This window comes from Streptomyces sp. NBC_00457 (genome assembly GCF_036014015.1).
Lineage (GTDB): Bacteria > Actinomycetota > Actinomycetes > Streptomycetales > Streptomycetaceae > Streptomyces.
This window is the reverse complement of the sequence record NZ_CP107905.1, coordinates 400790-515044: the sequence shown is the minus strand read 5'-3', so window position 1 is coordinate 515044 and position 114255 is coordinate 400790. Positions and strand designations below refer to the sequence as shown.

The 114255-nt window shown below is 70.4% G+C and carries 104 protein-coding genes and 4 pseudogenes (2 of these 108 only partly in view); 52 read left to right on the top strand and 56 right to left on the bottom strand.

Annotated features, from left to right (window positions below; all coding sequences use genetic code 11):
* From OG828_RS02455 to OG828_RS02445, 3 genes are all read right to left on the bottom strand, one after another.
* Nucleotides 1-189, bottom strand: the 5' end (the start) of a protein-coding gene (locus tag OG828_RS02455; protein ID WP_328499949.1) for a hypothetical protein. It extends 336 nt beyond the left edge of the window; only the first 189 of its 525 coding nucleotides appear in the window; the start codon lies at nt 187-189; the stop codon falls past the left edge of the window.
* 220 nt (nt 190-409) lie between these two features.
* Complete coding sequence (locus OG828_RS02450; protein WP_301986661.1) at nt 410-655, bottom strand: DUF397 domain-containing protein; 246 nt, start codon at nt 653-655, stop codon at nt 410-412.
* A gap of 3 nt (nt 656-658) precedes the next feature.
* Nucleotides 659-1525 (bottom strand): helix-turn-helix domain-containing protein, encoded by an 867-nt coding sequence (locus OG828_RS02445; RefSeq protein ID WP_328349621.1) that lies wholly within the window; start codon nt 1523-1525, stop codon nt 659-661.
* A gap of 242 nt (nt 1526-1767) precedes the next feature.
* On the opposite strand from OG828_RS02445, the gene OG828_RS02440 reads away from it, so the two are divergent.
* Nucleotides 1768-3180, top strand: a complete 1413-nt coding sequence (locus OG828_RS02440; protein ID WP_328499948.1) for a hypothetical protein — start codon at nt 1768-1770, stop codon at nt 3178-3180.
* A gap of 14 nt (nt 3181-3194) precedes the next feature.
* On the opposite strand, the gene OG828_RS02435 is transcribed toward OG828_RS02440, so the two are convergent.
* On the bottom strand, nt 3195-4016 hold the full coding sequence (locus OG828_RS02435; RefSeq protein WP_443062489.1) for an SDR family NAD(P)-dependent oxidoreductase: 822 nt from the start codon (nt 4014-4016) through the stop codon (nt 3195-3197).
* Between the two features lie 150 nt (nt 4017-4166).
* On the opposite strand from OG828_RS02435, the gene OG828_RS02430 reads away from it, so the two are divergent.
* From OG828_RS02430 to OG828_RS02420, 3 genes are read left to right on the top strand one after another with little or no spacing between them, the layout of a single operon-like run.
* Nucleotides 4167-4613 (top strand): ATP-binding protein, encoded by a 447-nt coding sequence (locus OG828_RS02430; RefSeq protein ID WP_328499946.1) that lies wholly within the window; start codon nt 4167-4169, stop codon nt 4611-4613.
* Nucleotides 4610-5221, top strand: a complete 612-nt coding sequence (locus tag OG828_RS02425; protein ID WP_328499945.1) for a DUF6624 domain-containing protein — start codon at nt 4610-4612, stop codon at nt 5219-5221. The genes OG828_RS02430 and OG828_RS02425 overlap by 4 nt, the downstream gene beginning before the upstream one ends.
* Nucleotides 5222-5276: 55 nt before the next feature.
* Nucleotides 5277-7820, top strand: a complete 2544-nt coding sequence (locus tag OG828_RS02420) for a polysaccharide lyase family 8 super-sandwich domain-containing protein (RefSeq protein ID WP_328504783.1) — start codon at nt 5277-5279, stop codon at nt 7818-7820.
* A 113-nt stretch (nt 7821-7933) separates the two neighbouring features.
* Here the strand turns inward: OG828_RS02420 and OG828_RS02415 are convergent, their stop codons facing one another.
* Nucleotides 7934-9070 (bottom strand): PQQ-dependent sugar dehydrogenase, encoded by a 1137-nt coding sequence (locus OG828_RS02415; RefSeq protein ID WP_328349611.1) that lies wholly within the window; start codon nt 9068-9070, stop codon nt 7934-7936.
* Between the two features lie 294 nt (nt 9071-9364).
* On the opposite strand from OG828_RS02415, the gene OG828_RS02410 reads away from it, so the two are divergent.
* The 6 genes from OG828_RS02410 to OG828_RS02385 all read left to right on the top strand — a co-directional run bounded on the left by OG828_RS02410 (nt 9365) and on the right by OG828_RS02385 (nt 15640).
* Nucleotides 9365-10720: a prolyl oligopeptidase family serine peptidase gene (locus OG828_RS02410; protein ID WP_328499944.1), complete on the top strand. Its 1356-nt coding sequence runs from the start codon at nt 9365-9367 to the stop codon at nt 10718-10720.
* A 148-nt stretch (nt 10721-10868) separates the two neighbouring features.
* The gene (locus tag OG828_RS02405; RefSeq protein ID WP_328349607.1) at nt 10869-12101 is read left to right on the top strand and encodes a poly(ethylene terephthalate) hydrolase family protein; all 1233 of its coding nucleotides are present in this window, start codon (nt 10869-10871) and stop codon (nt 12099-12101) included.
* A gap of 64 nt (nt 12102-12165) precedes the next feature.
* A complete protein-coding gene (locus tag OG828_RS02400) occupies nt 12166-12708 on the top strand; it encodes an RNA polymerase sigma factor (protein WP_328499943.1) in 543 nt (180 codons plus the stop codon).
* Entirely contained in the window at nt 12695-13435 is a 741-nt protein-coding gene (locus OG828_RS02395) for a hypothetical protein (protein ID WP_328499942.1), read from the top strand. The genes OG828_RS02400 and OG828_RS02395 overlap by 14 nt, the downstream gene beginning before the upstream one ends.
* Nucleotides 13436-13513: 78 nt before the next feature.
* Complete coding sequence (locus tag OG828_RS02390) at nt 13514-14272, top strand: IclR family transcriptional regulator (RefSeq protein WP_328436393.1); 759 nt, start codon at nt 13514-13516, stop codon at nt 14270-14272.
* A 99-nt stretch (nt 14273-14371) separates the two neighbouring features.
* Nucleotides 14372-15640 (top strand): PP2C family protein-serine/threonine phosphatase, encoded by a 1269-nt coding sequence (locus OG828_RS02385; protein ID WP_328499941.1) that lies wholly within the window; start codon nt 14372-14374, stop codon nt 15638-15640.
* A 20-nt stretch (nt 15641-15660) separates the two neighbouring features.
* Here OG828_RS02385 and OG828_RS02380 read toward each other — a convergent pair whose 3' ends face one another.
* Nucleotides 15661-16239 (bottom strand): dihydrofolate reductase family protein, encoded by a 579-nt coding sequence (locus tag OG828_RS02380; RefSeq protein WP_328436391.1) that lies wholly within the window; start codon nt 16237-16239, stop codon nt 15661-15663.
* A 166-nt stretch (nt 16240-16405) separates the two neighbouring features.
* On the opposite strand from OG828_RS02380, the gene OG828_RS02375 reads away from it, so the two are divergent.
* Together OG828_RS02375 and OG828_RS02370 are read left to right on the top strand one after the other, a co-directional pair.
* Nucleotides 16406-18055 (top strand): PucR family transcriptional regulator, encoded by a 1650-nt coding sequence (locus tag OG828_RS02375; protein WP_328499940.1) that lies wholly within the window; start codon nt 16406-16408, stop codon nt 18053-18055.
* Between the two features lie 224 nt (nt 18056-18279).
* Nucleotides 18280-19743, top strand: coding sequence for an amino acid permease (locus tag OG828_RS02370; RefSeq protein ID WP_328349593.1), 1464 nt, complete (start codon nt 18280-18282; stop codon nt 19741-19743).
* 168 nt (nt 19744-19911) lie between these two features.
* On the opposite strand, the gene OG828_RS02365 is transcribed toward OG828_RS02370, so the two are convergent.
* Nucleotides 19912-20109, bottom strand: a complete 198-nt coding sequence (locus OG828_RS02365; protein WP_328499939.1) for a hypothetical protein — start codon at nt 20107-20109, stop codon at nt 19912-19914.
* Nucleotides 20110-20206: 97 nt separating this feature from the next.
* Nucleotides 20207-20986 carry an inositol monophosphatase family protein gene (locus OG828_RS02360; RefSeq protein ID WP_328499938.1) on the bottom strand — a complete coding sequence of 260 codons (780 nt, stop codon included), beginning with the start codon at nt 20984-20986 and terminating at the stop codon, nt 20207-20209.
* Nucleotides 20987-21053: 67 nt separating this feature from the next.
* Between OG828_RS02360 and OG828_RS02355 the strand changes: the two genes are divergently transcribed.
* Nucleotides 21054-21953, top strand: a complete 900-nt coding sequence (locus tag OG828_RS02355) for a LysR family transcriptional regulator (RefSeq protein ID WP_328499937.1) — start codon at nt 21054-21056, stop codon at nt 21951-21953.
* On the opposite strand, the gene OG828_RS02350 is transcribed toward OG828_RS02355, so the two are convergent.
* From OG828_RS02350 to OG828_RS02340, 3 genes and pseudogenes are all read right to left on the bottom strand, one after another.
* Complete coding sequence (locus OG828_RS02350) at nt 21954-22682, bottom strand: NAD(P)-dependent oxidoreductase (protein ID WP_443062488.1); 729 nt, start codon at nt 22680-22682, stop codon at nt 21954-21956. It lies immediately after the preceding gene.
* Between the two features lie 39 nt (nt 22683-22721).
* Nucleotides 22722-23019 (bottom strand): annotated as a pseudogene (locus OG828_RS02345) (transposase); the annotation flags it as partial.
* 178 nt (nt 23020-23197) lie between these two features.
* The gene (locus tag OG828_RS02340) at nt 23198-23794 is read right to left on the bottom strand and encodes a TetR/AcrR family transcriptional regulator (protein WP_328499936.1); all 597 of its coding nucleotides are present in this window, start codon (nt 23792-23794) and stop codon (nt 23198-23200) included.
* An 88-nt stretch (nt 23795-23882) separates the two neighbouring features.
* Between OG828_RS02340 and OG828_RS02335 the strand changes: the two genes are divergently transcribed.
* Nucleotides 23883-24614 carry an SDR family NAD(P)-dependent oxidoreductase gene (locus OG828_RS02335; RefSeq protein ID WP_328349583.1) on the top strand — a complete coding sequence of 244 codons (732 nt, stop codon included), beginning with the start codon at nt 23883-23885 and terminating at the stop codon, nt 24612-24614.
* A gap of 56 nt (nt 24615-24670) precedes the next feature.
* Complete coding sequence (locus OG828_RS02330; RefSeq protein ID WP_328499935.1) at nt 24671-25129, top strand: nuclear transport factor 2 family protein; 459 nt, start codon at nt 24671-24673, stop codon at nt 25127-25129.
* A gap of 134 nt (nt 25130-25263) precedes the next feature.
* Here OG828_RS02330 and OG828_RS02325 read toward each other — a convergent pair whose 3' ends face one another.
* The 8 genes and pseudogenes from OG828_RS02325 to OG828_RS02290 form a co-directional block, all read right to left on the bottom strand.
* Entirely contained in the window at nt 25264-25887 is a 624-nt protein-coding gene (locus OG828_RS02325) for a DedA family protein (RefSeq protein WP_328499934.1), read from the bottom strand.
* Nucleotides 25888-25992: 105 nt separating this feature from the next.
* Entirely contained in the window at nt 25993-26901 is a 909-nt protein-coding gene (locus tag OG828_RS02320; RefSeq protein WP_328499933.1) for a PDR/VanB family oxidoreductase, read from the bottom strand.
* Nucleotides 26902-26914: 13 nt separating this feature from the next.
* Nucleotides 26915-27580 carry an MSMEG_1061 family FMN-dependent PPOX-type flavoprotein gene (locus OG828_RS02315; RefSeq protein WP_328499932.1) on the bottom strand — a complete coding sequence of 222 codons (666 nt, stop codon included), beginning with the start codon at nt 27578-27580 and terminating at the stop codon, nt 26915-26917.
* Nucleotides 27581-27643: 63 nt separating this feature from the next.
* Nucleotides 27644-28561, bottom strand: a complete 918-nt coding sequence (locus OG828_RS02310; RefSeq protein WP_328499931.1) for an acetamidase/formamidase family protein — start codon at nt 28559-28561, stop codon at nt 27644-27646.
* 68 nt (nt 28562-28629) lie between these two features.
* Nucleotides 28630-28944 (bottom strand): NIPSNAP family containing protein, encoded by a 315-nt coding sequence (locus tag OG828_RS02305; protein WP_328499930.1) that lies wholly within the window; start codon nt 28942-28944, stop codon nt 28630-28632.
* Nucleotides 28945-28978: 34 nt separating this feature from the next.
* Entirely contained in the window at nt 28979-29464 is a 486-nt protein-coding gene (locus tag OG828_RS02300) for a nuclear transport factor 2 family protein (protein WP_328349570.1), read from the bottom strand.
* Nucleotides 29461-31223 (bottom strand): annotated as a pseudogene (locus OG828_RS02295) (CocE/NonD family hydrolase). The gene OG828_RS02300 and the pseudogene OG828_RS02295 overlap by 4 nt, the downstream one beginning before the upstream one ends.
* A 32-nt stretch (nt 31224-31255) precedes the next feature.
* On the bottom strand, nt 31256-32377 hold the full coding sequence (locus OG828_RS02290) for an FAD-dependent oxidoreductase (RefSeq protein WP_328499929.1): 1122 nt from the start codon (nt 32375-32377) through the stop codon (nt 31256-31258).
* A gap of 191 nt (nt 32378-32568) precedes the next feature.
* On the opposite strand from OG828_RS02290, the gene OG828_RS02285 reads away from it, so the two are divergent.
* The gene (locus OG828_RS02285) at nt 32569-33489 is read left to right on the top strand and encodes a LysR family transcriptional regulator (RefSeq protein WP_328504781.1); all 921 of its coding nucleotides are present in this window, start codon (nt 32569-32571) and stop codon (nt 33487-33489) included.
* Here the strand turns inward: OG828_RS02285 and OG828_RS02280 are convergent.
* The 3 genes from OG828_RS02280 to OG828_RS02270 form a co-directional block, all read right to left on the bottom strand.
* Nucleotides 33430-34521 (bottom strand): terpene synthase family protein, encoded by a 1092-nt coding sequence (locus OG828_RS02280; RefSeq protein ID WP_328499928.1) that lies wholly within the window; start codon nt 34519-34521, stop codon nt 33430-33432. The two genes, OG828_RS02285 and OG828_RS02280, sit on opposite strands and share 60 nt — an antisense overlap.
* 20 nt (nt 34522-34541) lie before the next feature.
* Nucleotides 34542-35915, bottom strand: coding sequence for a cytochrome P450 (locus tag OG828_RS02275; RefSeq protein WP_328499927.1), 1374 nt, complete (start codon nt 35913-35915; stop codon nt 34542-34544).
* Between the two features lie 73 nt (nt 35916-35988).
* Complete coding sequence (locus tag OG828_RS02270) at nt 35989-37038, bottom strand: amidohydrolase family protein (protein ID WP_328499926.1); 1050 nt, start codon at nt 37036-37038, stop codon at nt 35989-35991.
* 216 nt (nt 37039-37254) lie between these two features.
* Between OG828_RS02270 and OG828_RS02265 the strand changes: the two genes are divergently transcribed.
* Nucleotides 37255-37926 (top strand): TetR/AcrR family transcriptional regulator, encoded by a 672-nt coding sequence (locus OG828_RS02265; RefSeq protein WP_328499925.1) that lies wholly within the window; start codon nt 37255-37257, stop codon nt 37924-37926.
* Here the strand turns inward: OG828_RS02265 and OG828_RS02260 are convergent.
* From OG828_RS02260 to OG828_RS02210, 11 genes are all read right to left on the bottom strand, one after another.
* A complete protein-coding gene (locus tag OG828_RS02260; protein ID WP_328499924.1) occupies nt 37896-38678 on the bottom strand; it encodes an ABC transporter ATP-binding protein in 783 nt (260 codons plus the stop codon). The two genes, OG828_RS02265 and OG828_RS02260, sit on opposite strands and share 31 nt — an antisense overlap.
* 4 nt (nt 38679-38682) lie before the next feature.
* Complete coding sequence (locus OG828_RS02255; RefSeq protein WP_328499923.1) at nt 38683-40491, bottom strand: branched-chain amino acid ABC transporter ATP-binding protein/permease; 1809 nt, start codon at nt 40489-40491, stop codon at nt 38683-38685.
* Complete coding sequence (locus OG828_RS02250; protein ID WP_328499922.1) at nt 40484-41350, bottom strand: branched-chain amino acid ABC transporter permease; 867 nt, start codon at nt 41348-41350, stop codon at nt 40484-40486. Before OG828_RS02250 ends, OG828_RS02255 begins: the two co-directional genes overlap by 8 nt.
* On the bottom strand, nt 41347-42594 hold the full coding sequence (locus OG828_RS02245) for an ABC transporter substrate-binding protein (RefSeq protein ID WP_328499921.1): 1248 nt from the start codon (nt 42592-42594) through the stop codon (nt 41347-41349). The genes OG828_RS02250 and OG828_RS02245 overlap by 4 nt, the downstream gene beginning before the upstream one ends.
* Before the next feature lie 116 nt (nt 42595-42710).
* On the bottom strand, nt 42711-43625 hold the full coding sequence (locus OG828_RS02240) for an esterase/lipase family protein (protein ID WP_328436365.1): 915 nt from the start codon (nt 43623-43625) through the stop codon (nt 42711-42713).
* A 267-nt stretch (nt 43626-43892) separates the two neighbouring features.
* A complete protein-coding gene (locus OG828_RS02235) occupies nt 43893-45599 on the bottom strand; it encodes a CocE/NonD family hydrolase (protein WP_328499920.1) in 1707 nt (568 codons plus the stop codon).
* Nucleotides 45596-47194: an AMP-binding protein gene (locus OG828_RS02230; protein WP_328499919.1), complete on the bottom strand. Its 1599-nt coding sequence runs from the start codon at nt 47192-47194 to the stop codon at nt 45596-45598. Before OG828_RS02230 ends, OG828_RS02235 begins: the two co-directional genes overlap by 4 nt.
* A gap of 20 nt (nt 47195-47214) precedes the next feature.
* Nucleotides 47215-47952, bottom strand: a complete 738-nt coding sequence (locus OG828_RS02225) for an SDR family NAD(P)-dependent oxidoreductase (RefSeq protein ID WP_328499918.1) — start codon at nt 47950-47952, stop codon at nt 47215-47217.
* Entirely contained in the window at nt 47949-49073 is a 1125-nt protein-coding gene (locus OG828_RS02220) for a hypothetical protein (protein WP_328499917.1), read from the bottom strand. Before OG828_RS02220 ends, OG828_RS02225 begins: the two co-directional genes overlap by 4 nt.
* The gene (locus OG828_RS02215) at nt 49070-49522 is read right to left on the bottom strand and encodes a Zn-ribbon domain-containing OB-fold protein (protein WP_328499916.1); all 453 of its coding nucleotides are present in this window, start codon (nt 49520-49522) and stop codon (nt 49070-49072) included. The genes OG828_RS02220 and OG828_RS02215 overlap by 4 nt, the downstream gene beginning before the upstream one ends.
* Nucleotides 49523-49554: 32 nt before the next feature.
* Nucleotides 49555-50742 (bottom strand): thiolase family protein, encoded by a 1188-nt coding sequence (locus OG828_RS02210; protein WP_328499915.1) that lies wholly within the window; start codon nt 50740-50742, stop codon nt 49555-49557.
* 286 nt (nt 50743-51028) lie between these two features.
* On the opposite strand from OG828_RS02210, the gene OG828_RS02205 reads away from it, so the two are divergent.
* The 12 genes from OG828_RS02205 (at nt 51029) to OG828_RS02150 (ending at nt 65998) form a co-directional block, all read left to right on the top strand.
* Nucleotides 51029-52321: a beta-ketoacyl-[acyl-carrier-protein] synthase family protein gene (locus OG828_RS02205; RefSeq protein WP_328499914.1), complete on the top strand. Its 1293-nt coding sequence runs from the start codon at nt 51029-51031 to the stop codon at nt 52319-52321.
* Nucleotides 52318-54000: a CoA-transferase gene (locus OG828_RS02200; RefSeq protein WP_328499913.1), complete on the top strand. Its 1683-nt coding sequence runs from the start codon at nt 52318-52320 to the stop codon at nt 53998-54000. The genes OG828_RS02205 and OG828_RS02200 overlap by 4 nt, the downstream gene beginning before the upstream one ends.
* Nucleotides 53997-55004 (top strand): ketoacyl-ACP synthase III, encoded by a 1008-nt coding sequence (locus OG828_RS02195; RefSeq protein WP_328499912.1) that lies wholly within the window; start codon nt 53997-53999, stop codon nt 55002-55004. Before OG828_RS02200 ends, OG828_RS02195 begins: the two co-directional genes overlap by 4 nt.
* Complete coding sequence (locus tag OG828_RS02190) at nt 55004-55795, top strand: SDR family NAD(P)-dependent oxidoreductase (protein WP_328499911.1); 792 nt, start codon at nt 55004-55006, stop codon at nt 55793-55795. The genes OG828_RS02195 and OG828_RS02190 overlap by 1 nt, the downstream gene beginning before the upstream one ends.
* A 158-nt stretch (nt 55796-55953) precedes the next feature.
* Nucleotides 55954-57633 (top strand): CocE/NonD family hydrolase, encoded by a 1680-nt coding sequence (locus OG828_RS02185; protein ID WP_328499910.1) that lies wholly within the window; start codon nt 55954-55956, stop codon nt 57631-57633.
* Nucleotides 57630-59234, top strand: coding sequence for an AMP-binding protein (locus tag OG828_RS02180; RefSeq protein ID WP_328499909.1), 1605 nt, complete (start codon nt 57630-57632; stop codon nt 59232-59234). Before OG828_RS02185 ends, OG828_RS02180 begins: the two co-directional genes overlap by 4 nt.
* Nucleotides 59231-60238 carry a ketoacyl-ACP synthase III gene (locus OG828_RS02175; RefSeq protein ID WP_328499908.1) on the top strand — a complete coding sequence of 336 codons (1008 nt, stop codon included), beginning with the start codon at nt 59231-59233 and terminating at the stop codon, nt 60236-60238. Before OG828_RS02180 ends, OG828_RS02175 begins: the two co-directional genes overlap by 4 nt.
* Before the next feature lie 49 nt (nt 60239-60287).
* Nucleotides 60288-61658, top strand: a complete 1371-nt coding sequence (locus OG828_RS02170; protein ID WP_328499907.1) for a beta-ketoacyl synthase N-terminal-like domain-containing protein — start codon at nt 60288-60290, stop codon at nt 61656-61658.
* Entirely contained in the window at nt 61648-62907 is a 1260-nt protein-coding gene (locus tag OG828_RS02165; RefSeq protein ID WP_328499906.1) for a beta-ketoacyl synthase N-terminal-like domain-containing protein, read from the top strand. Before OG828_RS02170 ends, OG828_RS02165 begins: the two co-directional genes overlap by 11 nt.
* A complete protein-coding gene (locus tag OG828_RS02160; protein WP_328499905.1) occupies nt 62904-64562 on the top strand; it encodes an SDR family oxidoreductase in 1659 nt (552 codons plus the stop codon). Before OG828_RS02165 ends, OG828_RS02160 begins: the two co-directional genes overlap by 4 nt.
* Nucleotides 64559-65332 carry an SDR family oxidoreductase gene (locus tag OG828_RS02155; RefSeq protein WP_328499904.1) on the top strand — a complete coding sequence of 258 codons (774 nt, stop codon included), beginning with the start codon at nt 64559-64561 and terminating at the stop codon, nt 65330-65332. The genes OG828_RS02160 and OG828_RS02155 overlap by 4 nt, the downstream gene beginning before the upstream one ends.
* Before the next feature lie 3 nt (nt 65333-65335).
* A complete protein-coding gene (locus OG828_RS02150; protein ID WP_328499903.1) occupies nt 65336-65998 on the top strand; it encodes a CoA transferase in 663 nt (220 codons plus the stop codon).
* Nucleotides 65999-66026: 28 nt separating this feature from the next.
* Here the strand turns inward: OG828_RS02150 and OG828_RS02145 are convergent, their stop codons facing one another.
* The gene (locus OG828_RS02145) at nt 66027-66647 is read right to left on the bottom strand and encodes a response regulator transcription factor (RefSeq protein ID WP_328349533.1); all 621 of its coding nucleotides are present in this window, start codon (nt 66645-66647) and stop codon (nt 66027-66029) included.
* Between the two features lie 444 nt (nt 66648-67091).
* Here OG828_RS02145 and OG828_RS02140 point away from each other — a divergent pair, with 444 nt between their 5' ends.
* Nucleotides 67092-67721 (top strand): TetR/AcrR family transcriptional regulator, encoded by a 630-nt coding sequence (locus OG828_RS02140; protein ID WP_328499902.1) that lies wholly within the window; start codon nt 67092-67094, stop codon nt 67719-67721.
* Nucleotides 67722-67915: 194 nt separating this feature from the next.
* On the opposite strand, the gene OG828_RS02135 is transcribed toward OG828_RS02140, so the two are convergent.
* Complete coding sequence (locus OG828_RS02135) at nt 67916-68686, bottom strand: 3-hydroxyacyl-CoA dehydrogenase (RefSeq protein ID WP_328499901.1); 771 nt, start codon at nt 68684-68686, stop codon at nt 67916-67918.
* 62 nt (nt 68687-68748) lie between these two features.
* Entirely contained in the window at nt 68749-69912 is a 1164-nt protein-coding gene (locus tag OG828_RS02130; protein ID WP_328499900.1) for a thiolase family protein, read from the bottom strand.
* Nucleotides 69913-70030: 118 nt separating this feature from the next.
* Between OG828_RS02130 and OG828_RS02125 the strand changes: the two genes are divergently transcribed.
* The 3 genes and pseudogenes from OG828_RS02125 to OG828_RS49430 all read left to right on the top strand — a co-directional run.
* The gene (locus OG828_RS02125) at nt 70031-70807 is read left to right on the top strand and encodes a crotonase/enoyl-CoA hydratase family protein (RefSeq protein ID WP_328499899.1); all 777 of its coding nucleotides are present in this window, start codon (nt 70031-70033) and stop codon (nt 70805-70807) included.
* A gap of 265 nt (nt 70808-71072) precedes the next feature.
* A complete protein-coding gene (locus tag OG828_RS02120) occupies nt 71073-71288 on the top strand; it encodes a hypothetical protein (protein WP_443062363.1) in 216 nt (71 codons plus the stop codon).
* A pseudogene (locus tag OG828_RS49430) lies at nt 71279-71557 on the top strand (thiamine pyrophosphate-binding protein); the annotation flags it as partial. The gene OG828_RS02120 and the pseudogene OG828_RS49430, both read left to right, overlap by 10 nt.
* Before the next feature lie 150 nt (nt 71558-71707).
* On the opposite strand, the gene OG828_RS02110 reads toward OG828_RS49430, so the two are convergent.
* Together OG828_RS02110 and OG828_RS02105 are read right to left on the bottom strand one after the other, a co-directional pair.
* Nucleotides 71708-73969 (bottom strand): heavy metal translocating P-type ATPase, encoded by a 2262-nt coding sequence (locus OG828_RS02110; protein ID WP_328499897.1) that lies wholly within the window; start codon nt 73967-73969, stop codon nt 71708-71710.
* A 79-nt stretch (nt 73970-74048) separates the two neighbouring features.
* A complete protein-coding gene (locus OG828_RS02105; protein ID WP_328499896.1) occupies nt 74049-74324 on the bottom strand; it encodes a heavy-metal-associated domain-containing protein in 276 nt (91 codons plus the stop codon).
* Between the two features lie 174 nt (nt 74325-74498).
* Between OG828_RS02105 and OG828_RS02100 the strand changes: the two genes are divergently transcribed.
* From OG828_RS02100 to OG828_RS02085, 4 genes are all read left to right on the top strand, one after another.
* The gene (locus OG828_RS02100; protein ID WP_328499895.1) at nt 74499-75407 is read left to right on the top strand and encodes a hypothetical protein; all 909 of its coding nucleotides are present in this window, start codon (nt 74499-74501) and stop codon (nt 75405-75407) included.
* A gap of 743 nt (nt 75408-76150) precedes the next feature.
* On the top strand, nt 76151-76576 hold the full coding sequence (locus OG828_RS02095) for a hypothetical protein (protein ID WP_328499894.1): 426 nt from the start codon (nt 76151-76153) through the stop codon (nt 76574-76576).
* Nucleotides 76577-76713: 137 nt separating this feature from the next.
* Nucleotides 76714-77808, top strand: a complete 1095-nt coding sequence (locus OG828_RS02090) for a PLP-dependent cysteine synthase family protein (protein WP_328436345.1) — start codon at nt 76714-76716, stop codon at nt 77806-77808.
* The gene (locus OG828_RS02085) at nt 77805-79106 is read left to right on the top strand and encodes an MFS transporter (RefSeq protein WP_328499893.1); all 1302 of its coding nucleotides are present in this window, start codon (nt 77805-77807) and stop codon (nt 79104-79106) included. The genes OG828_RS02090 and OG828_RS02085 overlap by 4 nt, the downstream gene beginning before the upstream one ends.
* A gap of 80 nt (nt 79107-79186) precedes the next feature.
* On the opposite strand, the gene OG828_RS02080 is transcribed toward OG828_RS02085, so the two are convergent.
* Nucleotides 79187-79834 carry a TetR/AcrR family transcriptional regulator gene (locus OG828_RS02080; RefSeq protein ID WP_328349522.1) on the bottom strand — a complete coding sequence of 216 codons (648 nt, stop codon included), beginning with the start codon at nt 79832-79834 and terminating at the stop codon, nt 79187-79189.
* Between the two features lie 121 nt (nt 79835-79955).
* Between OG828_RS02080 and OG828_RS02075 the strand changes: the two genes are divergently transcribed.
* A complete protein-coding gene (locus tag OG828_RS02075; RefSeq protein ID WP_328499892.1) occupies nt 79956-81521 on the top strand; it encodes a DHA2 family efflux MFS transporter permease subunit in 1566 nt (521 codons plus the stop codon).
* Nucleotides 81518-82954: an MFS transporter gene (locus OG828_RS02070; protein WP_328499891.1), complete on the top strand. Its 1437-nt coding sequence runs from the start codon at nt 81518-81520 to the stop codon at nt 82952-82954. Before OG828_RS02075 ends, OG828_RS02070 begins: the two co-directional genes overlap by 4 nt.
* Nucleotides 82955-83409: 455 nt before the next feature.
* Here the strand turns inward: OG828_RS02070 and OG828_RS02065 are convergent, their stop codons facing one another.
* The gene (locus OG828_RS02065) at nt 83410-83628 is read right to left on the bottom strand and encodes a heavy-metal-associated domain-containing protein (RefSeq protein WP_328499890.1); all 219 of its coding nucleotides are present in this window, start codon (nt 83626-83628) and stop codon (nt 83410-83412) included.
* Between the two features lie 158 nt (nt 83629-83786).
* Between OG828_RS02065 and OG828_RS02060 the strand changes: the two genes are divergently transcribed.
* From OG828_RS02060 to OG828_RS02010, 11 genes are all read left to right on the top strand, one after another.
* Nucleotides 83787-84137 carry an NADH-quinone oxidoreductase subunit A gene (locus tag OG828_RS02060; protein ID WP_328499889.1) on the top strand — a complete coding sequence of 117 codons (351 nt, stop codon included), beginning with the start codon at nt 83787-83789 and terminating at the stop codon, nt 84135-84137.
* A complete protein-coding gene (locus OG828_RS02055) occupies nt 84128-85561 on the top strand; it encodes a hypothetical protein (protein ID WP_328499888.1) in 1434 nt (477 codons plus the stop codon). Before OG828_RS02060 ends, OG828_RS02055 begins: the two co-directional genes overlap by 10 nt.
* Nucleotides 85554-86498, top strand: coding sequence for an NADH-quinone oxidoreductase subunit H (locus tag OG828_RS02050; protein WP_328499887.1), 945 nt, complete (start codon nt 85554-85556; stop codon nt 86496-86498). Before OG828_RS02055 ends, OG828_RS02050 begins: the two co-directional genes overlap by 8 nt.
* A 13-nt stretch (nt 86499-86511) precedes the next feature.
* Nucleotides 86512-87075, top strand: coding sequence for an NADH-quinone oxidoreductase subunit J (locus OG828_RS02045; RefSeq protein ID WP_328349515.1), 564 nt, complete (start codon nt 86512-86514; stop codon nt 87073-87075).
* Complete coding sequence (gene nuoK, locus OG828_RS02040; RefSeq protein ID WP_328436340.1) at nt 87072-87377, top strand: NADH-quinone oxidoreductase subunit NuoK; 306 nt, start codon at nt 87072-87074, stop codon at nt 87375-87377. Before OG828_RS02045 ends, nuoK begins: the two co-directional genes overlap by 4 nt.
* On the top strand, nt 87374-89224 hold the full coding sequence (locus OG828_RS02035) for a proton-conducting transporter transmembrane domain-containing protein (RefSeq protein ID WP_328499886.1): 1851 nt from the start codon (nt 87374-87376) through the stop codon (nt 89222-89224). The genes nuoK and OG828_RS02035 overlap by 4 nt, the downstream gene beginning before the upstream one ends.
* A 5-nt stretch (nt 89225-89229) precedes the next feature.
* Nucleotides 89230-90738: a complex I subunit 4 family protein gene (locus OG828_RS02030; protein ID WP_328499885.1), complete on the top strand. Its 1509-nt coding sequence runs from the start codon at nt 89230-89232 to the stop codon at nt 90736-90738.
* 5 nt (nt 90739-90743) lie between these two features.
* A complete protein-coding gene (locus OG828_RS02025) occupies nt 90744-92165 on the top strand; it encodes an NADH-quinone oxidoreductase subunit N (RefSeq protein ID WP_328504780.1) in 1422 nt (473 codons plus the stop codon).
* 259 nt (nt 92166-92424) lie between these two features.
* On the top strand, nt 92425-92898 hold the full coding sequence (locus OG828_RS02020) for a hypothetical protein (protein WP_328499884.1): 474 nt from the start codon (nt 92425-92427) through the stop codon (nt 92896-92898).
* A 92-nt stretch (nt 92899-92990) separates the two neighbouring features.
* A complete protein-coding gene (locus OG828_RS02015; RefSeq protein ID WP_443062362.1) occupies nt 92991-93653 on the top strand; it encodes a DUF305 domain-containing protein in 663 nt (220 codons plus the stop codon).
* Nucleotides 93654-93784: 131 nt separating this feature from the next.
* The gene (locus OG828_RS02010; protein WP_328499882.1) at nt 93785-94651 is read left to right on the top strand and encodes a F510_1955 family glycosylhydrolase; all 867 of its coding nucleotides are present in this window, start codon (nt 93785-93787) and stop codon (nt 94649-94651) included.
* Nucleotides 94652-94726: 75 nt separating this feature from the next.
* Here the strand turns inward: OG828_RS02010 and OG828_RS02005 are convergent, their stop codons facing one another.
* Together OG828_RS02005 and OG828_RS02000 are read right to left on the bottom strand one after the other, a co-directional pair.
* Nucleotides 94727-95632 carry a DUF5134 domain-containing protein gene (locus OG828_RS02005; protein ID WP_328499881.1) on the bottom strand — a complete coding sequence of 302 codons (906 nt, stop codon included), beginning with the start codon at nt 95630-95632 and terminating at the stop codon, nt 94727-94729.
* A gap of 145 nt (nt 95633-95777) precedes the next feature.
* Nucleotides 95778-95960 carry an SbtR family transcriptional regulator gene (locus tag OG828_RS02000; protein WP_328499880.1) on the bottom strand — a complete coding sequence of 61 codons (183 nt, stop codon included), beginning with the start codon at nt 95958-95960 and terminating at the stop codon, nt 95778-95780.
* A gap of 213 nt (nt 95961-96173) precedes the next feature.
* Between OG828_RS02000 and OG828_RS01995 the strand changes: the two genes are divergently transcribed.
* The gene (locus OG828_RS01995) at nt 96174-96767 is read left to right on the top strand and encodes an antibiotic biosynthesis monooxygenase (protein WP_328499879.1); all 594 of its coding nucleotides are present in this window, start codon (nt 96174-96176) and stop codon (nt 96765-96767) included.
* A 267-nt stretch (nt 96768-97034) separates the two neighbouring features.
* Here OG828_RS01995 and OG828_RS01990 read toward each other — a convergent pair whose 3' ends face one another.
* Genes OG828_RS01990 through OG828_RS01975 form a run of 4 tightly spaced genes read right to left on the bottom strand, consistent with a single transcriptional unit; the run spans nt 97035 to nt 103703 of the window.
* A complete protein-coding gene (locus OG828_RS01990) occupies nt 97035-99908 on the bottom strand; it encodes a TniQ family protein (protein WP_328499878.1) in 2874 nt (957 codons plus the stop codon).
* Entirely contained in the window at nt 99905-100993 is a 1089-nt protein-coding gene (locus tag OG828_RS01985) for a TniB family NTP-binding protein (protein WP_328499877.1), read from the bottom strand. The genes OG828_RS01990 and OG828_RS01985 overlap by 4 nt, the downstream gene beginning before the upstream one ends.
* Nucleotides 100990-102957, bottom strand: a complete 1968-nt coding sequence (locus OG828_RS01980) for a Mu transposase C-terminal domain-containing protein (RefSeq protein WP_328499876.1) — start codon at nt 102955-102957, stop codon at nt 100990-100992. Before OG828_RS01980 ends, OG828_RS01985 begins: the two co-directional genes overlap by 4 nt.
* Nucleotides 102954-103703 carry a TnsA-like heteromeric transposase endonuclease subunit gene (locus OG828_RS01975; protein ID WP_328499875.1) on the bottom strand — a complete coding sequence of 250 codons (750 nt, stop codon included), beginning with the start codon at nt 103701-103703 and terminating at the stop codon, nt 102954-102956. The genes OG828_RS01980 and OG828_RS01975 overlap by 4 nt, the downstream gene beginning before the upstream one ends.
* Nucleotides 103704-103940: 237 nt before the next feature.
* Here OG828_RS01975 and OG828_RS01970 point away from each other — a divergent pair, with 237 nt between their 5' ends.
* Nucleotides 103941-104570 carry a class I SAM-dependent methyltransferase gene (locus OG828_RS01970; protein ID WP_328499874.1) on the top strand — a complete coding sequence of 210 codons (630 nt, stop codon included), beginning with the start codon at nt 103941-103943 and terminating at the stop codon, nt 104568-104570.
* A gap of 198 nt (nt 104571-104768) precedes the next feature.
* On the opposite strand, the gene OG828_RS01965 is transcribed toward OG828_RS01970, so the two are convergent.
* The 10 genes and pseudogenes from OG828_RS01965 to OG828_RS01920 form a co-directional block, all read right to left on the bottom strand.
* On the bottom strand, nt 104769-105797 hold the full coding sequence (locus OG828_RS01965) for a C40 family peptidase (RefSeq protein WP_328499873.1): 1029 nt from the start codon (nt 105795-105797) through the stop codon (nt 104769-104771).
* Nucleotides 105798-105944: 147 nt separating this feature from the next.
* Nucleotides 105945-106859, bottom strand: a complete 915-nt coding sequence (locus OG828_RS01960) for a M56 family metallopeptidase (protein WP_328499872.1) — start codon at nt 106857-106859, stop codon at nt 105945-105947.
* Nucleotides 106856-107224: a BlaI/MecI/CopY family transcriptional regulator gene (locus OG828_RS01955; RefSeq protein ID WP_210570656.1), complete on the bottom strand. Its 369-nt coding sequence runs from the start codon at nt 107222-107224 to the stop codon at nt 106856-106858. The genes OG828_RS01960 and OG828_RS01955 overlap by 4 nt, the downstream gene beginning before the upstream one ends.
* 579 nt (nt 107225-107803) lie before the next feature.
* Nucleotides 107804-108037 (bottom strand): annotated as a pseudogene (locus tag OG828_RS01950) (phosphotyrosine protein phosphatase); the annotation flags it as partial.
* 160 nt (nt 108038-108197) lie between these two features.
* Nucleotides 108198-108965, bottom strand: a complete 768-nt coding sequence (locus tag OG828_RS01945; protein ID WP_328499871.1) for a carboxymuconolactone decarboxylase family protein — start codon at nt 108963-108965, stop codon at nt 108198-108200.
* Nucleotides 108962-109537 carry a (R)-mandelonitrile lyase gene (locus OG828_RS01940; RefSeq protein ID WP_328504779.1) on the bottom strand — a complete coding sequence of 192 codons (576 nt, stop codon included), beginning with the start codon at nt 109535-109537 and terminating at the stop codon, nt 108962-108964. The genes OG828_RS01945 and OG828_RS01940 overlap by 4 nt, the downstream gene beginning before the upstream one ends.
* Before the next feature lie 72 nt (nt 109538-109609).
* Nucleotides 109610-111088: a SulP family inorganic anion transporter gene (locus OG828_RS01935; RefSeq protein WP_328499870.1), complete on the bottom strand. Its 1479-nt coding sequence runs from the start codon at nt 111086-111088 to the stop codon at nt 109610-109612.
* 8 nt (nt 111089-111096) lie between these two features.
* The gene (locus OG828_RS01930) at nt 111097-111687 is read right to left on the bottom strand and encodes a carbonic anhydrase (protein WP_328499869.1); all 591 of its coding nucleotides are present in this window, start codon (nt 111685-111687) and stop codon (nt 111097-111099) included.
* Nucleotides 111688-111792: 105 nt separating this feature from the next.
* Nucleotides 111793-112191, bottom strand: coding sequence for a hypothetical protein (locus OG828_RS01925; protein WP_328499868.1), 399 nt, complete (start codon nt 112189-112191; stop codon nt 111793-111795).
* Between the two features lie 508 nt (nt 112192-112699).
* Nucleotides 112700-114255: the 3' portion of a glycoside hydrolase family 2 TIM barrel-domain containing protein gene (locus tag OG828_RS01920; RefSeq protein ID WP_328499867.1), read on the bottom strand. It continues 1366 nt past the right edge of the window; 1556 of the gene's 2922 nt are visible here — the last part of the coding sequence; its start codon lies off the right edge, out of view; its stop codon occupies nt 112700-112702.

The following is a 114255-nucleotide window of genomic DNA, read 5'->3' as shown; positions in this document are numbered from 1 at the left end:
CATGCGCCCCGGCGTCGCGAGGAGTTCACGGTAGGGCCGGGTCGGGTCCACGTGGTGCAGGCGGTCCGGCAGGTGCTGGACCGGGAAGCCGTGGTGGGCCAGCTGGGCGATCAGGCCGTTGCGGGGGATGCCGTCGACGCCCTCGATGACCAGCGTCCGGTGGCTCAGGAGCGCCTGCGGGAGGTTCATGCCGTCGCCTCGGGGCCGACTCGGGTGGTTCGGCGCGGAGCGATGCGGCCCGGGCGGGTGGCGGGCACGGTCCGGCGGGGGAGTCGGGGTGACGCGTGCATACCACTTCCTTCGAGGCGACGGACCTGTTCAGTGTGGTCGGACGACCCGCACGCCGGGAGTGGGCGTGCGGGTTGTCCGGTTGTGCGCGCGTAGTGATGTGCCGGTACGGGTGGCGGAGTCAGGCGACCAGGAAGTCGGCCTGGCCGGCCTTGGCGCCTTCCAGGAACACGATCATCTCGTCGCGGGAGTAGACCAGCGCGGGGCCGTCGGGGTCGGTGGACTGGCGGAAGGCGACGCTGCCGTCGGGCAGTCGCTTGGCCTCGACGCAACTGCCGCCGTTGGTACCGCTCCAGGGCTTGTGCCAGCCCTCGGTGCCCAGATCGGAGGCCGACATACCGCTGTAGATGGGGCCCTTGGATCCCATGGATCACAACTCCTTACGCAGCTCACCCAGGATGGCCCGGGTTCGATCGACCGGCTCCGCCTGCACGGACATCCGGTCCAGTACTTCGAGGTAGGCGCCGACGTCCTCGGGCCGGTCGACATAGACCGCGCCGGCCAGGCTCTCCACGTAGACGATGTCGGGGAGTTCGGAGAATCCGAAGCGAAAGTGGTGGAACGGGCCGAAGGCGCCGGGGTGGGCGCCCGCCGCGAAACGCATGATCTGGATCCGGACCTTCGGCAGGTCCAGGGCCTCGTGCAGCCGGTCTATCTGAGCCCGCATCACCTCGGCCCCGCCGACCGCCCGGCGCAGCACCGTCTCGTCCAGGACGGCCCACAGGGCGGGCGCGTCCGGCTTGGCGAGCAGGTCCTGGCGTTTGAGTCGCAGGTCGACGCGGCGGGCTGTCTCCTCCTTCGGTTCGTCGGGGAAGCCGACGCGCATGAGCGCCTCGGCGTACTCGTGCGTCTGCAACAGGCCGGGGACGTAATGGGGTTCGTAGAGACGGATGACCGAGGCTTCGCTCTCCAGGCTCACGTACGCCTTGAACCACTCCGGGAGCACGTCGCGGTACTGGTACCACCACCCGGGCTGGTTCGCCTTGCGGGCCAGATCGAGGAAGTCCTCGATCTCCGCCGCGGGGACGCCGTAGGTGTGCAGCAACTCCTTGACGTACGGAATGCGCAGCCCGACCTCGGCCTTTTCGATCCGCCGGACCGTGAGCGCGGTGACCTCGATGGCGCGCGCCGCGTCCTCGAAGGACAGTCCGGCCTGCTCCCGCAGCTGCTTCAGCCGCTTGCCGAGGACCATCCGCAGGACGGTGGGTGCACTGCCGCTCGAGCGGTTCTCGCTCACGTCCTACCTCCCTCGGCGGCCATCACAGCGTGCAGTGTGACACGCGGTCCACGGCACAGACAGAGCGATGCGGATCGATACGAAATTATCAGAACGCCAGTTGCGTATCGAGTATCTACGCGACCATAGTTCTCGTGGGACCTCCGCGCGGAGAGGCGCGAGGAAGGTCAACTCTGCCCGGGCGGCGCTGACTTGACGGCCCGGCAGGTAGGGCGCAGCACACGATCTGATGCGAGACCTGGATGGCCACCGTGACCGACGGACACGCAAGGAGCCCGGGCAAGGGCCCCGCCGGAGGCAATGCGGCACTGGCGAGCGCGCTGAAGGAGGCCGGCTGCTCGTATGCCTCCCTCGCCCTTCGGGTCAATGAACTCGGCCATTGCCAGGGCGCCGACTCCAGCTACGACAAGGCGTCGGTGACCCGCTGGCTGCAGGGACAGCAACCCCGGGGCAGAACACCGGAGTTGATCGCCACGGTGCTGTCCGAGCGGCTCGGCCGTTTCGTGTCACCCGCGGATCTCGGCTTCCATCCCGACCAGCAACGCCCGGTCGTGGCCAGGACGCTCGCGTACGGCGAGGACATGGCGGACACCCTGCACGCGCTCGCCGAGCTCGGGTCGACCGACATCTCGCGGCACAGCCTGCTCGGCTCGGTCCCCTTCGTCGCCGGCGCCCTGACCGACCCTCAGCGCGAGTGGCTGCTGTGGCTGCTGGAGAACCAGGACACCGGGCAGCTGACGCCGGTGGCCGACGGCGGCCCCGTCGAACAGGTGCACGCGATGATCGCCATGTTCGACGAGATGGACAACCACTACGGCGGCGGCGGAGTGCGCACCAGCATCGTGCACTACCTGTCCACCGAGGTCGTCCCGATGCTGCAGCGGCGCGGCACATCCCCCCAGGTGCGGCGCCCCCTGTACACGGCCGCGGCACGCCTCGCGGCGATGGCCGGCTGGAGCTCGTACGACGCGGGGGAGTACGGGCTGGCGCAGCGCTACATGATCCAGGCGCTGCGCCTGTGCGCCGAGGGCCGCGACCGGGTCCTGGGCGGGCAGATCCTGGCCGGACTGTCCCACCTGGCCACCAGCCTCGGCCGTCCCGACGAGGGGGTGTGCCTGGCCCGCGCGGGCATCGTCACCGCCAAGGAAGCGGGCAGCCCGCTGGGCCTGATGCGCCTGTACGCCATGGCGGCCCGCGGACACGCGGCCCAGGGGCACGCGCGCGAAGCCGGCGACGCCCTGCGCCGGGCCGAGCGGCACCTGGACGCCAGCCGCGGTGCCGAACAGGAATCCCCCTGGGTGCGCTTCCTCGACGACCACTATCTGCAGGCCGAATCGGCGCTCTGCTTCCGTGACTTGGGGCTCGCCGCCCAGGCCGAGCGGACGGCGAGCGAGTCGGTGAGCGCCAACGCCGACCGGCGCAGGCGTCAGGCCATCAGCCGCTCCGTACTGGCCACGGCCCACCTGCAGCAGAACCGTCTTGACGAGGCCGTCGGCACGGCCACCGAGGCGCTGGACGCCCTGGCCACCGTGCACAGCGAACGTTCCATACAGGCTCTCCGCGACTTCCGCAGGCGGCTGGAGTCCCGCCGCGACGAACCCCTTGTACGGGAGTTCGAGCGCCGCTCCCGCGCGGTGCTGGGGGCGGCGGCGTGAACGGAGGACCCGCCTCAGTACCCGTCCGGGGAGGGGGCGTTCTGCGCCCGGTCCACCGGCACATGGGCCCCCGAGACACCGCTCGACCAGTCGGACAGCAGGAACGCCACCACCCGCGCCACCTCCTGCGGCGCAACCGGTTCTCCGCCGGGCAGCTCCGTGGCCGCGAACCCGGCGAACCGCTCGGGATCCTCCTGGCGCATACGGTCCCAGCGTCGGCCGGGGATGAGCATCGATCCCGGGGAGACGGCGTTCACGCGGATCCCGTCCGGACCGAGTTCACGCGCGAGCGACGCGGCCAGGTGGATCTGGGCGGACTTCGCGACTCCGTACTGGATGGGCGGCCCCGGCTTCCAGCCGGAGATCGACGAGATCAGTACGACCGAGCCGCCGCCCGCGTCCCGCAGGTGCGGGATCGCGGCACGCACCAGCCGCACGGCATGGCCGACGTTCAGTTCCCAGGTCGCGGCCCAGTCCGCGGCGTCCGTCCGCTCGAAGCCGCCTCCGTGAGAGCCGCCCGCACACGCCACCACCCCGTCAAGGCCGCCCAAACGTTTCGCCGACGCCGCGACGAACCGCTCCAGCCTCTCCGGCTCAGTGACGTCGAGCGCCCGGGTGAACAAGGGCCCGCCGTCCTCACCCCGCAGCGACAGCTCCAGCGCCTCCAGGTCACGCGCGGTACGCGCACACGTCGCGACCTGCGCCCCCTCGGCCATCAGCAGCCGTACGATCTGCTCGCCCAGACCCCGTGTGCCACCCGTGACCAGCACGCGCTTGCCGCGCACGCCGGACCCGCCACGGGACTCCTCGCGCGCCCCCACCCGGCTGCCGTGCACATTCCTCACGCTCTCGAACATACCTCCCGCACCACTACGCACCCGCAACCGGACAACCCGCACACCCCCTGGTCCGGCGGCCGGTCCGGGTTGTTGGCTGCATATGCAGCCAGCACTTCCCCGACCGCGCTGTACCCACGAGGAGGCTCCATGACGGCACCCAGGCCCCAGCGCCACAAGCCGTCGCCCTCCCCGGCACGCCTCCACATCACGATCCCCGCCCAGCCCTCGCGCGCCGCAGACGTGCGGCACCTGGTCACCGAGCACCTCAGGTGGCTGCGGCTGCCGCCGGAGTACGTGGACAACGCCGTCCTCGCCACGGACGAGTTGTTCGCGAACGCGATCCGGCACGCGCGTACCGGCCCCGGCGACACGGTCACCCTCACCATCGAGTGCGGCGAGTACGAGCTGCGGGTGACGGTCGGCGACCACTCGCCGCTCCCGCCGCGGCTGCGTACGGCGGGCGGGGCCGAGGAGTCCGGTCGTGGGCTGGCCATCGTGGCCGCGCTGGCCGACGACTGGGGTGTCGCGCCCCCGGAGCCCGGCAGCCCGGGCAAGCGGGTGTGGTTCACGCTGGAGTTGGGGTGGGTGCCGTGACGAGCGCGCTGGGGCGGCAGACGCAGGTCGAGGCCGCGGACGAGAGCCGTCTCGCCGATGCGTCGACACGCTCCGACGACGGTGCGGCAGGCACCGAGACGGCAGACCCTTTGGCGCCGGTGTCGGCGGTTGCCGCGGAACTGCTGCACCGGTCCGATCATGAGCGGGACCTCATGCGGCGGGCGCAGGCCGACCCCACCCCGCAGCGGCGGTCCGAGATCATCGCGTGCCGCCGGGCCAACGCCGACGCGCTCAAGTCCGTCGTCGACCGCCATGGCTGGCCGTCCGCCGACCGGGTGGGCGCCCCCGCCTCGACCGCGGCCCTGATGATCCTGCTGCACGCCCCGGACCTGGACTTCCAGCTCTCCTGCCGGGACCTGATCGCCCAGGCCACCCTGGACGGCCGCTGCCCCGCCGTCCACCTCGCGTACATCGCCGACCACTGCGCCGTCGAGCAGCGCCTGCCGCAGTTCTACGGCACCCGCGTCAACCCGGCCACGCTGCGCCCGTACCCGATACGCCGGCCGGAAAGCCTCGACGAACGCCGCCGCGATGTCGGTCTGGGTCCGCTGGAGGAGCAGATGGAGGCACTGCGACACGGTTGCTGAGACCCATCCGCGAAGCCACCCTCGATCTGTGGACGCGGAACCGATGGAGGACGCCATGGACATCACTCGCAGACGCCTGTTGTCCGTACTGTCGGCCGCTGGGTTGATGGCAGGGGTTTCCTCCCGGCCGGTGAGCGCGGAGGAGGTCGCCGTGGGCATGGCACGGATTCTGGCCAACACGGTGGCGGTCTTCGCCGGGACCGCCGAGTCCAATGCCCGGCCGGAGACTGCCGCCAAGGTGGCGACCGTTCACCAGGCCGCGCGGGCGAATCTGCGGTCGATGGACGACGCCGGAGCGGGCGAGCTGTTCGCCGGTCTGGAGCTCGGCGCCGATCCGGCCCGCCTGGACACCGCCTTCCGGCGGCTGTATGAGATCGCCCTCGCCACTCGCACACCGGGCGCGGCCGATTCGGACCTGTTCGGGAACACGGCCGTGCGGCGCCGGGTGATCGACGGTTTCGTGTGGCTGCACGAGCGCTACTACGGTGACCAGTCCCAGGGCTACTACGGCAACTGGTTCCACTGGGAGATCGGTCTGTCGCAGCACATCAGCAGGACGCTCGTGCTTCTTGCGGACCAGGTGGAGGCCCACCTCCCGGACCTCCCGCGCACGTACGTCGCCTCGATGGACGCCTATCTCCGCAACGGCATCGACGGGGACGTGAACCTCGACTCGCGCTTCCACACGGGCGCCAACCTCGCCGACATCACCACGAACCGGATCCTGCAGGGCGCGCTCCTCGGCGACGACGCCCGCATCCGCAAAGCCCTCACCGACCAGCTGACCGTCTTCGCCACCATCGACCCGTACCACCTCAACCACGGTGTCACGGACGGCCACTACGCCGACGGCTCCTTCATCCAACACGCCTCGGTCGCCTACACCGGCTCATACGGCAAGGCCCTGCTGACCCGTGTCGTGCAGACCCTCAAGATCCTCGACGGCACGGGCTTCGCACACGGTGAGGACCTGGTGTCGACCGTCCAGGGCTGGGTGCGGAACGGGTTCGCTCCCCTCATTTTCGAGGGCTGGATGATGGAGATCGTCAAGGGGAGGGCGGTCTCGCGGACGAACACCGGCTACGGCGATGTCGCCGTGGTCGTCGAGGCCGTAGTCGATCTGTCGTCGCTCGCGGACGGCGCCGACGCCACCGCCCTGAAGAGCTACGTCCAGCACATCCGGTCGACCTCGCGCACGGCTCCCGACCCTTCCGCTTTCGTCTCCCCGGTCAGCATCGTGCGGTACGCCGACATCATCGGCGACGCGACCATCCCGCCCGCGGACCTCGGCCCCGCCTCGCGCAGCCTCGCCTTCAACGCGATGGACAGGACCGTGCACCGCAGACCCGGTTACGCCTTCGCGCTCGCCCGCAGTTCCGACCGGATCAGCAAGTACGAGTACATGAACGGCGAGAACCTCATGCCCTGGTTCCAGGGCGACGGGGCGTACTACCTCTACCTCTCCGGACAGGACCAGACCCAGGCGTACGGCATCGACTACTTCACCACGGTCTCCCCGTACGGCCTCGCCGGAGTCACCGCACCGGTCGAGCAGCGGCACACGATCCCCGAGCTGTACGGGAAGCCGTACTACGACAACCCCGGCCACCCGCTGAACTTCACCTCGTCCTCCGAGTCGCAGAACACGTACGTCTACTTCCCGCGCGGCACCAACCGGCACTCCGGCGGCGCGGTCCTCGGGACGTACGGGGCGGCCGGGATGGTGCAGTCCGGCGATGTCGCCCACCGCGACAAGGCGGCAGGTCTGCTGCCGGACGATTTCGTCGTCTACCGCAATGCGACCGCGACGAAGTCGTGGTTCCTCCTCGACGAGGAGATCGTGGTTCTCGCAGCGGGGGTCGGGGACAGCGCCGGGCGGGCCGTGACCACGACCGTCGACGCCCGTATCGCCGCACCGGACGACCAGGTCTCCGTCACCGGGAGGCTCCGCGACGGCTGGCCCTGGACCGGCACGGGCACCGGTGACCTGCGCTGGCTGCGCTACGCCAATGCCACGCAGCGGACCGCCGTCGGCTACGTCTTCCTCGACACTCCGCCGGTCCGGGTCGCCCTGGAGAACGTCACCCGCAGCCGCCGGGTCGTGCGCACCTCGAACCCCGACACCGCCGTGACCCGCGGCGTGTTCGGTGTCACGGTCGACCAGGCCCCCGGAGCACAACTCGCCCGCCTGGCCTACGCGTTGGTGCCGAACGCGGGGGAGACCCGACTCCAGGCGTACCGGCACGGCCCGCTGAAGGTCCTGGCGAACACCTCGGGCCTCCAGGCCATCACCCACACCGGCCTCGGCCTGACGGCGGCCAACAGCTTCACGCCCGGCCACCACGAGACCGCCGGCCTACGCATCGAGGGGCCCGCCTCGGTGATCGTGCGGCGCGAGCGGCACGGCCTGACCACCGTCGCCGTGTCCGACCCGACCATGGACCGGGACACGGTCGGCGTCCTCCTGCACGGCCGGCCGCTGCGCGCGGTCACGTCCGACGCAGGAGTTCGCGTGAGGTCGGAACGGGGCGGAACCCGCCTGGAGTTCGACACCCGGCACGCGTACGGCCGGAGCTTCACGGTCGTACTGCGTGGCTGAAAGCGCGCGGACTGCGGGCCGCGCGTCGTGAGGTTTGGCCGGCCGGAGATCCCGGAGGTGCTCCGGCCGACCTGGAGGGCAATGCGCTGCTCTGCGGCTCCTTCCGGCAGCCGTTACGCCGGGTCGATGCGGGAGACGCTGCCGCCAATGGCGAGCACGTACAGCTCGCCATCGCCACCCTGGACGAACGAGACGACCTCACCGCCGTCGACTCCGAGGTCGTTCACGCCGGTCACCTTGCCGTTCTCCATCTGCAGAGAACGGACGGTGCCGTCGCAGTAGTCGCTGAACACGTACTGACCCTTGAGGTCCGGGATCGCGTTGCCGCGGTAGACGTATCCGCCGGTCACCGAGCAGCCCAGGCCACTGCGGTCGTACTCGTGGATCGGCGGCACGTGGTTCGCGGGCTCCGTGCCGCCCCGGAAGGGATGGTTGCCCTCCATCTGGTTCCAGCCGTAGTTCTCGCCGCCCTTGCTGCTCGCCGGGGCCCAGTCGATCTCCTCCCAGGCGCTCTGGCCGACGTCACCGATCAGCAGGTCGCCCGTGCCCGCGTCGAAGGAGAACCGCCACGGGTTGCGCAGCCCGTACGCCCAGATCTCGTCCTTGGCGTTCGGGTCGTCCACGAACGGGTTGTCCGGCGGGATCGCGTACGGCGTGCCGCCCGTCGGGTCGATGCGCAGGATCTTGCCGAGCAGCGTGCCGAGGTTCTGCCCGTTGCCCTGCGGGTCGCCGCCCGAGCCTCCGTCGCCGAACGCGATGTAGAGGTACCCGTCGGGGCCGAACGTGATGTCGCCGCCGTTGTGGTTGGCGTAGGGCTGCGTCTGGGTGAGGACGGTGCGCCGGGTGTCCGGCTGGATCTTGCCGTCGCGTACGGCGAACTCGTCGATGGTGCTGGTGCCTTGGAGGTTGGTGAACGAGATGTAGAAGTGCGCGAATTCCTTGTCGAACGCGATGCCGAGCAGGCCGCGTTCGCCGTCGGTGGTGGTCTCGCCGGAGATGTCGAGGACGGGCTCGCCGAGCCCTTGATCGTCCAAGACCCGTACGGTGCCTGCGCGTTCGGCGATCCAGACCGTGCCTCCGGGACCGGCAGCGCCGGCGGTCGGATTCTTGGCCGTGGCCACATTCGTGAGGGCGACCTGCGCTGCCTGCCGTGGGGCGGCGGGCTCGCGGGCGGACGCCGTGGCTGAGGAGAGGGACGCGACGAGGCAGATGGTGCCGATGATCGCCGCGCTTCTGGTGCGAACTTTCACCGTGATCCTCCTGGAGGCGGTGAACGGGGAGGTCACCCGGCTGCTTGGGCAGGTTCAGGGGTGTCGCCCGCGCCAGCACGCAACCTGGGTGGGGGGATGGTGTGCTACTGGCCATGGATGAGGATATTGGGACAGGGGCGCCTGGAGTAGACCAGGACACGCCACGGTCCGCACTGGGCGCTCCCGGCTCGGATTGATGCGCTGGACGCATGAACAGATCTCGGTTTGATGCTGGACACCGATCCGCCGGTGCTTCGAAACTCTCGCCAACGACAGTGACCGAGACGAGGACCGATGAGACGGATCACCAGACGTACGGCGCTCGCCGTCACAGCAGGTGCGGTCGCGGCGCCGGCCGTGGGCACGGCAACCGCCGCGGCCGCCGACACCACGACAGCCACATCTCAAGGACGACAGGCGGCCCCCGGACTCAATCCGGTCCTGCGAACGGACCTCGTCACGCGGGTGACACCGAGGAACAACTGGCTGGTGACAGCCGTCGTCATCCAGTACTCGCATCGCATCGACTTACGCGGCGGGGTGATCCCGCCCTCGGCCTTCCAGGTGAAGGCCACGGTGGGCGGGCAGACGGCGGCTCGCACGGTGACCCGGGTCTACTCCAACGGGGACGACCGCCTGATCATCGAACTCGACCCGAACGACTCCAACGCGCGGGCCGCCGGCACCGATCCCCTTCCGCTCGACCGCGCGTACGCCGTCAGACAGGTGGAGGACGTACGCACCCCGGGAGGTGAACTGGTACTCAAGGCCGGTCCGTTCGCGATCCGGAACGACGGGGTCATCAATCCCGTGGTCGACGACTTCGCCGCCGGTTCCTTCACGGACTCCGCGGGTTTCGAACTGGACTTCCGGCTGTACCGGCCCGAGGGATTCGTACGGAACCCGCGGACGCGCAAGCGTTACCCGCTCGTCGTCACCCTGCACGGCGGCGGCGAAGTCGCCGACAACAACATGACCCAGCTCACCTCCAACCGGATCGCGGTCACGTTCGCCAAACCGGTACGACAGCGCCGCGACGCCGCGTTCGTCCTCTCCCCGCAGATCCCGCTGCCCCGTCCCATGGACGGACCCGACGGCACGGACTGGACCGACGCCAAGGTCCAGGCCGCTCTGATCGAACTCATCGACACTTTCGTGAGCGAGCACTCCCGCACCGTCGACACAGCCCGGCTCTATCTCGTCGGACTGTCCTCGGGCGGACGCGGTATCTACAGCCTGCTGGCGAAGCGACCCGACGTGTTTGCGGCAGCCCTTCCCACGGCCGGCTGGGGCGAGACGGCCGCTATGGAGAAGATCACGCACATCCCGATGTGGGCCGACCACTCCGTCGACGACCCGGTAGTCCCTTACCGGGAGGGCCGGTTCGGCAAGCCCGGCACCTGGACACTGATGAACGCGCTGGAGACCGCCGGCGCACGGGTCACCCGCGGGGAGTGGGCCAACGATCTGCCGAAGGCACAGTTCGAGGCCCGGTCCCGGGAGCTCCTACGGCAGGCCCGTGCCGCGCGCAGTCACGTCCTGTTCACGAGCTACACGCCCGGAACGACACCGGTGAACCCACACCTCTCATGGGCCCAGACGTACGAGAACGACGTGGTCATCGACTGGCTCTTCGAACAGGCCCGGTAACGCACCTCGCTGTCCGGTTACCGCGCTCTCACCGCTCTCCGGAGGTAAAGCAATGCGTCCAACCAGCTGTTCAACCGACACGAACGCGCCATTACGGACCCGACCCCGTGCCCTGACGGCACTGATCGCCCTGGCGACCACCATCGGCTTGGCGCTGACTCTGCTGTCAGCCGCCGCCCCACCGGCGGCCGCCGCGGACCTGCTGTCCCAGGGCAAACCCGCGACCTCCTCGTCCAGCGAGAACGCGTCCACTCCCGCGTCGGCGGCCGTGGACGGCAACACAAGGACGCGCTGGTCGAGCACCTTCAGTGACCCGCAATGGCTGAGCATCGATCTGGGTGCCACCGCCACCATCAGTCAGGTCGCGCTGCGCTGGGAGGCCGCGCACGCCCGAGCGTTCCAGATCCAGACCTCCGACAACGGCACCACCTGGACCACCATCTACTCGACCACGGCCGGCAACGGCGGCGTGCAGACCCTGGACGTGAACGGCAGCGGCCGGTACGTCCGCTTCCACGGCACCCAGCGCGGCACCGCCTACGGCTACTCGCTGTGGGAGTTCCAGGTGTACGGCTCCGGTGGCGGCACCCCTGGCAACGGAATCCCGGATCCGACGACTGCCTCCCTGGAGGCCACCGACGGGCCGCTGACCACCGCCGCCTACACCGTTCCCAACCCGAGCGGGTACGGCTCCGGCACGGTCACGTACCCGACAACCGGGGGCTCGTACCCGGGCGTCGTACTGATGCCGGGCTATCAGGGCACGCAGCAGAACCTGGAGTGGCTCGCACCCCGCCTCGCTTCCTGGGGCTTCGTCGTCATCAACGTCGGCACCACCACACTCACCGACGATCCCGCATCGCGCGGCCGCCAGATCACCGCCGCCGGCACCCAGTTGCTCGCGCTCGGCAACGCCACCGGTAACCCGGTATCCGGGAAGGTCAACGGCACGCTCGGGGCGGTCGGTCACTCGATGGGCGGCGGGGGTGTCATGGCGGCCCTCCGCGACGACGCGCGCTTCCGGGCGGGCGTGCCCACGGCCCCGTACTACCCGAACCAGAACTTCTCCGCGGTCACCGAGCCCACGTTCTTCCTGACCTGTCAGAGCGACCCTGTCGCCCACGGCGACGACTACGCCGTGCCCTGGTACAACTCCATGTCGCAGGCCGAGAAGCTCTACATCGAAGTTCCCGGCGACCATCTGTGCCCGATGACGGGCTCCGGCAACAAGGCCAAGCAGGGCAAGTGGATCGTGTCGTTCCTCAGTCACTGGCTGCGCGCCGACACCCGCTTCAGCCCGTTCCTGTGCGGTCCCGCACGTGACGCCGACAAGAACAACACATCCCTGGTCACGCGCTGGATGGACACCTGCCCGTTCTGACCACAGAAGAAGAGTGTCGCCGCCGGTTGGTAAGCGACCGAGTGATGCCGGACATTGCTTGGCTATGGATGCGGATGAATCCAGTGAGCGGCTGGAGCAGTTGTTCCGGCAGACGTTTCGTCGGGTGATGGCGTACTGCCTGCGCCGGGCCGGTGACGCGGCGGCACACGACGCCGTGGCAGAGGTCTATGCGGTGGCGTGGCGCCGGCGTCGTCATCTGCCCGACGACGGTGAAGAGGCGGTGCTGTGGCTGTTGGGCATCGCGCGACGCGTGCTGGCCAACCAGGCGCGCAGCCAGCGGCGTTGGTCCCGACTGCTGCTGAGAGTGGCGGAACAGCCGGATCCCCCGGGCCCACGCCACCAGGAGCATGACGTCGGCGATGAGCTCTTGGCCGCCTTGGAACAAGGGTCGGCCGCCGACCGGGAGTTATTGCGCCTGGCCTACTGGGACGACCTGTCCCGTCATGAGATCGCGACGGTCCTCGGCATCTCCGTCGGCGCCGTCGACACACGCCTGCACCGGGCCCGGCAGCGGCTGAAGGAACGGCTCGCAGCATCGAGCTCCGATCTGCCTGCGACCAAGGAGAAGGATCATGCTGAGCGATGACGAACTCGTCCGGATGCTCCGGACCCGCGATCCGCAGCCTGACCCGTCGGAGACCGACCCGGACTCGCCGCTCGCCGACCGGATCCTCGCCCGGGTGCGTGAACGTACGCGGCGGCGGCGCAAGCGCACGATGGTCGTGGTCCCCGTGGTGGCCCTGGCCTTGGTCGGCGGCACTGCCGCGACCTATGCGTGGGTCGCCGGTGACGGTGAGGGTCACACGCTCGACTCGAACGGGCTGACCTGCGTGGGATCCGACCAGTCCGACGCCGTGACCGGCTTCGATCCCGGCGCCGACGACCCGATCAAGGTGTGCCGGCAGCTGTGGCAGGAGAGCTTCGGCAGGCCGGCGCCGGAGACGCTCACGGCCTGCGTCGAAAGTTCTGAGCAGGGCTCGATCGAGGTCTACCCCGGCGGTCGGGACCAGTGCGCACGGCACCGCGCCGATCCGTATCGCGGACCGACCCGCGAGCAGGTGAACCTCGCCCACTTCCGCACCGACCTCAAGGAGCGTGTCGCCGAACGCGACTGCGTCAGCTACCCGGAGTTCCGGGACGTGGTCAGCGAGCTTCTCGCCAAGCACCGCCTCACCGGCTGGTCGGCAGGCCACTTCCAGACCGGTGACAAGGAGCCGGAAGGCCCCTGCGCGGAGGTTTCCTACTTCGACGAGCCGGAGCGGAAGATCTGGCTCGGAGACGCCAAGGCAGGCGACCCGATCTACGTGCCGTAGGCGAGCGGTCCCACGACGTGCGTGAGTGCGGGGCTGACCCACCTTGCTCGCCGTGTACGCCTGGCGCAAGCTGGTCGTATGGGTGCGGAGGATGGCCCTACGCTCATCACGTCTGTCCAGCGGGCCCTGCGCCTGCTGGAGGCGGTGAGTGCGCACGAGAACGGCGCGCCGGCGAAACAGCTGGCACGTGAGACGGGCCTGCCCTTGGCGACCGCCTATCACCTGCTGCGGACGCTGGTCCACGACGGATACGTGCGGAAACTGAACGACGGCGGGTTCATCCTCGGCGACAAGCTGGAGTCGCTGCAGACCACGAGCCGTGGGCAGGCGCTGCTCAGCCGCGTCCGTCCCACGCTCGCCGCACTGCGGGACGAACTCGCGACTGCCGCCTACCTCACCTTCTACGAGGACGGCGAAATCCGGGTCGCGGAGATCGTCGACGGCCCTCGGGCGCCCCGCGTCGATCTCTGGGTGGGGTTCGAGGACGCGGGGCACGCCACCGCGCTGGGCAAGTCCGTGCTCCGGGAACTGGACGAGGCCGACCGCAAGGACTACCTCTCCCGTCACCACCTCGCCGACCTCACCCCGCGGACGATCACCAGCCTGCCGGAACTGCTCCGGCGACTGGAGTCCTCACCCGGGGCCCCGGCCGTCACCGACCTGGAGGAGTACGCACTCGGCACGGTCTGTGTCGCCGTGCCTGTCTACAGCGGGGACACGCTCGGCTCGCTCGGAGTCTCATTGCCGGCGGACCGGCTGTCCCGACTCCCCGAGATTCGGGCACGGCTGATCCCGACCGCGAGTCGTGTCACCAGGAGTCTTTCGCTCACTATCTGAAAATCCTGTTCTTGTGGGTGGCCGAGATGACCCGTTCTCTGGAGGAAACAGACATTTTCGGATGTGTGCCCTGGGCACAGGTGAGGACTGCGGACGAACATGAGTCAGGCCCGAGACCATGGTGGCAACCACTGGCCGATGCGGCTGTTCAAGAACCGAGTGACCCGTCCTGGGCCTTCGGCCCGCAGGCGCGTTGTCGCGCAACTGGCCGCCGGTTTGCCCGTCCTGCCCATCCTGCCCGTGCTGATCGTCTCCGTCGTCGTATGCGTCGATCTCGCCGATGGAGCGGGGATGATCTGGCTGCCCCTGCTCGCGGCGGGGCCTGCCTTGGCCGCCACCACCAACGGTCCCCGCGGTGTGCTCTGGGTCGGGCTCCTCACGGTGGTGCTGTGTGCCACGCTGGGCACCCGGGACGGTGTTCCGGGCCGTGAACTGACCGCTGTGCTGTCCGCCCTGGTGGCTGTCGCCCTTGCGAGCGGCCTGGCCAGCGCGTTGCGCGGGCGCCGTGAACGGGTGCTCGCGGCGGTCCGCTCGGTCGCGGAGACGGCACAGCACGCGCTGCTCAAGCCGGTGCCGGCGACCGTCGGGCCGTTCCAGGTGGCGGTCCGCTACAGTGCCGCGGCGGCCGAGGCCCGTATCGGCGGTGATCTCTACGCTCTGGTACCCACCCCGTACGGAGTGCGGCTGATCGTCGGCGATGTGCGCGGCAAAGGGCTGCCGGCCGTGGGAACCGCCGCTCTGGTGCTCGGTGTCTTCCGCGAGGCCGCCTACGACGAGCCCGATCTCCTCGCCGTGGTCGACAGGATCGAGCGGAGTCTGGCGCGCAATCTCGGCCATGACGACTTCGTCACCGCCGTGGTCGCCGGGTTCCCGCAAGCAGGGCATCTGGAGGTGGTGAACTGCGGACACACGCCTCCGTTGCTGGTACACGCCTCCGGGAGGGTCGCGGCGGTCGAGCCCACGCATCCGGCCCCGCCCCTCGGACTGCGCGCCCTCACGGGTGACGCGCCCGGCCTCCACGTTCTGCCCTTCACGGACGGGGATCAACTGCTGCTCTACACCGACGGGGTCACCGAGGCCCGGGACCGCGGCCGTGCGTTCTATCCGCTGACCGAAGGGCTGGAGCGCCACGTCTCCCACGAGCCGGCGCACACCCTCGACGCGCTCCATGACGAGCTGCTGGCGCATGTCGGCGGTCGACTGCACGACGACGCGGCGCTGCTCCTGATCCGCAAGCCGACGCTTTACGAATCACGGGTTCCCGACGCGGCCGTTCCCTCGGCGACGGTCCCGAGCCGGCGTCCCCGCCCCGCGGCCGCTGCTTCTCCGCGACCTCGGACATGGCTCCGGGTCGCTGACTCGACCTGACGCACCCGGGACCGGGCTCCTCAGACATGCAGGGTGGGCCGGTAGACGAGCTCCTGGATGTGGCCGTCGAGGGTCCGGTGCTCGATCAGCTCGAGGTCGAAGTCGGCTGCGCCCTGGAAGATCGGGTCCAGCCCGGTCTGTCCGGTGATCACGGGGAAGAGCGTCACCTGGACGCGGTCGACCAGACCGGCGGCCATCAGCGCCCGGTTCATGGACAGGCTGCCGTGCGAGCGCAACGGCACCTCGGACTCCTCCTTGAGCCGGGCGACGGCGTCGACGGCATCGCCGCGCACGACAGTCGCATCCGGCCAGTCGAGGGGTCCGTCCAGGGTGGTCGACACCACTGTTGCCGGCAGGTTCGTCATCCGCGTGACCCATGGGTCACGCACCTCGGACTCCTCGGTGCTCGAGGCCAGCATCCCCGCGAACGCCCGATACGTGTTGGCCCCGAAGACCATCCGCTGCTCCTCGCGGTACTGGGCGAGGCGGTGGGTGAGGAGCTCGGGGCCCTGCTTGCCCCAGTACCCGGTCCAGTTGCCGCCGGCGGCGCCGAAGCCGTCGAGGCTGGAAAAGACGTCGAAAGTGTAGGTAGCGGTCATCACGTTCTCCTCGAGTGCGGTTGATCACCTGTCGGGGATACAGACTGGCGATCACGGCGTGACTCATCGGTCCGGACGCGTGGCGCACCACGCTCCTCTGCCGTCCCCATTCCGCCCTGCGGATAGCATCAGAGGTCCGGCATGGCTCCCAGCAGAGGCGACGATCATGGATCCGGCCGCGGTCTCTCCCCCCACAGCGAGCATCAGCCTGCGGCAGTTGCTGATGGCGCTGGGGGACTCGTTGGTGGAGGTGCAGGCCGCTCCGGCGGGGCTGGATGTCGAGATCCGTGGCGTTGCGCTGCTCGATCCCGAGGATCCGCCGACCGCGCAGCCGGGTGAACTGGTCCTCGCCATCGGTGCCCGAGGCCGAGCCGCTTCTCCCGCACTGCGGGCCGCCGGGCGGGACGCCGCCGCCGCCGTGGTGGTCAAGCTGGACGGAACCGGCCAGGCCGCGGCGCTCAGCGAGACCGCCGCCGAGGCCGGGATCGCCCTGCTCTCACTGCGCAGCGAAGCACGCTGGGAGCAGGTGAACGCGCTGGCCCGCGCCGCGCTCGACGACGCACCGCCGGGTGAGTCAGGCCAAGGGGCCGAGGAGGGCGATCTGTTCTCGCTCGCCCAGACCACCGCGATCCTCACCAGCGGCATCGTCAGCATCGAGGACGCCGCGAACCGGGTGCTGGCCTACTCCCGTACCACTGACTCAGACGAGGCGGACGACCTGCGGCGGCGTTCCATTCTCGGCTGGCAGGGACCTGAGGGGTATCTGGCGAAGCTGCGCGAGTGGGGCGTGTTCCAGCATCTGCACTCCAGCGACGAGGTGATCGCCATCGACAGCCACCCCGAGCTGGGCATCCGCCGCCGTCTCGCGGTGGCCATCCGGTCCGGGGACCGGCAGCTGGGCACCATCTGGGTGCAGGAGGGCTCGACTCCGCTGTCCGACCGCGCGCCCCAGGCACTGCTCGGTGCCGCCCGGGTCGCCGCGCTCCACCTCGTACGCCGGCGCCGAGAGCTCTCGGAGGACGTGACGCTCACCCGGACCCTGCTGGCCGGACTCCTGGAAGGGAGTACCGGACCGCAGCCGCTCGCCACCCACCTGGGATTCGACGCCCGTCGCCCGGCCGCCGTGCTGGGCTTCTCGTACCGGACCACCGAGGCGCAGGAGACCGCGGAGGTCGTCGCCGCGCCCGAGCTGACCCACACCGAGGTCACCAACCTGGTCTCCGTGCACATCGCCGCCCGGCACCGCAGCGCCCTGGTCACCCAGGTCGATCCCCGCATCTACGTGCTCCTGCCTCAGCTGCCCCGCGGCATCGACACGGACACGCTGCGCGGCTGGGCCCAGGAGATCACCGACGCCGTACGCCGCCACCTGGGCCTGCCGCTGCGCGGCTCGGTCGGCTGCCTGGTGCCCGGTCTCGGGGACGTCCCCGAGTCACGCTGGGAGGCCGACCGCATTCTCGACGCCATGGTGAGCGCCGGTGTGCCCACCGCCGTCGCCGCGCTTGTGGACATCCAGGCGGAAGTACTGGTCAGCGAGATGGTGACGTTGCTCGCCGCCCACCGCGAGATACGGGATCCACGACTGACCGCCCTGGTCGCGCACGACAGTCGGCACCAGGGCCGGCTCGCCGAGACCCTGCTGACGTACCTGAACTGCCTGGGTGACATACGGGCCGCCGCCACCCGGCTCCATGTGCACCCCAACACCCTGCGATACCGGCTTCGCCGGGCCGAGGAGCTGACCGGCCTCGATCTGGGCCGTCCCGACCAGCGTCTGCTGGCCATGCTCCAACTGCGGCTGCCGCCCGACGACTGACCCGGTTCCGCATTGGACGGACGGACAGCCATTGAGGGCGAGTTTGTTCGACCTTCACAAACACAGGGCCCCATGACCGCTCATACGCTTGCGCAAATCAATTTCCGCAAGTGATGCGGTTCACCCCCGGATACCGCCCATCGCACCGCGAACGCTTCCGGAAATCGTCAGTGCCCTGATCGCCCGCTCCGCACGGCACTCCCAACCACCCCATGGATGTCGACATGACTACACGTCCCCCAGATTCTCTGGCCTCCGACACCGCTCCCCCCACCAGTGGTCAGCCTCCGGAGCAGCAGGCAGGTCTCCAGGCCGGTCTCAAGAACCGCCATCTGTCCATGATCGCCATCGGCGGGGTGATCGGCGCCGGTCTCTTCGTGGGCTCCGCCTCCGGCATCACCGCCGCGGGCCCCGGCATCCTGCTGTCCTACGCACTGGTCGGCGCTCTCGTCGTCTTCGTGATGCGGATGCTCGGCGAGATGGCCGCGGCCAACCCGACCTCCGGCTCGTTCTCCGCCTACGCGGACCGGGCGCTCGGCCGCTGGGCCGGGTTCTCGATCGGCTGGCTGTACTGGTTCTTCTGGGTCGTCGTCCTCGCCGTGGAGGCGACCGCGGGCGCGGTGATCCTGGAAGGGTGGGTGCCGGCCGTACCGCAGTGGGGCTGGGCCCTGATCGTGATGGTGGTGCTCACCGCCACGAACCTGGCCTCGGTCGGCTCCTTCGGCGAGTTCGAGTTCTGGTTCGCCGGCATCAAGGTCGTCGCCATCACGGGCTTCATCGTGCTCGGCGGTCTGGCGATCTTCGGTGTGCTGCCCGGCTCCGACAACGCCGCGACGGGCTTCGGCAACCTCACCGAACACGGCGGCTTCCTGCCGAACGGGCCGGGCGCGATCCTCACCGGCATCCTGCTGGTCGTCTTCTCCTTCATGGGCAGCGAGATCGTCACTCTCGCCGCCGGCGAGTCCTCGGACGCGGCACGGGCGGTGGCGAAGGCCACCAGGAGCGTGATCTGGCGGGTCGGTGTCTTCTACGTCGGTTCGATCCTCGTCGTGGTCGCCCTGGTGCCGTGGAACGACCCCTCGATCGAGAAGAAGGGCTCGTACGTCGCGGCCCTCGACTCGATCGGCATCCCGCACGCCGGCGAGATCATGAACTTCATCGTGCTGACCGCCGTACTGTCCTGTCTCAACTCCGGCCTCTACACGGCCTCCCGGATGGCCTTCTCCCTCGGACAGCGCGGCGACGCCCCGCGGTCCTTCGTCCGGACGAACCCGCGAGGTGTCCCGCAGGCCGCGATCCTGGCCTCCGTGGTCTTCGGCTTCGTGGCGGTCGCCTTCAACTACCTGTGGCCGGACACGGTGTTCCAGTTCCTGCTGAACTCCTCGGGCGCCGTCGCGCTCTTCGTGTGGCTGGTCATCTGCTTCTCGCAGCTGAAGATGCGGGGGATCATCCTGCGCGAGAGCCCGGAGAAGCTCGTCGTGCGGATGTGGCTGTTCCCGTATCTGACGTGGGCGACCATCGGGATGATCGCGTTCGTCCTCGTCTACATGCTCACCGACGACAAGGAGGGCGGCGGCCGGAGCCAGGTGCTCCTCTCGGTGCTCGTCGCCGCCGTGGTGATCGCGATCTCGTTGGTCCGGGAGCGGTCCCGCGGGAAGGACACGGAGGAGACGGTCGTACCGCGGTAGCCGCCGCGGATCGCCGACAGCGGCCGGGGGGTGGGTGTGGGGCCTCTTTCCCCAACCCCACTCCTTCCCGTTTGCCTCAGGTCGTCCAGCGGCTCATTTCCGCGGCCAGTGGCAGCCCGGGGAGCCGCGCAGGACATGCCGGTTGAGCTGGTTGTCCGAGGCCGAGGATCAGTCGCCGTGGTAGTGGATTCGGCGGAGGGACAGCGAGGCCTCTGCCGGGAGCGCCGCCGAGAAGGCGGCCCATCCGGTGAAGGTCAGCTCATGCGGCAGGCCGACGAGGCCGGTGATCGCATCCCGGAAGGCGTTCCTGCTCCGGCCGTAGACGTCGGGGACCGCGGGTTCCGCTTCGTTTGATTCGTCCGTCATATCGGCCAGGCGCCGCCGATCCGGCCGCCCGGGTACGTGGTCGCCGAGAGTCTTGCCCGGTCCCGCAACGGCTGTTCGCCCGAGGCGAGTTCTTCTCTCAGGTGGTGAGGATGTCCAGCGACGCGGCGTGCACGCCGGGCGCGGCGGCGAGGTAGCTCTTGGTGGCCAGCTCCCATGGTTTGCCGTCGATGTCGGTCACGAGACCACCGGCCTCCTGGACCAGGAGCACGCCTGCCGCGTGGGAGCGGACGTTGTCGAACTGCCAGTGCAGGTCCATCCGGCCGGCGGCGACCTGGGCGAGCTGGCCGGTGACCGGTACGGAGACCTGCACGCACAGGGCGGAGTTCAGCATCGCGGTGAAGGCGGCGCTCATCCGCTCGGCGAGGTCGGGGTCGTGGCCCGGCTTGGCCTGACCGGTTCCAACCAGTGCGCCGTCCAGCGACGTTTTGGCCGAAACGTGAAGCCGTACACCGTTGAGGAACGCCCCACCGCCCTCGGTCGCGGTGAACATCTCGTCGAGGACCGGGGAGTAGACCACGGCCAGGACCGGGCGGTTGTCACGGACGAGGCTCACGCCGATGTTCCAGTCGGGCATGCCGTGTACGGCGTTGACGTTGCCGCCGACCGGGTCGATGAGCCACCACTCGCCCGCGGCCATCGGTCCCGATCCGTGTTCGTCATTGAGCCAGCCCGCGCTCGGCAGCGCCTCGGTCAAGGCGGGACGCAACGTGTCGACGACGGCCGCGTCATTGGCCTGGAGGTTCGCGAGCAGTTCGGGGAGGCCGGACTGGCGGGACTCGGTGGAATAGCGCGTCATCATCCGGGCGCCGGCGTGGCGGACGGCGGCGACGGTCGCGGCAAGCAGGTTCTGGTTCACGGGGGCACCCCTGGAGTTGAAGTGGAGTTGATGGAAGTGGATCTATATCTGGCTAGGATTTACTTCTATGCAATTGGACTTGAATCTGCTGACCGTGCTGGACGCCCTGCTCGAGGAGGGCAGCGTGATGGGGGCTGCCCGGCGGCTGCACCTGTCCTCGCCCGCGGTCAGCCGCACCCTCGGCCGGCTGCGTGCCGTCACCGGGGACGACATCCTGGTGCGCACCGGCCACTCCATGGCCCCCACCCCGTACGCGCTGTCGGTGCGAGAAGACGTGCACCGGCTGGTCCGGCAGGCGCACGAAGTGCTCTCGCCGATCCGTGAGCTGAACCTGGCCGAACTGGAGCGCACCTTCACGATCCAGTGTCACGACGCGGTGGCCGCGTCACTGGTACCGGTACTGGTCGGCAGGATCCAGCAGCAGGCTTCCGGGGTGCAGTTGCGGGTGCTGGCGGAGAACCGCGTCGACACCGACGACCTGCGACACGGCCGCGTCGACCTGGAACTCGGTGGCGGCAGGCCCACTCAGCCCGAGTTCCGGTCCGAGCCGCTCGGCGACGACCGGCTCGTCGTGGCGATGCGCGCCGACCACCCTTGCTCCGCCGCACTGGACCTGGCCTCCTACGCGGCGCAACCGCACGTGGTGATCTCCCGGCGTGGCCGCCTGACCGCGCCGATCGACGACGCGCTGGCCGCCGAGGGCTTGCGGCGCCGGGTAGTCGCGGCGGTGGCCTCGGTGTCCACCGCCCTGCAGATCGCCGCCCGCAGTGACGCGCTGGTCACCTGCACGGAGATCCTCGGCCGCCCGCTCATCGAGGCGTTCGGCCTGGTCGCCAGGCCGCTGCCGATCGAATCCCCGGCGGCGACCATCAACTGCAACTGGCACCAGCGCTACGACTCCGATCCCGCCCACGCCTGGCTCCGCGAGCAGGTCCGGGCGGCGATCGAGGAGATCACCGCCTGCTGACTACTCCGCCAACGGCAGGGCCACGACACCGGGAAAACCAGGCGCCTCGGCTTCGTCGAGCATCGCCGCGGCGACGGTTTCCCGGCTGACTCGCGCACCGAGGTCGAAGGGAGGCGCGGCCTCCAGGCCGACCGTGCGCCGACGAGGGCTTTCCGGCCCGTCGGCAAGCATGCCGGCATGGAAGACGGTGCCCCCGGCCGCGAGAACGGTGTTGTCGGCTTCGACCTTGTCCGCCAGCCGGTCGCCCAGCACCGTGGCGAGCACACCCGCGCCTTCCCCCGCCACTTCGGCCGACTTGCCCGTGCCGTAGGCACCGAGCCAGATGACACGCCGTGGGCCGGCGGCGACCACGGCCCGGGCGCCTGTCAGGAGAACTCCGGCCCGGTCCGTGCCGAGCGCGGAAAGGACCACGGAATCCTCGTCCACGGCGCTGGCGATACTGGCCGCGTCGTGCACATCACCCACCACTTTGCGCAGGTGCGGGGAGTCGGGCAGAGCGATCCGCTGGGGATCACGCGCGATGGCGGTCACGGTGTGACCACGTCGCAGCGCCTGTCGGGTGAGGGCGATTCCGGTCCGGCCGGAGGCCGCGAGGACGGTGAGGTTCATGCCGAGAACGCTAGAGACCCCGTAACTTAACATCAAGTGCAAGTATCTGACTTGATAAGTTACCCAGACGCAATTAATGCGCTGCCGCAAGGTGAGAGCGACCGCGCCGGCTACTCCCACGGGCACCGGCGCCACGGCGTGAACGTGCAGGTTGTCGCCGACGCCCTGGCCAGCAGCTGGGGCGTTGGTGGAGGGCTTGATGCTCTGCGCGTCGATTGCCATCGCGGTCGGTTCGGGTCGGCGGCCTTCCTCCTCGCGGACGCGGCGCCGTAGCAGGGTGTTGAGGTGCTCGAAGATGCCGGCCTTCGCCCAGCGGCCGAAGTAGTGGTAGACGGTGTTCCAGTGCGGGTGGTAGCGCCACGGGATGCCGGTGCGGGCCACGTAGAGCACGGCATCGAGGATCCAACGCCCAGCGGGCGTCGGACAGATCGCTGGGGTAGCGGCGGCGTTCGCTCATGTCTCCGGGGTAGCCCAGCCCCGCACTTCGCGACGAAACAGGAGCAGCGGGAGCGCAGCAGCCAGGTCTTCATCCGTCTGTCATGCAGGCAACGCGAGCCGCATCCAACTCCCCAGACACTCACCAGAATTGGTCGCATTCTCCAATGTAAGGCGCCAAAACGCCCTCTTGAGGAACGTCAGTGAGCGGGGCGGGGCAGTACGGCAAGGGCTGTGCAGGCGATGTCGGTCAGCGTCTGCTCGCTCGCTCCGGCCTTGCCCAGCGCTTCGATGCCGCGCAGTACGGCGAGTACCAGCGCGGCCAGCTTTCTGGGGTCCGTGTCCGCGGCGATGTCGCCGTTGCGCTGGCAGGCTGCGATGTCGCTCTCCAGTAGTGCCTGCAGCGCCTCGATGGCCTCGTGCGCCCGCTTGGCCACCGTCTCGTCGTGTTCGGCGAGTTCGGCGGCGCCCTTGGCGAGCAGACATCCGCGGTGGGCGGTGTCTGCGGCGGTCGCCGCGGCCACCGCGTACGCGTGGGCGGACAGCCGCGCGTAGGCGTCCGCGTCGTTGCCGCTCAGTTGCCGGCTCACCGCATCGACGACGGAGCCGCAGTAATCGTCGAACACGCGGTGGAACAGTTCCTGCTTCCCCCCGAACGCGCCGTACAGGCTGCCTTTGCCGAGCCCTGTTGCCGCGGCGATGTCTTCCATGCGCGTGGCGGCGTATCCGCCCGACCAGAACAGCTCTCGGGCGGTGTCCAGTACCTGCTGCTCGTCGAACTTCCTGGGTCGCGCCATGGGATCAGCGTACCTATTCTTGACTGGTTCGTCCATAACGGTTTAGCGTTATGGACGAACCAGTCAAGAATTGAGGAGTGGGCGCGTGATGACGGAAGTACTCGCAGGCAAGGTGGCGGTGGTCACCGGAGCCAACAGCGGGATCGGGCTTGCCATCGCCAGGCGGTTCGCCGCGGAGGGGGCACGGGTGTTCCTGGCCGGTCGCCGTCAGGAGCCGCTCGACGCGGCCGTCGCCGAGATCGGGCCGGCGGCCACCGGTGTGAGGACCGACGTTTCGGTACCGGCGGACCTCGATGACCTCTACTCGGTCGTGCGCGAGGAGGCGGGCCGCATCGACGTGCTGGTCGCCAACGCCGGCAGCGCTGTACCTCAGCGTCTCGGTGAGATCACAGAGGAAGCCATCGACGCCACCTTCGGCACGAACGTGAAGGGCACGATCTTCACCGTGCAGAAGGCGCTGCCCCTGCTGTCGGACGGCGCCTCGATCGTCGTGACAGGGTCGACCAGCACCCTCCGCCCCGGACCGAGCCTGGAGATCTACGGCGCATCGAAGGCGGCGGTGCGCAACCTGGTGCGCAGCTGGGCGCTCAGTGCGCAGGAACGGAAGTTCCGGGTGAATGTGCTGAGCCCCGGTCCGACCGAGACCCCGGGCCTGGTAGGCGCCGTAGGCCCGGACCACCAGCTCGCCTCCGAGGTGCCGCTCGGCAGGATCGGCCGCCCGGATGAGATCGCCGCCGTGGCGACGTTCCTGGCCTCGGACGCCTCCAGCTTCGTCAACGGCGTCGACTGGTTCGTCGACGGAGGCCAGGCGCAGGTCTGACCGTGCCCCTTCAACCAGCGCGAGAGCGCACCACACACGCCACGTCCAAGAGGAAAGTGAACGCCGCCATCGATATCCAGAAGCGCCGCGAAGAGATTGCCATCAACTACTTCCGTATGGTGGACGCCGGCAATCCTGAGGTCATCGACCTCTTCACTGAAGACGCCCGTATGTTCTACCCGAAGTTCGGCATCGCGAAGGGGAAAGCGCAGATCGGAGCGTTCGCTCAGGGTCTCGGCCGGGGAGTCGCGTCGCTCGAGCACGACATCGGGGGCCTTACCGTGTTGTCGTCCGGGGACTACGTGATCGTCGAGGGCGCGGAAAGGGGGACGACAACGTCAGGCGTCGACTTCCCTGATGGTGTTTCCTCCTTCGGGCTGTTCTGCAATGTGTTCGAGTTCGAGGGCGAACTCATCAAGAGGATCCACATCTACGTGGACCCGGACTTCGCCAACACGCACGCCGAAGGCGTGGCTTGGGGCAAGTCGGTGCAGGACAGCATCGCCAGCCTGTAGTCATCAGCTACTCGGCTCAGCACCGCCGGCACGGCGTGAACGTGCAGGTCGTCGCCCACCCGGCAGACCGTGAACCGGGCGCCGGCCCGGGCCCAGACGACGTCACCCGGGCCGCGTCGCAGTGGGCGGAAGGGTCAGTCGATGGCTGTGTCCGCTGCGACGGCAGTTCTGCGGCGGCGGAGGTGGCGTATGCCTTCGATGGCACCGGTCACCACGAATGCCAGTCCGATGCCGACGGCGATGGCCAGCAGCGTGTTCTCCTGGAACAGGACGCCACCGAAGTAGCCGGTGAGTGCGGTGTAGGCGCTCCACGTGGCGGTGGCGAACGCGACGAACAGGACGTATTTTCCCAACGGGTAGCCGACGAGCCCCGTGGACAAGGTGGCCAGGTAGCGCCCCACCGGGATGAACCGTGTGGTCACCAGGATGAAGCCGCCGCGAGCGTCGAGTTCGCGGGCGAACCAGTCGTGTGCCGTCCGGCGTTTGGAGCCGGGTGGCAGGCGCTTGAGTATGCGTTCACCCAACAGTCGTCCGACGGTGTAGGGAACGAGATCGCCGAGAAGGGCGCCGAGCGTCGTGGCGGCGATGACGAGCACGATGTCCGTCTGCCCGGTGGCGGCGTAGACGCCTGCGACGATCACGACGGGTTCGCTCGGGATCAGCGGGAGGAAGGAGTCGAGGAAGGAGACCGCGATGAGCACCGCGTACAACCACGGTGACGTGATGACTGATTCCGCCAGCGCGAGCCAGTCGATCATAAGCTCCAGGCCTTCGTTGTCAGGTGCGGACGGATTGTCACGGGGCATCTCTCCCGGGTTGGTCGGCGATCACGGTGTTCGGCTATGAGGGGTGGACGGATCGGGTCAGAGGTCGACGGTGAGGTCGGACGACAGGGCCCGTGAGACGCAGCAGTACATGTGACCGGGCGGGGCGCCGATGTCGTCGCGGTGCTCCGGCTCTCCGTCGACGAGGGCGATCTCGCAACTGCCGCAGACGCCTTCACGGCATCCGGACGGTATGCGGAATCCCGCGTGGTTCAACGCGTCCAACATGGAGTCCTCCGCGCTGACCTGGACCGTCCGTCCCGACTGGGCGCAGCGCACATCGAAGGGCTTGTTGGGCGCGAACTCCTTGGCCACCGGCCGGAAATGCTCGATGTGCAGCCGCTGTGCGGGGAACGCCGCCTCGGCCGCGTCGAGCATCGACGTGGGGCCGCAGCAGTACACCAGCGCCCGAGGGCTCAGCGCTGCCGCCTCCGAGGTGAAGTCGGGCCTGCCGTGCTGCTCGGTGGCGTGGATGCGCACCCGGCTGCCGTGCCCGGCCCGCAGTTCGTCGGCGAACGGCATGGTGGCCAGGGACCTGCCCACGTACACCAACGTCGCCGAGGCGCCCGCTTCGACCGCCGCCGTCAGCATGGGCACGATGGGGGTGATGCCGATCCCGCCGGCGAGGAACAGGTACTCCGGCGCGGGCAGCAGGGGAAAGTTGTTGCGTGGTACCGAGACGTCGAGTGTGTGGCCCTCGTTGAGGAACAGGTGGATGTACTCGGAGCCGCCCCGGCTGAGCCGGTCGTGACGGACGGCGACACGGTAGGTGTCGCGGTCGGCCGGGTTCCCGCACAGCGAGTACTGCCGGGTCAGCCAGTTGGGCAGTGTCAGATCGATGTGCGCGCCCGGTTCCCAGGGGGCCAGTGGGCCGTCGGCGCCGCGCAGGAGGAGCGAGACCGCGCCCTCGGCGACCGGCTCCGCTTTCTCGAGGATTGTTCGTTGCATGGCCGTATCGCCTTCAGTACAGGTGCCGGTAGTCGTCTTCGAGCATCTCTTCCAGCACCGTCGGATCCGCGTCGGCGAGCCCCATCTGGTCGACGGCGATCTCACCCATCGACGGCAGTTCCTCGGCCAGGGCCTGGCTCGCTGGATCCCACAGCCGGGAGCGGATCAGGGCGCGGCCGCAGTGGAAGAAGACCTCCGTCAATTCCACGACGATCGCCAGCTCGGCCTCTTTTCCCTCGGTGCGCATCCGGGCGAGCACGTCCGGTTCGTCGGTGGGATAGGCACGACCGTTGACTCGCAGCACTTCCCGCACTCCGGGGATGACGAACATCAGCCCGATCCCGTCGTTCTCGGCGAGATTGCGAAAAGAGTCGGCGAGGTTGTTGCCCGGCCGGTCGGGAATGGCGAGCGTGCGCTCATCGAGAACTTTGACGAATCCCGGATAGTCACCGCGCGGTGAACTGTCGGGGAGTCCTGTCGCGTCAGACGTGGCCATCGCCAGGAAAGGGGAGTGGGCGATGAAACGGCGGCAGTGCCGGTCGAGGCGGTCGTGTATTTTCCGCTTGATCAGGTCCTCGGGCTCGCCGATCCGGGCGCGTACCTCCGCGAAGGAAATCCGGCGCGGACGGGCCTCGGAGAGTGTGTCACCGCTGGTCACATGATGGTCATGAGTGATCATTCAGGTTGCTTTCTACTCGCTTCCACAAGGCCCGCGACAGGCCCAGCCGGCGTCCCGTGCCGGTCACCGGATGGCGTCGTACGGCAGCACGGCGTGCACCCCCCGCGTGCCGTTGGCCACTTGGGTGATCCGCAGGTCGACGGTTGCGCCTGCCAGGGCCAGCGCGGCCGTTCTGTCCAGATCGAACAGCGAGCGCAGCCAGACCAGCATGGCGTCCAGCGCATCTCCCGTCGCCACGTTCAGGTCCTCGTCGAAACCGAAGGTGACCTGCCCTTCAGGTGTCTCGGCGTGGATACCGGGAACCGGGGCCCGCTCCCGGAGGTTCAGGGTCACTTCCGTCGTCATGGGGCACTCGATCGCCGTGCCCGCGACCTCGCCGTTCCCCTGCGCCGCGTGGCCGTCCCCCAGGTGGAGCATCGCGCCGGGCACGGTCACCGGCAGGTACAGCGTCGAACTCGCCACCAGTTCACGGCAGTCGATGTTTCCCCCGCTCGCCGCTCGCGGCGGGATGGTGGAATGCGGGCCCGGCTCCACCGGAGGGACACCGACCACGCCCAGGAAAGGCGCGATGTCCACGGTCCGGCCGCGGTCGTTGGTGGCCGTCTCGTCGCCGATGTCCCACAACAGCCATGACGCGGGTCCGTCGGCGACGCCGAGTCGGCGCGTCAGCGGGTTGTCCTTCACCCCGGCGAGTGTCCACCCCCAGGTGCCGGCTCTGATGGACTCGAAGCGCACCTCGAGGACCATGCCCGGCTCCGCGCCCCGAACCGCGATCGGCCCGGTGAGACAGTGGTTGGTCCGGTCCTCGAACATCCTCGGCCTCGGGTCACCGGGTGTGCGCATCGGCTCCAGGTACCCTGCGGCGTCCAGCGAGCCGACCACCACCGAGTCGCCGGCGTCCACGGTGAGAACCGGTGGGGTGTCCCGGCTGAAGACGTTCACTACGGTGTCCCGTGTCGCCGGCAGTTCGTGTCGAACCATTCGAAGCCTCCCTTCGCGTCGTCGATCGATCCAGGTCGTGTACCGCACGGGCAGGTGCGCGCGCGGAGTCAGCGGAGCCCGGACCGTGGGGCAGGTTCCAGCCGGACCGTGGAAGCCGTCCCGCCCGACAGCGCGGAAAGGGTGTCGACGACGGTCGCGCACCGGGAATGCCCGTGGACGGTGGCCAGGACGCGTTTCCGGTCGGCGTCGTCCTCGAAGCGCCGGATCCAGACGAAGGCGTCCTCGTCATCGGCCACCGTGAACGCTCCCACCACGTGCATCCCCATGTCCTGGTGCAGCGGGATGACGGTCTCGTCCATGTAGCGGGCCATTTCCGCGCCGCGGCCGGCGCGGGCGCGTTCCGTGCGTATCTCGTAGAACATGGGTTCCTCTCCGTTGTGTCCTTCGCGGCTGCCGTCAGGAGGGAGGTCCGGTGCGGGCGGCGGCGAGCTCGTAGACGTCGGGGGAGCCCTCCCACGGGGCGGTGCGCACCACGGCCCAGTGGTGTATCAGCCAGCGTTCGCCGGATCTGCGGAGCCTGAGCCGCCAGAGGCCACGCATCGTGCAGTGGTGGGTGACACCGGGGTCCGCGGGGACGTGGTGGTAGGCGACCATGTGCGCGCGGCACTCGGCCTCGTCACCCGACAGCCGTATGACGAGGCCGGTGGCCGCGTGGTGGGTGCAGTCGAAGCCCTCCAGGGTCCTGCGGGCGAGTTCGACCAGCTCGGCGGCCGGCAGCGTGGTCGGCGGTCTGCCGTAGTAGTGGGTGGAGAGGTCCAGCCGCACCTCGTTGGCGAACAGCTGCCGCAGAGCGGTCCAGTCCCGGTCGTCCTGTGCGTGGGCGAGACCGGCGACGACATCGGCGACGGCCGCCCGGTCCACCAGCTCCTGGAGTGCGCTCATGTCCGCGCCTTTGTGGGCGTGGCGTCTTCGGGCTCCGGCTGTTCGATGAGCGGCAGGATCAGGCGGCTCAGGTGGGCCGGCCCGTGGTGGACCCGGTTGACCGCGACGGCCAGGTCGTCCTCGCCGTCGGCCGCGATCGTCCCGCCCGTGTTGGTGTTGCGGTCGTAGCGGGGGAAGTTGCTGCTGGAGACTTCGAGCCGGATGCGGTGTCCGGGCAGGAACACGTTCGCGGTGACGCCCAGGTCGACCGTCATCTCGTAGACCTCTCCCGGCTCCAGGAGCTCCGGGTCGGTGAGCGACTTGCGGTAGCGGGCACGCTGGACGCCCTCGCACAGCAGGATCGCCTGCCGTCGGGGTGCACGTCGACGAGCTTGCCGGTGAAGTCGGTGTCCGGTGCCGAGGAGGAGACGTGCAGGACCAGCGTGACGTGGCCGGTGACCTCGACGGGATGTTCGAGGACGGGAGCGGTGAAGCACAGCACGTCGTCGCGTGTTTCGACGGCCGCCTGGTCGGCCGGTCCGGGGTGGGCATCGGAGGCGACGGCGAGCACGGTGCCGCCCAGACTCGGGACGGGGCGGCCCGGGTCGTAGAGGAACGTGTCCGTCGCCTCCACCGGCACGGCGTCGCGCGTCAGGACGCCGTCGCCGTCGGCGGTGTTGGCACGGCCGTCCCCGGCGAGGAAGAAGTCGGTGTGACGGGTGCCGGGCAGCGGCCAGTCCACCTCGTCACGCCACCGGTCGACGCCCATGACGAAGATCCGGACCCGGTGGGTGTCGTCGGGGGTGTCCGTGTGGTCACGGACCCAGCGGTCGAAGAACCGCAGGTGCGCACCGGTGACGTCGGCGGCCTTGATGCTGCTGTGGAGTCCGAACGACCGGTCGGGGAAGGTGCCGAGGTCGGTGCCGTCGGCGTGGCTCCACGGGCCGATGATCAGCCGTTGGCCTTCGCGGGCGGCCGTGCTGCCGCCTTGGCTGCGCATCGTCGTGTAGGACCGTACGGTCTCCCCGACGAAGACGTCGTACCAGCCGCCCACGTGGAGCGCGGGGACGGTGATGTCGCCACAGCGGTCGATTGAGGCGACCTCCTGCCAGAACGCGTCCCGCTCCGGGTGGTTGAGCACCTGACCGGCCCAGGGCAGATGGCGGGTGACCGCTCCCCGGTCGGCGACCGGCAGCGGGTCGTGCAGCCGCCGGGTGTCGGCCAGACCGGACAGAAGTGCCTGGGCGTCGCCCGGCTCGCCGTGCTTGCCGAAGTGCCCGTCGGCGGGGCCCCGGCCCAGGTTGCGCAGGGCCGAGAGCGTGCCCCAGGTCAGGACGGCGTCCTGCGACAGCGCACCGCCCGGGGAGCGCCACGGTGCCGCGTACGGGTCGGCGGAGGTCATCAGGGGCGCGATGGCACGCAGCGCCGGTACGTCGTGCACGGCCGCCTGCCACTGTGTGAACCCCATGTAGGACCCGCCCCACATGCCGACCGCGCCGTCGCACCACGACTGTTCGGCCAGCCATTCGAGCGTGTCGACACTGTCGAGGCCCTCGAACGCGTGGGGGACGAACACTCCCGGCGATCGAGAGGTCCCGCGGACGTCCTGTGCCACCACCGCGTAGCCGGCTCCCACGAAGGCGAAGACGTCCGGCAGCTTCGGGTTGCCGTACGTTCCGGCGGCGTCCTTGCCGTAGGGGGTGCGGACCAGCAGCGCGGGGAACGGCCCCGGCCCCTCGGGCCGCCACACGTTGGTGGCGAGCGCGATGCCGTCCCGCATCGGCACCGGTACGTCCACTTCGACGGCGAAGCTCATACGTCCACCTCGTTCTTCCTGGGCGACTGCTGCTGATCGGTGATCATCCAGTGGCTGAACGCGACGTAGTGCCGTGCGAACTCCTCGGGCGTGGGCGCGTGTTCCACCGCCGCGGACAGCCGCGCGACATGGGCGTACCGCGGGATCCGGTCGGCCTGGAAGGCGGTCAGCGCCGCGGGCACGTCATCGGTGCGGGCGAGCAGGCGGCCGAGCAGGGCAGCGTCCTCGATGCCCAGCGTCGCGCCTGCGGTGATGTGCGGAGACATCGCGTGGGCCGCGTCCCCGGCCAGGGCGACCCGCGCGGAAGCCCAGCGGGAGAGCGGCGGCACGAGCATGACCTGGTTGTGCAGGACGAGTTCCTCGGGCGTCGCGGCGATCAGCCCGGCCAGAACCCCGTCCCGCCCTCCCTCCTCCAGATGGACGACTCGATCCATGGCCTGCTGCTTCGGACTGCCCGTCGGCGGCGGCGAGTTGAATTGGTTCACCAGCCAGTAGACGCCCCCGTCGTAGGTACGTATGTAGCCGCCCCGGCAGCCGTGGGTGCCCAGGATCAGCCGGTCCTCGGGCACCGTCATCCCCGTGGCCGGGATGACCGCGCGCCAGGCGTGGTGGCCGGTGTGTTCCTGCGCCGGAGTGCCCGGCACCAACTGCGCGCGCACCGCCGAGTACGCCCCGTCCGCCCCGACGAGCACGTCGGCGTCCTCGGTGTTGCCGTCGGACAGGTGGACCGTGACACGGTCCGCGTGCTCCTCGTACGCGGTGAACCCGGTGGCCAGCCGGATGTTGTCCAGCCCCACGGCGTCGGCGAGCAGGTCGTTCAGCTTGGCCCGGTGCACCAGCAGGTACTGATGGTCCTCGGGGCTGTATCCCGGGGTGACGAGCGGCCGCCCGGCGGGATCGTGGAAGTACATCTCGGTGGGTGCGCCGATGGAGCGCACCTCTTCGCCGACGGCGAGATCGTCGAAGACCGCCAGCGCGTTCGCCCAGAGCCCCAGCGAGGCCCCGGCGGCGCGGATCTCCGGCGCGCGCTCACAGATCACCACCTCGATCCCCGCATGGCGCAGCGCGAGCCCGGTGGTCAGGCCCACGATCCCGGCACCGATCACGACCGCGCGCATGACAGCCCGTCCTTGGCCGCGCCGGCACCGCGACCACCGGCGTCCTGGTGCCTGCTGTCGCGAGGTGGGCAGCTGCGGATGTCCACTGCGACCTCCTTCATGTCGTCGAGTGAGTTCGACGTTAGGAAGCGCAGCCGATTCACACCAGTGCAACCTTGGTAAGGAGTCCTTTCGCCAGTGATAATCCGGGGATGGACCATGTCGATCTGAACCTCATCGAGGCGTTGGACGCGCTGCTCGCCGAGAACAGCGTGACGAAGGCCGCGGCACGCCTGCACACCTCGCCACCGGCGATGAGCCGCGCCCTGGCCCGATTGCGCCGCGCCTTCGACGACCCGCTCCTCGTGCGTGCCGGACGCGACCTCGTGCCCACACCCCGGGCCCTGGAACTGCGTGGCGAGGTACACGCGGTCGCCACCCGGGCGCGTGCGCTGTTCGCGCCGTCGAACTCCGCCGATCCCCGAACCGCGGTGCGCACGTTCGACCTTCAGGTCAACGACATGCTGTCCACGACCTTCATCCCGTCCCTCCTCGACGATCTACGGGTCCAGGCGCCCGGTATCTCACTGCGGTTGCGGCCGGAAAGCCTCGAGGACACCCCGGCCCTGCGCGAAGGACTGGTGGATCTGGAGATCGGGATCGTGCGTCCCGGTGATCCGGAGATCCGTTCGGAAACACTTCTCACGGAGACACTGATCGGCGTTGTGCGGCCGGGCCATCCACTCAGGAGGACGAAAACCGTCACACCGCGGCGGCTCGCCGCCACCGACCACGTCGTCGTGTCGCGACGCGGCCGAGCTCACGGCCCGATCGACGAGCAGCTCGCCGAACTGGGCCTGAGCCGACGCGTGGTGGCTGTGGTCCCCAGCGTCGCGACCGCGCTGTTCCTGGCCCGCGAAACCGACGTCGTCAGTGTTGCCCCGGCCGGACTCGGACGGCCGATGCTGAACACACTCGGGCTGCACACGTTCCCGATCCCCCTGGCGCTGCCGTCCCTGACCATCGGCATGGCGTGGCACCCACGTAACCACCACGACCGCACGCATCAATTGCTACGCGAACGTATCCGCCACATCATGACCACCACGGCCGTCGACGACGGAGCCGCGTGAGCAGTCCGGCTTCCATCCTCCGGCCTCCATGAGCCGGGCTTCGAGGTACTCGTCGGGGCGCTCCGTGTCGCCGCCGACGGCTCGGGCGTAGCGCTGTGTGCGTCTGGACCAGTCGAGGTTGCCGCGCATCCATGTCCGCATACCGGTGAGGCAGGGGGCGAGTTGGCCGACGCGGTGGGGATGTGCGGTGAGCAGTCGGGCCTCCGCGCGCAGGAATCGGTCCGTCTCCTCCTGGATGGCAGCGTGGACGTGGTCCAGCGCGGCCGACCGGTCCCATCCGCGGTGGTGCTGGACGAGGAAGACGAGGTTGTGCACCTCACCCCGCGAGCGCTCCTTGGCCAGCGAGTAGACGTCGTTGGTCCAGCACACGACGTTGCACGCGGCGTCGAGGGCGGAGGTGAACTCGGCGCCGGTGTAGAGGGTGTCGGGCACCGAGACGTCCACCGCGATCTCTATGAGGTCCATGCAGACGTAGATCGCTCCCGTGTGCCGGCGGTTGACGACGTACGCCTCCTCCGACGGGACGGTGCCGTGGACTCGATGCCCCACCTCCCAGACGGCCGCCGTTCTCAGACATGTCTCGAGGTGCCCGGCGAACCGACGGTGCCACCCGGGATGTCCGAGTGGCGCCGTGCGCTCCCACAGATCGGCCAGTGCGGAGACAGTGGTGGGAGTGTCCGGGCTCGGTGGGTCGGAGGGGCGGTGCCCGCTCAGTACGGCGCACAGCTGGTCCACGATCCGCAGTGCCCGTGCCGGGTCGCGTCCGACCCCTCCGTCGTCGAGCTGGTCGTCGACCAGGAACAGCCAGGCGAACCAGTCGGCCATGAGGTCCAGGCGAGAGGCGTCGGCGGTCGGATACACCGCTGCCGCGAACCACCCGAAGTCCGCTCGCTGGAAGCGTCTCCAGGCCGATTCCCGGTGGACGAGACCCGTGCGCCGTACCCAGTCGGCCACATGACGGCGCGTCCGCTCCGCATGCGGATTGAGCCGGTGCGGGAACGCGCTGAGGATGTCCTGCTGAGAGGTGTCCATGAACGTACGGCCTTCTCGTGTCAGCGGTGCTCGAGTCGCAGCCGCATTCCGCCTCGGGGACGCAGCGTGATCAGGGCCTCCGGATGGACATCGGGGGCGTCCGCGGGCAGGACCAGACGGTGTGTACGCGCGACGGTGGCGAGCACCAGGGTGAGTTCGGTCAGGGCGAAGTGCCTGCCGATGCAGACGCGTTGCCCGCTGCCGAACGGGATGTAGGCGTGCCGGGGGCGGCGGGCGGTCTCTTCCGCGCCGAACCGCTCGGGGCGGAAGGTTTCCGGCTCGTCCCAGAAGTCCGGATGCCGGTGCAGGACATAGCTGTTGATGAGCATGTTGCTGCCGGCCGGAATGCGGTACCCGGCGATCTCGTCGTCCTGACTCGCGTGGCGCATGAACTGATAGGCGGGGGAATAGATGCGCAGCGTCTCGTCGACGACCATGCGCGTGTAGGCCAGTTCGGGAAGGTCCTCGAACCGTGGGATCCGGCCGCCGAGCACCCGGTCGACCTCTTCGTGCAGCCGCTTCTCGGCGTCGGGATGGCGCGCGAGGAGATGGAACGCCCAGCACAAGGCGTTGGTGGTGGTCTCGTAGGCGCCCACACAGAGGTTGAGGACCTCGTGGTGGAGCCGTTCGAGGCCCATGCCGCTGCCGTCTTCCTCGTCGACGGAGTGCAGCAGGAGGGTCAGCAGATCGGGTTCCTGGTCCGCGTCCCTGTCCGTGTCCGCGTTCGCGCGGAGCCGCCCCTGGACGAATCCGGAGACGAAGGAGTCCATGGCGTCGATCGCGCGCCGGAGCCTGCGGTGGCCGGGGGTGGGCACGCTCAACGGCGGGAAGGGACGGCGGAAGAACGCCGCGAGGACGCTGTTGGCCACCCCGAAGGCCCGCTCGAAATCCTGGGCCGTCGCGCTCACATCCGCACTGAACAGAGACCTGTTGACGATGGCGAGCGCGAGCCGGCCGAACTCGTCCATGGCGTCGATCACCCGCCCGTCGCGAGGGTAGCGCTCCCAGCGGTCCAGCATCTTCACGGTCTCGGTCGTCATGTTCCGGGCGAACGAGCCGACCGCGCCCGGGGTGAAATGCGGCGCCATCATGCGACGTTGCCGACGCCACTGCGCTGTGTCCGCGTTGGCGATCAGTCCCGTGCGCAGCACCGGACGGACGGCTTTGAAGAGAAAGGCGTTCTTGTCGTACTGGGCGCTCTTGTCGACGAGGATGCGACGGATGTGATCCGGGTGATTGACCATCACCATGGGGACGCCGAGCGTGCGGAAGCGGAAGATGTCGCCGTACCGCTCGCGGCCACGCGACAGAAAGGCCAGCGGGTCACGTCGGAAGGTCGGTGACCCGCGGAGACGGTCGGTGAACCTGACGGACGGCAGAGCCCTTGGAGACATGAACACCATCCCTGAACTGGGTAAATGAATGTTCATTAACATCCAATAACCTGGGGCACGCGAGGCCGGACCGTCAAGGAGTGCGCCCCGAGTCGACCGAATACCCGAGCGATCCGGCCGTAAGTCGCCGGTCGGCTTCCAGGCCCAGCAGGCGTTGTGCGTTGCCGAGCAGCCAGTCATGGGTGACGGCCTCGCCCAGGCCGAGTTCGGCCACCTCCCGGATAAGGGTGCGCACGGGCACGGAGTGGACCCAGGTCGCGGTCCCGAACATGACCTTGCGGCGCAGGGTGCTGCGGCCGTACAGCAGGAAGGGCTCCCAGCCCGAGCCCGGACGCGACATCCAGCTCGCGCGATGGGTGGAGAACTCCACGAAGACATGGGGGTGCCGTTGGGCGACCGAGATCATCTCGTGCAGCCACGGCCAGCCGCCGTGGCCCGCGACGATCCTCAGCTCCGGGTGGCGGCCCGCGAGCGTGTCGATGACCCTCGGGTGCGAGAGCTCGTTCGGGCGTCGGGTGCACAGGTGGTGCCCGGTGTGGATCCACACCGGCAGCCTCAGCCGCTCGGCTGCCGCGAAGACGGCGGCGTAGCGCGGCGCCTGCGGTTCGACGCCGTCCCGGAAGGCGATGACGGTGACACCGCGCATACCCAGCGCGTGGCAGCGCTCCAGTTCCGCCAGCGCGGCGTGCGGATCGCTGAGGTTCAGGCCCGCCCAGGCCTCCACCCGCCCAGGGGCACGCGCCGCGAAGGCAGCCACACGGGTGTTGACGCTGTCGCCGTCGGGCAGCCGGGCGCTGGACCCCATCAGCACCTGATAGGCGACGCCCTGCTCGTCCATGGCGCGCAGATGGGCCGCCACGTCGGTGTCGTCGGGCTGGTTCGCCACGAGGACCTCGACGGCCGCGTCCAGGTCGCCGGCGTCCAGCAGTCGGCGGTAGTGGGCGAAGTCCGCGCCGAAGACGGTGGTCATATGGCGGCCGAAGGCCCGCAGATAGGCCGGTGCCTGGCCGCCCAGGTCGCGGAAGTAGGCCGCCCACGACTCGCGGTCGTACACCAGGGCGCACATGTCGATCGCGCTGATCCCGTCCGTGCCGTCCGTCCCGTTCTCGTCGAGGACCCTCAAGATCTGCTCCCGTCCCGGGCGCGGTGAGCACGCGCCCGTCTCGGTCCGTGAGCCTCCCGGTGAGGAGGCTCCGCCTGGTAGTACCCGGCGTACCTTTCTGCTGCGGTGTGATCGCCATACGGCCGGTTGAGCCCGTAAAGTGAGCAGGTGAACGGCCATTCACCGGCTCCCCGCGACGCCGACGGCCGGCCGCCACCGAGGGACGGGAAGCACTCCATGGCCATGTCGACCGAGGGAGCGTTCGCCCCGCCGCCCAGGGGGAGCACGCGGAGGCAGATCGAGTCGGTCGCCGCCGAGTTGTTCTACCGGCGGGGTTACGGCAACACGAGCGTCCGGGAGATCCTGGCGGCCCTCGGTATGACGCCCGCGGCCATGTACAACCACTTCAGGTCCAAGGAGGAGCTCCTCCACTCGATCGCCTCGCGGACCTGTGCCGAACTGGAGCGCCAGCTCGCGGAGGCCTTCGAGCGGGGCGGCGGGGATCCCGTGCGCGAGCTGTGGGAGGCGGCCAGGACGCTGACCGTCTTCCACACGACGTACCGCCTGGAAGCGGTGGTCAGCCGGTCGGAGACGCATCACCTGCCGCCGTCGCTGTCCACGGAGATCCGCGACAGCGAGCGCCGCATACGGCGGGAGTTTGAGCGGATGCTGGAGCAGGGGCGGACACGGGGGGCGTTCCGGGCCGCGCTGCCCGGTGGGCGGGACGCGGACATTCCCGTCACCGCGAAGGCGTTGCTGGACATGTGCATCCACGCCGGGCTCTGGTTCCGTCCGGAGGGCAGGCTCAGCGCCGAGGAGATCGCCGAGCAGTACGGCGTCCTGGTGTTGCGGGCGGCGGGGGTCGGCCATGACGAGATTCAGTCGCTGTCCGCGAGCGGGCCCAAGTAGGCCTCCTGCAGCGCCGGTCCCTCACGCAACCGGGCGGCCGGTCCCTCGGCCACGATCCGGCCCGTCCGCATGACGTAGGCCCGGTCGGCCAGGCCGAGGACACGCTCGACCGCCTGGTCGACGAGGAGCACCGTCAGGCCTGTCGTACGCAGTTTCGCGACCGTCGCCAGGACCCGCTCGGCGGCGAGCGGTGCCAGGCCCAGCGACGGCTCGTCGATCAGCAGCATCCGCGGCTTGGCCACCAACGCCTGGGCGATGGCGAGGAGTTGCTGTTCCCCGCCGCTGAGCACCTCGGCCCGCGCCCGCAGCTTGTGTTCCAGGACGGGGAAGAGGCTGAACGTCCACTCCAGACGCTCGCGTTCCTCGGGTGCGGTCACCTTCCGCTTCCACAGGCCCAGTTCGAGGTTCTCGCGCACGGTGAGCCCGTGGAACACGCGCCGCCCCTCCGGCACCTGGACGAGTCCGCGCAGGCTGATCGCCTCGGGCCGGTCGCGGGTGATGTCGGTGCCGGCGAACTCGACCGTGCCCGCGGTCGGGCGCAGCAGTCCCGAGATCGTGCGGAGCAAGGTCGATTTTCCGGCTCCGTTCGCGCCGATCAGAGCGCAGATCTCGCCTTCGCGCACGGCGAGCGTGACGTCGTGGACGACGGGGACGGGGCCGTAGCCGGAGTGCACGCCACTCAGTCGAAGCAGCGGCGGTTCGGGCGTCGTCGACGTGCGGTTTCCCTCCGGTGCGTCCTGCTCGGTGGACATGGCGTCAGCTCCCCAGGTAGGCGTGGAGTACACGGGCGTCGTGCAGCGCGATGGAGGGCTCGGCCGAGACGAGGGTGACTCCCGCGTCCAGCACGGTGACGTGATCGGCGACGGCCGCCACCAGCTCGATGTGGTGCTCGACGAGCAGTACCGTCATGTCGTGGGCCCTGATCTCCCGCAACAGGCCGTCCAGCATGGCGAGTTCGGCGGGTGAGAGGCCGGCGGCCGGTTCGTCCATCAGCAGCAGCCGGGGACGCGCCATCAGCGCGCGGGCGATCTCCAGCAACCGCTGGTTGCCGTGCGGCAGAATCCCGGCCGGGGTCCGGGCGTACGGGGTCAGGCCCACGAAGTCCAGGTAGCCGGCGGCCTCTTCGCGCAGCAGACGGGACTCGCTCCGCCCCCGGGGAAGCGCGAGTGCGTGCTCGACGACGCTGACCCGCTCCCTGGCATACGCCCCGAGCAGGACGTTCTCCAGCGCGCTCAGCCGGGGCAGCAGCAGCGGAGTCTGGAAGGTCCGCGCGACCCCGAGGCGGGCGATCCGCTCGGGAGCCCGGCCGCTCACCTCCGTCCCGCTCAGCAGCACCCGGCCGCGCTCCGCGGGCACAAGACCGGTCACGGCGTTGAGCAGCGTGGTCTTCCCCGATCCGTTGGGGCCCACCAGCGCGTGGATGGTGCCCGGCTCCACCGACAGCTCGACGCCGCCCAGCGCGTGGACACCGCCGAAGGAGCGCCGCAGGTCCGTCGTGCGCAGCCGCAGCCCACTCCCCGGGCGACTGGTCATGGGAGTGGGCCGCGGCGCGGGCGCGTCCACGGACGGCACCGCGCCTGCTCCCTCGGAGCGGTGTCGTCCTCCCGCGGTCAGACGCGCCACGATCCTGGGCCCGTGCTCCTCCCACGCCCCGGCGATGCCGTGCGGCACGTACACGATCAGCACGAGCAGGGCTATGGCATAGATGAGCAGCCGCCACTCGGCCAGGTCGTCCAGCAGCTCGGGCACCACGAAGAACGCCAGCGTGCCCAGGAACGGCCCGGCCGTGCGACCGGCGCCGCCGATGATCACCACGAGGAGGAAGAACAGCGAGAACTCGATGGGGAAGTCGTCGGGGGTGACCATGCCGCGCGTCGTGGCCAGCAACGCACCCCCGAGTCCGGCGAGCGCGGCGGACAGACAGAAGGCGAAGATCTTCAGCCGGACGGGAGCCGCGCCCACCGTGCGTACGGCGTCGGGTGCGTCGCGTACGCCGGTGAGTGCCCGGCCGATCCGGGAGCGCAGCACGTTCGCGACCAGCCAGGTGGCCACCACGACCAGGGCGAGCACCAGCCAGTACAGCTGCTCCTCGGTGAGCGGCGCGCCGCCCGCCTCGGGCAGGGGGACACCGATGATGCCCGCGAACCCGCCGGTGAGGTCCCGCAGTTCGGTCAGCAGACTGCCCACCACCATGGCGAAGGCGAGGGTGATCAGCGCCAGATGCCAGGAGGACAGCCGGAGCGCCGGCAGGGCCATCAGCCCGCCGACGGCGGCCGACACGGCCATGGCGGGGGCGACGGCCGCCCAGAACGACCAGCCGTGGTCGACGGTGAGCACGGCCGCGGTGTAGGCGCCGACCGCCACCAGGGCGCCATGCCCGAGCGACACCTGCCCGGCGTATCCGAACAGCACGTTCAGGCCCATGGCGATCAGCACATAGATGCCGACCACGGTGGCGACGTGGAGGACGTACCCGTCCTGGGTGAGCGGGGGCAGCACGGCGGCCAGGACGAGGGCGACGCCAAGTCCCGTGCGCCGCACGGTAGGTGACATGAACTCAGACACGGCGCAGCTCCTCGCTCCCGCGCAGCCCCTGCGGTCGGACCAGGAGGATGGCGAGCGTGACGGCGAACAGGACGGCGGTCTGGGCGCCCGGTGAGACGTAGTCGGCGCCCGCGGCCTCGACGACACCGACGATCCAGCCCCCGAGCAGTGCCCCGCGCACATCGCCGACCCCGCCGAGGACGGCCGCGAAGAAGCCCTTGATGAGCAGCCCGAAGCCCATCGCTACCGACGCCAGCGTCAGCGGCGCCGCCAGCGCACCGGTCAGCCCGGCCAGCGCCCCGCCAAGCAGGAAGGCCCGGCGGCTGAGCCTGGCGGGATCGATGCCGCGCAGCCGGGCCGCGTCCCGGTCGGCCGCCACCGCCCGCACGGCACAGCCGGTGCGGGTCCGCGCGTGCGCCTCCAAGGCGGCGACCACGCCCAACGTGACCAGGACGACGGCCAGTTGGTAGCTGTTGAAGCGGACACCGAGGAACGTGAGGGGGTCCAGGGACAGCGACGCGGGCGGCTCGACGGTACGCGGTTCGTCGGTCCACAGCCGGCCCGCCAGCTGATTGAGCGCCAGCGAGAACGCCAGCGTCGTGATCACCCAGGCACTGCCGTACGGCGAGCGCCGCAGCACGGGCGCCACGGCCACCCGCTCCTCGACCAGCGCCACGGCCGCGACCCCGGCGGCAGCGATGGCCGCCGCGAGCGGCCAGGGCAGGGTCAGCACCGCCATGGTCATCGCGCCCAGCATCACCAGGTCCCCCTGGGCGAAGTTGAGCACCCGCGTCGGCCGGTGCAGCACCGTGAGGCTCACGGCCACCAGCCCGTACAGGCTGCCGTACACCAGACCGGGCACCAGCACGTCGTTGATCATGTCTGGCCGCCCGGGGCCAGCTCGCGGAAGATGCCGTGCACCGACTGCTCCTTCTTGGCGGACAGCAGCGAGGCGACGACGAGGGCGCCGTCGTCGATGCCGGTGTGCCGCGCGGAGGTGAACGAGATCCGTCCCCGGGGACCTTGATGGTCGGTCACCTTGTCGAAGGCGGCCTTGAGCTTGTCCGGGGCCAGGGTCTTCTCCCGCTCGACGAGGTCGGCCAGCAGCTTGAGGAAGTCGTAGTAGGGGGAGGTGGCGGCGGTGAACTCCAGCCCGGCGGCCGTGGGTTCGGCCGCGATCCGCCGGGCGTACTCCATCGCCGGGCCCTGGGCCGGCGTCTCGCCCGGCCGGTAGCTGAAGGCGGCGTAGGTGGTGGTGTACAGCCGCTCCATCAGCTCCTCGGGGAAGGCGTCGTAGGCCTTGATGTAGCTGAGTTCGTGGGAGACGACCGGCGGCGCGAAGCCGGTTGCGGCCATCGCCCGCAGGGTCAGCACGGAGGTCTGCGGCTGGCCGCTGAACAGGCCGACGGCGGCGGCGCCGTCCCGGTCGAGCTGTTTGACGAACGGGGTCATGTCGGGGGCGGCCTGGTTGAAGACCTGGACGGAGACAGGGCGCGTGCCGTAGCGGTCGTCGAGTACGGCGGTGAAGGCGTCCCGAATCGCCTCCCCGTACTCGGAGTTCTCCACCAGCAGCCCGACCTTTCTGAGGTCACGTACCTCGCACAGGTAGCGGGCCACGGCGGCCGCCTGCTGCCGGGTGTTGAAGACCAGTTGGTAGTGGAAGGGGAACTGCCCTCCGTCGCCGAGCCGTTCGGCCACACCCCAGGCGGACTGGAGCACCTCCGCGCGGCCCAGCACACTGGCCGACGCCACCGCCTGGGAACTGCCCGTCGGCCCCAGCGCGAACTGCGGCCTGTCACGCAGCAGCCGCCGGGCCACCATCGGCTGCGTCCCGGGCTTGCCCTCGTCGTCCTCCTCGAGGAGTTTCAGCGGCCGGCCCAGCAGCCCGCCCGCCTCGTTGATCTCCCGCACGGCGAGCCGGGCCGCGGCGTAGGCCGGTTTGTACGCGGACGCCAAGGCGCCGGAGGCCGGCTGGATCCAGCCGAGCCGGGCCTGTCCGTCCGCGTCGCCGGCGTTGTCCGAGCCGCCGCAGGCGGCCAGGGCGGGGGCCGCCCCCAGCCCCATCGCGGCGGCGAGGCCGAACCGCCCGCTGCTGCGCAGCAGATCGCGACGTGACAGTTGCATGGCGCTCCCTCTCCCTGGGTGTACGTGGATTCGTTGCGTGGTGGCGCTGCCCGGGCCCGCCCCTTCGTCGGCGGGAAGGGGCGGGCGGGGGCGAGCAGTCGCTCGCCGGCTCCGGCTCAGCACGTGGGCCTGAGCTCCGGGTCCGCGGGACCGGGGCGCTGCAGGGCGTTGGTGATCCACTGCAGCGGGACCTGGTCGAAGGCGAGGTTGAGATGGTTGATCGTGCTGTCCGGGCACCTGTCCTGGACGGTGACGTTGGTGACCTGGCTGGAAGCTCCCTTCAGATGGGCGCTGGTGTACGGCAGGATGTACTCGTCGAACTCGGTGCTGATCGTCGTGTAGCTGACGCCCGGCTCCACCTCACGGCTCTCGTTGAGGTGGGTGAGAAACGCCGAGCCGACGTCGAACTGCAGGCACGACGGGCAGAACGCGGTGGCGACCCACTCGGGCATGTCGTGCCAGGGGGAGTGGAACGTCGTGCCGTGATTGGGTGGTCCGAGCGCGACGAAGTCGTCCACCCACCTGGCTCCGCCTTCGAAGCGCAGATACTGACGGGGCATCAGGCCACCGGCGCTGTGCCCGACCAGGTCGACCTTGAGGGAACCCGTCGTGATCCGGACCCGGTCGACGAACGCCTTGAGATCCTTGGCGGATTCCTCCAGCGGCGCGACGCCCGGCAGCGGGTATTTCCCCTGCCCGGTGCCCCAGGTCAGCGCGTAGACGCAGAACCCGGCCTTATGAAGGTTTTCCGATACGAACGGCCAGTTGACGTCCGGTGTGGCGTACAGGCCGTGGACCAGGACGACCGGTTCGGGGTGCTGCCGGGTGGGCCGGCACCGCCAGTCGTTGGCTCCGGGCAGTGGTGGGGCGGGCGGTGCGTCGTCGACGGCCGCGAATCGGTGGTGCGGCTCGGGTTGGGCCGAGGACGACGCGGACGGCAGGCCCAGTGCCACTGCGGCGAGTGCGGTCACGCACGCCAGCCGGAGGAGGGTGTGGATCCGGCGGGTGCGAGAGGGGCTTTGGTTGGACAAGTGCGGCTCCTTCGGTGAGGCCGGGCGGGGTCCCGACCCTGCCCGGCCGTCGGAGCGGTCTTCGTCCGTGGTGGGGGACCGGTGGGTCCTCCGGTACGGGCAGGACCGCGGTGTGCGGTGTCGCATACACCGGTCGCCCGGGCCGGCGCCCGATGCGGAACACCGGTCGCCTCCGGGGAGCCGAGTGCAGCGTGCGGGGGCGGCGGACGGACGGGGTGGGCCCGTCGGCCGCGGGGAGGGGCGCTGACGTGGCAGGGCGTGCGCCGGTCATGGGGATTGCTCGCCTTCGGCCGTCGTGTCGGTGCCGTGGAGCGTGGTGAGTTCGAGCCAGGAGAGGTTCTCGGGGTTGTGGTGGACCGTCTGTTCGGCCACGGCCGGGACGCTCTCCTGGCCGATCGGGCCGCCGGTGTTGAGGTTGCGGTCGTACTGGGGGAAGTTGCTGCTGGAGACGTGGATCCGCAGGCGGTGCCCGGCAGTAAGGCGCCAGGCCGTGTGCCCCAGGTCGAGGCGGAGCGTGCTGACCGTGCCGGGCTTGAGGGGCCGCTCCCTGTCCGGACCCTCGCGGAAGCGGGCACGGGTGATGCCGTCGGCGACGAGCAGGGCGCGGCCGTCGGGGAGGACGTCGAGGATTTTGCCGGTGAAGTCGGTGTCGGGTGCGCTGCTTTCGACCGACAGCACCAGCCGGACGGGGCCCGCCAGATCGAGGGTCTCGGGCAGCGGCTCGGAGGTGTAACTGAGCACGTCCGGGCGGTGTTCGAGATGGTTCTGGGCGAGCGGCCCGGGTACCAGGTCGCCCAGGTTGAGCACCCGCCCGCCGTGGCTGGGCACCGGGTCGGCCGGATCGTAGCGGTAGTGGGCGGCCGGCTCGTGCCGCTCGGGCGCGTTGCCCAGGATGCCGCCCTGCCGCAGGTACCACCGCCGGGTCACCGCGCGCGGCGGCGGCCACCGGGCGCTCGTACGCCACTCTCCCGCGCCCATGAGGAAGTACCGCACCCGTGGCAACTCCCGCTGCGCGCCCCGCAGATAGCGGTCGAAGAACGCCAGGTGCTGTTCGGCGAGCCCGCCGAAGCGCGCGGAGGAGGCCAGGCCGAAGTTCATCTCGCCCTGGATCGGCAGCAGTGAGCTCAGGTGGGCCCAGCTGCCCATGATCAGGTGGTGGTGGCCCGCGCGGGAGGTCAGGTCCTGGTGCAGGCCGAGGGTGGCGGTGGCGTAGATGTCGTACCAGCCGCTGAGGGAGAGCGTGGGGATGTCGATGTCCTCGGCGTGGACGTCCGGGATCTCGGTCTGGCCCGCGAGGACGTCCCTGAGCAGCGGGGGGAAGTCCTCCAGGTCGAGAATGTCGGTGAGGGGGAGCTGTTCCATCGCGCGCCGCGGATTCCTGGCGCAGTCCGCGATCGCCTCGATCGTCTTGCGCGGTGGCGGATCGCCGTCGGCCAGCCGGCGGCGCAGCCATTCCGGCGCCATCAACACCGCGGCCCAGCTGACCAGTTGGTCCAGGCGCAGTGCTCCGCCGGTGGCGCGGGCGTCGTAGTCGCCGACCGCGCACATGGCCGGGGCGATGGCGCGCAGGTGCGGCGGGCGCAGCGCGGCGCCGACCCACTGCACGATGCCGAGGTAGGAGGGCCCCACCATGCCGACGTTGCCGTCGCACCACGGCCGGGTGGCGATCCACTCCACGGTGTCGTGGGTGTCCAGCGCCTCCTGCCGCCACATGACCGGCTGCCAGTCGCCGTCGGAGGCGAACCGGCCCCGGCTGTCCTGGAGGACGACGGTGTAGCCGGCCTCCACGGCCAGGGATGCGGGCAGGACGTCCAGCATCGGCATCCGGCGCTTGTCGTAGGGGCCGCGGTAGAGCAGTGCGGGGGTGAGGCCGTCGGCGGGCGGGTGCCACACGTCGGCGCGCAGGACCACGCCGTCCCGCATGGGGGCGGGCACATCGCGCTCGATCGTCTCCACCTGGGGCGTGGTGGTCATGGCTGTCGGCTCCTCCCGAGGGACTCACGCTTGACCGTGATCCCGGCCTGCCGCCGGTCCCAGGTGTCGTCCGTCAGCCCCTCCGCGCGCAGCGCGTGCTTGAGCACCTTCGCGGTGGGCGTCTTGGGCAGTTCGTCCAGGACGCGGACATAGCGCGGCACCATGAAGTGGGGCATGCGCGGGACGAGGTACTCGATCAACTCGGCCGGGTCGACGGCTCGGCCCGGTGCGGGGGCGACCGCGAGGAGGACCTCGTCCTCGCCGTGTTCGCTCGGCACGGCCACCGCGGCCGACTCGCGCACCGCCGGATGGGTCATCGCCTCGGACTCCACCTCGAAGGAGGAGATGTTCTCCCCCCTGCGGCGGATCGCGTCCTTGAGGCGGTCGACGAAGAAGACCCGGCCCGCACCGTCCTGGCGCACCGCGTCCCCGGTGTGGAACCAGCCGTTGCGCCAGGCCGCCGCCGTCGCCTCAGGCATCCCGTGGTAGCCGTGCGACAGCGACCACGGCCGGTCGGCGCGCAGCACGAGCTCACCGCTGTGGCCCGGGGGCACCTGCCGGTCGTACGCGTCGACCACGCGGATCTCGATGCCGGGGCGCGGCGTTCCGCACAGTCCGCTCTCCTTCGGATCCGGCTCGGAGATCAGCGGGACCGAGGTCTCGGTCATGTTGAACAGGGTGTGGACCTTGATGCCGAAGCGCTGCGACAGCTCAGCGCTGTTGTCGCCGAGCGGAAGCAACCACACCCACTTCAGCGGATGTTGGGCATCGCTTTCCGCCGGGTCGCGCTTGAGCAGGAAGGACGCCATGACACCGAGCAGGGTGCAGCAGGTGACGCGGTGGGCGCGGACGACGTCCCAGAACGCGTCGGTGGCGAAGGAGTCGACCACGAGAACGGACCCGCCGAGCAGCAGCATCGCGTAGACCCCGATCGTCCCGCCCGCATGGAACAGCGGCAGTTGGACGAGGTAGCGGTCCCCCTCCCCGGCCCGGCCGGCGAAGGCGGCGACGGCCGCGGAGTAGTGGTGGACGTAGGAGCACAGCACGCCCTTCGAGGGGCCGGTCGTGCCTGACGTGTAGATGATCCCGAACGTGTCCCACGGCTCCGCTGGATACGGCTCGAAGTCGCCAGGATCGGCGTGGAGTTCATCGGGGCCGACGACCGTGGGGCGCCGGTCCCCGGGCTCGATCTCCGCCAGTCGCGGGGCGAGCTCGCGATGCGCGACGACCAGCGCCGCCCCGGAGTTGGCCAGTACGTGCTCCAGCATCCGGCCCCGGTAGGCGGTGTTGACGGGCACGCAGGTCGCGCCCGCGAGGTTGGTGCCGAACCAGGCCAGCAGCGCGTCCGGCCCGTTGGGCAGCCACGAGAGCACCCGGTCACCCGGTCGCACCCCGTAGGCCGCGAGGGCCGCCGCGGCGCCGAGGGAACGCCGGAGGGTTTCGCCGTACGTCCAGCTCTCCCCGTCGGCGAAGACGGCGAACACCCGGTCGGGGTGCGCGCGGGCACGGGCGGTGAGCAGTCCGGCCACCGTGCAGGACGCGGCGTCCGGCACCCGTGGATCGTCCATCGCCAGGATCCGCACCGGCGGAGTCATGACCGTATCCACCGGCGGTGTCATGACCGTATCCATCCGCCGTCGACGAACAGGCACTGACCCGTCACGTAGCTCGCCTCTGAGGAGGCCAGCCATGCCACGGCCGCCGCCACCTCCTGCGGAGTGCCGAAACGGCTGATCGGCTGGGTGCGTACGTGCTTCTCGCCGATCCGGACGAGGTCCTCGGCCATGGCGAGCATGGGGGTGTCGACGAAGCCCGGGCAGACGGCGTTGGCGCGCACGCCGGCCGGGCCCAGCTCGGCCGCGAGTGACCGTGTGAGGGTGGCGAGCCCGCCCTTGGACACGTCGTACGCGACTTGCCCGACGTTGCCGATCATCGCCACGGAGGAGAGGTTGACCACCGCGCCGCCGTCGGCCTGGGCGAGCAGGGCCGCGGCGCGGCGCGACAGGAAGAAGGGCGCGTGGAGGTTGACGGACAGCACCTTGTGCCAGATCTTCGGCGTGTGGTCCGCGAGCGTTCCGCGGAATCCGATGCCCGCGTTGTTCACCAGGACATCGAGTCCGCCCCAGGCCCGCTCGACGCGGTCCACCACGTCCTGGGCCTGCTCCTCGTGGGCGATGTTCGCCGGTACGGCGAGTCCGCCCACCTGCGCGGCCATGCGCTCGGCGGCCTCCTCGTCGATGTCGTTGACGGCGACCGTCGCGCCCTCCTCGGCGAGCCGGGTGACGATCGCCGCGCCGATGCCCCTGCCACCGCCGGTGACCAGCGCGGTGCGTCCCTTGAACAGTTCGTTCATTCGTAGCTCCCCACGAGTCGCTCCAGTGCTTGGAAGTGCCTCTCGTGCCTGCTGGCCGTCGCGTAGTTCACCGGGCGCCGCCGCGTGAGCGCCGCTTCGAGTCCGGTGTGCGTGGCCGGGGTGCGTACGGTCAGCAGCAGGGCGTCGCTGCCCGCGCCGCAGCCGTAGCCGAGGACCGCGATCCGGTCGCCGGGGACGGCCAGCTCCAGTGCCCGGGCAAGTCCCAGCAGAGGTGCGGCCGCGCCGGTGTCGCCGATGCCGTGCGCGACGACGCAGGGCAGGGCGGAGCGGTCGGACTGCCCGAGGCGGCGGGCCAGCCGGATCGGGGTGATGGCGTCCGGCTGCGGGCCGGCCAGGAAACGCAACGGCTTGCTGGGCGGGCCGAGTTGTTCCCAGGCGGTGACGCAGTGGTCGTACAGCCCGATGTCGGTGGCCGTCATCACCGCCCCACCGGTGCGGATGTGCCGCTCGCCGTCGGCGCGGAAGCCGTCGTTGGTGTCGGAGACCGCCGATCCGACCGCGTCCACGGTGGCCAGCGTGGCGTCGCGGGTGACCAGGAGCGCAGCCGCTCCGGAGCCCGCGGTGTACTCCTGCGGATCGCCCGGCGCGACATGCGGTCCCAGCGTGTCCGTCCCCACCGCCAGCGCCGCCTCGGCGAAGCCGGCCCGCACCCAGGCCAGCGCGCACAGCAGGGCGGCCGTCCCGGACTTGCCGGAGAACTGCACGTCGGCGGCGAACGACGCGGGCGGCAGCCCGGCCATGTCGGCCAGCAGCGCCGCACTGGCCTTGGTGAGGTACGGGCCGGTCTGCGAGCCGAAGAAGACCGCCTGAGGTGTCGCGGACGCCTCGCGCAGGGCGATGGCCGTGGCCTCGGCCGCCAGCGTCACCGCGTCCGCGTCGGGGTCGCACACCGCGCGGTGGGTGACGCCCTTGCGCCGCACCACGTCCAGCGGAACATTGCGCCACACCTCATGGATCTCCTCCACGGCGAGCCGGCCGGCGGGCAGCGCCGTGCCGATCGCGGAGATCCCGACGTCGTTCGTGGCGGGACCGAACGTGTTCCCGGCGGCGTCGGTGACGTCCACGGGGATGCCGGTGAGCCGGGGCCAGTCGCCGCTCATCGCGCCCTCCGCGGCCGGAACTTGTAGCCGTACTGGTAGGGCCCCGAGGCCTCGCGCCGCCACTTGCGGACGACCAGCTCGACCTCGGTCCCTTCGGCCACCGCCGGGGGATCGCCGTCGTGACCGGCGTCGACGTCGACGAGTTCGGTGAGCACGTGGGGCCCGTCCTCCAGGGCCACGATGGCGAACGGCCTGGCGGCGCGGCCGGCGTGGCCGATCAGCGGGGTGTGGTCCTCCGCCGTGCTCACCACCCGGCCGAAGGGCGCCAGTTCGCTCTCGCGCAGGTCGCGCGATCGGCAGTCGGGGCAGACACGGCGTGCGGGGAAGAACGTCAGCCCGCAGCTCGTGCAGTGGTTGCCGACGAGGCGGTAGCGACCGGCGCGCGAGCGCCAGGCCTTGGCGGGGGTCGGGGTGGCGATGCGGTAGATCGGTTCCGTGGGGGACCACATGGAGCGCTGTCCCTCCTTTCCTGCGTGGGTGTTCAGCGCGGGCGCCGCAGCACGGCGACGGCGCTGGTGGCGTTGGAGCCGCCCATGGACTGGCAGACCGCGATATCCGCGTCCGGCACCTGGCGTTCCCCGCACCGGCCCCGCAGTTGGAGTGCCGACTCCACGGCGACGCTGATCCCGGTGGCACCGGTGGGATGACCGAGGCCGATCCGGCCGCCGTCGGTGTTGGCGGGGCAGCGGCCCTCCAGCGCCGTCTCCCCGTCGGCCACCGCCGCCGCGGCCTTGCCCGTGGGGAAGATCCCCAGCCCCTCCAGGTGCAGCGCGCCCATCACGCTGAAGCAGTCGTGCACCTGGGCCAGCCCGATGTGCTGCGGCTCGATGCCGGCCTGCGCATAGGCGGCCTTGGCGGCCACCGCGGTCGGCACCGCCTCGGCGATGTCGGCGCCTGCGGAGGCCGGATGGCCGAACTTCGCGGCCAGGACGTTGGGCCCGGTGGCCTGCGCGATGCCCGCGATCTCCACCGGCTCGCACGCTCCCGGAGCGTCCTCGCGGCGCATCAGGACGACCGCCGAGGAACCGTCGCAGGCCCGTCCGCAGGCCGCCCGCGTGATGGGCCGCGACACCATGGGACTGTCGAGGACCTGCGGCACGGTGAGTTCGGGCCGACCGTGGTCGACGGCGTTCGGGTTGCGCGTGGCGTACCAGCGGTCCTGTACGACCCACTGGGCGATCGCCTCGCGCGTGGCGCCGTACTTGCGCATGTACTGGTCCTGCATCAGCGCCATGAGGTCGACGTAGTCGAAGCCCGCCGGCGCCTCGAACTCGGCGTCGGGGAAGTGCAGCATCGAGTCGGCGGTCGATGCCGTGTCCGACACCTTCTCCACGCCGATGACCAGCACGGCCCGCGCCATGCCGGAGGCGAGGGCGGCGACGGCGCTGCGCAGGGCCACCGTTCCTCCGGCGCAGGCGGCGTTGATCTGGCTGAAAGCCCTTGGGGCGAGGCCGAGTTCGTCGGCGGCGACGGCACCGAGGTTCTGCTGCTCGAATGTCTCCGGCAGCGAGACCGACACAAAGCCGTCGGTGATGTCCCCGGCGTCGAGGCGTGCGTCCTCAAGGGCCGAGAACGCGGATTCGACGACGAGGTCCTTCCAGTCCCGCGCTGGGAAGAAGCCGTGCCGCGTGATCGCGGCGCCGGCGATGACAACTCCCGTTCCATCCATGGGAAGACCCCGCTTCACGAGGGTTAATGAATGTTCATTAATGTCCGGGAGGATGTACGGACTGTCAAGGCGGTGCGCACGAGGTTTCTCCGGCGGGCGGCGCCGGAGCACCGGGGCGGGGGCGCGGAGGCCGACCGGCCGGTACCGCGAGTCCCGGCGCGGCCCTCCGGGCGGTACCTGTCGTGCCTGGCCGCCCGGGCGGTGACGGGATGTGCTGATGGGGAGCGCGTTTCCCGGCTCACTCACCACGCTCCGGCGACCAACCGCTGTCGACAGGGAGGCCCCCATGCCGCATTCGGCCCGCGTAACCGGTACGGCGTTCGAGGACGTGCTCATCACCGGTCTCGGCTTCGTACTGCCGGGCGCCGACAGTCCAGAGATGGTCTGGCGACAATTACGGGAAGGCGACTCCCAGCTCAGCGCGCTGCCGCCGGTCCTCTCCTCCGGCACCGGCATCCACAGCGCCGGCCGGCTGGGGGACTTCGAGCACACGCCCTACCTGCCGGACCTGCCCGACAACTTCGCCAAGCGGTACAGCCGGGAGATCCTCGTCGTCCTCTCGGCCGTGCAGAACGCCGCGCGGGACGCCGGCCTGGCGGACGACGGAGCGATCGACCCGCCACGCACCGGGGTCGTCGCCTCCTGCTCCCGCGGACCGGCCGAGTGGTGGTCCCAGACCGCCTCGGGCACGGCCTGGGATCCGGCCCGCCCGCCGGTCTCCCCGGCCCAGGCGGTCTTCGCCTCACTCGCCGGGACACCCGCGTCGCTCAGCGCCATCCGGCTGGGCGCGCAGGCACTGGTCTCCACCGTCAGCAACGCCTGCGTGGGCGGCCATCAGGCGCTGGCCCTGGCAGCCCACGAGATCCAGCGCGGCGCCGCCGACGTGATGTTCGTCGTCGGCCACGAACTCCCGCTCACCCCCGAGGTGTTGCAGGTCTACTCGGCGTCGGGCACGAGCGTGCTGTCCCGGGACACCGAACCCCGGCGGGCGATCAAGCCGTACGACCTGCGCAGGGACGGCTTCGCGCTCGGCGAGGGCGCCGTGGTCGCCGTACTGGAACGCAGGCAGCACGCCCAGGCCCGGCAGGCACCGGTCTACGCCGCGCTGCGGGCCTGCCACAGCATCAGCGAGGCCGCCCACGCGACCCGGATGGACCTGAGCGGGCAGAGCACGGCGCGGCTGATGGCCGACACCCTCGAGACGGCGGGCGCCGCGCCGGGGGAACTGGACTACATCTGCGGTCACGGCACCGCCACCCGCTACAACGACCTGGCCGAGAGCCGCGCGCTCGGCCACCTCTTCGGACCCCGGCGCGGCGACTGGACACCGCTCGGCTCCGTCAAACCGGTCTACGGCCATCTGCTCGGCGCGGCGGGCCTGGTGAACTGCGCCGCGCTCGCCCTGATGCTCAAACACCAGTGCCTGGCGCCGACGATCAACTGCGAGACCGTGGAGCCCGAGTGCGACCACGACCACGTCACCGAAGGCGCCCGCCCCGGCGAGGTGCGCATGGCGATGTCCCTGGCCTTCGCCATCGGCAGCCAGAGCTCCGCGCTGATCATGGAGGCCGCCGGATGAGCCCGGTGGTGGCCGCCGATCCCGACGAGCTGTGCAGGCGGTTCCTGGCGCCGGGCATGCGGGTGCACATCGCCTCGACCATGTCCCGCCCCAACGCCCTGGTGCTGGCGCTCGCCCGGGTCTTCCGGGGCACGGGCCGGTTCCGGATCAGCGTCAACGCCCTGCACGCGGGGGTGCACGCGCTGACCATGGCGGGAGTGGTCGAGCACGCAGTGATCGGCTTCGCGGGCGACACCTTCCCGACGTCCCGTCCCAACCGGCTCTACGCGAGGCTGCCCGAGGGCGACCCGTTCCCGGTCGAGGAGTGGAGCCTGCTCTCCCTGCTGCAACGGCTGATGGCGGGAGCCACGGGCGCCCCGTTCGCGGTCAGCACCTCGCTGTCCGGCTCCGATCTGCCGCAGGGGCATCGGCAGTTGGACGCCCTGCGGCACGAGGCAGGGGAGGCCGTGCTGGTGCCCGCGCTCCGCCCGGATGTGACGCTGCTGCACGCCCAGTGTGCGGACGAGCGGGGCAACCTGTATCTCTCCGGTCCCGTCGCGGAGGGCTGGTGGGGCGCGCTGGCGGCCGAGCACGGTGTCCTCGCCACGGTGGAGACGGTGCGCGCGGACCCACCCGCGGGCGCGGCCTGCCAGATCCCGGCCGAGCGGGTGCTGGGCCTCGCCCCCTGCCCGTACGGCGCCCACCCGCAGGGCCTCACACCGCTGGCGGACGCCGGAGTGGAGGGCTACCTCGACGACTACCTGTTCCTGGAGGACCTGGCGCAGGCGTGTGCCGATCCCGCGCTCACCGAGGAGTGGTTCGAGCGGTGGGTCACGGGAACGGGCGGACACCAGGGATACCTGGCCCGCCTGGGGGAGACGCGGCTGGCCGGCCTCCACCCGGACGCGCCGGTCACCGCGGCGGTGCCCGACGTCATCGCCCGCTCCGCGCCACCGACCGACCGCGAACACCACCTGGTGCTGGCCGCCCGCACCATCGCCCGCACCCTGCGAACACGGGGGTACGGCACCGTCCTCGCCGGCATCGGCACGGCCCACCTGGCCAGTTGGCTGGCCGCAAGCCTGCTGCGGGAGGAGGGCGTCCACGTCCAGGTCGTCAACGAACTCGGCATGATCGACTTCCTGCCGCAGGCCGGAGACACGTTCCTGTTCTCCCAACGGCATGTGCAGGGATGCCGTCAGCACGCCGGGACGTGGGAGGTGCTCGGCGGCCTCGTCGCGGGCGGCGCCGACCGCACCCTGGGCGTCCTGTCCGCCGCGCAGATCGATCAGCAGGGCCGTATCAACACCAGCCGTACGCCCGGCGGCGGCTTCCTGGTCGGCTCCGGCGGCGCCAACGACGTGGCCAGCCATGTGGAGACGATCGTGGTGACGGCCGCATCACCGCGCCGCTGCCCCGAGACGGTCGGCTTCGTCACCAGCCCCGGCCGCAACGTCAGCCAGGTCGTGACCGAGTTCGGCTGCTTCGAACGGGACAAGACGTGCGAGCCCTTTCGCCTCGCGTCCTGGGCACCTCCGCCCGGCCTCGTCAGCACCGATGCCGCGGGCCCCGCCGAGACCGTGCGGGACCGCACCGGATGGCAGGTCAGGATTGCCGACCCGCTGCGGCACGAACCGCCCCCGACCGCCGGCGAACTGGCCCTCCTGCGCTCGATCGACCCCGAAGGGATCTACCGATGACCGTCTTCTGCCCACCCGTCGAACTCGCCGGGATCGGCCACGACTTCCCCGGGGAGCCGGTCCGCAACGACCACTTCACGAGCAGGCCCGAACTGGGCGTGGACGAGGAGTGGATCCTGCGCCACACCGGCGTCGCCGCCCGGCACTGGCCGCCCGAGGGCGAACGGCACGTGGACATGGCCGAGCGCGCCGCCCGCCGCGCGCTCGCCGAGGCCGAGCTGGAGCCCGGCGACGTCGACGTCATCCTCGGCACGAGCGCCACCGCGCGCCCCCGCGTCAATCCCACGAGCCCCGGCAACAACTACATGGACGTCGCCCTGCCGGTGCAGCGCCGCCTCGGCGCCCCGAAGGCGATGTGCCTGGACGTGACCGGCGTCGCCTGCTCCGGCTTCCTGCACGCCTCCGCCGTCGCCCGCGGCCTCATCGCCACCGGCCACCGCACCGTACTGATCGTCTGCGCCGAGAACCCCCGGCCGATCCTCAACTTCTCCTACCGCAACTCCGTCCTGTTCGGCGGCGGCGCCGCCGCGGGCGTGTGGCGGGCGAACCCCGGTGCGGACGACGGCCTGCACGCCGTGACACTGCACTCCGACGCCACCCACTACGACGCCTTCGACATCGACGAGCACGACACGATGGTGATGAAGGGAAAGGTCGTCGGCGAGTTCGCGCCCGGCGTGCTGGCGGACGCGACCCGACGGGTCCTGCGGCAGGCGGACGCCGACCTCGACGACGTCGACTGGATCATCCCGCACCAGGGCAACATCAACCTGATCCACGACGTGCAGGACGCCCTCGGCATCCGCGACGACAAACGCGTCCTGCTCAACATCGAGCGGCGCGGCAACACCTCCAGCGTCAGCGTGCCCAGCTGTCTGTCGGAGTACGTCCACGACGGCACGATCACGCCCGGCGACCGCATCCTGAGCATGGCCATCGGGCGCGGTTTCAGCTGGGGCGCGATGCTCTTCAGCTACGGCCGCCCCCGCCCGTGGGAGCAGTGATGCCGAGGCGGGGACAGGCCGTCGTCATCGGCGGCAGCCGGGGCCTCGGTGCCGCCATCGCGTACGCGCTCGGCGCCGCGGGATGGCCGACGACCGTCGCGGCCCGGGACACCGAGCAGTTGGAGCGCTGCCGCAAGGAAGCCGCCGAGCGGGGCGTGGAGTTGTCGACGGCACAGGTCGACACGCTCGCGCCGGCCGACGTGCGGCGCCTCTTCACCGACCTGGCACAACGGGGCCAACTCGACGTGTGCGTCATGGCCGCGGGCCGCAACCTCTCCCAGCGACTGCTGCGTCCACCCCGCGAGGCGGGCGGCGCCTGGAGCGCGCACGGCATCGAGGAGTGGCACGCCACGGTCGACCTCAACCTCACCGGCACGTTCCTCGCCGGCCGCGAGGCCGCTCTCACCATGGCGCAGGCGGGCACCGGCGGCGTGCTCGTCCCCGTCGTCAGCTGCACCTGGCAGGGCTCCTGGGGCCAGTCGGCGTACGCGGCCGCCAAGGCCGGCGTGGTGTCGCTGACCCGCAGCTGGGCGCTCGAACTGGGCGAGTTCGGCATCCGGGTCGTCGCCGTCGCGCCCGGTGTGGTGGACGGCGCCGCACTGCGCGAGAAGGGCGCACGGCACCCGGCCCACGCCCGCTACATGGAGCGGCTGCGCGAACAGGTGCCGTTGCGCCGGTTCGCCGCCGAGCACGAGGTCGCCGAGACGGTGCTGCACGCCGTGACCAACCAGTACCTGACCGGCACCGTGATCGAGGTCGCCGGTGGGGGGTTCCCGGCCCGCATTCCCTGAACCGGCCCTGCAATTCCCTTGAGCCGGTGACCAGTACTGGAAGTCCCGGCCCGCCCGCCGAGCAGGTACTCGGCGGCCGATGTGATCGCCGGCCGCGCTGCCTAGCGTGGGCGGCGCCCCTCCCCTCGTACGACCAACTCCCTTGACGGAGGTGTCCCTTGGCGAGCGGAATTGTCGTCGACCAGGACGTCGAGATCCCCATGCGCGACGGTACCGTGCTGCGCGCCGACGTCTGGCGGGTGCCGGGCGAGGCCCGCCCCGCGATCGTCTACCGCACGCCGTACGACAAGGCGGCGACCAGGATGGACCCGCTGCCCCCGGACCGCTGCGTCCGGGCGGGATACGCGGCCGTCGTGCAGGACACCCGGGGACGCTTCGCCTCCGACGGCGAGTGGGACACCGGGATGTGGGCCACCGAGGCCCGCGACACCCACGACACCGTCGAGTGGGTCGCCGTCCAGGACTGGTGCGACGGCGCCGTAGGGATGAGCGGGATGTCGTACCTCGGCATCGTGCAGTGGCTCGGGGCGATGCTGAAGCCCCCGCACCTGCGGGCGATCGCCCCGGCGATGACCACCTCGGCCGCGCACGACCCGCTGGCCACCGGCGGTGCGGTGCGCCTGTCCCACCTCGCCGGATGGCTCGGCTTCATGGCCGTCGACTGGATGCGCCGGCAGACGGCCAAGGGGCGCGGGCACGGCTTCTCGTCCCTGCTCCGTTATCTCAACTCCCCGCAGGAGCAACTGCGTCGGCTTCCCCTCGGCCGCATCCTGGACGTGCCGGACAGCCCGCTGTCCCTGGGGGCGATGGTGGAGCGGGGCCACACGTACGGGCCCGACATCCGCACCACGGACGTCACCGTCCCCACCTTGTCGCTCACCGGCTGGTTCGACATCTACAACGGGCCGAGCATCGCCCTCCACGACGAGCTGGCCCGCCGCGATCCGGGTGGCCACCGCCTCGTCATCGGGCCCTGGGGCCACTCCGGAACCCTGCCGCAGTACCAGGGCGAGCTGAACTTCGGGCTCACCGCGGCGGGGGAGTACGGCCCGGTGGCCGAACGGGTCCTGGACTTCTTCGACACCCACCTCAAGGGCGTCGAGCGCGCGGCCGAGCCCGTGAGCTACTTCATGATGGGCGCCAACGAATGGCGTACGGCCGGGACTTGGCCGCCAGAGGAGTCGGCCGCCGGACTGTGGTACCTGCGCGAGGGCGGCCGGCTCGCCCTCTATCCGCCGCAGGACGACGAGCCCGCCGACACCTACACCTACGATCCGGACGACCCGTCCCCCACCCACGGGGGCCGCGTCCTGGCCCTCGGGGAACTCGTCGGCGGGCCGCTCAACCAGCGGCACCTGGAGGAGCGCGCCGACACCGTCGTCTACACCGGACCCGAACTCGCCGTCGCCATCGAGGCCGTCGGGCACGTCACCGCCTCCCTCTGCTTCGCCAGCACGGCGCCCGACACGGACATCGTCGTCAAGCTCACCGACGTCTTCCCCGACGGCCGTTCGATCCTGGTCTGCGACGGCGCGCTGCGCACCCGCTACCGCGAGGGCTTCGACAGCGAGAAGCCCCTCACCCCGTCGGTGCCCGAGCGGTGCACCGTCGACCTCGGGCACACCGCCTGGCGGTTCGAGGCCGGACACCGGTTGCGGCTGCTGGTCACCAGCAGCAACTTCCCGCATCTGGACCGGAACATGAACACCGGCCGGCGCCCGGGCCAGGACACCCAGGGAGTGGTGGCCCACCAGTCCGTCTTCCACGACGCGGCCCGGCCCTCGCTGCTCCGACTGCCCGTGCTGGGCCGCCGGCAACCGGGGGAGGACGGCGGATGAGCCCGCACGGCTCCGTGCCCGCGCGCGAGGAGTGCGTCGTCAGCGAGCAGCTCGCCCGGCAGGCCACCCGCCATCCCGACCGGCTCTTCGCCCTGTTCGAGGACGGCGAGCGATGGACGTACGCCGACGCCTGGCGGCAGGCCCGGTCGACGGGTGCGGCGCTCCGACAGGAAGGCGTGGGCCGCGGGGACGTGGTGATCAGCTGGTTGCCCAACGGCCCCGACCAGCTGCGGACCTGGTTCGGCACCGTCGCCGCCGGAGGCGTGTGGGCACCGCTCAACACGGCCTACCGATGGCGGATGCTGGAGCGGGTCGTACGGGGCCTGGACGCCCGGCTGCTGATCACTTGCCAGGACCTCGCGACGCACCTGCACGGCCTCGACCTGGGACCGGACCTCAGGGTGCTGGTCGTCGACGGCCGGACGGGCGACCCGTTGGCCACCCATGCCGACCAACTCACCGCCCTTGACGCCCCGTTGGAGCCCTGGGACACCCAAACCATCATCCACACCTCCGGCACCAGCGGTCACTCCAAGGGCGTGCTGTGCAGCCACGCCCACCTCCACACCAGCGCCACGGCCGCCTACGGGCAGTGGCTCACCGGCGACGACCGCTACCTCGTCACCCTGCCGCTCTTCCACGCCGGAGGCGTCCTCGGCGTCCTGGGCATGCTGGGCCTGGGCGGATCGGTCGCCGTCGCGTCGCACTTCCGCACCGAGGCCTTCTGGAAGCAGGTCCGCGGCCTCGGCGCGACCGCCTGCACCCTCCTCGGCGCCATGGCGGCCTTCCTCACCGAGCAGCCGCCCACCCCCGAGGACACCCGGCATCCGCTGCGCACGGCCTACGTCATCCCCTTCACGGAGACGGCCCTCGCCTTCGGTTCCCGGTTCGGCGTCGAGGTGCGCACGCTGTTCAACATGACCGAGACGTCCTGTCCGGTCATGTCGGGCCCCCGGCCCACCCGGCCCGGCAGCTGCGGCAGGCCGCGCCCCGGCATCGAGGCACGCGTCGTCGACTCGTACGACCGAGAAGTCCCGCGCGGCAGCGTCGGCGAACTGGTGCTGCGGGCGGAGGTGCCCTGGGCGTTCAGCCACGGCTATCACGGCATGCCGCAGGCGACCGCGGCCGCCTGGCGCAACGGCTGGTTCCACACCGGCGACGCCTTCCGTCAGGAGGCCGACGGTGAGCTGTACTTCGTCGACCGGATCAAGGACGCCATCCGCAGACGCGGCGAGAACATCTCCTCCTTCGAGGTCGAGGAGGAACTGCGCGCCCACCCGGCCGTCCGCGACGCCGCGGCCGTGGGAGTTCCCGGCGAGCACGGCGAACAGGAAGTCCTCGCGGTCGTCAGCCCCGTACCCGGTGAGCACTTCGACCCCGCAGCGCTGCTGCGCTTCCTGCGCCCGCGCATGGCCCACTTCATGCTTCCCCGCTACATCCGCACTCAGCCCGAACTGCCGGTCACACCCACCGGCAAGGTCCGCAAGGACCTGCTGCGCGACGCGGGCGTCACCGCCGACACCTGGGACCGCGAGACGGCCGGCCACACCGTCCGCCGCGACCCGGTCACCATCCACCGAGAGGACACCGAACACCCATGACCGACACGGCAGTTGGACCCATCCGCAGCGGAGGAACCTGGGCGGGGGCCGGAATCCGCATCACCGGCGTCGGGCACTACTTCCCCGAACGCGTCGTGCACAACACGCCGGACGCCGTCGGCGCCGAGGAGCGGTTCAACGCGATCGACCAGGCCGTGATCGGCCGGCTGAACGTCAAGTCGCGGCACGTCGCCGACGAGGCGGAGACCATCGACTACATGGCCGTCCGCGCGGCCGAGCACGCCCTGCGCGAGGCCGGCCGCACCGCGCGCGAGGTCGACCTGGTCATCGTCACCAACTGGACCGACCGGCAGTTCATCCCCGAGTACGGCCCCACAGTGGCGCACGAGCTCGGCGCCCGCCGCGCCCTCGGCTTCGACCTGTGCGGGGCCTGCGCCGGATTCGTGCACGGGGTGCAGTCCGCCGCCGCGATGCTGTCCTCGCCCGGCCCCTGGCGCACCGCCGTCGTCGTCAGCTCCGAGCAGCTCTCGCGCGGCACCCGGCCCGGCAGCAAGGGCGAGCTGGTCGCGGGCGACGCGGCGGGAGCCGTCGTCCTGGAACGCACCGACGGCCTCGCGCCGACCGCCCCACGGCTGATCGACTCCGTGCTGTTCAGTGACGGCGAGGACGCGCGCGTCATCCACGCCCGCCGCCCCAATGGCTGGCTCACCAGCACCCCCGACCTCATCGAGCGGGCCATCGAGGGCAATCTGCGGGCCATCGAACTCCTCCTGGAACGCAACGGCCTGGAGATCGAGGACATCGACTGGGTGCTGATCCACCCCGGCACCGACCCGCTGCACACCGCCGTCCAGGAGAAGGCCGGCATCGACCCCGACCGCTTCGTGGTCACGATGGAGACGCGCGGCAACACCTCCAGCGCCTCCATCCCCATCGCCCTGTCCGAGCTGATCGACAGCGGCCGCACCCGTCCGGGCCAGCTGTACCTCACCCCGGCGATCGGCTCCGGGTTCTACGAGGGCGGGCTGCTGTTCCGGCTGTGAGCTCGGACTGCCCAGGTCATCAATGTCCCTTGAACGGAAGCGAGTTGACGTGGTGAGTGTGACGGCCGGATGGCGCGATGTGCTGGTGACCGGCATGGGGTTCTGCCTGCCCGGACCCCACCGCACGGTCTGCCGGACCGGCGGCGACCTGTGGCGTACGGTGTCCCGCGCGGCCTCCCACCTGGACAACGACGGCCTGTTCTACGGCCGGGTCCACCTGGCCGAGGAGGAGTTCGCGGCGGCGGTCCCCGAACTCGACGAACGCTTCCGGGCCCACTACAACGACGTCCACCGCTACGGCCTCGTCGCCCTGGTCGAGGCCTGTGAGGACGCCGGTCTGAACTGGCGCGGCAACGACCTCGCCGAGGCCGCGGTCCTCACCGGGCGGGCCGGGTTCGACACGGTCCTGGAGACGTACATGGCGGGCGTGACCGCCGAGCCCTCACGGACCGGTCCCGCCGAGGCCCGCGCACTGCTGATGCGCATCCTGCTGTCCGTCACCGCGACCGACGTGGCCTCGGTGCAGGCCGCCCTGCTGCGCAGCGGCGGCCCCAGCTACTCCCTGTCCTGCGGCTGCGCCTCCACCAACGCGCTGCTCGGCGTCGCCGCCCAGCAGATCGCCTCCGGCGAGGTGGACCTCGCCGTGGTCACCGGCGTCGACGCGTACAGCCTCGACTACATCGACCACTTCGAGGAACTGGGCCGGGCTTCCGAGGGGACCGGCCGCACCTCCTCCTACTCGGCCCCGACCACCCGGCTGCGCTACGACCGGCCGATGCGCCCCTACGACGAACGCGCCGAGGGCTTCAACCTCGGCGAGGGCGCGGCCACCCTGATCCTCGAAAGCCGCGAGCACGCCGAACGCCGCGACCGCCGGCCCTACGGGCGGATCCTCGGCCAGGCCGTCCGGCGTGCCGCCACCGGCAGCGCACTCACCCCCGACGAGGACGGCGCCGCCCTCGTCCGCGCGGTGCGCAGCGCCCTGCGCGCCACGGACAGCCACGAGCGGATCGACCCCGCCGCCGTCCCCGTCGTCAACGGCGGCGCCGAGGGCGACCCGCTCTTCCACCTCATGGAGTTCAGCGCCCTGCGCGCCCTCTACGGCCCGGACCCCGCCGACGGACCGCTGCTGACCAACCACGAGGCGTGCTTCGGGCACAACGGCGCACCGCTCGGCGTCATCGGCGCCGCCGCCACCCTGCTGATGATGCGCAACGGACAGGTCTGCCCCACCGCGAACTGCGAGAAGGTCGTCCCCGAGGCCCCCTGCACGGTCGTCACCGGCGAGGCCCGGCCGCTCTCCTTCGACCTGGCCCTGAGCTTCAACTACCAGATGGGCGCCGCCGGCGCGCTGCTGCTCGCGGCGCCGGAACCCTGCGCCGCGGAGTACGGACACCCGGCGGGTGACGATGAGCACTGAGCCGCTGACCCTGACCGGCATCGGTGCCGTCCTGCCCGGCCCCGACGGACGGCCCTGCACCGACGTCCCGGCCTTGTGGGACATCATCCGCACCGGCGCCACCTGCCTGACCCCCTTCGCCCTCGACGACCTCCCGCTGCGCATCGCGGGCCAGGTCACCGGCTGGGATCCGGTGACGGCACTCGGCGTGCCCCAGCGGGTCGGCGACCGGATGGCCCGCGTCACCGCGCTGGCCACCGGCGCCGTCAAGAACGCGCTCGCCGACGCCGGGCTGACGGCCCAGGACATCGACGACGGCCGTACCGTCCTCGTCGTCGCCTCCCTGCAGTTCGCCTTCCAGGAGGCACGCCGCTACTTCACGCTGTACGAGCGGGGCGGCCCGGACGCGCTCGGCATGGAGTACTGGCTCACCGGCACCCCCGGAAGCGTCACCAGCGGCATCTGCTCCGTCCTCGGCATCGGCCCGCAGACCCTGACCGTCTCCGGCGCCTGCAACTGCTCCCTGCGGGCCCTGGAAGTGGTCGCCGCCCTGCTCCGCGACGGCACCGTGGACCGGGCGATCGTCGTCGGAGCGGACGCCACCCTCGACCCGGTCTGCGTCTCCAGCACCACGCACGAGAGCCGCAGCCGCGGCTTCCGCATCTCCACCTGGTCACCGGACCCGCGGTCCGTACGTCCGCACGACGAGGAGCAGGACGGCAACGCCCCCGGCGAGGGCGCCCTGGCCGTCGTACTGGAATCCGGTCGTACGGCCGGGATCCCGCTGCGCCTCGCGTTCCGCTCCTCGCGCAGCAACGGCACCAACCCGATGATCTCCGGACCACCCGACAACTTCGCCCGGGACGGACACGCCCTGCTCACCGCCGCCGGCATCGGCATGGACCGGCTGGCCTTCGTCAACAGCTTCGCCGACGGCTCACGCCACGTGGAGAACCTCTTCTGCGAGGCCCTCGACGGCCTGCGCAAAGCGATGGACTACGACGGCCCGCTGCTGCTGACCAACCAGGAGGCCGCCTTCGGGCACGTCTTCGGCTTCGTCGGGCTGATGAAGTTCGTCGCCTCGGCCCTCATGTTCCACCACGGCACCGTCGCCCCCGTGACCGGCTGCCGCACTCCCTACGCACGGCTCGACGCGACCCCGGTCCAGCGCGACCGCGCCCCGCTGACCGGGCGGCACGCCCTCGTGATGGTGGCGGGCGGCGGGGGAGACGCCACGTCCCTGCTGATCGAGCACCTGGAGGAACGATGACCAAGGACCCGCTGCCGATCCACGGTTCCACCGCGCTCGTCCTGGGCCCACGCGGGACGGCGTACGACGTCCTCCGCGAGGCCTTCGAAAGCGTCGGCGTGAAGCTGGTGCCCCAACAGGCAACGTTCGCCCCGTCGCGACGCCCGGCACGCTCCCCCAGCCTTCGGCCGGGGGTGCCCCCACTCGCCGCACCGGCCGGAAGCCCAAGTACATCCGGTCCATCGACGGGGCCTTCCGGCCGGCACGCCGAGAGCACGCACCGGACGCCGCTCCTTGACGGGCAAACGTTGCCTGCCGGGGCACTGGTCGACGACACCGGTGGGCAGGACGTGGCGGTCCCCGACATCTGCTGCGCCCTGCTCACCGGCACCGCCGTCCTCGACAGCGCCACCCCGTCCGCGCCCCTGCCGCGCAGGACCCTCTCACGGATCGCCGCGGCCATGGCGGACCGTGGATCGGGCCGGATGATCCTCGTCCTGGACGGGGCGGGCGGACTGCACACCGGCGTCCCGGCCGACGAGGCGGCGGCGCGGGCAGCCGACCTGGCCTGGTGGCGGCAGCTCGCGGCCCGCCTGTCCTGCCGCGGCGTCCTCGCCAACCAGATCCGCGTCGGTGTCGCTCCCTGCCTCTCGCACCGGCCCGGCGCGCACCGCACCGCCGCAGTCCTGCGCCACCTGCCCCTGCGCCGCGTCGCCCAGCCCGCGGACCTGGCCGCCGCCGTCCTGCATCTGGCGTCGGATGGCTGCACCTACACGGTGGCCGAGACGATCCCGGTCGACGGCGGCATGGGACTGACGATGGTTCCGCCCCTGCGCCCGTCCCGCGCACGCACCGACAGCACGGAACCCTTCGATCAATCCCGGGGCGGAGCCGACCTGTTCGACCTGCGCGGACGGCACTGCCTGGTCGTCGGCGGGAGCAGCGGCATCGGACGGGAGGCGGCGCTGGAGCTGGCGCGGCGGGGGGCCGACGTCACGGTCGTGGCGCGGCGCGAGCGCGAAATCCTCGCCGTGGCTCACGAAATCAGCGCCCTGGGCCGTCGTGCCGAGGCCGTGCGCCAGGACGTGCAACAACTCGACGCGCTCGAGCCGCTGGTGGAGCGGCTGTGGTCCGCGGCGCGGATCGATGCCCTGGTGTACGCGACCGGACTGTGCGAACCGGAGGCCCCGGAGGACCAACCCGCCCTGCGGGAACGCACGTTGGACGTCAACTACCGGGGATACGTCACCCTCGCCGACGCGCTGGTACGACGCTGGGCACATGACCGGCGCGGCGGCGCCGTCGTCGCGATCGGCTCCGCCGGGGCGGGCTTCGTGCCCGGGCTGGAGAGCTACGCCGCGAGCAAGGCCGCCCTGATCCAGCACACCCGGAGCCTCGCCGTCTCCGGAGGACGCCACCGGATCCGGGCCAACTGCGTGCAGCCCGGCCTGATCTCCACCCCGATGGCCGACGCGTCGGCGCACGAAGGGTTCCAGGACGCATGGCTCGCCAGGATCCCCCAGGGCAGGGCGGGTCTGCCGGGCGATGTGGCGCCGCTCGTGGCCTATCTGGCGTCGGACGCGTCCGCGTACGTGACGGGTGCCGTCCTGCATGTCGACGGCGGCCTCGCCCTGGGCGGACTGCCACCGCTGGCCGGGAACGGGGGCCTGGCATGAGCACCGTCGGGTTCTCCGGAGTGGCGGTGGTGACCGGCGCCTCGTCGGGCATCGGAGCGGCCGTAGCCCGGGCGCTGGCCGATGCCGGGGCTCACGTCGTCCTGGTCGCACGGCGCATCGAGCCGCTGTCCCGGGTGGCCGAGGAGGTGCACTCGCGCGGCGGACGGGCGAGTGTCCTCGCCGCCGACCTGGCCGCCGAGGGCGAGCCGGAGCGGGTGGTCGCGCAGACCGTGGAACTGTTCGGTACCCCCACGGCGCTGGTGCACTGCGCCGGCGTGGTGCGGCTCGCACAGGTCCACGAACTCCCGCCCAGACACTGGGAGTTGATGATCCGCCTCAACCTCACCGTGCCGTATCTGCTGTGCCACGCGGCCCTGCCGTACATGCGCAAGAACGGCGGAGGCACGATCGTGCACATCGGCTCCTCCATCACCCGCGAGACGCTCAGCCACACCGCGGGCTACGCCGTCAGCAAGCAGGGCCTCAACGTGCTCAGCGAGCTGGTGGCGCTGGAGAACCGGGACCACGGCGTGCGAGCCGTGGCGATCTGCCCCGGCTGGGTGCGTACGGAGCTGTCGGCCGATCCCGACGAACTGGGCGTCGGCGCAGAGGAGTTGCTCACCCCCGAGGACGTGGCGGAGACCGTGCTGTGGGCGGTGACCCGGCCGCCACGGGTGAGCGTGGGCCCGGTGCTCCACGTGAGTCCTACGACCAGCCGGGCCGGCACCCGTGCGTCGATCACCCGGCTGACCGGTGACCGGGAGGGGTGAGACATGTCCGCTCTCCAAGGCGGCGCCCGTCTTCCGGACCTCACGACGACTCCACTCAAAGGACTGCGGGTCGTCGAGCTGGTACCACCGGGCGACGCATCTCTCTGCGGGGTGCTGCTCGCCGGCCTCGGCGCCGAGATCGTACGCGTCGACCGGTCCGCGGACGCCGAGGCGGTGCTCGAACTCGCCGTCGGCGCCGACGTCGTGGTGGAGTCATCGGCCGACGCCCGGGGGCCCGGCCCCGAACGGTGCCTGGCCCGCAATCCGCGGCTCGTCTACGGACGTACGATCATGGCAGGCGGCGCCGACGATCCGGCAGCCGCGCTGCACCTGGCGGTGGCCGTGCTGGCGGCACTGGCACAGGCGGCGCGCACCGGGGAGGGCGGGATCGTCGACGACACCCTCGTGGGCTGCCCGTTCTACGCCGTCTATCGCACCGCCGACGGTCACCGGATGGCAGTCCGCGCCCTGGAACCGGACGGCTACCGGGAGCTCGTCCGGCTGCTGGGCGTCTGGGAGATGGTGCCCGATCACCGGGACCCCTCGGTCTGGGCGGAGCTGAGACGCCTCTTTGCCGGCGTCTTTCGCACGCGGACGAGACGGGAATGGTGTGAGGTGTTCGACGGCACCGATGGCTGCGTCAGCCCCGTCCCGCCCGTCGAATGACGACGGTCCGGGGCTCACCCGCACGCGTTCACGCGGACAACGCCGACTGGTCGAGGAAAAGTTCCCTGCGGTTGCGGATTCCGACCTTGTGCAGAATATTGCTCACATGGTTTTTGACGGTCTGTCCGGCCAGGGTCAGCTCGCGCGCGATCTCGTCATTCGTATAGCGGCGCAGCAGGAGTGCGAGAATCTGTTCCTCCCGCTCGGTCAGTGGCGTGAGCGGAGAAATGCGGCGGCGGTCCGACTCCTGTCGCCTGCCCGTGTCGCCGAGGAGCCAGACGCGCCGGCCGCAGGCGGTCTGCCGGATCGCGTCGACCAGCTCGGTGACGGAGGCGCTCTTGTGGACGAAGCTGTCCGCGCCGGAGGTCAGGGCAGCCGCGACCTGGTCGGGAGAGCTGCTGCCGGAGAAGACCATGACGCGCGGCCGCAGCGGTAGTGACCTCGCGCGTCGGCACAGCGCCGCACCCTCGTGGGCGGCGCCGAGCTCCAGCTCTGTCACGACGATGCTGGGACGCTGACTCAGCAGCGCGGCGTAGGCCTGCTCCGCGGTCGCCGCTGAACAGACGACGGGCATGCGGAGATGGGATTCGACCAGTGTGCTGAGTGCCAGACGCATGGAAGGGTGGCTGTCAACGATCATCACGCCCATGCTGGAATTCCCCTTAGGTGATGCGCGGTTATGGGGATCGTATCTCCGGGCTCGTCGATGACTGACGGCCATCGAGCTTTCTCGGCTATGTGCGGACCATGACGCGAGGTCGCTGAATCACGAACCATTTTTCTGTTGCCGGTTGATTACGGTGCAGGCTGCACGCTTGTTTTGGGAGGGCTCGAAGTCGGCGCCAAATCACGAGGATTATTCGGTCTGTGAGCTGACTCACGGTAAGTGCTGTTCAAGGATGCGCGACCCGTTTCCGTGAAGGGTTTTCTGTCGGGAATCACCCTCAATGTCGGGAGCCGTGCGCGGCCCGTTGCGGCGGGCTCTCACCGCCGGATTGTCCGGTTCCCGGCTATGACTTCGGCAAGTGCTCCGGAACGGACCACCCGGTACGCTGAAGGGCCGAAGTCGAGCGGATCTGCGGAGGCGTGGGACATGGCGGACACCGTCGCCGATCTGCGCTCGGACACGCACCCCGACTGGCGGACGTACGCCCCGCTGGAGCTGCCGCCGATCCTCGCGCACGCCCTCGACTCCTTCGTGGAGCGGGGCTATCACGCCACCACCGTCCGAGAGTTGGCCCGCCGCGTGGGCGTCACCGTGCCCGCCCTGTACTACCACTACGCCAACAAGCAGGCGATCCTCGTCGAGTTGCTCTTCGGCTCACTCGACTCCGTGCTGGGGCGCTGCCGCACCTCCCTGACGGAGGCGGGCGACGACCCGGTCGACCGCTTCTCGGCGCTGGTCGAGTGCGTCGTGCTCTACATGACCCACCGGGCCCCGCTCGCCTTCCTCGACACGGAGATGCGCAGCCTGGAGCCCGACAACCGGGCACGCTACGTCGCTCTGCGGGACGAACTGGAAGGGCTGCTGCGTGAGGCGGTGCGGGACGGGGTGGCGACGGGCGTGTTCACCACGCCGGTGCCGGTGGACGCCGGCCGGGCGGTGCTGGCGATGTGCCAGGCGGTGGCCCAGTGGTACCGGCCCGACGGGCCCCTGACCCCGGACCGGATCGCCGAGCGGTACGTCACGATCGCCCTGGACGCCGTGGGGCACCGACGGTAGCGGGGGCCGCGTCCCGAGCCAGGTCGCGGTCCAACGGCGGGCAAGGCTGAAGGGTTCGAGGACGACAGCGGGTGCGGCGGACTCAGCGGCATCCGGCGACGAGCTCGGCGCCGGCCACCGAAGGCGCGCGGGGCGCGGTCACCGCCGCGAAGCGGACGCGGCTGTAGCGGGCACGGCGCTTGGTGGGCGCACGCTCAGCGGGGTGCCATGCGGATGCCGCCGTCCAGACGGATCGTCTCGCCGTTGAGCATCGGATTGGCGACGATGTGGGCGACCAGATCGGCGTACTCCTCGGGCTTTCCGAGACGGCTGGGGTGCGGCACCTGGGCGCCCAGCGAGTCCTGCGCCTCCTGGGAGAGGCCGGCCAGCAGGGGAGTGGCGAACAGGCCCGGCGCGACCGTGACGACGCGGATCAGATGCTGGGCCAGATCACGGGCGACGGGCAGCGTCATGCCGACGATGCCCCCCTTGGAGGCGGAGTACGCGGCCTGCCCGATCTGCCCGTCGAAGGCGGCCACGGAGGACGTGTTGGCGATGACGCCCCGCTCCTCGCCGACCGGTTCCGCGGTGGCGATCATGCACGCGGCGGCCAGCCGGATGACGTTGAACGTCCCGATCAGATTGACCTCGACGGTGCGGCGGAACTCGGCGTAGGGGAACGGGCCTTGCTGGCCCACCACCCGGAAGACGTCGGTGCCGATGCCCGCGCAGTTGACGACCACGCGGAGCGTGCCGAGGCCGACGGCCGTGTCCAGGGCGGCGGTGATCTGGGCCTCGTCGGTGACGTCGGCCGGGGCGAAGACCGCACGGCCGTCGAGACCGGCGGCAACCGCCTTGCCGTCGGAGGACGGCAGGTCGACGACCACGACCCGGGCGCCGTCGGCCACCAACCGCCGTACCGTGGCCAGACCGAGGCCGGAAGCGCCGCCGGTGACGAGCGCTACATCGGTGCCGGTGAGGTGCATGGTGCCGTTCCCCTTTCCGAGCCGTTTCGCGCGGAGTCGCGGTCGCTTCTCAGAGCCGCTTCTCAGGGCAGTTCGATGATCGTGGCGTTGGCCATGCCGCCGCCCTCGCACATGGTCTGCAGGCCGTAGCGGCCCCCGGTGGCCTCCAGATGGTTCACGAGAGTGGCCAGCAAGCGGATGCCGGACGCGCCCAGCGGATGGCCGAGCGCGATGGCCCCGCCGCGCGGGTTGAGGCGTGCCGGGTCGGCCCCGAACTCCCGCCGCCACATCAGGGGGACGGGCGCGAAGGCCTCATTGACCTCATAGGCGTCGATGTCGTCGAGCGACAGCCGGGCGCGGGCCAGGACCTTCTCCGTGGCCGGCAGGACACCGGTGAGCATCAGCAGGGGATCGCTTCCGACGACGGCGAAGGAGTGGAAGCGGGCGCGCGCCCGCAACCCCAGCCGGTCGGCTCGCTCGGCGCTCATGATGAGCGTGGCCGCCGCCCCGTCGGTCAGCGGCGAGGAATTGCCCGGCGTGACCGACCAGTTGATCTCCGGGAAGCGCCGGGCGAGAGCAGGGTCGGCAAAGGCGGGGCTCAGGCCGGCCAGGCCCTCGACGGTGGTCGACGGACGGACGGTCTCGTCCACCGCGTGGCCGCCGACAGGGACGATCTCGCCGTCGAAACCGCCCGCCGCCGCGGTGGCGGCGGCGCACCGGTGCGAGCGTGTGGCGAACTCGTCCAGTTCCCCGCGGCTCAATTTCCAGCGGGCCGCGACGAGTTCGGCGCTGACCCCCTGCTGGACCAGTCCGTTCGGATACCGCCGGGCAAGGGGAGCATACGGATCCCGGCCCTGGGTGCTGCTGAACATCGGCACCCGGCTCATCGACTCCACACCGCAGGCGATGACGACGTCATAGGCCCCGGCCAGTACGCCCTGCGCGGCGAAGTGCGCCGCCTGCTGGCCGGAGCCGCACTGCCGGTCGACCGTGGTGGCCGGCACGGACTCCGGGAAGCCGGCGGCCAGCAGCGCCGTCCGCCCGATGTTGAGGGCCTGTTCCCCGGACTGCGAGACACAGCCGGTGATCACGTCGTCGACCAGGGCCGGGTCGAGTTCGTTGCGAGCCAGCAGCTCCCGCAGAACGGTGGCGAGCAGCTCCGCGGGATGCAGGCCGGCCAGTGCCCCGCCGGGCTTGCCCTTCCCGGAGGCGGTGCGCACCACATCGACGATGACGGCGTCGGTCATGGAACTCCCTTTCCGCGAGGGCCCCTTGAGGAGCGGTACGCGTTCTTGCGCGCGCTGCCGTCCTGCCCCGTACCTTAGCGAGCGATAAGTAAGGGAGCCAGGGTGAGGGAGAGGGTAGATGACGGATGATCATCAGAGCAGCGTGCTGTCGGAGTTCGCCGACGGCGTCGGAGTCGTCACGATCAACCGGCCTGCGGTCCGTAATGCGGTCGACCTGTACGTCGCCGTGCAACTGGCCCGGGCCATGGATGAGTTGGAGGCACGCGACGACGTTTTAGTGGGCATCCTCACCGGGGCGGGAAACACCTTCTGCGCGGGCATGGACCTCAAGGCGTTCGCTCGGGGCGAGCGCCCCTCGATACCCGGCCGTGGCTTCGCGGGGATCACCGAGCGACCGCCGTCCAAACCGCTCATCGCGGCGGTCGAGGGCTGGGCTCTGGCCGGCGGCTGTGAACTGGCGCTGGCCGCCGATCTGATCGTCGCCGCACGGGGCGCTCAGTTCGGGCTGCCGGAGGTGAAACGAGGCCTCGTCGCGGCTGCCGGCGGACTGCTGCGGCTGCCCCGGGTTCTGCCGTACCAACTCGCGATGGAACTCGCGCTCACCGGTGACCCGATCTCCGCCGAGACCGCCCACAGCCACGGCATGGTCACGATGCTGACCGAGCCGGGCGGAGCCCTCGCCGGCGCCCGTGAACTGGCAGCCCGCATCACGGCCAACGGACCACTCGCGGTCCGCGCGGCCAAGCACATGCTGTCGGCGTCCACCGGCTACACCGACGCCCGCGCCTACACCGAGCAGCAGGAAATCGCCGCCCCCGTTCTCGCCTCCACCGACGCCCAGGAGGGCGCCCGGGCCTTCGCCGAGAAGCGTGCGCCGCTGTGGCGGGGGAAGTAGCCGATCGGCCGACCCATTCCGCGGCACTGCCTCATGCCACTCGCGGTTCGGGGGTGCCCTTCGCTGAGCCACTTCAAGCGGACGCGGTGAGAGTTGTCCGCGTCAGCGGCCCTCCAACCCTCGTCGACCAGGGCCGGATGGCCGCTTGTCGCCCGGAGTGGCCCTCGGACGTCGTGAAGTAGGCGGCGGTCTCCGGGTCCGCCGGGTAGTACGACGGCATCACCAGGCGTGCCGGCGGCGCACAGCCGGCCGGGTCGGCGCCCTGATGAACGCCCGCGGGCAGATGCAGCTGATCGCGCTCAACATCGGGCTCGCGGCCGGCATCGTCAGCCAGGAACTCTTCGCCGCGCTGGTCCTCGTGGCCCTGGTCACCACGGCCATGACGGTTCCGGCACTGAGCTGGCTGGATCGCCGGGACGCCAGGACACGGCCCCGTGAGGCGGCACCCCAGGAGGAGAAGGCGGCGGTGAGATGGAGCTGAGCGGGGCCCAGGCGCTGGTGGGCCAGTTGGAGCGGGACGGTGTCCGTCATGTCTTCGGCGCGCCGGGCGTCCAGCTCGACCACGTCCTGGACGCCCTGGCCCGCGCCCGGGCCGCCGGTGGGCCGATCGAGTACATCGCCGCCGGCACGAGCAGGGCGCGGCCCACGCGGCGGAGGCATACGCACGGACCACCGGGCCCCGGCGTCTGCCTGGTCGTCCCCGGCCCCGGCGTGCTCAACGCCCTGACCGCCGTGGCCACCGGGTACGCGTGCTCGTCGCCGATGCTGTGCGTGGCGGCGGACATCCCTTCCGGGCTGGTCGGCCGGGGACCGGGCATGCTGTACGAACTGCCCTACCAGGACGGCCTCTTGGCCTCGGCCACCAAATGGTCGGCGCGGGCCGAAGCCCCTGTTGGCTGCTCAGCGGCCGGCAGGCTGGAATCCGCGCAGGCGGAGGCTGTTGCCGACCACGAAGACCGAGGAGAAGGCCATGGCGGCGCCCGCGATCATCGGGTTGAGCAGGCCGGCCGCGGCGAGCGGCAGGGCGGCGACGTTGTAGGCGAAGGCCCAGAAGAGGTTGGACCTGATGGTGCCCAGCGTCTTGCGGGAGAGGCGGATGGCGTCCGCCGCGACCCTCAAGTCGCCTCGCACCAGCGTGAGGTCGCCCGCCTCGATCGCGGCGTCCGTACCCGTACCCATCGCAAGACCCAGGTCGGCCTGGGCCAGTGCGGCGGCGTCGTTGACGCCGTCGCCGACCATCGCGACCGAACGGCCTTGGCTCTGCAGCCGCTTGACGGCGTCCACCTTGTCCTGCGGCATGACCTCGGCGATCACGTGCTCAGGCGCGATGCCCACCTCCGCGGCGACCGATTCGGCGACCGCCTTGTTGTCACCGGTCAGCAGCATCGGCGTCAGGCCGAGGGCGCGCAGCCGCCGGATGGCCTCCGGGCTGGTCTCCTTGATGGCGTCGGCGACCTCCAGGACCGCGCGGGCTTCGCCGTCCCAGGCGACCGCGATGGCGGTACGTCCGGCCGCTTCGGCCCCGGTCTTGGCGCGCTGCAACTCCTCCGGCAGGGAGATGACCCACTCGCCGAGCAGCTTCTCGCGGCCGACGAGGACCGCGTGACCCTCGACGATGCCCTGGACGCCGAGCCCGGCGATGTTCGCGAAGTCCTCCGGCGTGGGGAGCGCGCCGACCCGGGTGGCGGCGCCGGCCGCGACGGCCTGGGCGATGGGGTGCTCGGAGGAGTGTTCCAGGGCGCCCGCGAGGCGCAGGACCTCGTCCTCGTCGGTGCCGTCGGCGGTGTGTACGGCGAGCAGGGTCATCTTGCCGGTGGTGACGGTGCCGGTCTTGTCCAGGACGATGGTGTCGACCTTGCGCGTCGTCTCCAGGACTTCCGGGCCCTTGATGAGGATGCCGAGCTGGGCGCCGCGCCCCGTGCCGACCATCAGCGCGGTCGGCGTCGCCAGGCCCAGGGCGCACGGGCAGGCGATGATCAGGACGGCGACCGCTGCCGTGAAGGCGGCGGTCAAGCCAGCGCCGTTGCCGAGCCAGAAGCCCAGGGTGCCGAGCGCGAGGGCGATCACGACCGGGACGAAGACCGCGGAGATCCTGTCGGCGAGCCGCTGGGCGGAGGCCTTGCCGTTCTGCGCGTCCTCCACGAGCTTGGCCATGCGGGCGAGCTGCGTGTCAGCGCCGACCCTGGTGGCTTCGACGACCAGGCGGCCGCCGGCGTTCAGCGTGGCCCCGGTGACGGCGTCCCCGGCGCCGACCTCGACCGGCACCGACTCTCCGGTGAGCATCGAGGCGTCCACGGCGGACGAGCCCTCGACGACCACACCGTCGGTGGCGATCTTCTCCCCGGGCCGTACGAGGAACCGGTCGCCGACCTTCAAATCACCGACGGGAATGAACTCTTCGCGCCCGTCGCGCAGGACGGTGACTTCCTTGGCGCCCAGCTCCAGCAGGGCCTTGAGCGCCGCGCCCGCCTTCCGCTTGGAGCGGGCCTCGAAGTAGCGCCCGGCCAGGATGAACGCCGTGACACCGGCGGCGGCCTCCAGGTAGATGTTCCCGGCGCCGTCGGTGCGGGCGATGGTCAACTCGAAGGGATGCGTCATGCCGGGCGTCCCGGCCGTACCGAAGAACAGCGCCCACAGAGACCACAGGAACGCCGCCGAGGTGCCGACGGAGATCAGCGTGTCCATGGTGGCGGCGCCGTGCTTGGCGTTGGTCCAGGCCGCCTTGTGGAAGGGCCAGGCGGCATACGTCACCACGGGCGCTGCCAGCGTGAGCGAAAGCCACTGCCAGTACTCGAACTGCAACGCCGGGATCATGGCCATCGCGATCACGGGCACAGCGAGGACCACGGCGGCCGTCAACCGCTGGCGCAACGGCCGCAGTTCGTCGCCCTCGTCCTGCGCGGGGCCGCCGCCGGCTTCCGGCTCGGTGCGTACGGGCTCGGGCTCGCGGGCGCTGTAGCCGGTGGCCTCGACCGTCGCAATCAGGTCCGCCACGGCTATGTCCTCGCGGAAGGTGACCTTGGCCTTCTCCGTGGCGTAGTTGACGGTGGCCTCGACGCCGTCCATGCGGTTGAGCTTCTTCTCGATCCGGGCGGCGCACGAGGCGCAGGTCATGCCGCCGATGGCGAGTTCGACCTCGGCGCCGGGCGTGGTGGTGGTCATGTCTGCTCCTCGCAGCTCACGGACTCGATGGGGGAGAGGCGGGGCCGGTCGGGCAAGGCGGCCCCGCCGATGCAGGGGGTCAGGCGGGCACGCGGCCGGCGAAGTCGTAGCCGGCCTCGTCGACGGTCTTGGCGATCAGCACGTCGAGCTCCTCGTCGGGCGCGGTGGCGGTGGTCACGGTGACCAGGCCGGTGCCGATCTCGACGTCGACCTTGGTGATCTCGTCCAGACCGCCCACCGCCTTGGCGACGACGCCCTGGCAGTGGGCACTGCCGACGCCATCGACCTTGTAGGTGGTCTTGATCTCCGCGCTGGTGTGGCAGCTTCCGTCAGAGGTGCAGCAACTGTTCGGCATGGGATTCTCCGCAGCTAGTGGTTTATACCCCCAGGGGGTACCGGCAACGGCTTCATGTATACCCCCCATCCGTATTCATCGCAAGGCTGATCGCCACTGGACTTCATACCCCCTGGGGGTATGTTGAAGTGCATCGGCCGCACCCACGAGCGGCCCGGAGATGAGGAGTGGGTCATGAACACAGGACTGCGGATCACCGTGTTCGCCGCCGCGCTCGCCGCGACCTTCGGCACCGCCTACGGTGTGGGCGGCACGGTCGACGCGATCTCACCCGAACCGAAGGGCGGTGCTCACGGCGGTCCCGACGGTCACGTGACCGCAGGGCACGAGGAGGCGAGTGGCGGCCATGAGGCGGTAGCGCCTGGAGGCCTCGAGATCTCACAAGGCGGCTACACACTCGACCTGAAGACCCCGCGCATCGAGGCCGGCAAGAAGGCCGAGCTGCGCTTCGCCGTCGTACAGGACAGCACCGGCCGCAAGGTCACCGCCTACCAGCGCGAACACGGCAAGGAGCTGCACCTCATCCTCGCCTCGCGAGATCTGAGCGTCTATCGCCATCTGCACCCCTCCCGCGCCGCGGACGGCACCTGGTCCACCCCGGTGGACCTGCCCGAGGCCGGCAGCTACCGTGTCTTCGCCGACTTCAAGCCCAAGGGCGGCGAGGCGCTCACCCTCGGCGCGGACCTCGCGGCGTCCGGCACGTACCAGCCCACTGAGCTGCCCGAGCGCAACACGACCGCCAGGACCGATGGCTACGAGGTGAAGCTCGACGGCGACCTGACCCCCGGCAAGGCCGGCGAACTGACGCTGACGGTGAACAAGGACGGCAAGCCGGTCCGGGACCTCCAGCCCTACCTGGGCGCCTACGGCCACCTGGTCGCCCTGCGCTCCGGTGACCTCGCCTACCTACACGTCCACCCCAACGGCGAACCCGGCGACGGCAAGACCCAGCCCGGCCCCGAGGTCTCCTTCACGGCTACGGCGCCCAGCGGCGGCGCGTACCGCCTGTTCCTGGACTTCCAGCACGAGGGCAAGGTGCGCACGGCAGCCTTTACGGTGCGTGCGGCGGGGCACGCGCACTGAGGCGCGTGCACACTCGCCGTAGCAACCGGCCAATCGCCTGGCGAGTTAACCCGACGTTTCCGGGTTGGTGGTCGATCAACGCTCCCCGGCAGCTAGGATCACGGCATGGTTACGGCTCGGTCGCCTTGGCGCACAGTAAGAACCCGCTCCGGTGCGGGTCCGCTGCTGCGCGTGCTGGCCATCGCCGTGCTCCTGTTCGGTGTCCTCGTGACACACGGCGTGCACGTCGAGAGCGTCCGGGGACATCTCTCCACCAGTGCAACGGCCCCTGCGGCAGCGCCGTTTGATGGCATTCACGCTGCCGTCGATCCTGCCCCCCAGTTCGCCGCGGGAGCCGACGACCACCATGGTGGTCACGAGTCCTCGCGCCCTGGTGAGCAGTGCGCATCCGGGCAGCCTCAGCAGGGTCCTGTCCTCGTAACGCCCTGCTTTGCAGCGTCGGTTCGCGAATCAACCAGTGCCGACGACACCTCGGCCGTGCGTGGGCCTGCCGCTCGTGAGCCAATGGGCGGGGCATCACCGGCGGCGCTGAGAGCAGCATCCGTGGTGCAGCAGGTCTAGAAGTACGCAGAGTCCGCCAACTGGCCTGCCGGTTGTCACCGGTTCGGCTGATCACGCACGACGAGCTCCGGATTCCATGCCCATGATGGGCCGATCTCGCTCGTCGATGCCGTCCTGCCCCCCACCCATGTCTGCGCCTCCCTCCGCCCTCAGCGGAGAGGTGGCAGCCGCGCGGAGAACCTGTGCCGACACTTTCCCGAACGCTCGCGCCGTGGGCGCGATACGGCTCATCGCGGTGGCGCCGACTCGTCTCTGCCATCCGCGGCACCCTCGTGGTGGCGCTCATGCTGTGCGCCGCCATGCACGGTGTGCTGGAGAAGACGCACGGGCCGGTGTCCCTTCCTGCAGCTACTTCAGCGATGGCTGTCGGTGGGGAGTCTCACGGGCACCACGCCCCCCACGGCGACGAGGACTGCGCGACGGACCTGATCATCCGTACAGCGGCCCAGTCGACGGAGGATCTTTCCCTCGCCGCGCTGACCGTGGTCGTACTCGTCGCCGTGACCATGGCGTTGGCGAGACCCCTCGTACGGCATGACTCTCGCAGACGTCGCCGCGTACGCACCGGCCGCGAGGCGCTCGTGCGTACGTCGCGGTGGCGGATCTAGACCACTCGTTCGCAGCCGACCGACTTCGGCTGCCGCGCACCCGTGGCCTGAGCGCGGACCCACGGTCCGTCCTGTCGCCCTGGGGCGCGAGATGAACCCGCACCGTGCCTTCATCGAGCGAGAGTGAACACACAGACATGGCTTCATTGATCAAGACCGCGGCCGCCTCCGGCCAGTCGGCCCTGTCCGGGCTGGTGGGCAACACCCCGCTGCTGCGGGTGTCGGAGCCGCTGACACCAGCTGGGCGCGGCTTCTGGGCGAAGCTTGAGGGCTTCAATCCCGGCGGTATCAAGGACCGCCCGGGGCTGCACATGGTGGAGCGGGCGCGTGCCCGTGGCGACCTGCGGCCCGGCGGACGGATCATCGAGTCCACCAGCGGCACCCTGGGTCTTGGGCTGGCGCTGGCCGGGATGGTGTACGGCCACCCGGTCACCCTGGTCACCGACCCGGGACTGGAGTTGTCCATGACCCGGCTGCTGAGCGCGTACGGCGCCCAGGTCAACGTCGTCTCCGAGCCCCATCCCACGGGCGGCTGGCAGCAGGCCCGCCGCGACCGCGTACAGCGATTGCTGGAGCAGCACCCGGACTCCTGGTGCCCGGACCAGTACAACAACCCCGACAACGTCGCCGCCTACACCCCGCTGGCTCTCGAACTCGCCTCCGAAATGGGCCACATCGACGTGCTGGTGTGCAGCGTGGGTACCGGCGGTCACTCGGCCGGCATCTCACGGGTCCTGCGCCAGCTCTACCCGGAGCTGACCGTTGTCGGCGTGGACGCCCCCGGTTCGACGATCTTCGGCCAGCCCGCCCGGCCGCGGCTGATGCGCGGACTCGGCTCCAGCATCTACCCCCGCAACGTCGCCTACGAGAACTTCTCCGAGGTGCACTGGGTCTCCCCGGCCGAGGCGGTGTGGACCTGCCGCCAACTGGCCGCCTCCCACTACGCCACCGGCGGTTGGAGCGTCGGCGCGGTTGCGCTGGTGGCCGGCTGGCTGGCCCGGACGATGCCCGCGGACGCACGGATCGTCGCGATCTTCCCCGATGGCCCGCAGCGTTACCTGGGAACCGTCTACGACGACGACTACTGCGCCGCCCACCGTCTGCTGGACTTGCCACCGGCGCCCGAACCGGAGTTGATCGGCCGCCTGGACGAGAAAGAGGTCACCCGCTGGACCCGGTGCACCACCGTGGTCGACCCCCTCACCCTGCGCAGCGCGGAGCAGGACCGGTGAAGGGGCTGCTCACCCAGGTTCGGTCGTACGAACGCAGCGTCCAGCTGTTGATGGTCAACCAGTTCACCATCAACCTCGGCTTCTACATGCTGATGCCCTACCTGGCTGCCCACCTGTCCGGGACGCTCGGGCTGGCCGGCTGGATCGTCGGACTCGTCCTGGGCGTACGGAACTTCAGCCAGCAGGGCATGTTCCTGGTCGGCGGCACGCTCGCCGACCGGCTCGGCTACAAGCCGATGATCGTCGCCGGGTGTGTGCTGCGCACCCTCGGCTTCGCGACGCTCGGACTGGTCGATTCCCTGCCCGCCCTGCTCGCCGCCTCCGCGGCCACCGGGCTGGCCGGGGCGCTGTTCAACCCGGCCGTACGGGCGTACCTCGCGGCCGACGCGGGGGAGCGCAGGGTCGAGGCGTTCGCGCTGTTCAACGTGTTCTACCAGGCCGGCATCCTGCTGGGTCCGCTGGTCGGCATGGTGCTGACCGGGGTGGACTTCCGCATCACCTGCCTGGTGGCGGCCGGGATCTTCGCGCTGCTCAGCGTCGTACAGATCCGCGCGCTGCCCGCCCGGCGGTCCGAGAACACCAAGCGGCAGGACAGCGACGGCGGTCAGGGTGTGTTCGCCCAGTGGCGCGGCATCCTCGCCAACCGGCCCTTCCTGCTCTTCTCCGTCGCCATGATCGGCTCGTACGTCCTGTCCTTCCAGGTCTATCTGGCGCTGCCGCTGGAGGTGCGCCGGCTCGGCGGCGACGGGGAGTTCGGCACGGCGGCGGTGGCGGTGCTCTTCGCCGTCTCGGGGCTGAGCACGATCCTCGGCCAGACCCGGGTGACGGCGTGGTGCAAGGCGCGGTACGAGCCTGGGCAGGCGCTCGTGCTAGGGCTGGCGGTGATGGGGCTGGCCTTCGTTCCCCTGCTGGTGGCCACTGCCGTGCCCGTACCGGAGTCGGGGATCGGCCTGTGGCTGCTCGCGGCGGTGCCGCCGACGCTCGCCGCCCTGCTGCTGGCCGTCGGCACGATGATCGCCTACCCCTTCGAGATGGACACCATCGTCCGTCTCTCCGGTGACCGCCTCGTCGCCACCCACTACGGGCTGTACAACACGATCTGCGGCATCGGCATCACGGTCGGAAACCTGGGCACGGGTGCCGCACTCGACGCCGCCCGCGCGGCCGGGATGCCCGCCCTGCCGTGGATCACGCTGTGCGTGCTGGGCCTGGCGTGCGCGGCCGCCCTGTACGGCCTGCACCGTACCGGCCGACTGACGGCGCCAGCCGCCGCCGAGCCGCTGTCCGCCACCGCCTGACCCAACGGCTCTCCGGCGCAGGGGCGGGGCACCGCACGGTGCTCCGCCCCTGTCGGGCTCAACTCGACGCGGATGGGCGGCTATGCGCCCCGAGGTCCGTAGTGATCGAGGTACATGTCGACGCCGCTGGTGATGAGACGGTCCGTCAGGTCCTCGTCGATATGCGTGCCGTAGGAGCTGAAGACCATGTGGGGGAAGACCAGGAGCCCGTAGAACTGGACGATCGCCACCTGTAGGTCGGGGATCTCCAGCCGGCCTTGCTCGGTGAGGGCGCGCAGGGCGCCTGCGACGGCGGGGTGGTGGCTTTCCGTGCCGCGGTGTCTCCAGGCCTCGCCCAGCTCGGGGAAGCGGTGGAGTTCGGCGGCGACGAGGTTGCGAAGAGCCGTGACCTCGTGGTTGGTGCGGACGGCGTGGACCCAGGTGCGGGCCGCTTCGACGAGGGCGGCCCGCAGGTCCTCGGCTTCGGCCAGGCCTTCCAGTGCGGCCGACGACTCCCCGGCGAGCGGCTCGTCGAGCGCGCTGGTGATGACGGCCGTGAACAGGGCTTCCTTGCTGCCGAAGTGGTTGTAGACGGTCACCTTCGACACGCCTGCCTCGGCGGCGATGGTGTCCATACCGACGCCGAAGCCCTCCCGTAGGAACAGCTCGCGGGCGGCCCGCACGATGGCCTGCCGCTTGAGCTCCGCGCGGGGTCCGCTGGGGGGCTGCTTGACGCTGTCCACGCTCATGGGCTCGACCCTAGCACCCACCTGAACTGTACGGTTGAGTTCATATGAACTGAACAGTATGGTTCAGTTAGTCGCGCGGTCGAGCGAGACCGTGCACGAGAAAGGGGACCTCGTGCCTTCCGTGACGCATCGGGAAACCGCCCTACCGCAGACGGCCGACCCGCCGGTCCGACGCTGGCTCACCCTCGCCGTCGTGAGCGTGAGCCTGCTGGTCGTCGGCCTCGACACCACCGTGCTGAACGTCGCCCTGCCGACCCTCGTCGGTGAACTCGGCGCCTCCACTAGCCAGTTGCAGTGGATCGTCGACAGCTATGCGCTGATGTCCGGCAGCCTGGTGCTGTTCTGCGGCAGCCTGGCGGACCGGCTCGGCCGTAAGTGGATCTTCATGACCGGCCTGGCGCTGTTCACGGCAGCGTCCGTGGTCGCCGCATACGCCGGAACCGTCACCACATTGGTTCTCGCCCGTGGAGCCATGGGAGTCGGCGAGGCCTTGATCATGCCCGCCACGCTCGCCGTCATCGGGAACGTCTTCCCGCGCGGCGCCGAACGCACCAAGGCGATCGGCATCTGGTCGGCGGCCGTCGGCGTCGGGACGGTGATCGGGCCGATGGCCGGCGGCTGGCTGCTGAGCCACTACTGGTGGGGCGCGGTGTTCCTGATCAACCTCCCCATAGGCATCGCGGGCCTGATCGCCGCAGCCCTGCTCGTGCCCAACTCCCGTGCGCCCGAGAGCGGGCGACTGGATCCCGCCGGGGCGCTGCTGTCCGTGGTGGCCGTGGCAAGCGTGCTCTGGGCGGTCATCGAAGGGCCCGACCGCGGCTGGACGAGTTCTGCCGTGCCGGCCGCTTTCGCGGCGGGTGCCCTCCTGCTGGTCGCCTTCCTCGCATGGCAGCGCCGGGCCGCGTCCCCGATGCTGCCGTCCAGGATCTTCCGGCACCGGCCGCTCGCCACGGGCGACCTGCTGGTGCTGCTGGGTGCGTTCGCGCTGATCGGCACGCTGTTCGTGGCCGTGCAGCACTTCCAGTTGGTGCTCGGGTACAGCCCCGGGCAGACAGGGCTCCGGCTCGGCCCGGCCGCGCTCGCGCTGCTGGTTGCCGGACCACTGGCGGGCGTTCTCACGCCACGCATGGGGATGCGCGCGGTGTCAGCCGTGGGGCTCGCCCTGCTGTCCGCCTCTTCAGTGGTGCTCGCCACCACCGAGGCGACGGACGGCTACGGCCGGGCTCTGGTGGCGATGCTGCTGCTGGGCGCGGGCGCCGGATTCGTCATCACCGCGACCAGCGACGCCATCGTCGGCTCGCTGCCCGAAAACGACCTCGGCGTGGGCTCGGCCACCAACAGCGCCGCCATCCAACTCGGTGCGGCGAGCGGAGTCGCCGTCATGGGCAGCCTGCTCTCCGACCGTTACCGCAGCGGACTCGACGACCTGTCCGCCCCTGTTCCCGAGGGCTTCCTCGACTCCGCGAAGGAGTCCCTGGGCACCGCGCTCGCCCTCGCCGAGCAACTGCCGGGCGGGGCCGGAAACGCCTTCGCCGAGGCCGCCCGCCGCGCGTTCGTCGACGGCATGGGACCGGCGATGTTCGCCGGTGCCGGTGTCACTGCGGCGGGCGTGCTCCTCGCCCTCTTCCTCGCCCCGGCCCGCGGCGCGGACCCGACCGGAACAACACACCCGAAGGACCCGTCATGACCCACTCCGCAGCCGGTGCCCCGCACATGGCCGAACACGACCACCACCCGCCCACCGACCCGCACCGCTGGGCAGCCCTCGCGCTGATCTGCGTCGCCCAGTTCATGCTGATCCTCGACGTCACCGTCGTGAACGTCGCCCTGCCCGACATGGCGTCCGACCTGGACCTCGGCCGGGAGACCCTGACCTGGGTGGTCACCGCCTACACCCTCTGCTTCGGCGGGCTGATGCTGCTCGGCGGCCGACTCGCCGACGCCCTCGGCGCCCGTCGCACCCTGCTCGCCGGACTCGTGCTCTTCACGGCCGCCTCACTGGTCACCGGTCTCGCCGAGAACGCCCCGACGCTGCTCGGCGGCCGGATCGGCCAGGGCGTCGGCGCCGCCCTGCTGTCCCCGGCCGCGCTCTCCATCGTCACCACCACTTTCCACGGCACCGAACGCAACAAGGCGCTCGGTGTCTGGGCGGCGATCGGCGGCACCGGCTCGGCGGCCGGCGTACTCCTCGGCGGAGCCCTGACCGACGGACCCGGCTGGCAATGGGTGTTCTACATCAACGTGCCCGTCGGGCTGCTCCTGCTGCTCGCCCTGCCCGCCTTCGTCCCTGCCCGCGCTCCGCAGCCCGCACGACTCGACATCCCCGGCGCGCTGCTCGTCACCGCGGGCACCGCAGCCCTGATCTACGGCTTGGTCAAGGCGGGGGACGCCGGATGGGCGGACGCTTCGACCCTGCTGCCGCTGGCCGGTGCGGTACTCGCCTATGCGGCCTTCGCGCTGGTCGAGCGGGCCAGCCGGGCTCCGCTGATGGATCTTCGGATGTTCACCCGCCGACCGGTGCTCGCCGGTGCCTTCCTGATGCTGATCGCCACCGCCCTGCTGATCGCGTTCTTCTTCCTCGGGTCGGTGTATCTCCAGCACGTTCGCGGCTTCAGCCCGCTGCGGACCGGGCTGGTGTTCCTGCCCGTCGCCGTGGCCACCGGCATCGGCGCCCACCTCGGGTCCCGGCTCGTGGGCCGGATCGGCAGCCGCCCGACCGCTGTCGCGGGCATGCTCGTCGCCACCGCCGGAACCATTCCCCTGACCCAGTTGTCGGAGACCGGCAGCCTGTACGCCGGACTCCTGCCCGGCTTCGTGATCGCCTCGCTCGGCATCGGCGCGGTGTTCGTCACCGCCACGACGACCGCGCTGGCGATGGTCGAGCATCGGGAGGCGGGGCTCGCCTCCGGAGTCGTCAACACCTTCCACGAGGTCGGTGGCTCGATCGGCGTCGCCGTCGTTTCGACCGTCGCGGCAACCGGCTTCGAGCGAGGCGCGGTGGGTGGCTTCGCCGACGCGTTCACGGTGTGTGCGGTGGCTGCCGCCGTCAGCGCCGTCGTGGCCCTGGGCCTCGTACCGCGTGGCAAACCGCAGTCGACCGGCGGCCCGCATGTGCACTGACCCGGGCAACAAGGCCGACAGTTCCTCCGGTGCCGGGAGCCGCAGCGGTCGTAGTCTGATGCAGCCCCCGGCCACCGGCGCCCCGACTCAAGGGGCGTGGCCGTCCTCCGCATGGCCGCCTTCTTCCTCACCTGCGCCGGTTCCGGTGTTTTCGGCGTTGGGTGAGGCCTCGGGCGCCGTCGTTCCGGCCTGCACGCCGTGTCGGCGGCCTGAATTCGTAGGACTGCCAGCTGCGCCATACCTACGCCCTACAAGGGGGAGCAGAGCAGCCCTTGTCGTGGTGACCGGACCAGCTCAGCGAACCGTGCCGGCAGCGCCGCCGCACGCGCAGGGCTTTCGCGCCGGGGCGGCTCCGGGATCCGTGAGGCGGGAGGCCGCGGCCTGGAGAAGCGCCGCGGCCGTGAGCCTGACGACAGGGTGACCGACGGCCCGGCGCAGCAGCTCGGCCCGCCGGTTCACTGGCTCTCGCCGCCGGCGAGCTCGTAGCCTGCCTCGTCGACCGCAGCGGCGACGGCGCCGGAATCCAGCTGCCGTTCGCTGGTCACCGTGACCTGGCCCGACGGCAGATCCACCTGGACGTCCTCGACTCCGGGGAGGCCGCTGAGTTCGGAGCTGACGGCCTGGACGCAGTGGTCGCACGTCATGCCTTTGACGTCGTACACCTTCTGAACCATGTTCTTGCTCCTTCCGAAGAGGAGTGCCCACAATACCCCTAGGGGGTAAGCTCTCCTCGGGGTGGGAGTGGTCCTGGTGGTATTCCCACCACGAATGTCCTTAGTGGTGGGGCGCTTCGCCATAAGCCGTATGACGTCGAGAACGGAGGTCGGGCGGGATGGACGCATGGCAGCCGATGCTGGTCCTTCTCGGTGTGGTCGGGGCCGGGCTGGCGCTCCTCTACGGATTGGGCCTGTGGCTGGCGGCAGCGCGGACTCCCCTGGAGACGGGCCCCTTCTCCGGAGGTCTCAAGCCGGGTGAGCATGCCGTTTCCCGGTTCCATGTGCGCTGGTACGCGGTCACCATGATCTTCCTGGCCTTCGACATGGAGATGCTCTTCATGTACCCGTGGGTGAAGGTCGTCTCCGAAGTGGGCACCACGGCCGTTGTCGAGATGTTCCTCTTCCTGGGGATCCTCTTCGCTGCGGTGGCCTACGCCTGGCGCGAGGGAGCCCTGCGGTGGACCTGAGAAATCTCCTGCGGCGTACGGCGATGCAGCGTCCGGCGGTCCTGGCGGTCGCGCTGCCCGGAGCGACGGACATCCGGCTGGCGGTGGAGGCAGAGGTACGCCGGCGGGGGTGGCCGGTGGCGGGCGCCCCCGCCGCCGCCGACCTGATGGTCGTCTGTGGCGTCCCGGAGCCGCGGGAGGCGGAGTGGCTGGACGACATCGAGCGGTCGATGCCGGACCCGGCCGTGCGCATCGTGGTCGAGGAGACCGGGCACGCCGTGCACGCGCTCGAGATGGCGCGGAGGGATCTGACCGAGAGGGCGGTTACTCCGCGCGAGGCCGAAGTGGACGACCAGCAGGGGGCCGCGGCGGGTGAGCCTGGCGGTCGTGCGCAAGGGGAGCATCAAGGGCACGGTGACGATCAGGGCCACGGGGCCCACCACGGCAGCTCGCCGCCTCCAGCACCCGACGATCAAGGTCATCCGCACCGGTCCATGGGCCACGGCCATGGCGGCCCTGCGGCTCACCCCGGCCATGAGGGCCACGAGAACCACCACCCCGACGACCACGCCGCGCACCTGGATCACACGGAGCACGAAGGCCATTTCGCCCACATCGATCACATGGGCCACGACATGCATGCCATGGGCGATGTGGCAGGCCTGCCCATGGCCGAACGGGCCGACGACCGTGACGAGCTGAGACTCGATCAGCTGCACGTACCGATCGGCCCCGGCCTGACCGACTGGCCGACAGGGCTCGTTCTCCGACTCACTCTGCAAGGAGACGTCGTACAGGACGTAGAGGTCGACCACCTCCCCGTACCGCGCGGCCATCGACTGCCCTTCTGGGACGAGCCATGGCTGCGGGCGGCGCAGGGGGAGGAAGTCACCAGCGGAAGTGCGGCGCGTCGGCGCTGTGCCGCGCATTTGGACAGTGTGGCGCGGCTCCTCGCTGTCGTCGGCTGGGACGACGTCGCCGCGCGGTGCCGTCGGCTGCGGGACGAGCTGCTGTCGGGGGCGCCGCGCGAAGGGATCGGCGGCGACCTGCGCGGGGTACTGCGCAGAGTGCGGCGGTCACGCACCCTGCGCTGGTCGATCGCCGGGCTGGGGGAGTTGTCGTCCGCCAGAGCGGGCGAGGCAGGAGTGACCGGGCCGGCCCTCACTGCGGACGGGGACGCATACGACCGACTGCGGATCTGGCTGGACGAGGTCGAGCGCGGCCTCGAAGTACTCGACGCCGAACAGCCGTTGACGCCGGACGATCTCACCGGCCCGCGCGGACGCCTGGACGGAGCGCAGCCGCCGTCGCAGGCGCTGCTCGACATCCTTCCGGAGTTGCTGACCGGCGCGGAGTTCGCCTGCGCACGGATCATCGTGGCCAGCCTTGATCCCGACCTCGATGAACTCGCGCTCGCGCCCGTGTCAGGGGCGGCCCATGTCTGATGCCGCGCCCCTCTGGGCGACCGTCATCCTCCCTGTCGCCCTGGCGGTGGCCGCCGTGGTCACGGCCGGGTTCGACGCGGTCCTGTCCGGGGCGGCCGAGCGCGGGCCCGCCGGAAGCGTCCGGGAGGCGGGGCTGCGAGCGATGGCCCCGTTACGCGAAGCCCTGCGGCTGCTCGTCCAGCAGCCGCGCCGTACGACGGCCGCCGACCGGCTCCTCGGACGGCTGGGCATGGTGCTGGTCCCGGTGGCGGCGGTGCTCGCGGGTGCCGTACTGCCGTGGGGCTTCCGTTCCGTGAGCGATCCGTCCGTCGGCATCGTGTGGTTCAACGCGATGGAGGCACTGGCCTGGGCGGCGGTCTGGCTGGCGGGCTGGGGGCCGAACTCGGCGCTGTCGCTGATCGGTGGGTACCGGTTCCTGGCGCAGGGTCTGGCGTACGAACTTCCGCACATGTTCGCGATCACCACCGCCGCCCTGGGAGCCGAGTCGCTCCGGGTCGGGGACCTGGTCGCGGCCCAGGGCGGGCTGTGGTTCGTGGTGTGGATGCCGGCCGCGTTCGTCGTCTACCTGCTGAGCGCGCTCGCGATGGCCTTCTGGGGGCCGTTCGCGTACCCGCTCGCACAGGACGCGGCAGGGGGCGCCGCCGTCGAACTGGCGGGCGTGGACCGGCTGGTGTTCCTGGGCGGCCGGTGGATGCTGCTCGTGGTGACCGCCGGCTTCAGCGTGCCGCTGTTCCTCGGCGGCGGGCACGGCCCGCTGCTGCCGGGCTGGGCGTGGACGCTGCTGAAGACGGCGGCGGTGCTGGCGCTGTTGGTGGCAGGGCGTCGGCTGCTGCCCGTGCTGCGGATGGAGCGGTACATGGAGCTGGCGTGGATGGTGCTGGTGCCGCTGACGCTGCTTCAGGCGCTGGTCGTGGCCGTCGTCGTCCTGAACCGATGAGGAGGTGAGGGCCGTGCTCGACGACGTGGTCTTCTGGGTGCTGGCCCTGCTGGCGGTGGCCAGTGGGTTAATGGTGTTCCGGTTCGACTCCATGGCCCGGGCGACGTACGCGCTGCTGACCTCTCTCCTGTGCGTCGGCGGTGAAGTGCTGCTGCTCGGGCTGGACTACCTCGGGGTCGTGATCGTGCTGATGATGACCATCGAGATGGCCATCATGGCCGTGTTCATGGTGATGTACATGATGAACCCAGCGGGGCTCATGCCGATGACCATGGTGCACAACACGAAGGGCGCTGCCGTGATCTGCGCGGTGGTCTTCGCCGTGCTCGCCGCCGGGATCCTGCTCGCTCCGTGGCCGTCCCGGCGCGGCAGGCCGTCGGCCGATCCGACCATGGACCTGGGCCTGTCGCTGATGGGTCCGCAGATGCTCACCATGATGACCTTGGGCCTCGCCCTGTTCGCCACCATCGTCGCGACCGTCGTCCTGGCCACCCGTCGGGGCCGCTACGACCGCTTCGGCGACGATCTCAAGGCGCGTACCGCCGACGACCCGGTACGGGGAGGGACGGTCCGATGAGCCTGGAACTCTTTCTGCTGCTCGCAGCGGCTCTGTTCAGCATCGGCCTGTTCGGCGCGCTCACCCAGCAGTCGATCGTGATGCTGATGATGGGGCTGGAACTGATGCTGGGCGGCATCATCGTCGGCGCGGCGGCCGTGTGGCACTACATCGCGCCGGAGGCGGCCGACGGGCAGGTGCTGGTCGTCCTGGCGGTCACGGTCATGGCGGTGGAGATGGCGATCGGGTTCGCCGTGGTCACCGCGCTGTTCCGGGCCCGTGAGGTCGACATGACCGACATGGCGGCGGAGTTGAAGGAGTGAGCGCGCTGCTGTGGGCGCTCATCGCGCTGCCGCTGACCGTGGGGACTGTGCTCGCGGTCATCGGCCGCCCGGCGGACCGGTACGCCCCGACGGTCGCGGTCGGTACGGCCGTTGCCGCACTCGGCCTCGCCGTCGCGGTGGCGTTCGAGCATCCCCGGGTCGAGGCGCCGCTGCTTGATGGGCTCCCCGCCGGGCTCGCGGTCGACGGGCTGTCGGGCCTCATGGTCGTCACCGTCACCGTGGTGACCGCGGCCGTCCTCTTGTTCAGCGTCGCCGACATCGGACCGGGGGAGGCACGCGCCCGCTTCTTCGGACTGATGCTGCTGTTCGCCGGCGCGATGCTGACGACGGTCACCGCTACCACGCTGACGGTCCTGCTGATGGCGTGGGAGGTGATGGGCGCCACCTCCTGGGCGCTGATCGGTTACTGGTGGCGCGACCCCGAGCGCGGCGATGCCGCCAACACGGCCTTCCTCACCACCCGCGCCGCCGACCTCGGCCTCTACCTCGCAGCCGGGGCGGCGCTGGCCAGTGGGCAGGCCGGTTCCCTCGCCCTCGACGAGCTCCCGGACGCGACCGGCGCGTGGTCCGCGGTCATCACCGTCGGCATCATTGCGGCCGCGTTCGGCAAGTCGGCCCAACTGCCGTTCAGCTTCTGGCTGTCCAGGGCCATGCAGGGCCCGAGCCCGGTCTCCGCCCTGCTGCACTCGGCGACCATGGTGGTGGCAGGGGCGTATCTGCTGCTGCGGCTGGAGCCACTGCTCGCGCAGTCCGATTGGGGCGGGCCTCTCGTGGCATGGACGGGTGCGGTGACGGCGGTGGTGCTCGGCCTGGTCGCCGTGGCGCAGACCGACCTCAAGCAGTTGCTCGCCGCCTCGACCTGCGCCCAGATCGGCTTCATGGTGCTCGCCGCCGGAGCCGGTGCGGTCACCGGCGGAACCCTGCAACTCATCGCGCACGCCGCCGCGAAGAGCCTGGCCTTCCTCGTGGCGGGCGCATGGCTGACGACCTTGGGCAGCAAGGCGCTGCCTGCCTTGCGGGGTGCGGCCCGGCGGCACCGTACGGCCGGGATCACTTTCAGCGTCGCGGCCCTGGCTCTGGCCGGGGTCCCGCCCTTGGCGCTGTGGGCGGCCAAGGACGTACTCCTCGCCGGCGCCCTTGGGGACAACGCGGCGCTGTACGTCGTCGGGCTGGCAGGTGCGGTGATCTCCGCGGTCTACAGCGCGAAGGCGCTGTGGTTCGTCTGGCAGCCCGCTCCTGCAACGGGTGACCGTCGGGAGCCGCTGCCGTATGCGACCCGGCTGCCGCTCGTGACCCTTGCCATCGCCTGCGCCGCCCTGACCGTCACATCCTTTCCGCCCGTACGGGACGCGGTCGAGCAGACGCTCGGCGGCGGAGCGCAACCAACCCCGTATGTATGGGAGTTCGCGCTGTCTGGCGTGCTCGCGGTCGCCGTCTCGGCCGTGGTCTGGATCCGCGGCCCTCAACTCCGCATTCTGCCCGGCCGGATCGCGGGCCGGGTTTCGGACTGGCTGCTCCTGGAAAACGCGGCGCGTGTCCTCCTCGTACGCCCGGTCATGCGCCTCGCTCACGCCCTCGCCGCCTTCGACGACCGGGTGCTGGACCGCGCCGTCGAGGGCACGGCCCGCGGCTCGGTGCGGCTGGCCCAATGGACCAACGCCCAGGCCGAGCGGCTCGTCGACGGCACCGTGGAGGGCGTGGCGGGCGGTGCCCGCGTGCTCGGCCGCTGGGCGCGCAGGCCGCAGACCGGGCAGTTGCATCAGTACCTCGCTCAGGCGGTCGCCGCCTTCACCGTCCTCGCCGTCGTCCTCGTCCTCGTGAGGTGACCGCCGTGCTCACGGCCATCGTCCTGCTCCCGACCGCCATGGCGGCCCTCCTGCTGTGCGTGCCGCGCAGTGCGCCACGCACTCTGTTCCTGACGGCCTGGGTAGCGACCGCCGCTGCCGAGCTGGTCCTGACGGTGATCGTCTGGGCGGGATACCGGGCCGACGGCGGCATGCAGTACGAGACCAAGGCCCGCTGGATCCCCAGCGCGGGCATCAGCTACCACGTCGGAGTCGACGGCCTGTCCCTGCCCCTGGTGGCCGTCACCTGCGTGCTGTTCCTCGCCTGCGCCGCGTACGCCTGGCGCGAGACCCGGCGGCCCAGGGAGTTCGCGGCCCTGTTCCTCTTCCTCCAGACCACATGCCTCGGCCTGTTCGTCGCCCTCGACCTGATCCTGTTCTTCGTCTTCTTCGACCTGTCCATCGTGGCGATGTACTTCATCATCGCCGGGTGGGGCCACAAGGACGCCGCCCGCGCCGCGCTGAAGTTCTTCCTCTACACCTTCATCGGCTCCCTCGCCCTGCTGCTCGGCTTCATCGGTCTGTACCTGGCCGCCGACCCGCACACCTTCGACATCGTCGAACTGACCGACGCCAACCCACTGGCCGGACGCGGGACATACGGCGGCCTCGTCCTCCTCGCCGTCGCCGTCGGACTGGCGGTCAAGACCCCGACCGTGCCCTTCCACACCTGGCTGCCGCCCGCCCACACCGACGCCCCGGCTGCCGGGTCGGCGATCCTCGCCGGAGTGCTGCTGAAGATGGGCACCTACGGTTTCCTGCGCATCGCCATGCCCGTCCTGCCCGACGCCTGGCGGGACTACGCTCTCGTCTTCGTCGTCGTCGGCGTGGTCTCCGTGCTGTACGGCGCGCTCGTCGCCCTCGCCCAGACCGACTTCAAACGGATGGTCGCCTACACCTCCGTCAACCACATGGGCTACATCATCCTTGCGATCGGCGCGGCAGGTGCCGTCGGCGCCGGGCAGGAGGAGGCCCGCCGACTCGCCATCACCGGGTCCGTCTTCCAGATGGTCAGCCATGGGCTGCTGACCGGGGCGCTGTTCCTGCTCTCCGGCGTGCTGTACGAGCGTGGGCGGACGTACGAGATGTCCGCGTACTCGGGTGTCGCCGGGCGGGCGCCCGTCTTTGCCGCGCTGGCCGGCGTCGCCGCCTTCGCCTCCCTCGGGCTGCCCGGCTTCTCCGGCTTCATCGCCGAGTTTCAGATCCTCACCGGGAGTTTGGGGCCGGAGCCGGTCGCCACGGGCCTGGCCGTGCTGGGGATCCTGCTCACCGCGGGTCTGTTCCTGCGTGCCCTGCAACAGGTCTTCCTCGGTCCGCTGCGGCTGCCCGTCGCCGCGCCGGGTACCGACCGGCCGTTCCCCGACATCCGCGTTCACGAAGGGCTCGCGATCGTCCCGCTGCTGGCCCTGGGCGTCGTCCTCGGCCTCGCTCCCAGGTTCGTCCTCGACGTCATCGAACCCGCCTCGCGCACCGTGCTGGAGCTGCTCGCGCGATGAACGAGATGACCGGGATGAACGAGAACCCCCTCGACCTCCTGCCCGAGGTCCTGCTCGCCGCCTCCGCCGTACTCGGTCTGCTGCTCGGGGCGTGGCTGCCGCGCCGCCGCCAGTGGCTGACCGGGGCCCTGGCGGGAGCGGCCTGCACCGCGGGGATCGTGGCCGCCGCGATGGCCGCGACCAAGCCCGTGGAGACGGCCTTCGGCGAGTCCTTCGCCCTGGACACGCTCACGGCCACCAGCAGGATCGTCATCCTCGGCGCCACGCTGCTGGTCCTCGCGCTCGCCATGCCGCGCCTGTACGCCGACCCGCGCGAGACCGAGTTCTACGTCCTGCTCCAACTCGCCTCCGCCGGCGCCCTGATGATGGCCGGATCCCAGGACCTGCTCCTCCTCGCCGCCGGCTACCTGCTGGCCAGCGTGCCCGCCTACGCGCTCGCCGGGTTCCGCAAGGATGGCCCCGGTACCGAGGCGGCCCTGAAGTTCTACGTCGTCGGCGCGCTCCTCGGCGTGCTGATGCTCGTCGGCGTCACCGTGCTGCTCGCCGCCGGGCGGGCCACTGCGTATCCCATGCTGCGCACCGAACTCGCCGAGGCACCGGCCGGATTGGTGGCGGTCGGCACACTCGCCCTGCTCGCCGGTATCCTGTTCAAGGCTGGCGGCGTGCCCGGCCACTTCTGGGTGCCGGACGCCGTCCAGGGCAGCTCGGCGCCGGTCGCCGCCTTCCTCACCACGATCCCCAAGATCGGCGCGCTGGCGGCGTTCTACCGACTCGCCGCCGTGCCGCTCGCGGACGCCGACCTGCCATGGGCAGACCTGGTGGCCGTGCTCTCGGTGGCCTCGATGACACTGGGCAACCTGGCGGCCTTCTTCCAACAGGACGTCAAGCGGCTCCTCGCGTACTCCACCATCAGCCAGGTCGGCTATCTCCTGCTCCCGGTGGCCGTTGCCGGACGCACTGACCTCGACCAGGAGGCGTTCCTGTACTACCTGGCCGGATACGCGCTGACCAACCTCGGCGCCTTCGCCGTCGTCTGCGCACTCCCCGCAGCCCACACCATCGACGATTACCGGGGCCTGGCGCGGACCCAACCGGCCCTGCTGGCCTCGCTCGTCGTCTGCCTGCTGGGCCTGGTGGGCACGCCCCCGACCGCCGTCTTCCTCGGCAAGCTGGAAGCCTTCAGCGCGGCCTTCGACGGCGGCTACGCATGGCTCGTGGTCGTCGCGGCCGTCAACACGGTGGCTTCACTCTTCTACTACCTGCGCTGGATCGCCCCGGCGTTTCTCTCACACGGTGCCGTGGGTGATCCGGGTACGCGGTCAAGATCAGCTGCCGTCGTTGCCTACGCGGCGGCGATCGGATCCGTCCTACTCGGGCTGCTGGGCGGGGCCGTCCTGGACATGCTGGGCGGACCGCTCGCGCGATGACGCGCCCAGTCGCACGCCGGAGGAATCGCGGTGTCCACCCCTGGCGAGGCTGAGGGGGCGACGGGCCGCCCTGGCCGCCGCAGAGCAGTGGCTCGTCGGCCTGCGGATGCATGGCCGCGTCGATGCCGCCGAGTATCAACAGAGGATGGGCGCAGTGGCGCACGGAGATCGCGGCCCGAGGAGGGACGGCCGATGGGCGTGAGCCGGCCGGGCCCGGTCCGGTGGCCGTTCTATGAAGCGGCTTAGTAGTATGTCTGGCATGTTGCGTGTGAGCGGTCGGCTGCGTGCGGGTGGCGCCTTCGGGTACCTCCTGCTGGTAGCCGTGCTCACATTCGGCGTGTTCGCCATGCACACGATGGGCCATCCGGAGCACTCTTCGGGCTCGGCGACGGCCGGCGCTCTCCATGCCGTCGTAGGCCCGCACCAAGGCGGCATGGCCCAAGGGGCCGCCGACACCCGGACATTCGCAGGGCCTGACAAGGCGATGGCGGACCACGGGGCCGCGACACCGGCGTCGTCGTCGGCCGCGGTGGACGAGCCCACGATCAGCATGGACGTGCTGTCCGTGTGCGTGGCGGTGCTCAGCGGCTGGCTGCTCTGGTTGTTCCTGTGCGCCGCATCGCGCCGCAAAGAGCAGCTGACGGCGCTACTCGCCCGGGCGATGGCCGTGCTGTGCCCCAGCCCACCACCCCCGAGACCTCTCCTCGTTCAGCTGTCAGTGCTGCGGATATAGGCCGGACCGCAGCGCGGGCCGCGTCACGCCCGCGCACGCCGTGCCTATCCCCACAATCACTGACAGAACTCATCGAACGAGGTATTTCGCACATGACTGCCCACAACTCTGTCCTGCACCGCCGTCTTCGTCATCGTATGGCGATCATCAGCACCGTCGCGGCGGGTGGGCTGCTGCTCGCCGCCTGCGGCGGGGACGACATGGAGGGCATGGACCACGGGAGCGGCACCTCCGCCTCTGCCACGTCCACCCCGACGACGGCGGGTGACGCCCCGGCGCCCGGCGCCTTCAACGACGCGGACGTCATGTTCGCGCAGATGATGATCCCGCACCACGAGCAGGCCCTGGAGATGGCCAAGCTCGCGGACGGCCGGGCCTCCGACGCGGAGATCAAGACCTTGGCCGCGGACATCGAGAAGGCCCAGGATCCCGAGATCCAGACCATGAAGTCCTGGCTGAAGGCCTGGGGCAAGCCGGCGTCCGCCGAGGAGAGCATGCCCGGCATGGACCACGGATCCGGGACGTCCGGAATGATGTCCGAGGAGGACATGCAGAAGCTCGAGGCCGCCAAGGGCACGGAATTCGACCGGATGTTCGCGGAGATGATGATCGAGCACCACGAGGGCGCGATCACCATGGCGGAGGACGAGCAGAAGAACGGTCGTGACGCCGCGGCCAAGAAGCTCGCCGCCGACGTCGTGAAGACCCAGTCCGCCGAGGTCGAGAAGTTCGAGAAGATCCTCGACCGGATCTGATCCGCACCACCCACTGACCGCCCAGGGCTCCGAGGCGCGCACCCGAGGAGCCCGGGCGGTCTTCTCCCTGTGCCCCGCCAAACCGTGATCGGCCGTCGCCGTTCCGGTGCACCATTACGCCCCGAGGAATCATGAACAAACGCCCCGCTGTCGTGGCAGCCACTGCCCTGGCTCTCACCCTCACTCTGGCCGCCTGCTCCGACGGTGGAGAAAGCAAGGAGTCGACCGACAAGTCCGCCGCTGCCGGGACGACAGTGAGCCACATCCACGGTCTCGGTGTGGACCCCACCGACCAGCGCCTCTACGTCGCCACCCACGAAGGCGTCTACACCCCCGATGCCAAGGGGGAGCCCGACCTGGTGGGCGACAGCAAGGACGACTTCATGGGCTTCACCGTGGCCGGCGCGAAGACCTTCTACGCCAGCGGCCACCCGGCCTCCGGCGGCAACAAGGGGCTCATCAAGAGCGCCGACGCGGGCAGGACCTGGAAGTCCCTGTCCTTGTCCGGCGAGTCCGACTTCCACGCTCTGGACTTCGCCCACAGCACGGTCTACGGCTACGACTCCACCAACGGCCTGGTCCGCACGACCAAGGACGGCATTTCCTGGAAGGACGGGGCCCGGCTCGAAGCCCTGGACATAGCGGTCAGCCCGACGGACCCCGGCGTCATCCTGGCCACGACCGCGGACGGAGTCGTTCGAAGCGGCGACGGCGGGAAGACCTTCGCTCAAGCGCAGAAGCCGGTGATGGCCTTCCTCTCCTGGAGCACGAAGGACGCCCTCTACGGCATCGACACCTCTGGCGGCCTGAACGGCAGTGCGGATGGCGGCATCACGTGGAAGAAGATCTCCACTGTGCCGGGCGGCCGGCCGCAGGCACTCACCGCTGTCGCGGCCGAGCACGTCCTCGCCGCCACTCAGACCGGGGTCTTCGAATCGAAGGACGGTGGAACAACATTCAAGAAGCGCCTGGCCGTTACGTCGAGCGGCGGCCACTGATCGGTCGAGCGCCGCAGCCTCAAGAGCCTGGCGGGACTCAAAGCGGCGTGACGCAGGAGGGGCGGCGACGGGCGGTCAGGCGGCCATCATGACGAGCATGGCGCACATCGTGCTACCCATGCCGATATGGGCCGTCAGGGCCGCCCCCGGTGACGTGCCCGGCGGGCGACGGCGGCTCCGGTTGCCCCCTGCCGCATGTGCCCGGCGCTTGTTCCCTCCCGACCGGGCCATGTCCCAGACGGAGACGGCCAGGGAGGCGAGGAACACCACGATCGTGTCGGGCAGGGCGAGAAGCCGCCGCGCCCAGCGGCTCCTGCCCGCACCGCGGCCCGCACCCTCCCGCCGGTCGGTGCCGCGAACCCGCGCCCACACGGACGCGACGATCGAGAGCAGGAAGTACACGGCCAGCGCGACAAGAACGACACGCCACACAGAAGCCGAGCCTCCCGACGCGGCGCTCTCGGTGGCGCCGGCCGTCATGTCATGTGCGGTCATCCCCGAGGAGTGGCTCATGCCTTCCGCGTCCCCGGCCATACCCGTCATCCCGTGCGCCTGGGTCCCGCTGGATCCGTGCCCATGTCCGCCCATGCCGGCCATCGAGTGCCCGCCCAGAGCCAGCACCGGCCCGGATTCGGTGCCCGGCATGGCCAGCGTCATGATGACCATGGCGGCACTGCCGATGATGTGATGCGCCCAGCGGCGGCCGTGTCGCCAGCCGTGCATCCGAGAGTGGCGTACGGACAGGGCCACGCTGCCGAGGCCGACGGCGGTGAACCCGGTCACCCACCACAGACTGTGGTCCCCGAAACTGGCGGCCGTCGCGGGCAGGAACATCGCGGCCATGCCGCCGGCCATGAGGACGTCGCCTCCGGCTGCGAAACGGGCCTCGCCGCTGTCGGCAGCGGCCAGTCGGGCCGCACTCACGACGGCCACGAGTGCGGCCACCGCCGCCAGCGTCCAGGTCATAGCGGGACTTCCCATTGGTGCCCTCCGCGTCGACCGGCAGTCGCCCGCGGAGTATTCGCGAGCACGTCGACGTGCATCGTCCTCTGGCTGTCATCTACTGATGCCCTTAGTACGTAGTGGAGCCAAGAGGCGTTCAGCAGAAGGGAGTTTCCTGAAGACCTCAGCGCTGTGGAGGGCGCATGCCGGCGAGGGTGGCGGTGACCAGGCGCCGCACGGCAGCCTCGGACGGGAGGGTTCGTGCTGCGGCGAGGGCGCTGAGGCAATAGCGCGTGAGCTCGGTCGGCGGGATGTCGTCCCTGACATCGCCGGCCCGTGCTGCCTCGGTCACCAGCTCTTGAACCATGTGGTGAAGGTGCTGGTGCGCGTGGACAAGGTGGTTGCCACTGTCCTGGTGCAGGAAGACGCCGAGGTCCGTGTCGTGGTGGCCGTGGCCTGACCGCCAAGGCGGAGTCCGGCAGCGGGGTCGGCCTGTTCGGCCGGCCCCGGCGCTGGGACGTGAGCGGCGGGCCGTCGACTCGGAGGCATGAGTGGCGCGGTCCGTGGCACGCGGGTCCGTATGAACCACAGAGCCGTCCGTACGGACCACAGCGCCCAGTGCACCGAACCGGTCACGGCCGTCTTCACCTGGAAGGTACGCCCCGGTAGAGAAGCCGAGTTCGAGCGGTGGACTCATGGCATCACCCGTAGCGCGTCGCGGTTCCCCGGAAACCAGGGTGTCGCCTGGCTACGTCCCGAGGACGGGCACCGCTTCCACGCGGTGGTGCACTTCGCCGACCCGGAGCGGTTGTCGCAGTGGCTGACGTCCCGGGAGCGGGCGGACTGGCACGCACGGATCGAGGACATCGCCACCGAGGTCAGCGGCGAGCGGCAGTCGACCACCGGGATGGAGACGTGGTTCAGCCTGCCCGGCACGACGGTGCAGTCCCCGCCCCGCTGGAAGATGGTGCTGACCACGTTCCTCGCGGCCTATCCGCTCGTTCTGCTGATCCAGTGGCTGCTCGTGCCCTACACGACCGGCTGGCCGCTGCCGCTGCGCGCGGTGGTATTCCCTGCGGTACTGCTGCCGACGCTGACTTATGTGCTGATGCCGCGACTCAGCCGACTGCTGCGGCTGTGGCTCTATCCACCGCCCGGGGCGGACCGAAGGTGAATGCCCTCATCCGCTCGGGGGCCCGGACGACCGTGCCTCTCACGGAGGCAGCGGCCCTGTTCGTTCTTGATCGCCAAACGGCGGCCGCTTCCGGCCGCTGTAGGTTCCGATTTCAGCTGCCGGCCGGTGGCAACGTGACCTGGTGTTTCGGGGTGCTGTCCAGGCTTCTTGTCGGGGCTTTGTCCGGCCGATCTGTCGGATTCTTCAGGCCGCGGTGCGGTGTTGGGTTTCGTGTCGGGCGGCGCGGTGGCCCTCGGCTGTGAGGGTTTAGAAGGTGCGGCGTTTGCCGGGTCCGCGGCCTGGGGTGGCTCTGTTCATCCAGGTGATGTCGTCTTCGAGTCGGCTGGTGAGCCAGCCCGCTCGTTCGAGCCTCTTGAGCTGTGGATAGACGCTTCCTGGTTCGAGTCCGGTGCGTGCGATGACCTCGGCGCCGTAGAACTCCTGTTGCGGTCGGGCGAGCAGATCGTGCAGGAGGGCGAGCATTGGCCTTGTGATGCGGATGCGCTCGACAGCGATGTCGTCGAAGGGGGTGGGTGGGCCGGGGTTGCGGCGGGTCTGGAACTTGGCATGGGCGGCTTCCAGGACGTGGTCATCGGGCGGGGCAGGGGTGTGGTGGTGCGGCAGTGATGCGGTCATCAGGGCCTCGACTCGGTCGGCTTCGAGGTCTCGAAGTAGTCGTCGGCCCTGCGGGGTGGGCTGTTGAGGGCGGCCGAAGGCCGCCCTGGTGAAGAGGCTTTTGCCGATGTCACGTTCCAGTCGCCGGAACTGTGTGACCAGGGCGTTGGGTTCGGTCTTCAGGTGGCGGGCGGCGCTGTCGAGGGACGGGAAGCGCATGGCGATCTGGAAGCGGTGGAGGCGGAGCCAACCGTGGAGGGTGCCTTCGACGGCGGATCGGACGTCGCGGGGGAGGCTGGTGTCGATCTTGGTCATGACGGTGCGGCTGTGCACTCCTGGGGGCCGCAGGGGAATCTTCAGGTGCTTGAGGCGTCGGCGGACCGTCTCGTCTTCGGTGCCGAGTTCTTCGGCGATGTCGTAGGTCGAGCGCTTGCGGGTGAGGTACTGCTCGCGCAGCCAGGGCTCGTCGATGGGGAAGGGCTTGCGGGTCCGGCGGATGGTGAAGCCGAGGGTGCGGGCGTGGGCGATGGCGATGTGGCGGGGGATGCCGGTTTCCTGGGCGATGTGAGCCAGCGTCTTGTCGCCGTCGATGTACTCGCGTTGCAGGAAGGTGGTGGTGAGGACCTCTTTGGCCTGCTGGTGGAGGCGCCAGGAGCCGAGGCTCGATGACCTGGCCCACTCGCGGGGCTCGCGGGGAACCTGTTCGAGTGTGAACCGGATGTGGGTCAGGGTGGTGTCCAGGTCCTTGGCCGCTTCTCGTGGTGCGCGTTGTTCGGTGATGACGATGCGGCGTACTTCTTCCAGGTCGATGTCGTCGAGGTGCCGGCCGGGGAGGTCGAGTCCGTCGGCGCATTCTTGCGGCGGTTCCCAGGTCAGGGGCTCGGTGATGTTCAGGTCGTGCAGGATGCCGATCGCGTGCTGGTGGAGGGCATCTCGCTGGTCGAGGGTCAGGGAGGGTGGGAAGGCGAAGTACCGGGAGCGGTCGGGCGCCGATCGCAGGGCGAGGGGGTGGCGGGGGTCGGTGAGGTCGGCGCCGGTGAGGAGCTGGTGGAGGTAGCGCTGGGCGTTGAGGTAGCGGGGGGCCTGGGTGGTTTTGGTACTGAGCTGTTCACCGGGCTGCGTGCCCGTGCGGAAACAGAGCTCGCGCCACCGGTCGGGGCTGATCGGGGCCGCGGGGATGAGGTGCCGCCGGCGCTCGTAGTCGATGGGGCTGCCGTGGTCGTCGAGATGGTGGGCGAAGTTGCAGAGTGCGGTGAGCACGTCCGGGTGCCCGGATTTGAGGGCTCGCTGCAAGGTGACGGTCATAGCGTTCGGCAGGTGCGGTCCCAGTCGATCGGTGATGCCGCGTGCCCGTAGTTCGGGCTCCCCGGGCAGGAGCAGTAGTGCGGCGGCGATGCCGCGGAAGAGGTTCTCCTGCATTCCCTCCCGGGGCATGAGTCGCACTGTCCAACCAGGCCAGAGGAGCTGCGGAAGATGCCGGATGCGTGCGCTCGCGCTGTGCTCCCCGGGTTCGGGAACGCGGGCGCGTGGGGTGGACGACGAGAAGCGGACGCGGTCCAGGGCGCCCATGATCCGATCGCCGGCGTGCAGGAACCGGCGCTGCGTGCCCGGTGAGAGTTGGGACCACTGCTCGGCGGTCATGCCCCGGGGGATCACCTTGTTCGGGGTGTCGCGCCGGGCCCGCAGGCCGTGGACAGCATGGGCGGCCAAGGCGTCGTCGGGTGTGACGAGGAAGGGCAGAGCCGCGTGGGCGATGACACCGCTCACGGCAGCGCCGAGCGGCTTGACCCGGTCGGCAGGAGTCCGCGTGGCCAGCGGCCTGCGGTGCCAGCATTCTCGGACCGCCCGGCCCATCGACTGGAGGTCGTCGTCGTCGATCGTGTGCATCAGCCATGACGTGCACTGGCTCAGGTCGGCCAGGACCGTGTAGGCGGTGGACGGGTCGGCGAGCAGGACGTCGACGTGGTGCTGGGCGGCGAGCAACGGGTGATCGGAGGCCAACGGCAGAAGCTCGGCGTTGGTCAGGTCGGTGCCGCAGACGGACGCCAGCCGGGACGCGATGGTGCAGGTTCCCGCCGGGAACCGGAGAGTGTGTCCGGGGAGCCTGACGCGTACTCCTTCGCCGCAGCCGGGGCAGGTGTCGTGCAGCAGGGCTTCGTGGGTGGTGCAGGCGAATGTCCAGGGAAGCCACCACTTGAGCAGCCAGCGTCCCTCCTGCTCGGCCAGGCACTGGGGACAAAACCGGCATCGTCGCTGCCGCCTGGGGCCGAAGGGGAATCCGCTGCCGATCACCGCCTGATCGAGACGGCCGGCTGGAAGGCCGGTGTGGATCTCCAGCTCGCGCAGCACGGTGACGGGTAGGTCGCTGACCATCGAGCGGGTGTGGTAGTGCCCTGGCAGTCCCAGGATGCGCAGGAACGCGGAGAAGGTCAGGCCGTTGCGGCGGCCCAGCGTCTCCAGCCAGCTGTCCAGGCTCTCGCCGTCCAGGATCGGGATCCGCAGGGGTAGCACTCGTGACTCGGTCACGAGGCATCGCCGAGCGCGGGGGTGTTCTTCGCGTGGGCCATGGTGGCGGCCAGCTGCTTGCGTGCCTGCTCGGATGCCTCATCGAGGCGGATGCCGTCGAGGACCTCGCGAGTGATGGATTCTGTGCCGGTGCGGATCGCGCGGTAGCAGCCGCGCATGAGCAGCGTGAAGTACGACCCGATGTGGCCGCTGGTGCGTTCGAAGAGGTAGTCGGCGTTGCGCAGCAGCATTCCGGGTCGGTGCTCGGCCAGGACGAGCTGGCGTTCGGTGGACTTGATCAGGCTCCGCCAGTGGCGTCGGCCCTGGTCGGTGTCGAGACGGAACGGATCGACACCCAGTCGGGTCCAGCGGCGGGCGGTCTGGGCCAGAGCCACGTTCTTGCCGGTCAGGCCGTCCGCGAAGAACCGACGCTCGGCCAGGCCGACACCGACATAGATGAAGGTGACCGGCAGTTCGTTGGCGAGCCACTTGAGGTGGTTGGACACCGCCAGGCCGTCGCGTCGATCCAGGTCGATGAAGTGGATGTCGTCGATGATGCCGAGCTGGGTCTCGCAGGACAGGACGCAGTCCAGGGCGTGACTGGCCAGGGCGGCGGCGTTCGCGCGGTCGGTGGCCGGGTGGCCGTAGTACTCGCAGATCATCCGGTTCAGGGTTCGCAGGGTGGTGTTGGAGGTCAGGCCGACACGGAAGACGGGGATGCGTTCGTGTCCGGCCTCGGTGACTGTGGACAGGCGGCGCATCTGCTGGCGGTCGAAGTCGCGGCCGAACAGGTTGGCGATGGTGGTCTTGCCCAGGCCCGGCAGCGCGTCGATGACGGCGGCGGAGCGGATGCGGTCGCCGTCCTGCCGGTTGCTGGCCACGATCTGTTCGAGTTCGTCGTGGATGCCCGCGAGCTGCGGCGTCTGCACGATCCCGAAGTTCGCGTGCCAGTCGTGCCGGGAATCGTTGTAGTCCTCGGCTGCCGCCTCGCCCAGCGCGGCCAGTTGGGCCCGGGTCAGTGTCTCGGGCCGCTGCCGTGGTGGGGCGTCGGCGAAGCGGCGCCAGCCCTCCTTGCGGGAGAGGCTGAACAGGTTGGGCTGCCTCACTCGATCACCTCGAAGGCGTCGGCGTAGAAGTGGTCGCCCTCGGGGGCGTCGAACAGCTCGTCCTCCTCATCGCTGTCGCCGACCGGCAGCTCAGGCACCAGCCTCAGCTCCGGAGGCGTCAGGGGGCCGGACTGTTCGGGGAGCACCGGCAGGGACAGGGCGTCACGTTCTTCCGACAGCCGCACCGCGATGCGGCGTTCGCGCCGGTCGGTGACCATGCCCTGGTCCCAGCGGGCCAGAAGATCCGACAGGGCCTGCGAGGCGTCGATGTGCCGGCCTTCGCGTGCGGCCAGACGACGGGCATAGGCGGCGGCCTCCCCGCTGAAGGCCATCTGCAGGGCAGGAGCGTGTTCCCAGTGCAGCGGATGCCAGGAGTCGTCGGCCGGGTCCTGGAAGTAGACGAACCGCACGTCGTCAGGGTTGACGTGAATCGGCCACTGCCGTCCCAGGCCGGTGTAGGGGCTGGGCGCGTTGCGGTAGCCGTCCAGCGCGGGCCCGTTGTAACGCAGGCCATCGACCTCGACCCCGTAGTGCTGGATCGTGCGCGGCTTGACCGCGAGGAATTGGAAGGCCAGGTCCGCCGAGGCCGGCATGCGCAGTCGCCCGGCGCGGGCCAGGCCGATGCGCAGCATCTCCAACGGGGACAGCGACAGCTTCGGCCACTGCGGGATGACCAGTCCGTCGTGCTCGCGGCGGTGGTAGACCTCCGTGATCCACTCACGGATGACTTCCTCCACCTCGTGGATGAAGAAGAACGCGGTGTTCTCGACCGCCTGGCCGCGGTTGTGGACGTCGGGTCCCTTGTAGGCAGGAAGGTGCTGGATCAGCCCCTCCCGCAGGGTGCGGAAGAAGCGTTCGACGGTCGGCTTGTCCGTGGGTTTCTTCGGCTGGGCCGGCTGAATGGACATCCCCAGCCGGGTGCAGACCCCGATCACGTGCGCGGACATGAACGCCCGTCCGTGGTCGATGACCAGCGTCTCCGGCGGACACAGCCCGGCGCCCGGCACGAGTTGGTCCTCGGTGAACACCACCTCGTCCCACAGCCCGTGGTAATGAGCGAGCGCGGGCCGGACCGTGTCCTCCAGCGGAGGGCAGACCGCCTCGAACAACACGCCAGCGACGTCCACCGCCTTCGTGGAGCAGGCCGTCACCCGCAGGCCGACGACGCAGCGCGAGAACAAGTCCTGGGCGATGGTGAGCTGGAGCGGAACCCAGCGGCAGGTCACCGGCTCCATGGCGTAGATGTCCAGGTCCTGGGTGTCGAGCACGACGTACTCACCGGGCCGGGTGGCCCGCAGCCGCCCGTAGGTGCCCTGCGGCCTCTCCGCGATCGAGCGGCGTGCCTTGGCGCTGCCGGAGACCGCGTTCGTGCCCTTGGCCAGCCAGGCGAGCCGGGCGTAGGCCGTGCTCCGGGACGGAATCGGAACAGTCCCCTTGCCGTACTCGCTGGTCAGTCGTTCCTCGGCCCGCAGTAGCAGAGCCGACCGCGTGGGGGTCGAGCCGGTCACCGAGTCCGCCATCACCCGGCGCACCGCCTCCTCCCACCGGGGATCGACGCTGGAGACCCTCCCTGCGCGGTCAGCGGCCTTGGCCGCAGTCCGGTCCTTCAGCGGAAGATCGGGGTCGTAAGCGGGCCTGGGTTCGCTCGGCAGAGCACTGCCAAGGTGCCCGGACCGGTAGCCGCTGAGCACCTCCCGGACGTGCCCCGCCCGTTCCTCCAGCCGTTGACGCTGGTCTGCCGACAAGCTCGCCAGCAGCAGGCCAACCCCGTTTGAGGAGGTCGGCGCGGGATCACCGATCGATCGGGCTCCGGCTGCCAGCCGGCCGAGCGGAACGGAGCTGTACTCGCCCGTCCGCTCGTTGCGGACCGTCGTGTGCAGACCCTCGACGTCCACGACCTCGACGACGTCACCGCCGAAGAAGAGCCGGGCCCCCGGAAACAGGGTCATCGCGTACGCACTCATGCCGCCACCCGGATGCGGCTCGTACGGGTCAGCGGAGCACGTAGGTCGGTGACGAGCTGCCCGGACCAGACCAGGTGCAGGACGACCGGACGGACGATCTCATGCGGGTGTCCGGCCAGCGCGGCCTCGACACCGCCGATCGTCGGCTGGTCCGCGGCGGCCGCCATCACACGCGCGATGAGAGAGGTCTCCACCAGGTCGCGGCGCCGGTAGCCCGCTAGGAAGCGCACGTTCTCCACGACGGCAGGCTCGGCCCCCGACCAGGTCTCATAGACCCAGCCGCGGCGCGAACACACCTCGCGTGTCCAGTCGAACTGTGCGATCACTTTGGGATCCTTCATGCGTGAGGGGGCTTTGACGTCCACGACGGTCACCAGACCGTCGACGTGGACGAGGAATAGATCGGGAACATGGCGGCGGATGCGCGTACCGTCCGAGCCGACCAGTTGGAAGGGCTGGGCCGCGATCTCCGCGATGTCACCAGCGAAGTCGGCGATCAGGATGCGGGCGAGCTCCAACCGGCTCTCGTAGGCCACCATTCGGCCCGTTGTCGAGGCGTGGTACCAGCCCGAATAGTGCTTCCGGCCCCGGTACCAACGGAACTCGCGTACCGGAAGTCCGCCAGCGACTTCGTCCACCGGAACCCGGTCGAGCTCAGCCTCGGCCAGTCGTCCGTTGGCCCGCCGATACGTGACCCGGACTGTCCGGCAATCTGTCGCGTCCGCGTCGCCTGCACCAGTCCCCATGGTCGCCCCTTTGTGCCCCGATGTTGCCGACACCAGGACACTGGCCACCACCAGCGCTAACGTGAGCGGAAAGGCGCACAAACCAAACGAAAGGCTGGACCGCGGACTGCCAGCGTGACGCTGGCGCCGTGCCGATGGCCTGTCTTGTGATCGTGTGCCGGGCAGTGAGTCTCTAGGGGCCGGGGGGGCACGGGGCCGGAGAAGCTATGAAGGTGCGCGGATGTTAGCTTCCTTCCCATGGTGGATCACCAGGAACAAACCAGGGCGGCCTACGACGGAGTCGTCGAGCTGTATGCGTCGATGTTTGCTAATCGGCTGGAGACGCAGCCGTTCGCGCGGAACATGATCGGCACCTTCGCCGAGCTGGTGCGCGGGACGGGGACCCTGCGTGTGGCCGACGTCGGGTGCGGACCTGGACATCTGACGGCCATGCTGCATGACTTGGAGCTGGATGCCTTCGGACTCGACCTTTCCCCGGCCATGGTCGACCACGCCCGGCGGGCCCATCCGGCGCTGCGGTTCGACGAGGCGCGGATGGAGGCTCTGCCGGTCGAGGACGGCGTGCTCGGCGGCGTGCTTGCCCACTACTCAATGATCCATACCCCGCCTGGGGAACTGCCCGCGCTGCTTGCCGAGCAGGCGCGTGTCCTGGCGCCTGGGGGCCTGCTCCTGGTCTCATTCTTCGCGACCGATGGACCGGAGCCGGTCCGCTTCGACCACAAGGTGGCGCCTGCCTATAGCTGGCCGGTGGACCGGTTCGCCGAATTGCTGGCCGGGGCTGGGCTCGCCGCGTTCGCCCGGCTGATCCACGACCCGGCCTCCGAGCGGGGATTCCTCGACGCCCACTTGCTGGCCCGCCTCCCCTAAAGCGGGGTGACAAACACCAGCTCGTCTGCCAGGGCACCGTTCGCGTCGCCTCGATCCGCATCTGGCTCCAAGACCCGGTCACCGGATCACGGACCAGGCCGTAGTAGAGACTCAGCTGGACGAGTCGGACGACAAGTTGATGACAAATCACTTGGACAACGACATCTCTATTCGGAACCTACAGCCGCCATCCGGCCATCAGGGCCGCGTGGCCGCGAAGTACGGCATGGAGTCGAGGTTGGTGATCTCGATGTTCTTGCCGGTGCGCGGTGCGTGGATGGCCTTGCCGTCGCCTATGTACAAGCCGTTGTGCTGGCTGTTGTTGTACCAGTAGATGATGTCGCCGGGCTGGAGGTCGGAGCGGGCGACCTGCCGGCCGGCGTTGTACTGCTGGTTGACGGTGCGGGGCAGCGAGACGCCGGCGGCACGCCAGGAGGCGCCGGTCAGGCCGGAGCAGTCGTAGGAGTTCGGGCCGGTCGATCCCCACTCGTAGGGCTTGCCGAGCTGGGCGTAGGCGAACTCGAGCGCGGTACGGGCTCTTCCGCTGGCGGGACCGTTGTAGGTGGCGACGCTGTCGCTGCTGCCGGAGGCGCGGTCGGCCTCCGCCTCCGCGGCCTTGAGCTCGGCCCGCTGCTCGGCGGTGAGGCTGTTCAGGAGCTTCTGGGCCTCGCGAAGCTTGCTCTGGATCTCCTGCTTCTTCTCGCCCATCTGCTCCTGGGCCTTGCGGGCCGCCTCGAGCTTCTTCACCGCTTCGGCGCGGGTCTGGGCGAGCTCCCGCTGCTTGTGCTGAAGGCTCTTGAGCAGGGAGATCTGCCGGGAGCTCGTACGATCCAGCAGCTCCGCCTGCTCCAGGTAATCATCGGGTTCGGCCGACAGGAAGAGCCGCACGCTCGGGTCCAGGCCACCGTCTCGGTACTGTGAGGCGGCTACCGGGCCCATCTCGCTGCGTATCTCGTTGATCTCGGCCTGCTGCGCGGCCACCCGTTCCTGTGCCCTGTTGGCGGCCTTCTGCAGGGCCGCCTTCTTCCCCTGGGCGGTGTTGTACTCCTCGGTGCCGGCCTCCGAGTCGTGGTAGAGCTCCTCGACCTCTTCGCGCACCTTCTCGATGGAGGGCTTCGGTTCGGCCTGGCTCTGTGCCGTGGACAGCAGGGAGAACGCTCCCGCCGAAGCGGCCAGTACGGCGAGCCGGGGACTGCTCGGCGGCTTCGGTCGGCGGTGGGTTCCCATCTTGCGACAACTCCTCTGTGTGCCCACGCGGACAAGGCACGGTTCCCCGTGGAGTACCGGCGGCTTCGATCAAGTATGCGAGCAACTTAGTAGCTTCGTAGATGAGGTGGCAATCCATGCCGAGAAAGAGGGGCGTTTGCGCCCGGTTTACCCGATGGTGGGCACGCAGCCGAACAGCAGCGGGAGCACCGGCACCACAGCCGCTGCGACGGCCACCGATCCAAGGAGCGCGACGTGCGGTCGCCGCTGCGGGATGAGTACGCGCCTCATGCGGACCAGAGCGCTCGGGCCGCCCACCGCGAACGCGCCCGCGGGGGCGGCCTTGGCCGCCGCCATCTCGTACATGGCCGTGGCCAGCACCTCGCGAGACTGGCGGCGCAGTGCCCGGTCGTCGGCGATCATCTCCAGGAGCACCGCGGTCTGCTCCTTGGCGTGGTGGGCGAGCGGAATTCGTCGGAAGACCCGGGCGAACGCCTCGGTGGCGGCCAGTGCCAGATGGTGGCGTCCCGCGATGTGTGAACGCTCGTGTTCGAGGACGGCATCGAGTTGCCCGGGAGACAGCAGCCGCAGGGCGCCCGCACTGACGACGACACGCGGGTTGTGCCCCGGGAGGCAGTAGGCGGCGGGCAGTTCGTGTTCAAGGATGGTGGCGCCCAGGTGCTGCGAGCGCCGACCCACCATGTCCAGGACTTCCCGGTGACGGGTGCGAGCGCGTCGGCCACGGAGCACTTCGAAGAGGAAGCAGCCGAGCACCAGCAGGACCATCGAGAGTGGGAGACCGACCGCCAAGCGGTCGATGACGGTCGGGTCGGTCGCGGCGGTCGCGTTGGTCAGCCCGCAGGAATGCAGCACGCCGATCAGGTCGGCGTGCAGGTGCTCGGTCGGGCTGGCGAGGTGGTACGCGGCCAGTGCGACAGCGATGGTGAACGATACGGTCAGCCCTTGCCATACGGCCACGGCCAGGCCCGGCGCGCGGTGCGGCCAGGCGCTGCGCAGCAGCAGCCGCGGGGCGAGGAAACCGACTCCGGCCGCATAGCCGAGCAGCGCGGGCACCGCGTTCACGACTCTGCCTGCCGCCCCGCCGTGCGCAATGCCTTGCGCAGGGCGCTGATCTCGTCGGGACTCATCTGCTGGACGAAGTGGGCCAGAGCCACCGGACGGTCCTCGCTCGCGCCGAGCGCGTCCTCCATGAGCGCCGCCGCGTACTCCTCACGACTGCGGACCGGCGTGTACAGCCAGGCCCGGCCCTGCTTGCTGCGCAGCAGCCAGCCCTTGGTGTAGAGGATGTTGGTCACGGTCATCACCGTGGTGTAGGCGAGCGGGCGCTCCTCGTTGATGTCGTCGACGATCTCCCGCACCGTCGCCGGACGCTGCCACCGCCAGAGGCGATCCATGATCTCCGCCTCGAGATCCCCCAGCCGTCGCATCGTCGCTCCCTTTCCGCTGCAGTACGCAGCGCCATAGTAGAACGAGCCTTTCGGCTACCCCACTGTGCGGTCAGCGTCCCTGGAAGTGGTGCGGTTTGAGGGACCGCGGTGGGGCGTCCTGATGTGGGCGGCCATCGGCGGGATCTCGCTACCGGCCGCACACGCCGGACCTGACTGGCCGACGGCGTGTGGGCACCGCTGAAGAAGCTCACGGGGGAGTCCACACCCGATGCTGCTCCAGCGCTGCCGGAACCAACGCCGGTGGGTCCGAAGGTCCCGAGCCGGATGGAGGCGGCACGTCGAGCCGACGAGCGCGCGGAGGCCCAAGCGGCCGCCGAAGCGGAACGGGCCCCGACTGACCAGCGGCGACCCGGTCACCATCGTGATCGTCGCCTTCCCGCCACCTACGATGTGCCGCAGCGCGAGCAGAGCACCGCCCCATCCGGTAGCCGACCCTGCGCGAACGCGCGAAAAGCCGAGTGAATGACACACCCCGGCCGGCCGACGGCTATGCAGCCAATCCGGCGGGGCCGCAGCCGATGGCGATGACCCCGCGTATGGGGTCGCCCATCACCGAGGTCACGCCTCCTGCGCGGCGTCGATCTCGGCGATCAGGGCCTCGATGCGGGTCTTGATCTCGTCGCGGATGGGGCGCACGGACTGCACGCCCTTGCCGGCGGGGTCCTCCAGGGCCCAGTCGAGGTACTTCTTGCCCAGGAAGATCGGGCAGGCGTCGCCGCAGCCCATGGTGATGACGTAGTCGGAGGCCTGGACTGCCTCGGTGGTCAGCACCTTGGGCCTGGCCTCGGAGATTCGGCGCGGTGGTGGGGCTGGCACTGGTCTCGCTCATCTTCATGAATGGCCGCACCGCGCCTCAGGCATGAGTCAGGCGATCCAGGTCGTCGTCATCGGCGGCGGGCGGGCCGGCTCGGCCGTCCCACCCGCCGCCGTCGGCGAATCGGCTCCCGTTCCGTCAGCGCGACTCGAGCACGTCGCGGATCACGGGCATGGCGGTGAACACCTTCGGCCACCCGGCGAAGTAGGCCGCATGGTTCAGCAACGCGTCGACCTCGTCAGCGGTGACCCCCTTGTCCATCGCCCTGTTGAGGTGAAAGGTGATCTGGCCGCTCTGACCGGTCGAGATGAGCGCCACGACGGTGACCAGACTCCGGTCGCGCGGCTTCAGGTCCGGGCGCAGCCACAGATCGTCGAAGAGCACGTCGTCGGTGTCATCGACGACTCCCTGCGAGACGCTGCCGTAGTCCTCCTGGACGCTTTTCTCGCGGGCCCGCTCGGCCTCCTGGTCCTGCGGGAGCAGATCCGGGTCCCGCTCGGGAAGCTGATCGGCGTCGATCCCGTGCTCGTCGAAGACCTCGGCGATCACCGGCACCGCGGCCTTGGCGTTCTGCCAGCCCGCGTAGAACGCGAGGTGGGTGACGGTCTCCGAGATCTCCGCGGCGGACAGCCCGTCGTCGAGGGCGCGGTCGGTGAAGCGGCCGAGCTCCGTCGTCTGCCCGTTGGAGATGAGCACCGCGAGGGTGACCAGCCCCCTGTCACGACGCGAGAGGCCGGCGTCGTTCCACAGCTGCTGGACCCGTTCCCTGTCGTACTTCGCCAGGGCCGGGGAGACCGACTCGACCTGACCGGTGCGGGAGCCAGGATCGGCCTGGGCGGTGTACCCGACGAGGAGCGTGCCCGCGGCGATCGCACCGATGAGGGTAAGTGTCCTGGACCTGATCATGCTCGCTGCTCTCGCTTTCCGTCGAGGTACTGGTCGTCGGTGACAGGCTCCAGCCAGTCCACGTTGGTTCCGTCGACGGAGTAGGTGACGGCGGTGTGGGCCATCGCGCTGTCGCGGGTCGCCCCGTGCCAGTGCTTGACGCCCGGCGCGATCCAGATGACGTCACCCTCGTGGACGGTGATGCGCTTCTTGCCCCATTCCTGCACCCATCCGGTGCCCTCGGTGATGATCAGGCGCTGCCCTTCGGGATGGGTGTGCCAGACGGTCCGGGCGCGTGCCGAGAACCGCACGTCGGAGGCACTTTCCGTATTCTCGTCGCCTGTGTACAGGGGCTGGATCGAAACGTCACCGGTGAAATTGTCCGGGGCACCCGCCGTGCTCTCCCGGTCCTTGTCACGTGACACGACGACCCCTGGATCCGGGGACGTCTTCACGGGCTCGGCCGATGCGGCCAGCGCGGCGGCGGCGCCGGCGGCCGGTCCGGAGTCCGTCGTACATCCGGCGAGCAGAAGCGCGGAGCCCGCGACACCGGCGAGCACGGCTGCTCCGGTTCGTCGATAGGCCTTTGGCATCGTCACATTCCAATCTGTGTGGGGTTGGTGGGATCGGCCGACGTGTCCGAAGGCTGTCCCCGGGCGGTCCGGTCAGACGGACGTGGCCTCGGCTCCCGACCGGTCGGTCATCCTCACTGGTTCGGTGCCGACCGCACTGTGCCGTTCGGCCCAGTTCTCCAGAGCCGTACGGCAGGCGTGGTCGAGGTGGTGGAGTCCGGACAGGTCGAGCTCGATCGGACGGTCCTGGGGCAGCACTTCCAGGCTGTCGAGGATCTTCGGCAGCCGGAGAAAGGTCGCGTTGCCCGACAGGTAGACCTGGATGGGGCCGGCGCTCTTGTCGATGACCTGTGTCTTGAGGTGCGAGGCTTCCCAGGCGGTCTTGGCGACCGACAGGGCCAGACCGATCAGCACGCCCTCGAACATGTTCACCGCGACGATCGCCACGGCGGTGACGACGAGGATCAGAGCCTCGCCGCGGTGGCCCCGCCAGAGGGAGACGATCCCGCGGACGGGGATCAGCTTCCAACCCGCGTGGACCAGGATGCCCGCCAGCGCGGGGATCGGGATCAGCGCCAGCGTGGCCGGCAGCGCGGCGGCGAACAGCAGCAGCCACACACCGTGCATCACCCGGGACGCCTCGGTCTTCGCGCCCGCCTGGACGTTGGCGGAGCTGCGCACGATGACCGCGGTCATCGGCAGCGCGCCGAGCACACCGCAGACCGCGTTGCCCACACCCTGCGCCATCAGTTCCTTGTCGTACTCGGTGCGCGGACCGTCGTGCAGCCGGTCCACCGCGGCAGCGCTGAACAGCGACTCCGCGGAGGCGATCAGGGTGAACGCGAGGATCGTGCCGATGATCGCCGGGTTCGCCAGCTCACCGAACGCTTCCGCGCCGGGCGGCTGGATCGAGCCCAGCAGGCCCTGCACCTCCACGGTGGCCACCGGCAGGCTGAACGCCGACGTGGCCAGCGTCGCCAGGACGACCGCGGCGAGCGCGCCCGGCACGGTCCGGGCCTTCTTCGGCAGCCGCTTCCACAGCACCATCACCGCGATGGTGCCCGCGCCGATCGCGAGCGAGGCGAGCGCGGCGGTGGAGCCGAGAGCATCGGCGGCCGCGCCGGGCAGGCCGAAGATCCTGTCGACGCCGGAGGCGGGGGCTGTCAGACCGGCCGCCGCGTACAACTGCCCGGCGATGATCACCAGGCCGATGCCGGCGAGCATGCCCTCGACGACCGAGACGGATATCGCGCGGAACCAGCGCCCCAGCCTCAGGGCGCCCATGGCCAGTTGAAGCAGACCGGCCGCGAGCACGATCACACCGAGCGCGGGCAGTCCGAACTCCCGCACTGCCTCGAAGACCAGGACGGTCAGGCCCGCCGCCGGCCCGGAGACCTGGAGACTGCTGCCGCGCATCAGGCCAGTGACGATGCCGCCCACGATGCCGGTGATCAGACCGAGTTCGGCCGGGACCCCGGAGGCGACGGCCACACCGACGCACAGCGGCAGCGCGACCAGGAAGACCACGAGAGAGGCGGCGAAGTCCTGCTTCAGATGAGGAAACTTGGTCATCGCGGTCCTCACAGGGCCTCGAACGCGTCGGTCTCGGCGCTGTGGGCGCGCACGGCACCCTTGTGTACCTCGTAGTACCAGGCGTGCAGGGACAGTTGACGCTCCTTCAGCTTCCTCTCGATGAACGGGTACGAGCGCAGCCGCAGCAACTGCGTCAGCACATGGGCCTGGACGCCCTCGGCGACCTCCGGATCCTCGGAGGCGCCCGTCGGGCGTGGGGTCGCATGCGTGAGCCAGTCCCGTACGGCCGGTACCGCGTCCAGGTCGTCGCCGCGCACCAACGCGCCGACGGCACCGCAGTGGGAGTGGCCGCACACCACGATGTCGCTCACGCCGAGGACCTCCACGGCGTATTCGATGGTGGCCGCCTCGCTGGTGGGGTGCCCCGAGGCGTACGGCGGGACGACATTGCCCGCGGTGCGCAGCTCGAAGAGCTCACCGGGGCGGGCGCCCGTGATCAGGGCCGGTACGACCCGGGAGTCGGAGCAGGTGATGAACAGGGCCTGCGGGGACTGGCCCTCGGCCAGTCGCACCAGTTCCTCGGATTGTTCCGTGGACTGTTGGCCGAAGCCGCGGGCATGGTCGATGAGTGGCTGCATGGCAGATATTCCTCCTGGCGCGCCGTCGGGACGGCGCGTCGGCGTACGTTCGAGCACAGCGCTGGGCAGGCACGGCGATCGGCCGCTCGGTGCCCGCAGGCCGGCTCAGCAGCGGAATACCTGGAGTGACGTGAGGCAGGGCGTGATGGTGTGGGGGGACGCGAGATACCCGGACTTGTGACTCACCGATGGGGGCAGCGCCAGGGAGTCGTACACCCGCACGGTGAGCGGGTAGGGCTTCACGTCGGGCTCCGTGCAGACGCGCTGGCGGTCACGGCCGGGCTGCCAGGGGGACGGTTCCGCGGTCTGCCCGTCGTCACTGCAGGTGGCGAATTCGTCCGCGTACTCGTCGAGGACCACGCTCGTGAACCGGTCAGGGGATGCAGGTGCGGCTGTGTGGGCGATGTGCGTGGAGGTGCCGGGCGTCAGGGCCGCGAAGAACTGAAGGGCCACCAGGAGAGCAGCCAGGGCGACCATGAACCAGGGAGTCCTGCCGCGCACCATGAGCCTCCTTTAAATGAAGCCTGAATCCAGTCCTCAGTTGTTTCTGTAAGAGGGGGCTCCTGTCCCGGGACGCGGCACGCGTGGTCGGTGTCGGGGATCTGGTAATGGCCGACAATGTGGTCGCGGTCCACGGGGATGCCATGACACTTACGGCGCGAGCGCGACGTACATGCAGGTCGCTACCTCCTTTGTTGGGCCGCGCCGACTGGGTACTACCGTCAACGAGTTACTGACGATGGCATGGTGAAGCGTGCCCGCAGAAGGGGAGAGTTCTTTCCTGGGACATGAGAACCTAGGAGAAAACTCTCCCCCTCGCCGTGGGAACTTCGACGCGAGCCCAGCCAGCCGTTCGGCGGCGGGCCGCACTTCGCTGGCGGCACCTTCCGGCTCAAGGTCGAGGAGCCGCCCAACACCACGGCTGGCGAGTCTGTCTGTCTGGAAGCGGTCCCTGTTGCTGGACGGCGAACTCGCGGATCTCTGTTCTCGGTTGCACAACGCGTTCAGTCCATCAGGCCAGGCTGAAGGTGAAGGAGAACTCGGCCGGGCCGGCGTCGAGGTGGTGTTGGGGCAGGACGCCGGGGCCGCAGGAGTGGGTGCCGATGCCGTGCTGGGCGTGGTCGAGGTTGACCCACACCGTGTTGCCGGGCCGCAGGTCGGGGGTGTGCTCGGCGGCGTCGAGCTGCTCGGTGGTCCAGCGGCGGGCGGTGAACCAGAAGGTGGGCTCGCCGTCGATCCGGAGGCCGGAGCCGTGTTCGTCCCTCAGCCGGGCCCAGCGGAGGTCGGCCCGCGCTCCGTTCTCCTGCGGCCGTACATATGGGGTCTGCAGGGCGTCCACCGTGGACGACCAGAGCCCGGTGCGGGAGGCGGCCCGGGTATCGGGGTACGCCTCGCCCGGGCCGCCGCCGTACCACTCGGCCCGGCCGTACGCCGCCGGCAGCCCGAGCCGTACGCCCAGCCGGGGCAGCGGGCAGCTCCACTCGCCCTCCGAGGTGACCGAGACCGCGAGGTGCAGCCGGTCGCCGTCGGCGGTCCAGCGGTATTCGGCGCGCAGGCCGAGGTCGGTGGCGGCGGGGGCGACGCGGGTCCGTACGGTCAGCGCCTCGTCGGTCGGATCCACCCCGTCGAGGCGGTGGCGCACCCGGTGCAGGCCCAGCTCGCGCCAGATCAGGCCCCAGCGGGGATCCGGCTGCCAGGGCGCGCCGTTGTCGTTGTCGGTCGGCGCCCGCCACACATCAAGACGCGGGCCGGTGACCGGGATGCCGCCGATGTGCGTGAGCGCTCCGCTCGCCGCGTCGAAGATGCCGGGGCCAAGAGCGATGGTGCCGCTGCCGGCCGGGCCCCGCCGGGGACGGGCCGCCGGGGCGGTCCGCGGGCGGCTCACCTGTCCCCGGGTGTCGGCGGGCAGCTGTGCCCAGGCGATTTCGTGTCCGGCCTTCGCCCACGGGGTTTCCTGGTCGAGGACGGCGCGCACGGTCCACAGCGCCTCGCCGGCGCGGTCGGCGGCGGGCGGCTCGGGGAGCTTCAGTTCCGCGGACTCGCCGGGTGCGACCGGCGGCACGGACAGCGGGCCGTCGGCGACGGTCAGGCCTTCGATCTCGTACGACCAGACGAAGGCGAGATGCGACAGGTCGGCGAAGTCATGGCTGTTGGTGACCCGGAGGGTGCCGGCGGGGCCGTCGCCCTCGATGCGGACCGGCTCGATGACCTTCTTGTACTCGGTCAGGCCCGGGGAGGGGGTGCGGTCGGGGAAGAGCAGTCCGTCGCAGACGAAGTTGCCGTCGTGGAGTTCCTCGCCGAAGTCGCCGCCGTAGCCGTGTCCGTGCTCCGGGTGGACGATGCCGTGGTCGATCCACTCCCAGACGAAGCCGCCCTGGCAGCGCTCGTGCGTCTCGAAGAGCCGCTGGTACTCGCTGAGCCCGCCGGGGCCGTTGCCCATGGCGTGGGCGTACTCGCAGAGGATGAAGGGCAGGGCCCGCCGGTGGGCGTCCAACTCCGGGTCGTCCAGAGGGGCTTCCGCGCGGCGGCCGATGAGGTCCACCTCGGCGTGCTCCGGGTACATCCGCG

Coding starts and splice junctions, on each gene's coding strand:
- OG828_RS02230 (WP_328499919.1), bottom strand. CDS start 47,194: ATGACTCCGCCGGTGCGGATCCTGGCGATGGACGATCCACGGGTGCCG.
- OG828_RS02190 (WP_328499911.1), top strand. CDS start 55,004: ATGCCGAGGCGGGGACAGGCCGTCGTCATCGGCGGCAGCCGGGGCCTC.
- OG828_RS01980 (WP_328499876.1), bottom strand. CDS start 102,957: ATGAGTGCGTACGCGATGACCCTGTTTCCGGGGGCCCGGCTCTTCTTC.
- OG828_RS02395 (WP_328499942.1), top strand. CDS start 12,695: ATGCTGAGCGATGACGAACTCGTCCGGATGCTCCGGACCCGCGATCCG.
- OG828_RS01975 (WP_328499875.1), bottom strand. CDS start 103,703: ATGGGGACTGGTGCAGGCGACGCGGACGCGACAGATTGCCGGACAGTC.
- OG828_RS02105 (WP_328499896.1), bottom strand. CDS start 74,324: ATGCCGAACAGTTGCTGCACCTCTGACGGAAGCTGCCACACCAGCGCG.
- OG828_RS02175 (WP_328499908.1), top strand. CDS start 59,231: ATGACCGACACGGCAGTTGGACCCATCCGCAGCGGAGGAACCTGGGCG.
- OG828_RS02390 (WP_328436393.1), top strand. CDS start 13,514: ATGGGTGCGGAGGATGGCCCTACGCTCATCACGTCTGTCCAGCGGGCC.
- OG828_RS02220 (WP_328499917.1), bottom strand. CDS start 49,073: ATGAGCGGCGACTGGCCCCGGCTCACCGGCATCCCCGTGGACGTCACC.
- OG828_RS02215 (WP_328499916.1), bottom strand. CDS start 49,522: ATGTGGTCCCCCACGGAACCGATCTACCGCATCGCCACCCCGACCCCC.
- OG828_RS01995 (WP_328499879.1), top strand. CDS start 96,174: ATGAACCACAGAGCCGTCCGTACGGACCACAGCGCCCAGTGCACCGAA.
- OG828_RS02340 (WP_328499936.1), bottom strand. CDS start 23,794: ATGGCGCGACCCAGGAAGTTCGACGAGCAGCAGGTACTGGACACCGCC.
- OG828_RS01925 (WP_328499868.1), bottom strand. CDS start 112,191: ATGGTGCGCGGCAGGACTCCCTGGTTCATGGTCGCCCTGGCTGCTCTC.
- OG828_RS02135 (WP_328499901.1), bottom strand. CDS start 68,686: ATGCACCTCACCGGCACCGATGTAGCGCTCGTCACCGGCGGCGCTTCC.
- OG828_RS02100 (WP_328499895.1), top strand. CDS start 74,499: ATGAACACAGGACTGCGGATCACCGTGTTCGCCGCCGCGCTCGCCGCG.
- OG828_RS02155 (WP_328499904.1), top strand. CDS start 64,559: ATGAGCACCGTCGGGTTCTCCGGAGTGGCGGTGGTGACCGGCGCCTCG.
- OG828_RS02200 (WP_328499913.1), top strand. CDS start 52,318: ATGAGCCCGGTGGTGGCCGCCGATCCCGACGAGCTGTGCAGGCGGTTC.
- OG828_RS02315 (WP_328499932.1), bottom strand. CDS start 27,580: ATGATCACTCATGACCATCATGTGACCAGCGGTGACACACTCTCCGAG.
- OG828_RS02335 (WP_328349583.1), top strand. CDS start 23,883: ATGACGGAAGTACTCGCAGGCAAGGTGGCGGTGGTCACCGGAGCCAAC.
- OG828_RS02130 (WP_328499900.1), bottom strand. CDS start 69,912: ATGACCGACGCCGTCATCGTCGATGTGGTGCGCACCGCCTCCGGGAAG.
- OG828_RS02110 (WP_328499897.1), bottom strand. CDS start 73,969: ATGACCACCACCACGCCCGGCGCCGAGGTCGAACTCGCCATCGGCGGC.
- OG828_RS01940 (WP_328504779.1), bottom strand. CDS start 109,537: ATGCCAAAGGCCTATCGACGAACCGGAGCAGCCGTGCTCGCCGGTGTC.
- OG828_RS02205 (WP_328499914.1), top strand. CDS start 51,029: ATGCCGCATTCGGCCCGCGTAACCGGTACGGCGTTCGAGGACGTGCTC.
- OG828_RS02145 (WP_328349533.1), bottom strand. CDS start 66,647: ATGGGCGTGATGATCGTTGACAGCCACCCTTCCATGCGTCTGGCACTC.
- OG828_RS02180 (WP_328499909.1), top strand. CDS start 57,630: ATGAGCCCGCACGGCTCCGTGCCCGCGCGCGAGGAGTGCGTCGTCAGC.
- OG828_RS02000 (WP_328499880.1), bottom strand. CDS start 95,960: ATGGTTCAAGAGCTGGTGACCGAGGCAGCACGGGCCGGCGATGTCAGG.
- OG828_RS02430 (WP_328499946.1), top strand. CDS start 4,167: ATGACGGCACCCAGGCCCCAGCGCCACAAGCCGTCGCCCTCCCCGGCA.
- OG828_RS02050 (WP_328499887.1), top strand. CDS start 85,554: ATGTCTGATGCCGCGCCCCTCTGGGCGACCGTCATCCTCCCTGTCGCC.
- OG828_RS02235 (WP_328499920.1), bottom strand. CDS start 45,599: ATGACCACCACGCCCCAGGTGGAGACGATCGAGCGCGATGTGCCCGCC.
- OG828_RS02195 (WP_328499912.1), top strand. CDS start 53,997: ATGACCGTCTTCTGCCCACCCGTCGAACTCGCCGGGATCGGCCACGAC.
- OG828_RS01955 (WP_210570656.1), bottom strand. CDS start 107,224: ATGCGACGGCTGGGGGATCTCGAGGCGGAGATCATGGATCGCCTCTGG.
- OG828_RS02015 (WP_443062362.1), top strand. CDS start 92,991: ATGACTGCCCACAACTCTGTCCTGCACCGCCGTCTTCGTCATCGTATG.
- OG828_RS02010 (WP_328499882.1), top strand. CDS start 93,785: ATGAACAAACGCCCCGCTGTCGTGGCAGCCACTGCCCTGGCTCTCACC.
- OG828_RS02005 (WP_328499881.1), bottom strand. CDS start 95,632: ATGGGAAGTCCCGCTATGACCTGGACGCTGGCGGCGGTGGCCGCACTC.
- OG828_RS02165 (WP_328499906.1), top strand. CDS start 61,648: ATGAGCACTGAGCCGCTGACCCTGACCGGCATCGGTGCCGTCCTGCCC.
- OG828_RS02370 (WP_328349593.1), top strand. CDS start 18,280: ATGACTACACGTCCCCCAGATTCTCTGGCCTCCGACACCGCTCCCCCC.
- OG828_RS02325 (WP_328499934.1), bottom strand. CDS start 25,887: ATGATCGACTGGCTCGCGCTGGCGGAATCAGTCATCACGTCACCGTGG.
- OG828_RS02265 (WP_328499925.1), top strand. CDS start 37,255: ATGGCCATGTCGACCGAGGGAGCGTTCGCCCCGCCGCCCAGGGGGAGC.
- OG828_RS02065 (WP_328499890.1), bottom strand. CDS start 83,628: ATGGTTCAGAAGGTGTACGACGTCAAAGGCATGACGTGCGACCACTGC.
- OG828_RS02125 (WP_328499899.1), top strand. CDS start 70,031: ATGACGGATGATCATCAGAGCAGCGTGCTGTCGGAGTTCGCCGACGGC.
- OG828_RS02365 (WP_328499939.1), bottom strand. CDS start 20,109: ATGACGGACGAATCAAACGAAGCGGAACCCGCGGTCCCCGACGTCTAC.
- OG828_RS02280 (WP_328499928.1), bottom strand. CDS start 34,521: ATGGACACCTCTCAGCAGGACATCCTCAGCGCGTTCCCGCACCGGCTC.
- OG828_RS01935 (WP_328499870.1), bottom strand. CDS start 111,088: ATGACCAAGTTTCCTCATCTGAAGCAGGACTTCGCCGCCTCTCTCGTG.
- OG828_RS01945 (WP_328499871.1), bottom strand. CDS start 108,965: ATGATCAGGTCCAGGACACTTACCCTCATCGGTGCGATCGCCGCGGGC.
- OG828_RS02375 (WP_328499940.1), top strand. CDS start 16,406: ATGGATCCGGCCGCGGTCTCTCCCCCCACAGCGAGCATCAGCCTGCGG.
- OG828_RS02290 (WP_328499929.1), bottom strand. CDS start 32,377: ATGCGCGCGGTCGTGATCGGTGCCGGGATCGTGGGCCTGACCACCGGG.
- OG828_RS02140 (WP_328499902.1), top strand. CDS start 67,092: ATGGCGGACACCGTCGCCGATCTGCGCTCGGACACGCACCCCGACTGG.
- OG828_RS02150 (WP_328499903.1), top strand. CDS start 65,336: ATGTCCGCTCTCCAAGGCGGCGCCCGTCTTCCGGACCTCACGACGACT.
- OG828_RS02090 (WP_328436345.1), top strand. CDS start 76,714: ATGGCTTCATTGATCAAGACCGCGGCCGCCTCCGGCCAGTCGGCCCTG.
- OG828_RS02440 (WP_328499948.1), top strand. CDS start 1,768: ATGGCCACCGTGACCGACGGACACGCAAGGAGCCCGGGCAAGGGCCCC.
- OG828_RS02080 (WP_328349522.1), bottom strand. CDS start 79,834: ATGAGCGTGGACAGCGTCAAGCAGCCCCCCAGCGGACCCCGCGCGGAG.
- OG828_RS02160 (WP_328499905.1), top strand. CDS start 62,904: ATGACCAAGGACCCGCTGCCGATCCACGGTTCCACCGCGCTCGTCCTG.
- OG828_RS01965 (WP_328499873.1), bottom strand. CDS start 105,797: ATGGGAACCCACCGCCGACCGAAGCCGCCGAGCAGTCCCCGGCTCGCC.
- OG828_RS02300 (WP_328349570.1), bottom strand. CDS start 29,464: ATGAGCGCACTCCAGGAGCTGGTGGACCGGGCGGCCGTCGCCGATGTC.
- OG828_RS02210 (WP_328499915.1), bottom strand. CDS start 50,742: ATGGATGGAACGGGAGTTGTCATCGCCGGCGCCGCGATCACGCGGCAC.
- OG828_RS02420 (WP_328504783.1), top strand. CDS start 5,277: ATGGACATCACTCGCAGACGCCTGTTGTCCGTACTGTCGGCCGCTGGG.
- OG828_RS02250 (WP_328499922.1), bottom strand. CDS start 41,350: ATGATCAACGACGTGCTGGTGCCCGGTCTGGTGTACGGCAGCCTGTAC.
- OG828_RS02275 (WP_328499927.1), bottom strand. CDS start 35,915: ATGTCTCCAAGGGCTCTGCCGTCCGTCAGGTTCACCGACCGTCTCCGC.
- OG828_RS02225 (WP_328499918.1), bottom strand. CDS start 47,952: ATGAACGAACTGTTCAAGGGACGCACCGCGCTGGTCACCGGCGGTGGC.
- OG828_RS02025 (WP_328504780.1), top strand. CDS start 90,744: ATGACCGGGATGAACGAGAACCCCCTCGACCTCCTGCCCGAGGTCCTG.
- OG828_RS02120 (WP_443062363.1), top strand. CDS start 71,073: ATGAACGCCCGCGGGCAGATGCAGCTGATCGCGCTCAACATCGGGCTC.
- OG828_RS02070 (WP_328499891.1), top strand. CDS start 81,518: ATGACCCACTCCGCAGCCGGTGCCCCGCACATGGCCGAACACGACCAC.
- OG828_RS02285 (WP_328504781.1), top strand. CDS start 32,569: ATGGACCATGTCGATCTGAACCTCATCGAGGCGTTGGACGCGCTGCTC.
- OG828_RS02310 (WP_328499931.1), bottom strand. CDS start 28,561: ATGGTTCGACACGAACTGCCGGCGACACGGGACACCGTAGTGAACGTC.
- OG828_RS02020 (WP_328499884.1), top strand. CDS start 92,425: ATGTTGCGTGTGAGCGGTCGGCTGCGTGCGGGTGGCGCCTTCGGGTAC.
- OG828_RS02355 (WP_328499937.1), top strand. CDS start 21,054: ATGCAATTGGACTTGAATCTGCTGACCGTGCTGGACGCCCTGCTCGAG.
- OG828_RS02260 (WP_328499924.1), bottom strand. CDS start 38,678: ATGTCCACCGAGCAGGACGCACCGGAGGGAAACCGCACGTCGACGACG.
- OG828_RS02380 (WP_328436391.1), bottom strand. CDS start 16,239: ATGACCGCTACCTACACTTTCGACGTCTTTTCCAGCCTCGACGGCTTC.
- nuoK (WP_328436340.1), top strand. CDS start 87,072: ATGAGCCTGGAACTCTTTCTGCTGCTCGCAGCGGCTCTGTTCAGCATC.
- OG828_RS02245 (WP_328499921.1), bottom strand. CDS start 42,594: ATGCAACTGTCACGTCGCGATCTGCTGCGCAGCAGCGGGCGGTTCGGC.
- OG828_RS02400 (WP_328499943.1), top strand. CDS start 12,166: ATGGATGCGGATGAATCCAGTGAGCGGCTGGAGCAGTTGTTCCGGCAG.
- OG828_RS02450 (WP_301986661.1), bottom strand. CDS start 655: ATGGGATCCAAGGGCCCCATCTACAGCGGTATGTCGGCCTCCGATCTG.
- OG828_RS02410 (WP_328499944.1), top strand. CDS start 9,365: ATGAGACGGATCACCAGACGTACGGCGCTCGCCGTCACAGCAGGTGCG.
- OG828_RS01930 (WP_328499869.1), bottom strand. CDS start 111,687: ATGCAGCCACTCATCGACCATGCCCGCGGCTTCGGCCAACAGTCCACG.
- OG828_RS01970 (WP_328499874.1), top strand. CDS start 103,941: ATGGTGGATCACCAGGAACAAACCAGGGCGGCCTACGACGGAGTCGTC.
- OG828_RS02060 (WP_328499889.1), top strand. CDS start 83,787: ATGGACGCATGGCAGCCGATGCTGGTCCTTCTCGGTGTGGTCGGGGCC.
- OG828_RS02305 (WP_328499930.1), bottom strand. CDS start 28,944: ATGTTCTACGAGATACGCACGGAACGCGCCCGCGCCGGCCGCGGCGCG.
- OG828_RS02320 (WP_328499933.1), bottom strand. CDS start 26,901: ATGCAACGAACAATCCTCGAGAAAGCGGAGCCGGTCGCCGAGGGCGCG.
- OG828_RS02385 (WP_328499941.1), top strand. CDS start 14,372: ATGAGTCAGGCCCGAGACCATGGTGGCAACCACTGGCCGATGCGGCTG.